General features: G+C 59.7%; 115 protein-coding genes, 2 tRNA genes and 1 pseudogene (2 of these 118 cut by a window edge). 50 read left to right on the top strand and 68 right to left on the bottom strand.

Going from position 1 to position 110,700, the window contains the following annotated elements:
• Both BLU71_RS01460 and BLU71_RS01455 read left to right on the top strand, forming a co-directional pair.
• Positions 1-1,018 carry the end of an AIPR family protein gene (locus tag BLU71_RS01460; RefSeq protein WP_083352165.1) on the top strand. 1,058 nt of this gene lie to the left of the window's left edge, so 1,018 of the gene's 2,076 nt are visible here — the last part of the coding sequence; its start codon lies beyond the left edge, outside the window; it ends in the stop codon at positions 1,016-1,018.
• A 511-nt stretch (positions 1,019-1,529) separates the two neighbouring features.
• Positions 1,530-2,516: a hypothetical protein gene (locus BLU71_RS01455; RefSeq protein ID WP_083352164.1), complete on the top strand. Its 987-nt coding sequence runs from the start codon at positions 1,530-1,532 to the stop codon at positions 2,514-2,516.
• Between the two features lie 47 nt (positions 2,517-2,563).
• Here the strand turns inward: BLU71_RS01455 and BLU71_RS01450 are convergent, their stop codons facing one another.
• Together BLU71_RS01450 and BLU71_RS01445 are read right to left on the bottom strand one after the other, a co-directional pair.
• Entirely contained in the window at positions 2,564-3,283 is a 720-nt protein-coding gene (locus BLU71_RS01450) for a DUF6933 domain-containing protein (protein ID WP_083352163.1), read from the bottom strand.
• 77 nt (positions 3,284-3,360) lie between these two features.
• Positions 3,361-4,176, bottom strand: a complete 816-nt coding sequence (locus BLU71_RS01445; protein WP_083352162.1) for a sulfite exporter TauE/SafE family protein — start codon at positions 4,174-4,176, stop codon at positions 3,361-3,363.
• A 113-nt stretch (positions 4,177-4,289) separates the two neighbouring features.
• Here BLU71_RS01445 and BLU71_RS01440 point away from each other — a divergent pair, with 113 nt between their 5' ends.
• On the top strand, positions 4,290-5,057 hold the full coding sequence (locus BLU71_RS01440) for an AraC family transcriptional regulator (protein WP_083352161.1): 768 nt from the start codon (positions 4,290-4,292) through the stop codon (positions 5,055-5,057).
• Positions 5,058-5,150: 93 nt separating this feature from the next.
• Complete coding sequence (locus BLU71_RS01435) at positions 5,151-5,468, top strand: hypothetical protein (protein WP_024014027.1); 318 nt, start codon at positions 5,151-5,153, stop codon at positions 5,466-5,468.
• A gap of 36 nt (positions 5,469-5,504) precedes the next feature.
• On the opposite strand, the gene BLU71_RS01430 is transcribed toward BLU71_RS01435, so the two are convergent.
• Positions 5,505-6,560, bottom strand: a complete 1,056-nt coding sequence (locus BLU71_RS01430) for an MBL fold metallo-hydrolase (RefSeq protein WP_083352160.1) — start codon at positions 6,558-6,560, stop codon at positions 5,505-5,507.
• A gap of 211 nt (positions 6,561-6,771) precedes the next feature.
• Here BLU71_RS01430 and BLU71_RS01425 point away from each other — a divergent pair, with 211 nt between their 5' ends.
• Together BLU71_RS01425 and BLU71_RS01420 are read left to right on the top strand one after the other, a co-directional pair.
• Positions 6,772-7,380 carry a TetR/AcrR family transcriptional regulator gene (locus BLU71_RS01425; protein ID WP_064364902.1) on the top strand — a complete coding sequence of 203 codons (609 nt, stop codon included), beginning with the start codon at positions 6,772-6,774 and terminating at the stop codon, positions 7,378-7,380.
• Between the two features lie 245 nt (positions 7,381-7,625).
• Complete coding sequence (locus BLU71_RS01420; protein WP_083352159.1) at positions 7,626-8,945, top strand: methyl-accepting chemotaxis protein; 1,320 nt, start codon at positions 7,626-7,628, stop codon at positions 8,943-8,945.
• 165 nt (positions 8,946-9,110) lie between these two features.
• Here the strand turns inward: BLU71_RS01420 and BLU71_RS01415 are convergent, their stop codons facing one another.
• Complete coding sequence (locus BLU71_RS01415) at positions 9,111-9,437, bottom strand: DUF2025 family protein (protein ID WP_065616759.1); 327 nt, start codon at positions 9,435-9,437, stop codon at positions 9,111-9,113.
• A 220-nt stretch (positions 9,438-9,657) separates the two neighbouring features.
• Between BLU71_RS01415 and BLU71_RS01410 the strand changes: the two genes are divergently transcribed.
• From BLU71_RS01410 to BLU71_RS01380, 7 genes are all read left to right on the top strand, one after another.
• Positions 9,658-10,785 carry a glycerophosphodiester phosphodiesterase gene (locus BLU71_RS01410; RefSeq protein WP_083352158.1) on the top strand — a complete coding sequence of 376 codons (1,128 nt, stop codon included), beginning with the start codon at positions 9,658-9,660 and terminating at the stop codon, positions 10,783-10,785.
• 155 nt (positions 10,786-10,940) lie between these two features.
• Positions 10,941-11,246, top strand: a complete 306-nt coding sequence (locus tag BLU71_RS01405; protein WP_042607223.1) for a PepSY domain-containing protein — start codon at positions 10,941-10,943, stop codon at positions 11,244-11,246.
• Positions 11,247-11,451: 205 nt separating this feature from the next.
• A protein-coding gene (locus BLU71_RS01400; RefSeq protein ID WP_408980746.1) for an IS3 family transposase occupies positions 11,452-12,593 on the top strand; the annotation gives its coding sequence in 2 pieces (ribosomal slippage) (positions 11,452-11,713 and positions 11,713-12,593; 1,143 coding nt in all).
• A 117-nt stretch (positions 12,594-12,710) separates the two neighbouring features.
• Positions 12,711-13,925: an S-type pyocin domain-containing protein gene (locus BLU71_RS01395; RefSeq protein WP_083352157.1), complete on the top strand. Its 1,215-nt coding sequence runs from the start codon at positions 12,711-12,713 to the stop codon at positions 13,923-13,925.
• 7 nt (positions 13,926-13,932) lie between these two features.
• Positions 13,933-14,184: a colicin E3-like toxin immunity protein gene (locus tag BLU71_RS01390; protein WP_083352156.1), complete on the top strand. Its 252-nt coding sequence runs from the start codon at positions 13,933-13,935 to the stop codon at positions 14,182-14,184.
• On the top strand, positions 14,185-14,430 hold the full coding sequence (locus BLU71_RS01385; protein ID WP_083352155.1) for a colicin E3-like toxin immunity protein: 246 nt from the start codon (positions 14,185-14,187) through the stop codon (positions 14,428-14,430).
• Between the two features lie 22 nt (positions 14,431-14,452).
• Positions 14,453-14,701 (top strand): pyocin S6 family toxin immunity protein, encoded by a 249-nt coding sequence (locus BLU71_RS01380; RefSeq protein ID WP_083352154.1) that lies wholly within the window; start codon positions 14,453-14,455, stop codon positions 14,699-14,701.
• 72 nt (positions 14,702-14,773) lie between these two features.
• Here the strand turns inward: BLU71_RS01380 and BLU71_RS01375 are convergent, their stop codons facing one another.
• The 6 genes from BLU71_RS01375 to dinG form a co-directional block, all read right to left on the bottom strand.
• Positions 14,774-15,238, bottom strand: a complete 465-nt coding sequence (locus tag BLU71_RS01375) for a glycine zipper 2TM domain-containing protein (protein ID WP_016771369.1) — start codon at positions 15,236-15,238, stop codon at positions 14,774-14,776.
• Between the two features lie 176 nt (positions 15,239-15,414).
• A complete protein-coding gene (pdxH, locus tag BLU71_RS01370) occupies positions 15,415-16,062 on the bottom strand; it encodes a pyridoxamine 5'-phosphate oxidase (RefSeq protein WP_065615244.1) in 648 nt (215 codons plus the stop codon).
• Positions 16,063-16,086: 24 nt separating this feature from the next.
• Positions 16,087-17,190 carry an OmpA family protein gene (locus BLU71_RS01365; protein ID WP_083352153.1) on the bottom strand — a complete coding sequence of 368 codons (1,104 nt, stop codon included), beginning with the start codon at positions 17,188-17,190 and terminating at the stop codon, positions 16,087-16,089.
• A 113-nt stretch (positions 17,191-17,303) separates the two neighbouring features.
• Positions 17,304-18,449 carry a serine hydrolase domain-containing protein gene (locus BLU71_RS01360; RefSeq protein ID WP_083352152.1) on the bottom strand — a complete coding sequence of 382 codons (1,146 nt, stop codon included), beginning with the start codon at positions 18,447-18,449 and terminating at the stop codon, positions 17,304-17,306.
• A 210-nt stretch (positions 18,450-18,659) separates the two neighbouring features.
• Positions 18,660-21,128: a beta-galactosidase gene (locus BLU71_RS01355; RefSeq protein ID WP_083352151.1), complete on the bottom strand. Its 2,469-nt coding sequence runs from the start codon at positions 21,126-21,128 to the stop codon at positions 18,660-18,662.
• Positions 21,129-21,223: 95 nt separating this feature from the next.
• Positions 21,224-23,368, bottom strand: coding sequence for an ATP-dependent DNA helicase DinG (dinG, locus tag BLU71_RS01350; protein ID WP_024011911.1), 2,145 nt, complete (start codon positions 23,366-23,368; stop codon positions 21,224-21,226).
• Positions 23,369-23,465: 97 nt separating this feature from the next.
• On the opposite strand from dinG, the gene BLU71_RS01345 reads away from it, so the two are divergent.
• A complete protein-coding gene (locus tag BLU71_RS01345; protein ID WP_083352150.1) occupies positions 23,466-23,930 on the top strand; it encodes a CopD family protein in 465 nt (154 codons plus the stop codon).
• A 340-nt stretch (positions 23,931-24,270) separates the two neighbouring features.
• Here BLU71_RS01345 and BLU71_RS01340 read toward each other — a convergent pair whose 3' ends face one another.
• The 4 genes from BLU71_RS01340 to BLU71_RS01325 all read right to left on the bottom strand — a co-directional run bounded on the left by BLU71_RS01340 (position 24,271) and on the right by BLU71_RS01325 (position 26,972).
• Complete coding sequence (locus tag BLU71_RS01340) at positions 24,271-25,029, bottom strand: collagen pro alpha-chain precursor (RefSeq protein ID WP_083352149.1); 759 nt, start codon at positions 25,027-25,029, stop codon at positions 24,271-24,273.
• A complete protein-coding gene (locus BLU71_RS01335) occupies positions 25,022-25,303 on the bottom strand; it encodes a DUF1145 domain-containing protein (protein WP_064364207.1) in 282 nt (93 codons plus the stop codon). The genes BLU71_RS01340 and BLU71_RS01335 overlap by 8 nt, the downstream gene beginning before the upstream one ends.
• Positions 25,304-25,463: 160 nt before the next feature.
• Positions 25,464-26,186 carry an OmpA family protein gene (locus BLU71_RS01330; RefSeq protein WP_042608224.1) on the bottom strand — a complete coding sequence of 241 codons (723 nt, stop codon included), beginning with the start codon at positions 26,184-26,186 and terminating at the stop codon, positions 25,464-25,466.
• A 90-nt stretch (positions 26,187-26,276) separates the two neighbouring features.
• Complete coding sequence (locus BLU71_RS01325) at positions 26,277-26,972, bottom strand: OmpA family protein (protein ID WP_024011908.1); 696 nt, start codon at positions 26,970-26,972, stop codon at positions 26,277-26,279.
• A gap of 198 nt (positions 26,973-27,170) precedes the next feature.
• Between BLU71_RS01325 and BLU71_RS01320 the strand changes: the two genes are divergently transcribed.
• The 4 genes from BLU71_RS01320 to BLU71_RS01305 all read left to right on the top strand — a co-directional run bounded on the left by BLU71_RS01320 (position 27,171) and on the right by BLU71_RS01305 (position 28,965).
• The gene (locus BLU71_RS01320; RefSeq protein WP_042608225.1) at positions 27,171-27,668 is read left to right on the top strand and encodes a DUF6231 family protein; all 498 of its coding nucleotides are present in this window, start codon (positions 27,171-27,173) and stop codon (positions 27,666-27,668) included.
• Positions 27,669-27,672: 4 nt separating this feature from the next.
• Positions 27,673-28,149, top strand: coding sequence for a YchJ family protein (locus BLU71_RS01315; protein ID WP_064364208.1), 477 nt, complete (start codon positions 27,673-27,675; stop codon positions 28,147-28,149).
• 121 nt (positions 28,150-28,270) lie between these two features.
• On the top strand, positions 28,271-28,756 hold the full coding sequence (locus BLU71_RS01310) for an LEA type 2 family protein (RefSeq protein ID WP_042608227.1): 486 nt from the start codon (positions 28,271-28,273) through the stop codon (positions 28,754-28,756).
• Between the two features lie 5 nt (positions 28,757-28,761).
• Positions 28,762-28,965 carry an SEC-C metal-binding domain-containing protein gene (locus BLU71_RS01305; RefSeq protein ID WP_003198420.1) on the top strand — a complete coding sequence of 68 codons (204 nt, stop codon included), beginning with the start codon at positions 28,762-28,764 and terminating at the stop codon, positions 28,963-28,965.
• 218 nt (positions 28,966-29,183) lie between these two features.
• On the opposite strand, the gene BLU71_RS01300 is transcribed toward BLU71_RS01305, so the two are convergent.
• Entirely contained in the window at positions 29,184-29,741 is a 558-nt protein-coding gene (locus BLU71_RS01300; protein ID WP_083352148.1) for a cysteine hydrolase family protein, read from the bottom strand.
• A 201-nt stretch (positions 29,742-29,942) separates the two neighbouring features.
• On the opposite strand from BLU71_RS01300, the gene BLU71_RS01295 reads away from it, so the two are divergent.
• The 10 genes from BLU71_RS01295 to pdeM all read left to right on the top strand — a co-directional run bounded on the left by BLU71_RS01295 (position 29,943) and on the right by pdeM (position 43,407).
• Complete coding sequence (locus tag BLU71_RS01295; RefSeq protein WP_083352147.1) at positions 29,943-32,393, top strand: penicillin acylase family protein; 2,451 nt, start codon at positions 29,943-29,945, stop codon at positions 32,391-32,393.
• 414 nt (positions 32,394-32,807) lie between these two features.
• Complete coding sequence (locus tag BLU71_RS01290) at positions 32,808-33,839, top strand: ligase-associated DNA damage response exonuclease (protein WP_042608229.1); 1,032 nt, start codon at positions 32,808-32,810, stop codon at positions 33,837-33,839.
• Entirely contained in the window at positions 33,836-35,524 is a 1,689-nt protein-coding gene (locus BLU71_RS01285; protein WP_083352146.1) for an ATP-dependent DNA ligase, read from the top strand. Before BLU71_RS01290 ends, BLU71_RS01285 begins: the two co-directional genes overlap by 4 nt.
• Positions 35,525-35,877: 353 nt before the next feature.
• Positions 35,878-36,660 (top strand): transporter substrate-binding domain-containing protein, encoded by a 783-nt coding sequence (locus BLU71_RS01280; RefSeq protein WP_065615252.1) that lies wholly within the window; start codon positions 35,878-35,880, stop codon positions 36,658-36,660.
• Positions 36,661-36,716: 56 nt separating this feature from the next.
• Positions 36,717-37,445 carry an ABC transporter permease gene (locus tag BLU71_RS01275; protein WP_042608232.1) on the top strand — a complete coding sequence of 243 codons (729 nt, stop codon included), beginning with the start codon at positions 36,717-36,719 and terminating at the stop codon, positions 37,443-37,445.
• Positions 37,442-38,152: an ABC transporter permease gene (locus BLU71_RS01270; RefSeq protein ID WP_042608233.1), complete on the top strand. Its 711-nt coding sequence runs from the start codon at positions 37,442-37,444 to the stop codon at positions 38,150-38,152. The genes BLU71_RS01275 and BLU71_RS01270 overlap by 4 nt, the downstream gene beginning before the upstream one ends.
• Before the next feature lie 27 nt (positions 38,153-38,179).
• Complete coding sequence (locus tag BLU71_RS01265) at positions 38,180-39,298, top strand: succinylglutamate desuccinylase/aspartoacylase family protein (protein ID WP_064364212.1); 1,119 nt, start codon at positions 38,180-38,182, stop codon at positions 39,296-39,298.
• Between the two features lie 12 nt (positions 39,299-39,310).
• Positions 39,311-40,075 carry an ABC transporter ATP-binding protein gene (locus BLU71_RS01260; RefSeq protein ID WP_042608235.1) on the top strand — a complete coding sequence of 255 codons (765 nt, stop codon included), beginning with the start codon at positions 39,311-39,313 and terminating at the stop codon, positions 40,073-40,075.
• A 192-nt stretch (positions 40,076-40,267) separates the two neighbouring features.
• Positions 40,268-42,757 (top strand): ligase-associated DNA damage response DEXH box helicase, encoded by a 2,490-nt coding sequence (locus tag BLU71_RS01255; protein WP_083352145.1) that lies wholly within the window; start codon positions 40,268-40,270, stop codon positions 42,755-42,757.
• On the top strand, positions 42,754-43,407 hold the full coding sequence (gene pdeM / locus BLU71_RS01250) for a ligase-associated DNA damage response endonuclease PdeM (RefSeq protein ID WP_408980762.1): 654 nt from the start codon (positions 42,754-42,756) through the stop codon (positions 43,405-43,407). The genes BLU71_RS01255 and pdeM overlap by 4 nt, the downstream gene beginning before the upstream one ends.
• A gap of 43 nt (positions 43,408-43,450) precedes the next feature.
• Here pdeM and BLU71_RS01245 read toward each other — a convergent pair whose 3' ends face one another.
• Positions 43,451-43,660, bottom strand: coding sequence for a hypothetical protein (locus BLU71_RS01245; RefSeq protein WP_016771389.1), 210 nt, complete (start codon positions 43,658-43,660; stop codon positions 43,451-43,453).
• 107 nt (positions 43,661-43,767) lie between these two features.
• Positions 43,768-44,334 (bottom strand): dCTP deaminase, encoded by a 567-nt coding sequence (gene dcd / locus BLU71_RS01240; protein WP_007940589.1) that lies wholly within the window; start codon positions 44,332-44,334, stop codon positions 43,768-43,770.
• 355 nt (positions 44,335-44,689) lie between these two features.
• On the opposite strand from dcd, the gene BLU71_RS01235 reads away from it, so the two are divergent.
• Together BLU71_RS01235 and BLU71_RS01230 are read left to right on the top strand one after the other, a co-directional pair.
• Complete coding sequence (locus tag BLU71_RS01235) at positions 44,690-44,899, top strand: cold-shock protein (protein WP_002554837.1); 210 nt, start codon at positions 44,690-44,692, stop codon at positions 44,897-44,899.
• 130 nt (positions 44,900-45,029) lie between these two features.
• The gene (locus tag BLU71_RS01230; protein ID WP_064364215.1) at positions 45,030-46,484 is read left to right on the top strand and encodes a toxin-antitoxin system YwqK family antitoxin; all 1,455 of its coding nucleotides are present in this window, start codon (positions 45,030-45,032) and stop codon (positions 46,482-46,484) included.
• Between the two features lie 50 nt (positions 46,485-46,534).
• Here the strand turns inward: BLU71_RS01230 and BLU71_RS01225 are convergent, their stop codons facing one another.
• Positions 46,535-47,542, bottom strand: coding sequence for a DUF481 domain-containing protein (locus BLU71_RS01225; protein ID WP_042608238.1), 1,008 nt, complete (start codon positions 47,540-47,542; stop codon positions 46,535-46,537).
• A 165-nt stretch (positions 47,543-47,707) separates the two neighbouring features.
• On the opposite strand from BLU71_RS01225, the gene BLU71_RS01220 reads away from it, so the two are divergent.
• The 4 genes from BLU71_RS01220 (at position 47,708) to BLU71_RS01205 (ending at position 52,480) form a co-directional block, all read left to right on the top strand.
• Positions 47,708-48,061: an MGMT family protein gene (locus tag BLU71_RS01220; protein ID WP_083352143.1), complete on the top strand. Its 354-nt coding sequence runs from the start codon at positions 47,708-47,710 to the stop codon at positions 48,059-48,061.
• Positions 48,062-48,104: 43 nt separating this feature from the next.
• A complete protein-coding gene (locus BLU71_RS01215) occupies positions 48,105-49,664 on the top strand; it encodes an AmpG family muropeptide MFS transporter (protein WP_042608240.1) in 1,560 nt (519 codons plus the stop codon).
• 129 nt (positions 49,665-49,793) lie between these two features.
• Complete coding sequence (locus BLU71_RS01210; RefSeq protein WP_065615257.1) at positions 49,794-51,509, top strand: proline--tRNA ligase; 1,716 nt, start codon at positions 49,794-49,796, stop codon at positions 51,507-51,509.
• 17 nt (positions 51,510-51,526) lie between these two features.
• A complete protein-coding gene (locus BLU71_RS01205; RefSeq protein ID WP_042608242.1) occupies positions 51,527-52,480 on the top strand; it encodes a hypothetical protein in 954 nt (317 codons plus the stop codon).
• Positions 52,481-52,574: 94 nt separating this feature from the next.
• On the opposite strand, the gene dinB is transcribed toward BLU71_RS01205, so the two are convergent.
• Positions 52,575-53,636: a DNA polymerase IV gene (gene dinB / locus BLU71_RS01200; protein ID WP_042608243.1), complete on the bottom strand. Its 1,062-nt coding sequence runs from the start codon at positions 53,634-53,636 to the stop codon at positions 52,575-52,577.
• Between the two features lie 279 nt (positions 53,637-53,915).
• On the opposite strand from dinB, the gene BLU71_RS01195 reads away from it, so the two are divergent.
• From BLU71_RS01195 to BLU71_RS01175, 5 genes are all read left to right on the top strand, one after another.
• A tRNA-Met gene (locus BLU71_RS01195) sits at positions 53,916-53,992 on the top strand.
• Positions 53,993-54,213: 221 nt separating this feature from the next.
• Positions 54,214-54,290, top strand: a tRNA-Met gene (locus BLU71_RS01190).
• A gap of 279 nt (positions 54,291-54,569) precedes the next feature.
• A complete protein-coding gene (mprF, locus tag BLU71_RS01185) occupies positions 54,570-57,209 on the top strand; it encodes a bifunctional lysylphosphatidylglycerol flippase/synthetase MprF (RefSeq protein WP_083352142.1) in 2,640 nt (879 codons plus the stop codon).
• A complete protein-coding gene (locus BLU71_RS01180) occupies positions 57,209-58,504 on the top strand; it encodes a virulence factor family protein (RefSeq protein ID WP_083352141.1) in 1,296 nt (431 codons plus the stop codon). The genes mprF and BLU71_RS01180 overlap by 1 nt, the downstream gene beginning before the upstream one ends.
• A 519-nt stretch (positions 58,505-59,023) precedes the next feature.
• Positions 59,024-59,350 carry a DUF3077 domain-containing protein gene (locus tag BLU71_RS01175; RefSeq protein ID WP_065615261.1) on the top strand — a complete coding sequence of 109 codons (327 nt, stop codon included), beginning with the start codon at positions 59,024-59,026 and terminating at the stop codon, positions 59,348-59,350.
• A 162-nt stretch (positions 59,351-59,512) separates the two neighbouring features.
• On the opposite strand, the gene BLU71_RS01170 is transcribed toward BLU71_RS01175, so the two are convergent.
• Positions 59,513-61,354 carry a potassium transporter Kup gene (locus tag BLU71_RS01170; RefSeq protein ID WP_371857548.1) on the bottom strand — a complete coding sequence of 614 codons (1,842 nt, stop codon included), beginning with the start codon at positions 61,352-61,354 and terminating at the stop codon, positions 59,513-59,515.
• A 349-nt stretch (positions 61,355-61,703) separates the two neighbouring features.
• Between BLU71_RS01170 and rimO the strand changes: the two genes are divergently transcribed.
• The 3 genes and pseudogenes from rimO to BLU71_RS28045 form a co-directional block, all read left to right on the top strand.
• Positions 61,704-63,041, top strand: a complete 1,338-nt coding sequence (gene rimO / locus BLU71_RS01165) for a 30S ribosomal protein S12 methylthiotransferase RimO (protein ID WP_042607049.1) — start codon at positions 61,704-61,706, stop codon at positions 63,039-63,041.
• 436 nt (positions 63,042-63,477) lie between these two features.
• Positions 63,478-63,951 (top strand): GNAT family N-acetyltransferase, encoded by a 474-nt coding sequence (locus BLU71_RS01160; protein WP_083352140.1) that lies wholly within the window; start codon positions 63,478-63,480, stop codon positions 63,949-63,951.
• Positions 63,878-64,261, top strand: a pseudogene (locus BLU71_RS28045) (hypothetical protein); the annotation flags it as partial. The gene BLU71_RS01160 and the pseudogene BLU71_RS28045, both read left to right, overlap by 74 nt.
• A 340-nt stretch (positions 64,262-64,601) precedes the next feature.
• Here BLU71_RS28045 and BLU71_RS28040 read toward each other — a convergent pair.
• Complete coding sequence (locus BLU71_RS28040) at positions 64,602-64,649, bottom strand: SEC-C metal-binding domain-containing protein (protein WP_223259094.1); 48 nt, start codon at positions 64,647-64,649, stop codon at positions 64,602-64,604.
• A gap of 267 nt (positions 64,650-64,916) precedes the next feature.
• On the opposite strand from BLU71_RS28040, the gene BLU71_RS01150 reads away from it, so the two are divergent.
• The 3 genes from BLU71_RS01150 to tsaA all read left to right on the top strand — a co-directional run bounded on the left by BLU71_RS01150 (position 64,917) and on the right by tsaA (position 67,169).
• Complete coding sequence (locus tag BLU71_RS01150; RefSeq protein ID WP_064364222.1) at positions 64,917-65,387, top strand: DUF1456 family protein; 471 nt, start codon at positions 64,917-64,919, stop codon at positions 65,385-65,387.
• Positions 65,388-65,516: 129 nt separating this feature from the next.
• Positions 65,517-66,287 carry an SDR family oxidoreductase gene (locus BLU71_RS01145; protein WP_083352139.1) on the top strand — a complete coding sequence of 257 codons (771 nt, stop codon included), beginning with the start codon at positions 65,517-65,519 and terminating at the stop codon, positions 66,285-66,287.
• A 183-nt stretch (positions 66,288-66,470) separates the two neighbouring features.
• Positions 66,471-67,169 (top strand): tRNA (N6-threonylcarbamoyladenosine(37)-N6)-methyltransferase TrmO, encoded by a 699-nt coding sequence (gene tsaA / locus BLU71_RS01140; RefSeq protein WP_083352138.1) that lies wholly within the window; start codon positions 66,471-66,473, stop codon positions 67,167-67,169.
• A 156-nt stretch (positions 67,170-67,325) separates the two neighbouring features.
• Here the strand turns inward: tsaA and fpr are convergent, their stop codons facing one another.
• The gene (gene fpr / locus BLU71_RS01135; RefSeq protein WP_007908723.1) at positions 67,326-68,105 is read right to left on the bottom strand and encodes a ferredoxin-NADP reductase; all 780 of its coding nucleotides are present in this window, start codon (positions 68,103-68,105) and stop codon (positions 67,326-67,328) included.
• Between the two features lie 132 nt (positions 68,106-68,237).
• Here fpr and BLU71_RS01130 point away from each other — a divergent pair, with 132 nt between their 5' ends.
• Entirely contained in the window at positions 68,238-69,164 is a 927-nt protein-coding gene (locus BLU71_RS01130; RefSeq protein WP_042607042.1) for a LysR family transcriptional regulator, read from the top strand.
• On the opposite strand, the gene BLU71_RS01125 is transcribed toward BLU71_RS01130, so the two are convergent.
• The 3 genes from BLU71_RS01125 to BLU71_RS01115 form a co-directional block, all read right to left on the bottom strand.
• On the bottom strand, positions 69,161-69,523 hold the full coding sequence (locus tag BLU71_RS01125; protein ID WP_042607041.1) for a diacylglycerol kinase: 363 nt from the start codon (positions 69,521-69,523) through the stop codon (positions 69,161-69,163). The two genes, BLU71_RS01130 and BLU71_RS01125, sit on opposite strands and share 4 nt — an antisense overlap.
• 74 nt (positions 69,524-69,597) lie before the next feature.
• A complete protein-coding gene (gene erdR, locus BLU71_RS01120) occupies positions 69,598-70,248 on the bottom strand; it encodes a response regulator transcription factor ErdR (RefSeq protein WP_027611090.1) in 651 nt (216 codons plus the stop codon).
• Between the two features lie 224 nt (positions 70,249-70,472).
• A complete protein-coding gene (locus BLU71_RS01115) occupies positions 70,473-71,219 on the bottom strand; it encodes a tRNA-uridine aminocarboxypropyltransferase (protein WP_083352137.1) in 747 nt (248 codons plus the stop codon).
• A gap of 189 nt (positions 71,220-71,408) precedes the next feature.
• Here BLU71_RS01115 and BLU71_RS01110 point away from each other — a divergent pair, with 189 nt between their 5' ends.
• Complete coding sequence (locus tag BLU71_RS01110) at positions 71,409-71,834, top strand: PA3611 family quorum-sensing-regulated virulence factor (protein ID WP_083352136.1); 426 nt, start codon at positions 71,409-71,411, stop codon at positions 71,832-71,834.
• Here the strand turns inward: BLU71_RS01110 and BLU71_RS01105 are convergent, their stop codons facing one another.
• On the bottom strand, positions 71,835-72,032 hold the full coding sequence (locus tag BLU71_RS01105) for a hypothetical protein (RefSeq protein WP_039762578.1): 198 nt from the start codon (positions 72,030-72,032) through the stop codon (positions 71,835-71,837). It abuts the gene before it with no gap.
• Positions 72,033-72,372: 340 nt separating this feature from the next.
• Here BLU71_RS01105 and BLU71_RS01100 point away from each other — a divergent pair, with 340 nt between their 5' ends.
• Positions 72,373-73,488, top strand: coding sequence for a TIGR00730 family Rossman fold protein (locus BLU71_RS01100; protein ID WP_042607038.1), 1,116 nt, complete (start codon positions 72,373-72,375; stop codon positions 73,486-73,488).
• Between the two features lie 60 nt (positions 73,489-73,548).
• On the opposite strand, the gene recX is transcribed toward BLU71_RS01100, so the two are convergent.
• From recX to BLU71_RS00900, 40 genes are all read right to left on the bottom strand, one after another.
• Entirely contained in the window at positions 73,549-74,019 is a 471-nt protein-coding gene (gene recX / locus BLU71_RS01095; RefSeq protein WP_042607037.1) for a recombination regulator RecX, read from the bottom strand.
• 8 nt (positions 74,020-74,027) lie between these two features.
• Entirely contained in the window at positions 74,028-75,086 is a 1,059-nt protein-coding gene (gene recA, locus BLU71_RS01090; RefSeq protein ID WP_024011876.1) for a recombinase RecA, read from the bottom strand.
• 83 nt (positions 75,087-75,169) lie between these two features.
• A complete protein-coding gene (locus tag BLU71_RS01085; protein WP_064364288.1) occupies positions 75,170-75,670 on the bottom strand; it encodes a CinA family protein in 501 nt (166 codons plus the stop codon).
• Positions 75,671-75,737: 67 nt separating this feature from the next.
• Positions 75,738-76,256: a lysis system i-spanin subunit Rz gene (locus tag BLU71_RS01080; protein ID WP_083352135.1), complete on the bottom strand. Its 519-nt coding sequence runs from the start codon at positions 76,254-76,256 to the stop codon at positions 75,738-75,740.
• The gene (locus BLU71_RS01075; protein WP_083352134.1) at positions 76,235-76,801 is read right to left on the bottom strand and encodes a glycoside hydrolase family 19 protein; all 567 of its coding nucleotides are present in this window, start codon (positions 76,799-76,801) and stop codon (positions 76,235-76,237) included. Before BLU71_RS01075 ends, BLU71_RS01080 begins: the two co-directional genes overlap by 22 nt.
• 113 nt (positions 76,802-76,914) lie before the next feature.
• Entirely contained in the window at positions 76,915-77,361 is a 447-nt protein-coding gene (locus tag BLU71_RS01070; protein ID WP_083352133.1) for a phage tail assembly chaperone, read from the bottom strand.
• Positions 77,362-78,249, bottom strand: coding sequence for a gp53-like domain-containing protein (locus tag BLU71_RS01065; protein ID WP_083352132.1), 888 nt, complete (start codon positions 78,247-78,249; stop codon positions 77,362-77,364).
• 136 nt (positions 78,250-78,385) lie between these two features.
• A complete protein-coding gene (locus BLU71_RS27855) occupies positions 78,386-78,853 on the bottom strand; it encodes a tail fiber assembly protein (RefSeq protein ID WP_269457520.1) in 468 nt (155 codons plus the stop codon).
• 1 nt (position 78,854) lies between these two features.
• Complete coding sequence (locus BLU71_RS01055; protein ID WP_083352131.1) at positions 78,855-80,408, bottom strand: phage tail protein; 1,554 nt, start codon at positions 80,406-80,408, stop codon at positions 78,855-78,857.
• A gap of 12 nt (positions 80,409-80,420) precedes the next feature.
• Entirely contained in the window at positions 80,421-81,020 is a 600-nt protein-coding gene (locus tag BLU71_RS01050) for a YmfQ family protein (protein ID WP_083352130.1), read from the bottom strand.
• Positions 81,008-82,051 carry a baseplate J/gp47 family protein gene (locus tag BLU71_RS01045; protein ID WP_083352129.1) on the bottom strand — a complete coding sequence of 348 codons (1,044 nt, stop codon included), beginning with the start codon at positions 82,049-82,051 and terminating at the stop codon, positions 81,008-81,010. The genes BLU71_RS01050 and BLU71_RS01045 overlap by 13 nt, the downstream gene beginning before the upstream one ends.
• Positions 82,041-82,439 (bottom strand): phage GP46 family protein, encoded by a 399-nt coding sequence (locus BLU71_RS01040; RefSeq protein ID WP_042607026.1) that lies wholly within the window; start codon positions 82,437-82,439, stop codon positions 82,041-82,043. Before BLU71_RS01040 ends, BLU71_RS01045 begins: the two co-directional genes overlap by 11 nt.
• The gene (locus tag BLU71_RS01035; protein ID WP_039762553.1) at positions 82,439-82,948 is read right to left on the bottom strand and encodes a phage baseplate assembly protein V; all 510 of its coding nucleotides are present in this window, start codon (positions 82,946-82,948) and stop codon (positions 82,439-82,441) included. The genes BLU71_RS01040 and BLU71_RS01035 overlap by 1 nt, the downstream gene beginning before the upstream one ends.
• 142 nt (positions 82,949-83,090) lie before the next feature.
• Positions 83,091-84,134 (bottom strand): phage baseplate assembly protein, encoded by a 1,044-nt coding sequence (locus tag BLU71_RS01030; RefSeq protein ID WP_083352128.1) that lies wholly within the window; start codon positions 84,132-84,134, stop codon positions 83,091-83,093.
• 4 nt (positions 84,135-84,138) lie between these two features.
• Positions 84,139-85,374, bottom strand: a complete 1,236-nt coding sequence (locus BLU71_RS01025) for a DNA circularization protein (RefSeq protein WP_083352127.1) — start codon at positions 85,372-85,374, stop codon at positions 84,139-84,141.
• Positions 85,361-87,136 (bottom strand): phage tail protein, encoded by a 1,776-nt coding sequence (locus BLU71_RS01020; protein WP_083352126.1) that lies wholly within the window; start codon positions 87,134-87,136, stop codon positions 85,361-85,363. Before BLU71_RS01020 ends, BLU71_RS01025 begins: the two co-directional genes overlap by 14 nt.
• A 130-nt stretch (positions 87,137-87,266) precedes the next feature.
• Positions 87,267-87,563: a phage tail assembly protein gene (locus BLU71_RS01015; RefSeq protein ID WP_083352125.1), complete on the bottom strand. Its 297-nt coding sequence runs from the start codon at positions 87,561-87,563 to the stop codon at positions 87,267-87,269.
• On the bottom strand, positions 87,560-87,907 hold the full coding sequence (locus BLU71_RS01010) for a phage tail tube protein (protein ID WP_007908779.1): 348 nt from the start codon (positions 87,905-87,907) through the stop codon (positions 87,560-87,562). Before BLU71_RS01010 ends, BLU71_RS01015 begins: the two co-directional genes overlap by 4 nt.
• 66 nt (positions 87,908-87,973) lie before the next feature.
• The gene (locus BLU71_RS01005) at positions 87,974-89,470 is read right to left on the bottom strand and encodes a phage tail sheath subtilisin-like domain-containing protein (protein ID WP_083352124.1); all 1,497 of its coding nucleotides are present in this window, start codon (positions 89,468-89,470) and stop codon (positions 87,974-87,976) included.
• A complete protein-coding gene (locus tag BLU71_RS01000) occupies positions 89,470-89,652 on the bottom strand; it encodes a DUF2635 domain-containing protein (protein WP_065615273.1) in 183 nt (60 codons plus the stop codon). Before BLU71_RS01000 ends, BLU71_RS01005 begins: the two co-directional genes overlap by 1 nt.
• Positions 89,649-90,233, bottom strand: a complete 585-nt coding sequence (locus tag BLU71_RS00995) for a phage tail terminator protein (RefSeq protein WP_083352123.1) — start codon at positions 90,231-90,233, stop codon at positions 89,649-89,651. The genes BLU71_RS01000 and BLU71_RS00995 overlap by 4 nt, the downstream gene beginning before the upstream one ends.
• 147 nt (positions 90,234-90,380) lie before the next feature.
• The gene (locus BLU71_RS00990; RefSeq protein WP_083352122.1) at positions 90,381-91,409 is read right to left on the bottom strand and encodes a phage tail protein; all 1,029 of its coding nucleotides are present in this window, start codon (positions 91,407-91,409) and stop codon (positions 90,381-90,383) included.
• 8 nt (positions 91,410-91,417) lie between these two features.
• Positions 91,418-91,630 carry a tail protein X gene (locus tag BLU71_RS00985; protein WP_083352121.1) on the bottom strand — a complete coding sequence of 71 codons (213 nt, stop codon included), beginning with the start codon at positions 91,628-91,630 and terminating at the stop codon, positions 91,418-91,420.
• Positions 91,623-92,006 carry a phage tail protein gene (locus BLU71_RS00980; protein WP_083352120.1) on the bottom strand — a complete coding sequence of 128 codons (384 nt, stop codon included), beginning with the start codon at positions 92,004-92,006 and terminating at the stop codon, positions 91,623-91,625. The genes BLU71_RS00985 and BLU71_RS00980 overlap by 8 nt, the downstream gene beginning before the upstream one ends.
• Positions 92,006-94,267 (bottom strand): phage tail tape measure protein, encoded by a 2,262-nt coding sequence (locus tag BLU71_RS00975; RefSeq protein WP_083352119.1) that lies wholly within the window; start codon positions 94,265-94,267, stop codon positions 92,006-92,008. Before BLU71_RS00975 ends, BLU71_RS00980 begins: the two co-directional genes overlap by 1 nt.
• A 128-nt stretch (positions 94,268-94,395) precedes the next feature.
• Positions 94,396-94,977, bottom strand: a complete 582-nt coding sequence (locus BLU71_RS00970; protein WP_083352118.1) for a phage tail assembly protein — start codon at positions 94,975-94,977, stop codon at positions 94,396-94,398.
• Positions 94,978-95,125: 148 nt separating this feature from the next.
• Positions 95,126-95,632 (bottom strand): phage major tail tube protein, encoded by a 507-nt coding sequence (locus BLU71_RS00965; RefSeq protein ID WP_083352117.1) that lies wholly within the window; start codon positions 95,630-95,632, stop codon positions 95,126-95,128.
• On the bottom strand, positions 95,632-96,798 hold the full coding sequence (locus BLU71_RS00960) for a phage tail protein (protein WP_083352116.1): 1,167 nt from the start codon (positions 96,796-96,798) through the stop codon (positions 95,632-95,634). The genes BLU71_RS00965 and BLU71_RS00960 overlap by 1 nt, the downstream gene beginning before the upstream one ends.
• Before the next feature lie 2 nt (positions 96,799-96,800).
• Positions 96,801-96,986 (bottom strand): hypothetical protein, encoded by a 186-nt coding sequence (locus BLU71_RS00955; RefSeq protein WP_042607013.1) that lies wholly within the window; start codon positions 96,984-96,986, stop codon positions 96,801-96,803.
• A gap of 102 nt (positions 96,987-97,088) precedes the next feature.
• Complete coding sequence (locus BLU71_RS00950; protein ID WP_083352115.1) at positions 97,089-97,517, bottom strand: phage tail assembly chaperone; 429 nt, start codon at positions 97,515-97,517, stop codon at positions 97,089-97,091.
• A 13-nt stretch (positions 97,518-97,530) separates the two neighbouring features.
• Positions 97,531-99,438 (bottom strand): phage tail protein, encoded by a 1,908-nt coding sequence (locus BLU71_RS00945; RefSeq protein WP_083352114.1) that lies wholly within the window; start codon positions 99,436-99,438, stop codon positions 97,531-97,533.
• Positions 99,439-100,074, bottom strand: a complete 636-nt coding sequence (locus BLU71_RS00940) for a phage tail protein I (RefSeq protein ID WP_083352113.1) — start codon at positions 100,072-100,074, stop codon at positions 99,439-99,441.
• Positions 100,071-101,066, bottom strand: coding sequence for a baseplate J/gp47 family protein (locus BLU71_RS00935; protein WP_083352112.1), 996 nt, complete (start codon positions 101,064-101,066; stop codon positions 100,071-100,073). The genes BLU71_RS00940 and BLU71_RS00935 overlap by 4 nt, the downstream gene beginning before the upstream one ends.
• Complete coding sequence (locus BLU71_RS00930) at positions 101,063-101,395, bottom strand: phage baseplate protein (protein ID WP_042607008.1); 333 nt, start codon at positions 101,393-101,395, stop codon at positions 101,063-101,065. The genes BLU71_RS00935 and BLU71_RS00930 overlap by 4 nt, the downstream gene beginning before the upstream one ends.
• A gap of 14 nt (positions 101,396-101,409) precedes the next feature.
• Entirely contained in the window at positions 101,410-102,018 is a 609-nt protein-coding gene (locus BLU71_RS00925; protein ID WP_042607007.1) for a phage baseplate assembly protein V, read from the bottom strand.
• Between the two features lie 3 nt (positions 102,019-102,021).
• Positions 102,022-102,543: a hypothetical protein gene (locus tag BLU71_RS00920; RefSeq protein ID WP_083352111.1), complete on the bottom strand. Its 522-nt coding sequence runs from the start codon at positions 102,541-102,543 to the stop codon at positions 102,022-102,024.
• Positions 102,544-102,614: 71 nt separating this feature from the next.
• Positions 102,615-102,953 carry a phage holin family protein gene (locus BLU71_RS00915; RefSeq protein ID WP_042607005.1) on the bottom strand — a complete coding sequence of 113 codons (339 nt, stop codon included), beginning with the start codon at positions 102,951-102,953 and terminating at the stop codon, positions 102,615-102,617.
• A 139-nt stretch (positions 102,954-103,092) separates the two neighbouring features.
• On the bottom strand, positions 103,093-103,497 hold the full coding sequence (locus tag BLU71_RS00910) for a tail fiber assembly protein (RefSeq protein ID WP_083352110.1): 405 nt from the start codon (positions 103,495-103,497) through the stop codon (positions 103,093-103,095).
• Positions 103,498-103,629: 132 nt separating this feature from the next.
• Positions 103,630-104,046 (bottom strand): hypothetical protein, encoded by a 417-nt coding sequence (locus tag BLU71_RS00905; RefSeq protein WP_042607003.1) that lies wholly within the window; start codon positions 104,044-104,046, stop codon positions 103,630-103,632.
• Between the two features lie 519 nt (positions 104,047-104,565).
• Entirely contained in the window at positions 104,566-105,300 is a 735-nt protein-coding gene (locus tag BLU71_RS00900) for a LexA family transcriptional regulator (RefSeq protein ID WP_042607001.1), read from the bottom strand.
• A gap of 211 nt (positions 105,301-105,511) precedes the next feature.
• On the opposite strand from BLU71_RS00900, the gene mutS reads away from it, so the two are divergent.
• Both mutS and fdxA read left to right on the top strand, forming a co-directional pair.
• Positions 105,512-108,094: a DNA mismatch repair protein MutS gene (gene mutS, locus BLU71_RS00895; protein ID WP_083352109.1), complete on the top strand. Its 2,583-nt coding sequence runs from the start codon at positions 105,512-105,514 to the stop codon at positions 108,092-108,094.
• Positions 108,095-108,257: 163 nt separating this feature from the next.
• The gene (gene fdxA / locus BLU71_RS00890; protein WP_064364244.1) at positions 108,258-108,581 is read left to right on the top strand and encodes a ferredoxin FdxA; all 324 of its coding nucleotides are present in this window, start codon (positions 108,258-108,260) and stop codon (positions 108,579-108,581) included.
• Positions 108,582-109,110: 529 nt separating this feature from the next.
• Here the strand turns inward: fdxA and rpoS are convergent.
• Together rpoS and BLU71_RS00875 are read right to left on the bottom strand one after the other, a co-directional pair.
• On the bottom strand, positions 109,111-110,121 hold the full coding sequence (gene rpoS / locus BLU71_RS00880; protein WP_042606998.1) for an RNA polymerase sigma factor RpoS: 1,011 nt from the start codon (positions 110,119-110,121) through the stop codon (positions 109,111-109,113).
• Positions 110,122-110,227: 106 nt separating this feature from the next.
• Positions 110,228-110,700, bottom strand: the 3' portion of a protein-coding gene (locus BLU71_RS00875) for a peptidoglycan DD-metalloendopeptidase family protein (protein WP_083352107.1). 397 nt of this gene lie beyond the right edge of the window; 473 of the gene's 870 nt are visible here — the last part of the coding sequence; its start codon lies off the right edge, out of view; its stop codon occupies positions 110,228-110,230.

The raw sequence follows: 110,700 nt of genomic DNA, 5'->3' as shown, positions 1-110,700 counted from the left end.
CACTCAGAATCGTATATCAGAAGCAGATTTCTTCTCGAGTCATCCGTTCCATCTGCAAATGGAGCGTTACTCTCGGATAACGAGCGCCCCGCCTCAGAACGGTGCGATGACGGGCGACAAATGGTTTTATGAACGTGCACGCGGACAGTATCGTGACGGCATGGCATACGCATCCGTTGCACAAAAGAGAAAATATCAGCTGGAGTATCCAAGAGATAAGCTTATCGAGAAAACCGATCTTGCGAAATATGTCCTGAGCTTTGAAAGAAAACCTTACGTTGTGTCCAGAGGAGCACAAAAAGCGTTCATGGTCTTCGCGGATCAAACCGCAAAGGCTTGGAAGTCAGCGCCGACCCAATTTAACGAAGTTTGGTATAGAAATGCTTGCGCGATGGGGCTGTTATTTCGCTGGACCGACAAGCATGTTGCTGGCTCCGACTGGTACAAAGATGACCGTGGCTATAAATCGCAGACAGTTGCCTATACCCTTTCTCGGATTGCTGAGCAAATTGAGCACCAAGGGAAGGCAAGCTTAAACTGGGGGCAAATCTGGAATACTCAATCCGTCCCGGAAGAGCTTCAAGAGCATATTGCCTCTCTCGCGCCACAAATTGCTGCCGCGCTCAGGAACACTTCTGCAAATGTGCGAGACGTCGGTGAGTACTGCAAACTTGAAATTTGCTGGCAAAATATCCAGGCATCAGAGTTAAAGGTTACGGCCATACCCAACCATCTGATGCTCAACACGAGTGAGATGACGCAAGAAAAAAAGGAAGCGAAGTCGTCTGCAAGGATTGATCGTGAAATTGACTTCGATATTCTCCTTCACATGCTCGTTCCTAAAGCTGAAGTAATCCGACGGACTGCTGAGCAGCGTAAATTTCTGTCGCCGAAGGCAGATAGAGCTCTCCAGAAGCTGGGATCGGGGAATATCAACTTAGCAAGGCCGGATAAGAACGCAGTTAAGCTGCTGGTGAAGCGAATGGCAGATGAAGGTATGCCTGTTGAAGATATGTAGGACAGGCGAAGCCGGGTATCCTGCCGAGCAGAATGCCGGACTTTTACACTTGTTGAGCAATGGGCGCGGCTTACCTCCAGCTATGCCTTCCAACGCAATTTGCCGTGAGTTCGCCACGAGTGGATTGAGGAAACCCGCCAGCACCCATCAGTACGTCGGCCACAATCCACTTCAATCAGCAATCCTCCATTTGATGAGCCTGAGTACCTTTCGATTAACATACCAATACAGGGAAGAATTCGACCGATCGGTCTTCTTATGCAGAGTGTCTATAACTGTAAGCGTCCGGTGAACTAACCCCACTGTGTAACAAAAGTGGCGTCGCATTTCCCCCTTTATAAGAGAGATTGATTGCTTAAAAGGTAGGGCCGAATCCAAGATTTTAACTGACACAACCAATCCCCAGCAGGCTGCCTCCCACAGATTCCGCATCATCCTGAAAACAATCAGTGCAACCCGCGCCGCCTCCCGCTATTAATACCCCTCTCCACTCAAGGATCCGAGCCCCACCATGAAATTCGATCTCGCCTACTGCCTCAGCCTCGACGACAAGTTGTCGATCTATGATGTTCGCGATCTCAATTTCGATGAGACGGTGGCGTTTGACTCGGCGAAGGAGCGCTTTCAGTGCCCCAACGATGCTTGTCGTTCGGCGTTTGAGGCTTCCAACGAGTTGGGTACGTTCAACGCGAAGAACGTGAATTACGTGCGCACGCCGCACTTCAAGAATCTGCCCACTACGCAGCATGTGGCGGGTTGTCCGTATGTGAGTTTGAAGGCGTCGGCATCTGGTGTTGAGACGGCGGATGGCGAGGTGGATGACGGGCGTGAGGAGCACTTCCCATCAGAGTTGTTGCTGACCCGGCGTGAGTATGTGCGCAAGCCTGTCGCGCCAGCGGGGGCGGCGGATGTGTTGCGGGATGATCCAGTGCGGGTGGCGGTGGACAGTGGTAAGGAGTCGGCGAGTCGTGAGTCGGCGCCGGACAAGACCAGTGTCTTTGCGCATCCGGTGGAGTGTTTCGTTTCCAACTTCGCCGACAAGGATTTGCTCAAGCGCATGCCTTTGAAGGTCGGCGAGCATACGGCGCCGTACAGTTCGTTCTTCAAGAAGATCGAGTATCTGACGGACAACAAGGGGCTGATTTACTGGGGGCGGATCAAGAAAATCGAGGACTTCCACAGTGCCAGTTTTCGTATCGATTTCGAGGACAAGGTCTGGTTCAAGAAGCCCGAGGACAGTAAGAAGAAGCCGTATCCGGTCAGTGTTTATCTGAACAAAAAGCTGATCGACAACTACCGCAAGCGCAAGGCGTTTCTGGAGGAGATCAAGTACGCGGTGGATAGCGACAAGGCGTTGTTCTGTTTCTTTTATGGGGTGACGCCGGAGTTGAAGCAGGTGCCCGGCAAGAAGAACCCCGAAAAGCCTTTCGAGGTCTTCAATGCCAATATCGAGAACCTGGATCACTTCATTATTCGTGAAGCGCCGGGGTTGGAGTGAGGGGGCATGGGGTTGTTAATCAACCTGTGAATTCGTCACGTCCCGGCTTAATCACTCGAGTTCTGCCTCTCATACTCTTCCATAAAAGCCTTGCGCTCCATCTCCGCTATTTCCCGTGCGACTTGATGCCGACGCTCTTTCGCAGCATGAAGCTGGACATCATCGAGAAAGCAATAATGGCGCAGCCAGTGAAGCGTCATCTCCTCGTCCGGGAAGTAGTAGGACTTGGCTCCCTTGCTGTTTCTCGGCGTGTCGTTCATTTGTTCATCGAATACCATCGCCGTGACTTCATCGGGCGGCAAGCAACCCGTTCCAGCCACCTTGCTTCGGAAGCACCAGGCAATTTCATCAATGTGTTTTTGCGCGCTGCGATGGCCGCGCCGATAGAATCGCTGGTGCTCACAAGTCTGTAGCATCCGCGCCAACATCAACTCGGTGTCCAGCCATTGTCCGAGACCATGGTTCTGGGCATTGATCATCAGTCCATTCACCCAACGCTCGGTGAAGCGCACAACGAACCCGTGATCGTCGGCTTTTTTCGCGTTAGCCAGGATCACGCAATAGCGGCTTTTGATGTGCAGGACCAACAACACATGTTTGCGCTGCACAGTGATCGCATGGACCAGCCACTGTTCGTCCGCGCCGTTCAGCTCATCATCCTCAATAACCGATGACGGCGGCTTGGTGTCCACCGGCGTGATCGTTTTGCCTTTATGAACACGGCTGAAAAACTTGCTGGCGGCTTCGGTGCAATTGAAGATCAACATCCTGGATCTCTGTTGGTGACTGGCGGGCAACGCTCAGTCGCCGATTCTGATTTCTTTCGCCCGCACCAATCAACGATTCATTTGAGGGAAATGCTCAGCAGCACGATGACGAGCAATCCAATATAGACCCAGGCATGCACCCGATCCGAAATCCGCCCAATCCACCGCGCGGCCAATCTGATCCCCAGCAACGAGCCAACCGTCAGCAGCGCAAACGCCAGCACATCGACATACCCGATATACCAAACGCCCAAATCAGCCCCGGTGAAACCGGCCAGCGCCATGTACGTCAGCGTCCCGGCCAGCGCCACTGGCACGCTGAGTGGATTGGCCATGGCTGTGGCTTGCGACATGCTCAGCCCGCAACGGCGTAGCAGCGGCACGGTCATGACGCTTCCTCCTACGCCGAGAAACGTCGCGATGGCGCCAATGCCTACACCGCCGGCGGATGTTTCCGTTGAGGTCAGTTGCCGTGGGATCGTGGTTTGAGACTGTGTGAGAAATCCGCGGCGCAGCAGGCAATCGACGATGGTCACGCCCAGGTAGGCGATGAAGGCGTAGCGAATCACTTGGCCGCTGACCCACATGGCAGCGATGGCGCCGACGATCGCGCCCACGCCGATAAACCCGCCCAATGGCCAGAGGTAGTCCCGGAGCAGATTGCCCGAGCGTTGGTGTTTGCGTGTGGCGATCAGGGCGTTGACGATCATTACGCAGGTCGAGGTGGCCACGGCGATGTGCATGGCCGACTGGGCGATGGGGTCGTCAGCTGCGTGGCTGGCGGTGAGCATGCGGTAGAGCAGCGGCACGATGACGAAGCCACCGCCGAAACCGAAGAGCACGGCGCTGATACCGGTGAGGCAGCCGAACAGTGTCAGCAGGAGGTAGAACATGGTGAGCGTCCTGGATTGGGAAGCCCACGACATTAGTCGTAGCATGCATTGGCCGGCTTCAGTAGTTCAGCCAATAATGTTCGCGTTTACGCCAATCGCCGGAACCACGCCTGATGCGCAATATTTCGATCAATCAGCTCGATGACACGCCTCGCACGGTTGTGGCTATCGGTACCGATTATTCCCACGGCCACCTACTTCCGTTTCATACGCATAGACGCGCGCAATTGCTTTACGGCGCCACCGGTGTGATGCAGGTCAGCACTCAGAATGGCAACTGGGTGGTGCCGCCGCAGCGCGCGGTGTGGATTCCGCCGGGCGTGGCCCACGAGGTATTGATGCTCGGGGTGAGCACGCGCAGTGCATATATCGAACCGGGCAAGGTGGATCTGGGGCCGGACTGCCAAGTGCTGAATGTCACGCCGCTACTGCGGCACTTATTGATGGAAGCAGTGGACGTGCCGCTGACGTACGACGAGTCCGGACGTGACGGCGTGCTGATCAATTTGCTGTTGCATGAACTGACAAGCAGTGCGCCTCTTCCCCTACACATTCCTATGCCTGCCGAAGGAAAGCTCCTCAGTCTGTGTCAGACCTTTCTGAACATGCCCAATACGCATCAATCCCCGCAGCATTGGGCAGACCAGTTACACATAAGCTTGCGTACCTTTAACAGATTGTTTCGGCAGCAGACCGGGCTCAGCTTCCGCCAATGGCGGCAGCAAGCCTGCGTGGTGCAGGCACTGGCACGGTTGGCGGCGGGGGAAGCGGTGACGCGGATTGCCCTGGACTTCGGCTATGAAAGTCCGGCGGCCTTTTCAACAATGTTTCGGCGAGTGCTCGGAGAGGCACCGTCCGTCTGGTTGGAGGCGGCGAACTAGGCAAATTCAAAAAATGCGTTTGATCCCGGCCGAAAACAACTGTACAAAAACACAGTACATTTTCAATCAGCACTTTTGAGCCCGGAGCACACCATGGCCTCTCTTGCGATGAACCACGTCCTCGAACGCATTGCCCTTTTCCAGTTCACTCCGACCCACTGCGTCCAGGCCCGCGCCATGCTGGGCTGGAGCGTTGAACAACTGTCGCGCGAGGCCGAGGTGGCAGTGGCAGATATTCAGCGATTCGAAGCACAGCAGGACGTGGCGGATGCCGCAAGGCTGGCACTGGCTTATCGGTTCGAGGCGCAGGGGTTGGTGTTCTTTCCGGGGTTTGCACCGGGGCGCAGTGTCAGGGCGCAGGGTATGTCGGGGGAATCGGTGGGGCGTGGGGATTTTGCGATGGCTGAATAAGCTGGCGAGGGGGATGCCCCTCACCAACTGAGCAATTCATGCGTTCTCTAACACCGCTTCCCCCTCCTCTTCCACCGCCATCCACCAAGCGCTCCCCCGTTCTGGTTGCGCGATGTTGAACGCTTCACCCATTCGCGGTGTGGTAATCGCAATACTGCGTTCCCATGCGAGGGCGAGGATGCGGTCGAAGGGTTCGTGCCAGGCGTGCATGGCCAGGTCGAAGGTGCCGTTGTGGATCGGGAAGAGCCAGCGGCCCTTGAGGTCGATGTGGGCTTGCAGGGTTTCTTCCGGTTGCATGTGAACGTGGGGCCATTCGACGTTGTAGGCACCGGTTTCCATCAGGGTCAGGTCGAACGGGCCGTATTGTTCGCCGATGCGTTTGAAGCCGTCGAAGTAACCGCTGTCGCCGCTGAAGAAGATGCGTGTGTTGCCATCGATCATCACCCATGACGCCCACAGCGTGCTGTTGCCGTCGAACAGGCCCCGGCCGGAGAAGTGCTGCGACGGTGTGGCGATGAAGCGGATGCCGGCGAGTTCGGTGCCCTGCCACCAGTCGTACTGGCGCACCTTGCTGGCGTCGATGCCCCATTTGATCAGGGTGTCGCCCACGCCCAGCGGGGTCAGGAAGTACGTGGTTTTCGCGGCGAGTTTGCGTACCGCTTCGTAGTCGAGATGGTCGTAATGATTGTGCGAGAGGATCACCGCCTCGATCGGCGGCAACTGGTCAATGCTGATCGGTGGCTGATGAAAGCGTTTCGGACCCGCCCACTGCACGGGCGAGGCGCGCTCGGCGAAGACCGGGTCGGTGATCCAGAACTTGTCGCGCATCTTCAGCAACAGGGTTGAATGCCCGAGGCGATAGACGCTGTGATTGGGCGCTGCGAGCAGATCTTCGCGCGTCAGCGGCTGCACGGGAATGGCGGCGGTCGGACGGGTGTTGCGGGGTTTGTGGAAAATCATGTTCCACATGATCCGCAGCATTTTGCGCAGGCCTTCGCGTTGCACCGGCGCGTGATTGCGAAACAGCCCTTGATCCTGTCGAGAGGCTTCAGGCGTGGGAGTGTTATCCGGGAGGGAGACTGGATTGGCCATGACTGAACGACTCCGAAAAACCGTGTGCTGCACGGTATTCCACGGGGAATGAAAATGGCCAAGCTGCACGCAAGGGCCAAACGCTCTGGTTTGTAAGGTGCGAGGATTAACGCAACATTACACTGAGCGGTGTAGTTTCTAGGTTGCATCAAAGCCGACGCCAAGTAAACTGCCGAGTGTAATTTCCTCTCTTTTCTGCCGAAGCCCGCTCATGACCGCTCCACAACGCCTCACCGACCGCAAACGCGAAGCCATCATCCAGGCGGCGATAGCCGAATTCCGTGCCCATGGGTTCGAAATTACCAGCATGGACAAGATCGCCGCCACGGCCGGCGTGTCGAAGCGTACGGTGTACAACCACTTCCCGAGCAAGGAAGAGCTGTTCGCCGAAATCCTCAATCAGCTGTGGGCGCGGATCATTGCCGAGCCATCGGTGCGCTATAACCGCGAGCAACCACTGAGCGAGCAATTGCGGCAAATGTTGCGCGAGAAAGTGCAAATGATGGCCGACGAGAATTTCCTCACCCTCGCGCGGGTCGCAATCGCCGCAACCATTCATTCCCCCGAGCGCGCGCAGAACATGATCGAGCGCATGGGCGAGCGCGAGGAAGGCCTGACTGTCTGGATACGCGAGGCGCAAGCCGACGGCCGGCTCAAACCGGTGGATCCCGAGTTCGCTGCGCATCAGGTGCAAGGTTTGCTCAAGGCGTTTGCATTCTGGCCGCAGATCTCGCTCGGACGCGCAGCCCTTGATCCAGACGCGCAGGACTCGGTTGCCGAGTCGGCGCTGGAGATGTTCCTGGCGCGATATCAACGCTGACTTACTTTGTAGCCGAGGCAGGTCGCGAAACGCGTACAACTAATTTAGCAAAAAGTTATACAAACTCGGGCAAAAATTCCTTTCTTGTACAACTTTATGAAGTTTTGTATAAGTAGCCATCTGCCAGTAACGGAACGCTGGCATTGAGCAGTCACCGCCGAAATGCCGCCTGTGCATTTCGGTCTGCCGGCGCAGGAATAGGGACTGAATCCTTTTGATTTTCCCCACTCCCGAGTATCGCAAGCATGTTTTTCAATCGCCACAAAGCCGCCCTCGAAGAACTGCAACACACCGTTTTTGACCAAGCTGCAATGCTCGAAGCGATCAACCGTTCAATGGCGGTGATCGAGTTCGATCTTGATGGCGTGGTGTTGCGTGCCAATGACAATTTCCTCAAGACCATGGGTTACACGGCTACCCAGGCAATCGGCCAGCCACACCGGCATTTCTGCACGGCGGAATTCGGTCGTAGCGCCCAATACACTGAGTTGTGGTCGCGTCTGAAAAACGGCCAGTTCCAGTCAGGCACCTTTGAACGGGTCAACAGCAAAGGCCAGCCGATCTGGCTGGAGGCCAGTTACAACCCGATCAAGGATGCATCGGGACGGGTGATCAAAGTGGTCAAGTACGCGATGGATGTCACCACCAAAGTGCAGCAGGAAAACGAGGCCAACGCCAAATTGCAGGCAATCGATCGCGCGATGGCGGTGATCGAGTTCGACCTTGAGGGCAACATCCTTACCGCCAACCAGAATTTTCTCACGCGCATGGGTTACAACCTCGCGGAGCTCAAGGGCCAGCATCACCGTTTGTTCTGCACCCCGGCGCTGGTCAGCAGCGGCGCCTATCAGGATTTCTGGCGGCGCCTGAATCAGGGCGAGTTCTTCCACGGCCAGTTCGAGCGCGTGGATAAACGCGGTCAGACCGTGTGGCTGGAGGCCAACTACAACCCGGTCTATGACGCCTCGGGCCGCTTGTACAAAGTGGTCAAGTTCGCTTCGGACGTCACCGCCCGTGTCGAGCAACACGAGCAAGACGCGCGCAGTGCCAGCACCGCTTATCACATCTCGGTGGCGACGCGAAAAGTCGCCGAGCAAGGTACGCAGGTGATTCAACAGGCTGCCAGCGAAATGCGCGAAATCGCCGAAGACATCAGCCAGTCTTCAACCCTGATCGCGCAACTCGGCGACCGCTCCGAGCAGATCACCGCCATCGTCAACACCATCCGCGCGATTGCCGATCAGACCAACCTGCTCGCGCTGAACGCAGCCATCGAAGCGGCACGCGCCGGTGAACAGGGGCGCGGTTTTGCCGTGGTCGCCGATGAAGTGCGGCAACTGGCGGCGCGCACCAGCGGCTCCACTGCCGAAATTTCCAACATGATCAGTCTGATCCAGAGCGAAACGCGGCAAGCGATCAAAAGCATGCAAGGCACCCGCGACCGCGCGGCCGAAGGCGTGGAACTGGCCAATCAGGCCGGGACGGTGATTCTGCAGATTCGCGACGGCGCCAGTGAGGCCGTGGATGCGGTGAGCATGTTTGCCAACGAGCGGGTGCCAGGGTGATGGGAACTGACATCGGTTCGTGGTCGGGTGGGGAATTGCGGCTGGCGATGAACCGAGGTGCCGCCTTCGCGAGCAGGCTCGCTCCCACAGGAGATCTGTGAACGGCGCAGATTCAAGGTGGGAGCGAGCCTGCTCGCGAAGAGGCCCGCAACCACACTACAAACCTCAGCTGCGCACCAGACTTCGCACTGCAACAATCTCCGGTACTTCGACCTTGCTCATGTAGACCCGCAACGGTTCGCTGATGTTGATGCGCTCGTCGATGTGTTGATCAAGCAGCAACTGAATCAGTTCGCGCTTGAGCGTCATGGTGGTGTCCGATAGCGGTGCCCAGACGAACTCACTGGTCGGAATGATGCCGTCATCGGCCACGTCCATGCCGAACGAATCTTCGCTGAAGCGTACGAGGTATTGGCCGGTCTTGCGGTTGAGGCCGACGAAGCCTTTGAGATTGTCGGCGGCCTGGCAGATGAGTTGGGAGGTGATGCGCATGGTAAACCTCACGAAAGATGATCGATGGTTTACACGCAGGGCAACACAGCGGCGCGCCCTCTGCCGGGGCGTCTGCCGTGGGCAAGCGTACTGCAAACAGCGCCACAAAAGTGCAGGAAATTTCCGTTTTGCTCGCTTTATGTCGGTCTGGCGATAGCCCTGCGGCGCTTCAATTGTTAAAAGGTACGTCTCGAAAAAAACCTGCGAAAGGAACTCGACCATGCCTGCCACTTTTACCCGAAGCGCCCTGGTGCTGAGTCTGTTGTTCGGCCTCGGTCAGGCGCACGCCGACAGCCATCCTGAGCCCAAGGCAATTGCTGCCGCCCATGGCATTCCGCATCCGGCGGTGATCGCCCACCGTGGCGCGTCGTTCGATGCCCCGGAATCCACCGCAGCGGCCTACAAACTGGCCCGCGACCTCGGCGCCGATTACCTGGAAATGGACTTGCAACGCAGCAAGGACGGCGTGCTCTTCGCCCTGCACGACGACAATCTGCAACGCACCACCGACGTCGCCAGCAAATTCCCCGAGCGCAAGGACAGCCCGGCCACCGCGTTCACCATGGCCGAACTGAAAACCCTCGACGCCGGCAGTTGGTTCAACACCAAGTACCCGGATCGCGCGCGCCCCTCTTACGCCGGGCTGAAAATCCTCACTCTTGACGAAATCATCGACATCGCCCGCGCCAACCCGCAACACAAGCCGGGCCTGTACATCGAAACCAAAGAGCCACAGCTGTTTCCCGGCATCGAACATGACCTGAAGGAAAAACTGCAGGATCGCGGCTGGCTCAGTCCGGCCGGTTCGAAACTGGCGAAAAGTGCACTGGGCGTCGGTCAGGGTAAAGGCAAGGTGATCCTGCAAACCTTCGACAAAAACAGCCTGCAACTGCTGGAAAAGGAAATGCCGCAAGTGCCGAAGATCCTGCTGTTGTGGGTCGGCGAAGGCAGCATCGAGCCGAAATCCGCCGTGACGTTTGCCGCGTCCGGTGAGAAGGACAAAAACGTTTTCTACGGCAAGCAGGAGCCAAAATCCGAAGCTGAATTCAAGCAATGGGTCGACTACGCCAAGGCCCAGGGCGCGATCGGCACCGGCCCTTCGGCGAAGCTGACGCATGGCGGTGACCAGAGCTATTCCGATCTGGTGCAACCGTGGATGAACCAGTACACCCACGACCAGGGCATGCTGGTGCACGTTTATACCGTCGATGAGCCGGTGGACTACGAGAAAGTCATGGCGGCGGGTGTCGATGGCATCTTTACCAACCGCGCCAGTGAGCTGTTGAAGTTTTATAAGCGTCCGGCGGTTGGCAGCATTGATGAAGTTTTGAAGAAGAACGGTTTCTGATTAGTTATCGAGTCGTCTGCTTCGCGAGCAGGCTCGCTCCCACAAGAGCGGTTTTCTCGCGATGCGCAGATTTAAGGGTGAGTTAAGTTGCGCTGGTTAATCTGAACCCACTTACACAGATCAACCACTTCAACGCACTGCCAAGGAATGAACCGATGAAAACTTTGACTGCCCTGTTTACCGCCGCTGCCCTGACTCTTACCGCTGGCCTGGCTCAGGCTGACGTGCGTATCGACCAGATCCCGCAACTGGTCAAGGACGGCAAGATCAAGTCGCTGGAATCGATGAACGAAGCAGCCCTGAAACTGCACCCGGGCGCAACGATTACCGACACCGACCTGGATAACCACTTCAACGGTTACGAGTACGAAGTCGAACTTAAAACTGCTGACGGCAAAGAATTCGACGTGGACTTTGATGCCACCACCGGTAAAGTGCTGAGCGACAAGCAAGATACTTGATAGACCGTTGTTAAAGAGCCGCACGATTTAAGATCGTGCGGTTTTTTTATGATTTGCGTTTGGCTTTGTTGATAAGTTGCCAGTGAAAACTTTACCCCCTCACCCCAGCCCTCTCCCCCAAGGGGGCGAGGGGGAAAGTGATCTGGCTTAATGATTCTGGACACCCCTAAAGGGCGGTAATCTACGCCCATAGACGAGGTGTGATTTGACCAGACGATATTTTTCGACAGATTTCAAACGGGATGCGGCTTGCCTGGTTTTGGATAAAGACTATTCGGTGAGTGAAGCCTGCGAAGCAATGGGCGTGGGCCCTACAGCTCTGCGTCGCTGGGTTGAGCAACTGCGTGCGGAGCGCAGCGGCAAGACGCCTGAGAAGTCCAAGGCCATGACCGTTGACCAACAACGCATCCAGGAACTGGAAGCAACAATTCGACGGATTGAGCGCGAGAAGGAAATTTTAAAAAAGGCTACAGCTCTCTTGATGTCGGATTCCCTCGATCGGTAAGGCTGGTCGAGGAGTTAAGCGAGCAATATTCAAGATCCGAGTTGTGCGTTGTATTTGGAATCAACCGCAGCAGTTATTACGAGCGTCTGAAACAGCGGGCGAAAGTAGATGACGGGCGCAATCGCCTAAAGATCAAAGCTGCTGAATTACATGAGCAAAGTCGCGGCTCAATGGGCGCGCGCAGCCTGTCAAAGGCGCTATGTAACGAAAAAGAGTCGGTGGGTCGTTACATGGCTCGTAGCCTGATGCGCGAGCTCGGGTTGAAGAGTCAGCAACGGCGCAGGCATCGTTACAAACCCAGCGGTGCGGAGGCGCAATACGCCCCCAATCATTTGGAGCGTAAATTCAATGTCGAGATCCCCAATCGAGTGTGGTGTGGCGACGTGACTTACATTTGGGCCGGTACTTACTGGGTTTATCTGGCTGCTGTACTTGATCTGCATGCCCGGCGTATCGTCGGCTGGGCGATGTCCAGAAGCCCGGATTCAGCTCTGACCTGTCGAGCGTTAAAGATGGCTTTCGAGTCGCGAGGACGCCCTGAAAACCTAATGTTCCATTCGGATCAGGGCTGTCATTACAGCAGTAAAGTATTTCGTGAAATGCTGGCGGACATGCGCATAAAACAAAGCATGAGTCGACGAGGAAACTGCTGGGATAACGCCCCGATGGAGCGTTTCTTTGGCAGTTTGAAATCTGAATGGATACCCAAGGCTGGCTACCGAAACGAAGATGAGGCTAGTACCGATGTGTTGCGCTACCTGACCCATTATTACAATCGGATCAGGCTGCACAGTCACAACGGATATCGGACTCCGGTAGCAATGGAAGCCTTGGCAGCATGAGAAATGACCTAAACCCTATAACCGTGTCCAGTATCGTTTGACCAGAACAGACCCCGCTTCGATAACGTCGTGCAACTCCTTTCGAGGGGCTGTCGATGGTGAACGAAGGGACGATCAGTGGCGCGGTACAAGGACATTCCCCGGGTGCAAAACCCACCGGAGGGCGACGGACATCACGTTACCTGGCGCTATATGACGGCGGCTGAACTGGCCGAGCGCGAAGCCGGGCAAAATGCCTACGATGCGATGCTGGCGCGGCAGGAGGCTTTCGAGCGCAGCCGGGAAGTGGCGGCGAAAAAACCTGAAGCTGTGCGTGCCGGGTGCGTATTCGCCAAGTCGTGCAAGTTGCCGGATGCGATCATCGATTACAGCAATCCTTCCGGCATGGTCCCGACCGACAGCCTGAAGGATTACGGCGAGCTGATCCTGCTCGGCGCTCGCGAAGCCGACGCAAGCGGCGGCATTCCACTCAAGAAAATCAGCGCCAACGCGATCCCGATCGGGTTTGGCAGTCTGGCCTTGGCAGGCTCGGCTTTTGAAGCGCTGCCGGCGCTAGTCTCCAGTGCGGTGGCTGCACCCTTGGTCGGGCTGGTTGCGCTGCTGATCCCGTCAAGCCTGGGCGACAGCGCGCTGTACACCGATGAGCAACTGAGCACACTCAAACAAGCCAGAACACGCGTACGCCTGCGCGTCGAGCAACAGGCCGATGGCAGCCTCAAGGGTTACGGTTTCTACACCGGCAAGAACCGCGATTGGGAAATGGTCGATGTCGTGCAGTTCACTGCACGCGGCGACCGGTTCGTTGCCGATCTGGGTGAAGGCGTCGAACTGCTCTGGACACCGGCGGTGGATGGCTCGGACATCCTCGGCATTCCGGCGCTGGAGGCTGCCCCGCAGGCACCGCATATCTGGGTGTATCCGCCGACGAAAGCGGCGGACGGGATACTGGTGAATCCGGTTTATCCGCCGGAGTATCGGGATTCTATTTTGGTGTTTCCGGCAGATTCGGGTGTAGAACCGATCTACATTGTTGTCAGTACTGCGAAAGGCACCGCCGAGGCCGGACATACCTATCACCCAGCGCCGGAAACGTCAGATATCACGGCCTTTCCTGATTTAAGAAGAGCAAAGAAGAAAACACCGTTCAACGGCGGGCTTAGGGATCGCTGGATCAACGCAAAAGGCCGAATAATCTATGAATGGGACTATCTACATGGCGAGCTTGAAGCCTACCGCGCAAGCGATGGTAGCCATTTAGGCTCTTACGACCACAGAACTGGTGAACAGATAGATCCACCCAAAAAGAACCGTAGTATCAAAAAATATTTATGAGGATTACATGGGACTTAAAGCCAGACTCGAATGGTACGACCAGCAAACCGAACTGGGTGAAGGGGAGGAACTGTCGAAAGACCTTGGCGAGGACGGCTCATTAATGGAAGCATTAGGCCTACCGTCGAAAAGCTTCAATAACGGCGGATTTGATGTGAAAGCCGATTGGATCAAGACTCTCCAGCCATACTTCCAGCATTCCATTCAATTTTCTTCTTACGACTATCAGGTATCGTTCGTTTACCGGGATGAATGGTAGATGGGACTGGAACTGAGATTGGAATGGTACGACACAGCAACCTTGGAGTTTCAGGGGGAAGAGTCGTCAAAAGACCTGGGTGATGACGAGTCAGTGTTAAACGCCTTGGGGATTCCCGCCGCGGACAACATCAACAATGGCAGTTTCAACGTCGCTCAAAATTGGCTCGCCACCATTCAGCCGTATTTTCAACATCAAATCGATTTGAGAGTTCACGACTATCAAATTTCGTTTGACTACGGCTAACAGCCCCGGAAGTATTAGCTCCATGCACTTTCTTTTAATTACCGGTTTTTTCCCTGACGAAGTTCAAGATGACTCCTTGCAGTTCGAGCTGGATATCACAGGCAGCGAGATGAATGAAAGAGTCGCCCAGCTCATTGAATCCAAGCCCTTGGGTGAGGTGGAACCCGGCGAGTTGTTGACTCAGGATCAGGTAACCGCACTGGAAAATCTGCTCAGCGTCAGTTTCCCAAAGGGCCTCGAATACTTCATGGGGACCTGCGTCAAATACTGACTGACCCACTCACAAGCAAAGAAAAACCCCGACCAGTCACCTGATCGGGGTTTTCTTTACTCGGCTTCCCGCTTAGTGCGAAACGCGGCTGGTCCCGCCAACGGTGGAAATCCTTACCCGCTCGCCAACGCGGAACACTTCATTCTCCTGAACTTGCTGCACATAGGCGCGCATGCTGCCGTCGTCTTCGCGGACGGTAATTTCCACGCCCTGGGTGCGGGTCAGGCCTTCTTCGGTGGCGGAGCCCAGCAGGCCGCCCGCCACTGCGCCAATGACCGCAGCAACGATGCTGCCCTTGCCGCCGCCGATGGCGCTGCCGCCGACGCCGCCGACCACTGCGCCTGCTGCGCCGCCGATCGGGGTTTTGGTGCCTTCGATTTTCACCGGTCGCAGGGATTCGATGGTGCCCATGCGAATCGTCTGCACACGACGCGCTTCGTCACGGGAGTAGGAGTCGCCAGTGAGGCTCGATTGGCAGCCGGTCAGCAACATCGCCATCGTGGAAAAGGAAGCAACCAGCAGAACAGACTTACGCATAGCATCAACTCCAAAAGAACATGTGTTCATTAAACTCCGTGGCCTGGCGTCTGTCACGACACCCTCCGGATAAAATTGGCTTCCATTCAGGCTGGGTACAGATGCCGCGAGCGTTCACTTAAAGTAGCGTGAAATCACCGATCCGCCATCGCCCTTCATCCCGCTCGGTAGACTGCTCAGGGTGCCAGACGTTCAAGAATCCACTCGGCGCCCTGCAGCCGGTAGTTGAGGCGATCATGCAGGCGGCTCGAACGGCCCTGCCAGAACTCGATGCGCTCGGGCAACAAACGGTAACCGCCCCAGTGTTCCGGGCAGTGCGGCTGACTGTCGCTGAAGCGCTGCTCGGTGGCCTTGAGCAAATCTTCCAGCTCGCCACGACCGTTGATGACGCGGCTCTGCGGTGATGCCCAGGCGCCCAGGCGGCTGCCCAATGGACGCACCTGATAATAGGCATCGGACTCTTGCGGCGTGACCTTCACCACCCGCCCTTCGATGCGCACCTGGCGCTCCAGGGTTGGCCAGAAGAACGTCATGGCGGCAAACGGGTTGGCTGCCAGATGCTGGCCCTTGGCGCTGTCGTAGTTGGTGAAGAAGGTGAAGCCCTGCTCGTCCAGGCCCTTGAGCAACAGAACGCGGCAATGCGGACGACCGCCGGCATCGACCGTAGCCAGGGTCATGGCATTGGCTTCCACCGGCGCCTGCTCGGTTTTCACCGCATCGGCGAACCACTGATGAAACAACGCAAACGGCTCGGCCGGGGCTTGCGCCTCGGTCAAACCGTCACGGGTGTAATCGCGACGCATATCGGCCAGAGCCTGGGTCATGGCGGATTCCTTTTCGTTAGCGGATCACTTCTTCGCGGCGTCGGCTGCGGCGACTTTCTTGTCGGTCGCGGCGGCTTTGGCTGGCGCAGTCTTTTTCGCCGCAGCTTTGGCCGGAGCCTTTTTCGCTGGAGCCTTGGCGGCAGCTTTCTTGGCTGGCGCCTTTTTCGTCGCCGGCACAGCAGCTTTCTTCGCCGCAGGCGCTGGGGTGGCTGGTTTGGCCACTGGCTTGACGTCTTGCGCGGCGACCATCGTCACAGGCTTCGGCGCTGGCATGTTGTATTTGCTCAGCAGTGCCACCATGGTGTTTTGCGGGGTGACCAGCAGCTCTACACGACGGTTCAAGGCACGGCCTTCAACGCTGTCATTGGCCGCACGCGGCGCTTCCGGACCCATGCCGCGCAGCATCAGGCGGTCACGCTGCAAGCCGCTGAGACGGAAGATCGCTGCCACCGATTGCGCACGTTCCTGGCTCAGCTTGATGTTGGCCGGCGCAGCGCCGCTGGTGTCGCTGTGACCGAGCACCAGCACCGCCGTTTTCGGGTCGGCTTCAAGGATCTTCGCCACGCGAGTGAACGGGCCGAGGGTGACCGGCAGCAGCATCGCCGGACGGTCCGGGTTGAACGAGCCTTCTACCGGCGCCGTCACTACCAGCACGTTGTCGCGACGTTCGAGTTGCAGGTTGCTGTCCTTCACCGCTTCACGCAGACGCGGTTCGTAGTCGTCGAGCCAGGCTTGAGTCACCTTCGGATCCGGCATCGGCACGGCTTTGGCGGTTGGCTGATCCTTACCGCCGAACGGCCACCACCATTTGCCATTGGACTCGGCCTCGGCTTTGGCCACCTCGACCGGTTTGGCTTCAGGTTTGACCTCGGCTTTCAGATCAGCTTTTACCGCTTCATCGCTGGAACCGAACGGCCAGTACCACGGGTTGCTGCTCTCGGCTTTGGCCACTGGTGCGGTCGCCGCCGGTTTCAACGGAGCGGGGGCCGGAGCCGGATCTTTGGCCGCGACTTTGTCGGAAGAACCGAACGGCCACCAGCTGCCGCCGTCCGCGTCGTTTTTCGGGTTCTGTGCGCAACCGGTGATCGCTACACACAGGGCCAGGGCGAGGGTCTTTTTAGATGACATTGAAAATCCACAAAATGAAGTAATGAAAAATCAGAGCACTTTCGCCCGGATAAACAGCCGTTTTGAAACGAAAATCCCTTCGAGGTTCCGATCCTGGAACCTCAGTTGAAGCTTTACAGACAAGTGGCAAGCACCCGCGCCAGCTTTTGCGCGCGCGGATCCATCAAAACGTAAGGCCCCAAAGTATTGGTCACGAAACCGAAGGCGACATCGCGCTCGGGATCAGCAAAACCGATCGAGCCGCCCGCCCCCGGATGGCCGAACGCGCGCGGGCCGAGGCCGTAGGTGGCGTTGGCCACGTCCGGCTGATCGAGCATGCAGCCGAGGCCGAAACGGGTGCGGGTGAGCAAGGTTTTGTCGTCGCCGAGGCTGTGCTCGCGGGTCAGCTCTTCAAGCATCTCGCTTTCGAGCAGACTGCCGTCGAGCAGGCCGGCGTAAAACCCGGCGAGGCTGCGCGCATTGCCGTGGCCGTTGGCCGCAGGCTGCTGCATGCGGCGCCATTCCGGTTTGTTGGTGCTGGTCAGCACCGACGGCGGATTGGTGAAGGCGCGGGTAGTCATGGCAGTCGGTTCGCGCATGGTCACTTGCAGCAGGCGCTGCGCCGCGGCGTCGCCGGCATTGCCCTTGCCACGGGCGATGTGCGCCACGCGATGAAACTCTTCGTCGGCCAGGCCCACATGGAAATCCAGCCCCAACGGCTTGGCAACCCGAGCGATGATCGACTCGCCCGGCCCACGCCCGTCGGCGCGGCGCAGCAATTCGCCGACCAGCCAACCGTAGGTGATCGCGGCATAACCGTGACCGGTGCCCGGCGTCCACCACGGCGCTTCGGCCGCAAGGGCGTCGACCATGGTTTGCCAGTCGTACAGGGCTTCAGGGGCGAGCAATTCGCGCAGCGCCGGCAGGCCGGCCTGATGGCAGAGCAATTGGCGCAGGGTCACCGATTCTTTGCCAGCGGCGGCGAATTCCGGCCAGTAGCGGGCAACCGGGGCATCGAGTTGCAACTTGCCTTCGGCGACCAGTTGCAGCGCGGTGACGGCGGTGAAGGTCTTGGTGCAGGAGAACAGATTGGCGATGGTGTCGCTGTGCCAGGCTTCGGTGCCATCCTTGTCGGCGGTACCAGACCAGAGGTCGAGGACGGTTTCTCCACCGACCTTGATGCACAGGGCTGCGCCGCGTTCCTGGGGATCGTCGAAGAGTGCGGCGAAAGCCTCGCGCACCGCTTCGAATTGAAGCTCGTAATGTCCCTGAATCTGCACCCGCAACTCCCCCGCGAAAACGCTCTACAAAGTGGTCCGCATTGTTCCAGCCCTTGAGGGATTTGGGAACAGGCGCGGGCCAGACGGTTGATCGGCAATTTGTGTTGATCCCTTCGCGAGCAGGCTCGCTCCCACACTGGATCTCAACAGCAGCGGAGATCCCCTGTGGGAGCGAGCCTGCTCGCGAAGAACGATAACGCGGTCTGAAACCTAGTGACCATTCCCCGAATGCCCGCCCGCTTGCGCAGCCCCCGGCGCTTTGCCAGCCTCGGCCTTGCGCCCGCCTTCAGCCTCGGTATCCGGCGTTTTCTGCGCCACCTTGCCCAACTGCTCCAGCGCTTGCAGATTGCTTTTGCGCACTGCCTCGACAAATCCCTGATACGGCAGATCGGTGACGCCGACCAGTCCGAAATGGCCATTCTCGCCGTCGAGCAACCGGCCAGTCACCGGTTGGTCGAGATACTGGAACCAGTGCACGCCGACAATCGACGGCTCGCTCAGCGCCTGTTTGAGGAAGTTGGCATAGGCCGGGCCGCGATCCTCTTCCTTGGCCAATTGCGTCACGCCGCCCCAGAACGGGCCGCGGTCAGCCGAGCCGAAGTTGAATTCGGTGATCAGCACCGGTTTGTCCAGCGCTGCCAGCGCGGCGAAGTCGTAACCGTCCTGCGGCTTGAGCGTGTACATGTTGAAGCTCAACACATCGCAATACTGCGCGCAGGACGCAACGGCCTCAGGCGTGCTGATAGCGAAGCGACCGCCCAGCAGCATCTGGTTCGGCGCGTGCCATTTCAGCGAATCGGAGATGGTCTTGAAATAGGTGTCGGCGAAGACCTTCTGGAAGTATTTGAAGTCCGCTTCGATCTCCGGATGCTCAGGATTGGGCAGCGGCGGCACGAAGCCCGGGTCTTCCATCAACTCCCACGCCGGCAGCTCGATGCCCCACGCCTTGGACAGTCCGGCCTGATTGCGGTACTTGTCGCGCAATTGCTTGAGAAAGGCGCGTTTGGCCGGCACGTCCGTGGTCATTTTCAAGGTGCCGTAAGCCAGCGCGTAGCGAGCCTTCGGATCGTCACCGGCGCCGGCCCAAGCCAGCTCATTGTCGGCGTAATAACCGATCAGCCACGGATCGTCGCGGTGATCGCGTGCGGCAATGGCCACGGCGCGCTCGGTGGCCATGGCGAAACGCGGATCGAACGGGTCCGGCATGCCGCCCCACCAGTCGCTACCGGTGCTGATGCTGGCGTAATCGCCGACGATCGACAGCGGCAAGGTGTACGGCACGCGCTCAGCGTCCGCCAAGGACGGCGCGCTCCAGTTGCCAACCGTATTGAAACCCCAGGCTTGCAGGCGGTCGAGGGTATGGCGAGCCCAGCGTTCCTCATCAATCGTGGCTGTACACGGAGCGGCTTGCGCGCTGGACGTTTGCACCGCGTCGGTCTGCGCCGCTTCGGCGATACCTGACTTCGGCTCGGCAGGCGCCGCCACAGACTCAGCCGCCTGCACCGAACTGGCCTCAGCCGCGCCTGCCTTCGCCGCTTCGGCGATCCCGGCCTTGTTGTCGCTGTCCGGTTGACACGGTTCGCCGTACAGGCGTTGCAGATTGGCGCCATAGAAGTCGTACCAGCGGCCGTTGCCGTAGCCACGCCCCTGATCGACGCCGTTACCGCCACGGTTGTCGCCCTCGCCGAAATGCGCAGCCAGCGGGTCGCCGTTCTTCGGCAGTGATTCGAACATGTATTCGCGACCCGCTACGTAGGTCTGGTTGACTTGCGGGCTGACGGTGTTGACGCCAAGCGAGTAGAACGGATGGCCTTCAGGGGTCACCAGATACCAGCGGCCGTCGTGTTTTTCCGTGCGGAAGAAACCGCTGGACTTGAACGCCGGGCCCTTGTTCCAGCCGCCGAATTTGTCCAGCGAGGACTTTTCGCGCTCGGCCAGCCAACTGTTCAGTTGTTGCTGTTCTTTGCTGGCGGCGCTTTTCAGCTGCTCGTCGCTGCTGACTTTCTCCGGCCATTTGCTGCGGGTCGACTGCCCGTAAGCATCGAGCAGATTGCCGTACACCGCCTGCGTCACCGACTCGCCGTCCTGCACGCCGAAACGCTCGAGCAACAGGCTCTGCGCAACTTTCGGCTGATCCATCGACAGGCTCACCGACACCACCTGGCTGCGGTCGATCTCGCCCGTGCTGCTGGCCAGCAGGATGCGCTGGCCGTCAACGGTCATCGGCATCGGCGGCCCGGCTTTCATGCCCTGACTCAGCGGCGTCGAAGCCACCAACGGCACCAGCAAGGTTTGCGCGGGGCCGGCCGGCAGATCGACGCGGCTGAGCAAAGTCCGGCCATCGTTGCTCTGGATCTGCACATAAACCGTCACCGCCCAGTTCATCGCACTCTGCAGGCGCAGGGTCATCATCCCGGACTGCGACCAGTCCCAGGCGCCGGTCTGCGGTGTCAGGCGCAAGGTCGGCCGGGCGACCGGGTTGAATGTCACCCGACGCAGCACTTCGCCTTCCGCAGTCTGTTCGGCATTGGCCTGCGGCAGGTCGGCGTTTTCCGTGGCGACCTTGACCACGTCGGCCGGGCGCACGAAGTTGAACAGCGTCTGCTGACCAGCGGGCGCGGCCAGCAACGGCGCGGCAAAGATCAAGGCGAAAACAGCGGGCAACGAACGGCGGATCATAAGAACGGAGTTCTCCCTAACGACCAGTCAAGGCCAGTGGAAAAGTGCTGGCAGAGAGATAGACAACGCGGCGGGCCAATCGGCCCACCCGTGTCTCAGGATATTTCACGACGGAAAGGCGGCAACGCATTGAGGATCGCCTTGCCGTAGCGCTGGGTGACCAGACGCCGGTCGAGCAAGGTGATGGTGCCGCGATCTTCTTCGGTACGCAGCAGACGGCCACAGGCCTGAACCAGTTTCAGCGAGGCATCGGGCACGGAGATTTCCATGAACGGATTGCCGCCGCGCGCTTCGATCCACTCCGACAACGCAGCCTCGACCGGATCATCGGGCACCGAGAACGGAATCTTGGCGATCACCACGTGCTCGCAATAAGCCCCCGGCAAATCGACACCCTCGGCGAAACTGGCCAGCCCGAACAGCACGCTGGAATCACCGCCATCGACCCGCGCCTTGTGCTTGTTGAGGGTTTCCTGTTTCGACAGGTTGCCCTGAATGAACACTTGTTTGCGCCAGTCGCGGTCGAGGCCGTCAAAGACGTCCTGCATCTGCTTGCGCGAGGAGAACAGCACGAGGGTGCCGCGCGAACCTTCGACCAGATCCGGCAGTTCGCGAATGATCGCCGCGGTATGGGCGGCGGCGTCGCGGGGATCGGCCTTGAGATCCGGCACGCGCAACACGCCGGCATCGGCATGATGGAACGGGCTCGGCACCACCGCCGTAACGGCTTTTTTCGGCAGGCCGGCGCGCATGCGGAAACGATCGAAAGTGCCCAGCGCCGTCAGCGTCGCCGAGGTCACCAGACAGCCGTAAGCGACGTTCCACAAACTGCGCCGCAAGGTTTCCGCCGCCAGAATCGGACTGGCGTTGACCTCGATGTCGAACAGCGAGCCGCTTTCGGCCAGGGTCAGCCAGCGCGCCATGGGCGGGCTGTCTTCCGGGTCTTCGGCGGTGAACGCGGTCCACAGCTCCCAATTGCCGGAAGCACGGGACAACAGGCTGCCGAACAGCGGATACCACTCTTCGGCCTGATTGCTGGCAATGCCGATATTGACCTCGCCATCCATGCCTTCCTTGAGCAGATCGGTCAGACGCTGGAACAGGTCGTTGAGGCGCGAATAGCCTTTTTTCAGCTCGATGCCCATCTCGCGCATGTCCTCGGGAATCACCCCGCCGACGAAGCGGTGACGCGGGCGCTCTCGGCCTTCGACGTCTTCGCCGGGTTTGAAATCGGCGATCTGCTCGCACGCGGTGAACATGAACTGCTGCTGGGTCTTGATCTCCCGCGCCAGCTCCGGCACCTGCTCGATGAGCTTGCCGAGATCGCCCGGCAACGGGTGCTGGGCAAGCAGTTTGGTGAGGTTCTTGGCGGTGGTTTCCAGCCAGTCGGCGGTGGAGCGCAGGCGCGTGTAATGGGCGAAGTGGCCGATGGCCTTGTCCGGCAGGTGGTGGCCTTCGTCGAACACGTAAATGGTGTCGCGCGGATCCGGCAGCACGGCGCCGCCGCCCAGAGCCAGGTCAGCCAGGACCATGTCGTGGTTGGTGACGATCACGTCGACCTTGCCCATGCCTTCGCGGGCCTTGTAGAACGCGCACTGGCCGAAGTTCGGGCAATGCCGGTTGGTGCACTGGCTGTGATCGGTGGTCAGGCGCGCCCAGTCGGCGTCTTCCAGCGCGTTCGGCCAGCTGTCACGGTCGCCGTCCCACTTATTGCCGGCGAGCTTTTCAATCATGCTGGTGAACAGCTTCTGGCTGGCCTCGTCGACTTCGATCTTGAAGCCTTCTTCCTCGAACAGCTGCGCGGTGGCGGTCTGCGCGTGGCCTTCCTGCAGCAGCATGTCGAGTTTGGACAGGCACATGTAGCGGCCACGGCCCTTGGCCAGGGCGAAACTGAAATTCAGCCCGCTGTTGCGCATCAGGTCGGGCAAATCCTTGTAGACGATCTGCTCTTGCAGGGCGACGGTCGCGGTGGCAATCACCAGACGCTTGCCAGCCAGTTTCGCCGTGGGGATCGCCGCCAGGCTGTAGGCCACCGTCTTGCCGGTACCGGTGCCGGCTTCCACCGCGACAATCGCGGGGTCGCCACTGCGCCGGCCTTCATCGTCGGTGTCGATATCGCCGAGTACCTTGGCGATTTCGGCGATCATCAGGCGCTGGCCATAACGCGGCTTGAGGCTCTTGGCCTCTAGAAAACGCGAATAGGCGCCCTGGATCGTGGTTTTGAGTTCAGTGCTGATCATTGAGTGTCGGGCGCAAAACGCTGGATAAATTTTCAGTAGTTTGGTTCGGCGGCTATCATACCCCGCTAATCGATCCCGCGCAGAACGGAGTGACCCAATGACACCTTTTAGCCTCGTTTATCCCCTGCATGTCCTCGCCGCTCTGGTGTGGGTTGGCGGCATGTTTTTCGCCTGGATGGTCTTGCGCCCTGCGGCTGTGAAGGCTCTCGAGGGCCCCGCTCGCCTGACCCTGTGGGTGGAAGTGTTTCAAGGTTTTTTCCGCTGGGTCTGGGTCGCGGTGATTCTGTTGCCGATCAGCGGCGTAGGCATGTTGCACTTGCAGCAGGTCGGCTTTGAGACCGCACCGAAGTATGTGCAGGTGATGATCGGTTTGTATGTGGTGATGACGGCGCTGTTCATCCGCATTCAAGGGTTGATGCTGCCGGAGCTGCGCAAGGCGGTTGATGTGAAGGACTGGCCGGCGGGTGCGGCGGTGCTGGGGCGGATTCGGCGGGTGGTGGGCCTTAATCTGCTGGTCGGGTTGGTGCTGGTGGCGGTGGCTGCGGCTCGGCCGATGTTCTGACAATCTGCGACTCAAAGATCAAAAGCCCCTCACCCTAGCCCTCTCCCAGAGGGAGAGGGGACTGATTGGGGGATATTGAGGAGTTACGCCGACTTGGAAGATTTTCGCTGAATCCATAATCGACCTGGTCTTTCAGGTCGATGAATAGCGACAGACACCTCGGTCGGCCCCCTCTTCCTACGGGAGAGGGGACTGATTGGGGGATATTGAGGAGTTACGCCGACTTGGAAGATTTTCGCTGAATCCATAATCGACCTGGTCTTTCAGGTCGATGGATAGCGACAGACACCTCGGTCGGCTCCCTCTCCCTCTGGGAGAGGGCTGGGGTGAGGGCTTGCCTTTAGAGACGCTGCACGGTTACGGCACCCGCCGCCCCTGTCGGCCCAGGCTGCCCATCAGCCCCGGCCTTGCCGTTCTTGCCGCCATCGGCGCGGTACACCAGGCAACCCTTGGACTTGCCGCCCTTCCCGGCTTTACCACCGACACCAGCCGGGCCGCCGGCACCGCCAGCCACGTTGACCTTGATCAGCTCGCCCGGGAAATCCCGTGGCACGGCAAGGCGCACCAGCGCACCCGGCGCGCCCGGCTGGCCATCGCTGCCGTCACTGCCATCGGCGCCGTGGCCAGCCGAACCATAGGTGCAGCCCGGATCTTCACCGTTGCCGCCGTCGAGGCCGACGAAACCCGGTGCGCCGGTGCCGCCACGGGCATCGACGGTCAATTGCGGCGCGCTCAGGGCCTGAAATTGCAGGTTCAGATTGCGCCCGGCCCGGGCAGCCTTTTCATAAGTACCGGGGGCGCCGCGCGCGGTGATCTGGCTGCCGTCGCTCAACTCGGCGCGCTTGACCTTCAGCTCCAGCGCCTGTTCCGCCGGAACGATGGCGATGCGCGCTTCATGGCCAAGGCGCAGTTCATCGATGTTCAATTCGGTCACGTTGGAGGGGATCAGCAAAGTGCCGTAATCGGCAACTTCCAGCTTCTCCAGTTGCAGGGTGCTGGTGGTGTTGGGCAAGCGCATCAGCGAATTGCTTTGCACGTTGACGACCTGGGCGCAGGCCAGTGGACTGATGAATGCAGCGAGCAGGCAGAGTTTACGCATGGGAAGAAGCCTCCGGAGCGGCCGGGGCCGGGATGGTTTGCAGATGGAAAACGCCGAACAACAGAATGCGCCCACGATCACGCCAAGGATGCGGACGCCCCTTGAGACTGCCATTGCACAGCAGCACTTCGAGTACGTGAATCAGCAACAACAGAGCGCCAGCCAGATTGACCAGCAGATGCAGCGGATGGACGAACGGCACCAGTTGATTGGCCAGTACCACGCAGCAGAACAGCAGGGTCAGCAAACGCCCCAGCCCCCAGAACACCTTCATACGCTCCCCCGTGTTGCGAATTATTCTTTGCACGCACAGTACCGGCTTCTGCGGGGGATAAGCCAGAGGGAAAAATGAAATTTCCACAAACAGCGGGTAAAAGGCTGCCGAGCCGATGATTTCGGCCCGGCAGCTCTAGCCTGCGGACTACAGACCTTTCCTAACGATTGATGTGCAGCTCGACGCGGCGGTTTTCTGCGCGACCTTCATCGCTGGCGTTATCGGCCACCGGTTCACTCTCGCCTCGCCCTTCGCTGGTGAGCTTGTTCGGCGCCAGGCCCTGGCTCAGCAGGTACGCAGCTACACTGCTGGCACGGCGTTCCGACAATGCCTGGTTATAGGCGTCGGAGCCTTTGCTGTCGGTATGCCCGATGACTTTGATGCTGACCACATCGGCATTGCGCAGCTTGTCCATCAAAGTGTCGAGCTGGGCTTTTGCTGCCGGGGTCAGATCGGATTTGTCGAAATCGAACAACACGTTGCCGGCATCGCTCAGGGTGATCACTTCGGTTTGCGGCGCCGGTTCGACCGGTTTTACTGCGACCGGATATTGCGGCCGTGGACAACCGCGGTGATCGACTTCGGTATTTTCCGGCGTGTCCGGGCAACGGTCGCGGCGGTCGAACACGCCGTCGCTGTCTTCGTCGCCATCCTGGGCATAACAGATCAGGCCCCCGGTGACGATGCCCAATGCCGCGCCGCCACCGGCCCAGCCGGCGCTTTCAATGGCACCAAGACCGCCGCCGACCAGGCCGCCAAGCAGGCTGCAGATCGGCCACGTACGTTGATTGAGGGGGGCGGTGCCATCGCTGTGAGTGGCACAACCGGTGAGCAAGCTGCCAAGCAGCAGCACCGGCAAGACGGACCTTGAGAAAACACGCATTTGTGAACGCTCCTGTGTACCGGCCCATACCGGTTACACAGGAGTAAAGACCCGCATCCGCGACTGCACAAGCCGCGGATGCGAGAGGGGCTAGCGGACGATTTTGATTTCGGTGCGACGGTTCTGCGCGCGACCATCGGCCGACTTGTTGTCAGCGACAGGCTGGCTTTCACCAAGGCCCGACACCGAAACGAAGCTGGCACGCGGTACGCCCTGCTGGATCAGGTATTCCACCACCGAGTGCGCACGCCGATCCGAGAGTTTCTTGTTGTAGGCATCGCTGCCGACACTGTCGGTGTGACCGGTCACGGTCAGTTGCGCGGTGGAGGACTCCTGTTTCAGGCGATCGGCGACTTTGTCGAGCACTTGCTTGTCAGGGCCGGTCAGCGTGGCTTTGTCGAACTCGAAGTGCACATCACGAATGACGATGGTTTCCTCCTTGACCACAACCGCTTCTTCGACCACTGGCGCAGGCGTCGGTGGTGGGCAACCGTCAGCATCGACCTGCACACCTTTTGGCGTGCCCGGGCACTTGTCGCGACTGTCCGGCACGCCATCGCCGTCCTCATCGCCATCACCATGCACCCAGCAATAAGCCGCCGCCGTGCCGCCAACCAGCAGCGCACCATAACCGGCCCACGAAGCGCTTTCCGTCGCACCGAGACCGGCACCGACCACACCACCGACCGCCGCACAGGTCGGCCAGTCGGTTTTCTGCAAACCTGCACAACCAGTCAACACACTGGTTAGCAGAACCAAGGGTAATGCTGTCCGAACTATGCTCATCTAGTTTTCTCCTGAGGGATCGGCTTGAAACCGATTCAGGGATTAAAGACCGGAGTTTTAATCTCCGCCAGCAATAGGCCACCGCTGTTTGCGACCGTGTTCACAGGGGTTTGCCACTTTTAAGGAAAACCACGCAACCGGGCGCTTTGCCGCCGCAGTCTGGCAGGCTAGTCTTGGCGGTCTGACTGAGGAGCTTCGATGAACGTCGCCATTTCTTCGCGCACGCCGCAACAGGCGCTGGCCGCTTTGCTGGATCGCTACGCCCCGGCTCGTCTGCTGCTGATCGGCGCCAGCGCATTTCCAGCCCTGGACGCCTTCAAGCAGGCGCACCCTGACACCTTGGTGGCCCACGCCGCGCCCGGCGCATTGCCTGCCGAACTGGCCGCGCAACGCTTCGATCTGGCGCTGGTAGTCGATTGCCTGGAACATTTGCCCAAGCGCGACGGCCTGAACCTGTTGGGCGGCATCCGCAATCTCAACGCCAGTCGCATCGCGGTGCTGGCTGATCTCGCGGCCAGTGGCTGGCAGGAAACCGATTTCTATTCGCTGGCACTGCAGGCCAGCGAGCGTTTCCAGCGCGACGAGCAGGTGCTGACGCTGTTCACTTACGATCTGCTTGACTACAAACAAGTCCCCGACTGGCTCAATTCACGCTTCTGGGCCAATCCGGAAAATTTCGGGAAATACTGGTGGTAATGCAATGAGTACAGCCATTTGCCCATGCGGCAGCGGCAATCTGCTGGATGCCTGCTGCGGCCCTTATCATGACGGCCACCCGGCACCGTGCGCCGAAGCCTTGATGCGCTCGCGCTACAGCGCTTATGTGCTGGGGCTGATCGACTATCTGGTGGCGACCACCCTGCCCGCCCAGCAAGCGGGATTGAACCGACAATCGATCAGCGACTGGAGTGCGCAAAGCACCTGGCTCGGTCTTGAGGTCGAAAGCTCGGAAGTCTTTGGCGGTCAGCCGGAACATGCTTTCGTCACCTTCACTGCGCGCTGGCACGATACCCAGGGCGAGCACAGCCACCGCGAGCGCTCCTCGTTTGTGCAGAACGCCGGGCGCTGGTATTTCATCGATCCGACGGTGCAGATGAAATTGGGGCGCAATGACGGCTGCCCTTGCGGCAGCGGGCAGAAGTTCAAGAAGTGCTGTGCGGGTTATTTCGGCGCTTGAGCTGAAGATCAAAAGATCGCAGCCTTCGGCAGCTCCTACACAGGATTTGCGTTCATTCTGCAGGAGCTGCCGAAGGCTGCGATCTTTTAGCGTCTAGACTGGCAACAAAGGGAGTACAACCATGCTCGGTCGCCGGCGCACATTAAATTTTCTGCTGTTGATGCTGATCGTAAACCTCGGCGGCTGTGCCTCGTGGTTCAGTGATGACAGCGTCGAACCCGCCGTGCATCTGGTGAAAGTCGAGGTGGTACGGGCCAAACTGCTCGAGCAGAAATTCATCCTGCACTTTCGCGTCGACAATCCCAACGACAGCGACCTGACCGTACGCGGTCTGGAATACCGCATCCATCTGGCCGACATGCTGCTCACCGAGGGCGAGCATGAGCACTGGTTTACCGTCGGGCCGAAGCGCAGCGCCTATTTCAAAGTGCCGATCCGCACCAACCTGTGGCCGAAGATCAAACAGGTGGTGAAACTGCTGAAAAATCCGAATCAGCAGATTCCCTATCGATTGCAGGGGGAAATGGAAACTGGTTTATTCATCGCCCACTACGTGCACCTTGAGCGCAATGGCGTGATAATCCCCGCCGATCTAACTCCGGAGTGACCTCGATGACCCAGCAACCTCATGTCCATGGCCCTGACTGCAACCACGATCATGACCACCATCACGATCACGACCATGGCCATGTCCACGGCCCGAACTGCGGCCACGCCCACCAGGAACCGGTGCGCAACGCCTTGAAAGACGTCGGTCGTAACGACCCTTGCCCGTGCGGCAACGGCAAGAAATTCAAGAAGTGCCACGGCGCTTGATGTCACTGGCGAAGATCTTCTTCGCCTGACACACCGCCTTCGCGAGCAGGCTCGCTCCCACAGTGACCGCGTACCGATCTCCTGTAGGAGTGAGCCTGCTCGCGATGGGGCCGGCACATCCGAAATTGATATCGACTGATCAAACGCTTTCGCGAGCAGGCTCACTCCTACAGGAGCGAGCCTGCTCGCGAAAGCGTCGGTCCATTCACCTAAAAAATTCAGTCTGCCGCCAACAGCTGCGCACTACTGACCACCGTCGCGTACTCCCCATGCAGATTCCCCAGCGACATCCCGTGCAACTCTTCAGCGGTACGTGGCGTGCCGAAATAATCGGCTTTGTCGAAGGTAAAACACGCATCCTCTGCCACCCATGTGTCGAACCCCAGGTTGCCCGCGGTGCGCGCCGTCGACTCAACAGAGTTATTGGTCGCCACACCAACGATGATCAGTTGCCCGATCCCAGCCTCACGCAACTGCGCCTCCAGCCCACTGGCACAAAACGCGTCCGGCACCTGTTTCTGGATCAGCCATTCCCCGACCTGAGGCACAAATCGCTCTTGAAACTCCACTCCGGCCTGCTCGGGCCAGAACACCGAGTCAGGCGAGCGCGACAAATGCTGCACGTGAATCACCGGGCGCCCGCGCAGGCGCCACAGCGCCAATAACTCAAGCATTCTGTCTTCGGCCTGAGGATTATTCCGCCGCCCCAGACGCGGATGCAGAATGCCTTTCTGCTGGTCGATGATGATCAGCGCAGCGTTGCTTTGAAGCGCCATAGCGATCTTTCTCCTGACAGGTCTCGGGACTTATTCCGTAGTTCAACATCAGCGCTTTCCCACAAGCAACTCTCACGCCTGTGACCGATCAGCCGACAACTGCACAAATAACCACTCGCCCCGCTTGCGCGGCCCTCGCGCCCTCACTAACGTAGCGGCTTTATTGCGCCCCCAGCCTTATACCCCCGCAGGAGCTTCGCCATGGCCTCGCCAGCCCTTACACATTTTCTTCCCCGGTTCGGCGTTGCCGCAGCAGTGGCCGGTGTTCTCGGTTTGTCCGGTTGCCAGACCTGGAACGCCCAGGACAGCCTGCCGCCGACCTCCGGCGTGCAACCGCTCAAGGGCCTGGCGCAGAACGTGTCGGTGCGGCGCAATGCGATGGGCATGCCGTTGATCGAGAGCAACAGCTTCCATGACGCGCTGTTCAGCCTCGGCTATGTCCACGCCAGCGACCGCATCAATCAGATGGTCACCCTGCGTCTGTTGGCCCAGGGCCGGCTGGCGGAAATGTCCGGCGCGGCGATGCTCGATGCTGACCGCTACATGCGCGCGGTCAATCTGAAGAAGAGCGCCGGCGAGCTCTACAAGGCCTCGTCGCCACGCCTCAAACGCTTCTTCGAGGTGTACGCACGGGGCGTCAACGCCTACCTGTTCCGCTACGCCGACAAGTTGCCGGGCGACCTCGCCGCCAGCGGATACAAGCCGGAATACTGGAAACCGGAAGATTCAGCGCTGATCTTTGCCCTGCTGAATTTCAGCCAGTCGGCCAACCTGCCGGAGGAAATCCAGTCACTGGTGCTCGCGCAAACCGTGACCACTGACAAACTCGCCTGGTTGAGCCCGTCGGCGCCCGATGAAAATCTACCGGTGGCCGAAGCCGACAAGCTGCAAGGCCTCAAGCTCAACGGACAGATTCCGGGCCTGACCGAACTGAGCAGCGCCAGCCAGCAGCTGTCGGCGCTGAACCTGCTCGCCACACCGACTGCGAACAACTGGGCGATCGCCCCGCAACGCAGCCGCAGCGGCAAGAGTCTGCTGGCCAGCGACGCGCACGGGCCGCTCGCCGCGCCGTCGTTGTGGAGTTTCGTGCAGATCCGCGCGCCGAAATATCAGGCCGCTGGCGTCACGGTTGCCGGCCTGCCGATGGTGCTCGGCGGCTTCAATGGCAAAGTGGCGTGGAGCATGACCAGCGTGCTCGGCGACAATCAGGACCTGTTCCTCGAGAAAATCCGCCGTCAGGGCAGCAGCCTGACTTATGAGGTCAACGGCAAATGGCAGCCGTTAGGCGTGCGCAACGAGACCTACTTCGTCAAAGGCCAGCGACCGATTCGCGAAGCCGTTTACGAAACCCGCCACGGCGCGCTGCTCAACAGTGCCCAGGCAGCGGCGCAAGGCAGCGGCTTCGGCCTCGCGTTGCAGACACCGAATTTCACCGACGACAAAACCCTGGATGCCTTCTTCGATCTGACCCGCGCGCAAAACGTCGAGCGCGCTTCGGACGCCAGCCGCGAAATCCGCGCCATTACCCTGAATCTGGTATTCGCCGATGCGAGCAATATCGGCTGGCAAGTCACCGGCCGCTTCCCCAACCGCCGCGAAGGCGAAGGCCTGCTGCCCTCGCCGGGCTGGGACGGTCGCTACGACTGGGACGGTTACGCCGACCCGATGTTGCACCCCTACGATCAGGACCCGGCACAAGGCTGGCTCGGCACCGCCAATCAGCGTGTGATTCCCGACGGTTACGGCATGCAGTTGTCGAAATCCTGGGCGGCACCGGAGCGCGGCGAACGCCTGGCGGAAATGGCGGGAGGCGGCAAGCACGACAGCCGCAGCGTGATCGCCATGCAGTACGACCAGACCACCACCTTCGCCGCCAAGCTGAAAAAAGTCTTCGAAGCACCGGGCATGAAGCAACCGCTGAAACAGGCGATCGACGCCCTGCCGGAAGCCGAACGCAGCAAGGCGCGCGAAGCCTTCACGCGCTTGATGGCCTTCGACGGCAAGCTCAGCCCGACCTCTGCGGATGCAGCGATTTATGAGTTGTTTCTGCAGGAAAGCATGAAGCAGATTTTCCTCGACGAACTGGGGCCTGAATCCAGCCCGGCGTGGAAAGCATTTATGACCAGCGGCGAACTGTCCTACGCGGCGCAGGCCGATCATCTGCTGGGGCGTGAGGACAGTCCGTTCTGGGACGATGTCCGTACGCCGCAGAAGGAAGACAAAGCGGTGATTCTCGCCCGTAGCCTCGCGGCGGCCATCACTGCCGGTGACAGTCAATTGGGCGGCGACCACCGCGCCTGGCAATGGGGCAAATTGCACAGCTATGCGTGGAAGAACAGCAATGGCCAGACTGTTCGCGGGCCGTTGGCGGCGGGCGGCGATCACACCACGTTGAACACTTCGGCGTTTGCCTGGGGCCAGGACTTCGTCACGACCCGTGCGCCGGCGATGCGTTTTATCGTCGACTTCGGCCAGAGCGAACCGCTGATGGCGCAGAACGGCACGGGTCAGTCGGGCAATCCGCTGAGTCCGAATTATTTGAACGGGATCGATGCGTGGCTCAAGGGTCAGTACATCGGCTTGCCGATGCAGCCGCAGAATTTCGATCGGGTGTATGGCAAGACTCGTTTGACCCTGACTCCCGGCAAGTAAAGCAAAGATCAACAGCCCCTCACCCTAGCCCTCTCCCGGAGGGAGAGGGGACTGATTGGGGGATGCTTGGGTCTTGCGCCGACCTGAAAGAGAGACGGTGAATCCAACATTGGATCAGGCTCAAGGCTGTGCCGGATCCATATTCAATTCGGTCCCTCAGGTCGATGTACCTCACCAGACACTTCGGTCGGCCCCTCTACCAGAGGGAGGTGAATCCAACATTGGACCAGGCTCAAGGCTGTGCCGGATCCATATTCAATTCGGTCCCTCAGGTCGATGTACCTCGCCAGACACTTCGGTCGGCCCCCTCTCCCTCCGGGAGAGGGCTGGGGTGAGGGTAGCGCTTTAAAGCCAATCGAACTTCCAGCCTGACACCCGCCTCATAGCTAACAAGCCCCCCATTCCGGTCACAACATGGATCTTGTTATCGCCCGACCTGAAGGTCTCTACTGCCCCGCCGGGGATTTCTATATCGATCCCTGGCGACCGGTCGAGCGTTCGGTGATCACCCATGCCCATGGCGATCACGCGCGCACCGGTAATCAGCATTACCTGTCGAGCAGCGCCAGCGCCGGGATTCTGCGCGCGCGCCTCGGTCAGGATATCCAGTTGCAAACTCTCGATTACGGCCAGCGCCTCACCCACCACGGGGTCACTCTGAGCTTTCATCCCGCCGGGCATGTCCTCGGTTCGGCGCAGGTGCGTCTGGAATACGGCGGCGAAGTCTGGGTCGCGTCGGGCGATTACAAGGTTGAGCCGGACGGCACCTGCGCCCCGTTCGAACCGGTGCGCTGCCACACGTTCATTACCGAATCGACCTTCGGCCTGCCGATCTATCGCTGGCAGCCGCAGGCGCAGATTTTCGACGAGATCAATCAGTGGTGGGCGGCCAATATCGCCGCCGGCAAGGCCAGCGTGCTGTTCTGCTATTCCTTCGGCAAGGCCCAGCGGATTCTCCACGGCATCGACGAAACCCTCGGGCCGATCCTCAGCCACGGTGCAGTCGAACCGTTGAACCGCGTCTACCGCGACGCTGGCGTGTACCTGCCGCCGACGATCTACGCGGGCGACGTGAAAAAAAGCGATCCGATCATGCGTCAGGCGCTGGTCATCGCCCCGCCGTCGGCGGGCGGCAGCACGTGGATGCGCCGTTTCGGCGATTTCAGCGATGCCTTTGCCAGCGGCTGGATGCGCCTGCGCGGCACTCGACGTCGGCGTGGTGTAGATCGTGGTTTCGTCCTGTCCGACCACGCTGACTGGCCCGGCCTGCTCTGGGCGATCAACCAGACCGGCGCCGAACGGGTCATGGTCACCCACGGCTCGATCGGCGTGCTCGTGCGCCATTTGCGCGAACAGGGCCTCGATGCCCAAGGCTTCACCACTGAATACGGCGATGACGAAGAAGACATCGCCGTCGAACCCACCGTTGCCGAGACTTCCCCATGAAAGCCTTCGCCGAGTTATATGCCGAACTCGATGCGACCACGTCGAGCAACGCCAAGCTGGCGGCGATGCAGGCCTACTTCGCGCAGGCCGCGCCGGAAGATGCCGCCTGGGCGGTGTATTTCCTTTCCGGTGGGCGGCCGCGACAACTGGTTCCGGTGCGCATCCTCCGTGAGCTGGCGGTGGAAGTTTCGGGGCTGGAGCCGTGGTTGTTCGAAGAGAGCTATCAAGCCGTCGGCGATCTGGCCGAGACCATTTCTCTGGTGCTGCCGGAAAATTCGCACAGCTCCGAGGCCGGTCTCGCCGAATGGATCGAAGACAAGCTGCTGCCATTGCGCGGTGAAACGCCAGAGTACCTGGCGCGGCAACTGCCAATGTTATGGGCGGAGCTGGATCGGGCGAGCCTGATGCTCTGCATCAAGTTGATCACTGGCAGTTTCCGTGTCGGCGTGTCGAAGTTGCTGGTCACCCGCGCCCTCGCCTCGATGGCCGGGCTCGACAGCAAACGCGTGGCCCAGCGTCTGGTCGGGTACACCGATCTGTCGAACCGGCCGAACGCCGCCAGCTATCTGAAACTGATCGCCCCCGAATCCGCTGATGAGCACGCCCAGCGCGGCGGCCAGCCCTACCCGTTTTTTCTCGCCCACGCCTTGGCGCAACCGGTCGAGGAATTCGAAGCACTGCTCGGTCCGGCCAGCGACTGGCAGGTGGAATGGAAGTGGGACGGCATCCGCGCGCAAGTGGTCAAGCGTGACGGCAAGCTGTGGGTATGGTCCCGCGGCGAGGAACTGGTGACCGAGCGCTTCCCCGAATTCGATGTGCTGGTGCACGGCTTGCCCGACGGCACGGTGATCGACGGTGAAATCGTCGTGTGGAAGAGCACTCATCCGACCACCGAAGACGCCTTCGATCCGCAATCCGGTGAGCCGCCGGCCGTGCAACCGTTCGCCCTGTTGCAACAACGCATCGGTCGCAAAACGCTCGACAAGAAGATTCTTGAAGAAGTGCCGGTGGTGGTACTCGCCTACGACCTGCTGGAATGGCAGGGCGAGGACTGGCGTAATCAGCCGCAAGCCAAACGCCGTGCGCAACTCGAGGAGGTGATCGCGCGCTGCAACAGCCCGGTGCTGCTGCCCTCCCCTGTACTGACCGGCGAAGACTGGTTCGATCTCGGGCGCCAGCGCGAGGCATCACGCAAACTCGGCGTCGAAGGCATGATGCTCAAGGCCCGCGATTCGTTGTATGGCGTCGGACGGACCAAGGACATGGGCGTGTGGTGGAAATGGAAGGTCGACCCGTTCAGCGTCGATGCCGTGCTGATTTACGCTCAGCGCGGACACGGCCGCCGCGCCAGTCTGTACAGCGATTACACCTTCGCCGTGTGGGACGGTCCACCCGAATCCAGCCAGCGCTCGCTGGTGCCATTCGCCAAGGCCTATTCGGGGCTGACCGATGAAGAGATGCGCCAGGTCGACAGCATCGTGCGCAAGACCACAGTCGAAAAATTCGGCCCGGTGAGCAGCGTCAAACCGAGTCTGGTGTTCGAACTCGGTTTCGAAGGCATCGCCTTGTCACGCCGCCACAAGAGCGGCATCGCCGTGCGCTTCCCGCGCATGCTGCGCTGGCGCAAGGACAAGACCGTCGAAGAAGCCGACAGCCTCGCAACCCTCCAGGATCTGCTCGCCTGAGCGAAACCCTGTGGCGAGGGAGCTTGCTCCCGCCCGGCTGCGCAGCAGTCGCAAAGCCTGCACAGCAGATTTCTCAGGCAAAGCGCCGGGGAGTGCTTCGCCCTCCAGCGGGAGCAAGCTCCCTCGCCACAGGTAATGGCTGCCACCTACTCAACGTGCGCTCGCAAACGGTGCAGGAAAAACGCCGCGCCCGTTTCCGGGCATCCGGTTGCCCTTGCCCCTCGTTACTGAACCTTTTAAAACACCTGTTCGGCACTCTGGTTCGGAAATTGCTACTTTCTATAGGTCGTAAGCGTTGCAGTAACAATAATTCTGCGCCACAAGCGCTCATATTGGTTCTTAGGGATTGAATAATGAAAAAAGCATTGCTGACCCTTTCTGCACTGGCGTTGTGCATTTCCGCCGGCTCCGCGCTGGCCAAGGAATACAAAGAGCTGCGCTTTGGCGTTGACCCTTCGTACGCACCGTTCGAGTCGAAAGCGGCCGACGGCAGCCTGGTCGGGTTCGATATCGACCTGGGCAACGCGATCTGCGCCGAACTGAAGGTCAAGTGCAAGTGGGTCGAAAGCGATTTCGACGGCATGATTCCGGGCCTCAAGGCCAACAAGTTCGACGGTGTGATCTCGTCGATGACCGTGACCCCGGCCCGCGAGAAGGTCATCGACTTCTCCAGCGAACTGTTTTCCGGCCCGACCGCTTACGTATTCAAAAAGGGTTCCGGCATCACCGCCGACGTCGCTTCGCTCAAGGGCAAAACCGTTGGCTATGAGCAAGGCACCATTCAGGAAGCCTACGCCAAAGCCGTACTGGACAAGGCCGGCGTGAAAACCCAGGCCTATCAGAACCAGGATCAGGTGTATTCCGACCTGACCTCCGGCCGTCTCGACGCCGGTATCCAGGACATGCTGCAAGCCGAACTGGGCTTTCTGAAGTCCCCGAAAGGCGCCGATTACGAAATCAGCCAGCCGGTCGACAGCGAATTGCTGCCAGCGAAAACGGCTGTCGGTATCAAGAAAGGTAACACTGAGCTGAAGGCGCTTTTGGATAAAGGTATCAAAGCGTTACACGACGACGGCAAATACGCCGAGATTCAAAAGAAACACTTTGGCGACCTGAATCTGTACAGCGGCAAATAATGCCCCGGCGCCCATCCTCGATGGGCGCCTTTTCCATCCGCTCAGGTTGCTGATTTATGTTTGAAACCCTCCTGCAAAATCTGGGGCTGGCCTCGTTCAGTCTGCAGGGCTTCGGCCCGTTGCTGCTGCAAGGCACCTGGATGACCATCAAATTATCGGCGATGTCGCTGCTGGTGGCCGTGTTGCTCGGCCTGCTCGGCGCCAGTGCCAAACTGTCGAAAGTCAAACTGGTGCGCCTGCCCGCGCAGCTCTACACCACGCTGATTCGCGGCGTGCCGGACCTGGTGCTGATGCTGTTGATCTTCTACAGCCTGCAAACCTGGCTGACCACGCTGACCGACTACATGGAATGGGAATACATCGAGATCGACCCGTTCAGCGCCGGCGTGCTGACGCTGGGCTTCATTTATGGCGCGTATTTCACCGAGACCTTCCGGGGCGCGATCCTCGCGGTACCGCGTGGTCAGGTCGAAGCCGCCACCGCGTATGGCCTCAAACGCGGCCAGCGGTTTCGCTTCGTGGTGTTTCCGCAGATGATGCGTTTCGCCCTGCCGGGCATCGGCAACAACTGGATGGTCATGCTCAAGGCCACCGCACTGGTGTCGATCATCGGCCTCGCCGATCTGGTCAAGGCCGCCCAGGACGCCGGTAAAAGCACCTATCAACTGTTCTACTTCCTGGTCCTCGCCGCCTTGATCTATCTGCTGATCACCAGTGCTTCGAACTTCATCCTGCGCTGGCTCGAACGCCGCTACGCCGCCGGTGCCCGGGAGGCCGTACGATGATCGAACTCCTGCAGGAATACTGGAAAGCCTTCCTATATACCGACGGCCAGAACATCACCGGGCTGGCGATGACGATGTGGCTGCTCACCGCGTCGATCGGCATCGGCTTCATCGTCTCGATTCCACTGTCGATTGCACGGGTATCGCCGCACTTCTACATCCGCTGGCCGGTGCAGTTCTACACCTACCTGTTCCGCGGCACGCCGCTGTATATCCAGTTGCTGATCTGCTACACCGGCATCTACAGCCTCGCCGCCGTGCGCGAACAGCCGATCCTCGACAGTTTCTTTCGCGACGCGATGAACTGCACGATCCTCGCTTTCGCCCTCAACACCTGCGCGTACACCACGGAGATTTTTGCCGGGGCGATTCGCAGCATGAACCACGGCGAAGTCGAAGCGGCCAAGGCTTATGGCCTGACCGGCTGGAAGCTGTATGCCTACGTGATCATGCCGTCGGCACTGCGCCGTTCGTTGCCTTACTACAGCAACGAAGTGATCCTGATGCTGCACTCGACCACGGTGGCGTTCACCGCGACCATTCCCGATATCCTGAAAGTCGCACGGGACGCCAACTCGGCAACGTTCCTGACTTTCCAGTCGTTCGGCATTGCCGCGTTGATCTACCTGACCATCACCTTTGCGCTGGTCGGCCTGTTTCGCCTCGCCGAACGCCGTTGGCTGGCCTTCCTCGGGCCGACTCACTAGCACCGGTTTGACAATAAAGAGATAACAATGCGCCACCAGATCCATGACCTGCTGGCCCCGCTGCCGGGGACCGCACGGCAGATTCACAGCTTCCACTTCGGCCCACAGCAGGCCAAGGGCAAGGTTTACATTCAGGCGTCGCTGCACGCCGATGAACTGCCGGGCATGCTGGTCGCCTGGCACCTCAAGCAGCGTCTGGCGGAGCTTGAAGCCGCCGGTCGCCTGCGCAGCGAAATCGTTCTGGTGCCGGTGGCCAACCCGGTCGGCCTCGAACAAGTGCTGATGGACGTGCCGCTGGGCCGCTATGACCTGGAGAGCGGGCAGAATTTCAATCGCTGGTTCGTCGACCTCAGCGAAGAAATCGGCAACGCCATCGAAGGCCAACTCAACGATGATGCGCAGCACAACCTTGAACTGATCCGGGCCAGCCTGCGCAACGCCCTCGCCCGTCAGACGCCGACCACGCAACTGCAATCCCAGCGTCTGACCCTGCAACGCCTGGCTTGTGATGCCGACATGGTGCTGGACTTGCACTGCGATTTCGAATCGGTGGTGCACCTGTACACCACGCCCGAGGCGTGGCCGCAGGTCGAGCCGCTGGCGCGCTATATCGAAGCCCAGGCCAGCCTGCTCGCTACCGACTCCGGCGGCCAGTCGTTCGACGAATGCTTCACCCTGCTCTGGTGGCAATTGCGCGAGCGCTTCGGCGAGCACGTCGAGATTCCCCTGGGCAGTTTCTCGGTGACCGTCGAGTTGCGCGGCCAGGGCGACGTCAATCACCCGCTGGCCAGCCGCGACTGTCAGGCGCTGATCGATTACCTGATCCAGTTCGACGCCATCGTCGGCGAAACCAAGCCGCAACCGCCGCTGCCGTACCCGGCCACGCCGCTGGCCGGAGTCGAACCGGTGACCACGCCCGTCGGCGGCCTGCTGGTGTACTGCGCAACGCCCGGCCAATATCTGGAAGCCGGGCAGCAGATCGCCGAAATCATCGACCCGATCCACGACAAGGTCACCCCCATTCATTGCACCGCCGCCGGCCTGCTGTACGCGCGCTCGCTGCGACGCATGGCCACCGCCGGCATGGTCATCGCCCACGTCGCGGGCGCCGAAGCCTATCGCAGCGGCTACCTACTTTCGCCTTGAGGATGCTCGTCCATGTACAAACTGACCGTTGAAGGCCTGCACAAAAGCTATGGCGATCATCAGGTGCTCAAAGGCGTTTCGCTCAAGGCCAGGACCGGCGACGTGATCAGCCTGATCGGCGCCAGCGGCTCGGGCAAAAGCACCTTTTTGCGCTGCATCAATTTTCTTGAACAACCGAATGACGGCGCCATGAGCCTCGATGGCCAGGCGATCCGTATGGTCACCGACCGCCACGGCATGCACGTCGCCGACGCCAATGAACTGCAACGCCTGCGCACACGGCTGGCGATGGTGTTCCAGCATTTCAATCTGTGGAGCCACATGACCGTGCTGGAAAACATCACCATGGCCCCGCGCCGGGTGCTGGGCTGCAGCAAACAGGAAGCCGAGGATCGCGCCCGACGTTATCTGGACAAAGTCGGCTTGCCGGCGCGGGTGGCCGATCAATATCCGGCGTTTCTCTCCGGCGGCCAGCAACAGCGCGTGGCGATCGCCCGGGCGCTGGCGATGGAACCGGAAGTGATGCTGTTCGACGAACCGACCTCGGCACTCGACCCGGAACTGGTCGGTGAGGTGTTGAAAGTGATTCAGGGTCTGGCCGAAGAGGGCCGGACGATGATCATGGTCACCCACGAAATGAGTTTTGCGCGCAAGGTGTCGAATCAGGTGCTGTTTCTGCATCAGGGTCTGGTGGAAGAAGAAGGCGCGCCGGAAGAGGTGCTGGGCAATCCCAAGAGTGAACGCCTGAAGCAGTTCCTCAGCGGTAACCTTAAATAACGTCGTGCACATCTCCCCTGTAGGAGTGAGCCTGCTCGCGATAGCGTCATCACATCCAACATTGATGTAACTGACACACCGCTATCGCGAGCAGGCTCACTCCTACAGGGGACCGCGCAAGCCACAAAAATCAAACTTGTCGCCACGCTTCGCTGTCTCTGAAACAACACCTCCAGAGCGCACGCAGCCGGCATGGCGAAATCCCCCGACTTTGCAAAAACCTGGTTCAGCGCCCGCGACTGGAAGCCGTTCGCCTTTCAGAAACAGGTGTGGGCGGCGGTGAAAAACGGCGAATCCGGCTTGCTCCACGCCAGCACCGGCGCCGGCAAAACCTATGCGGTGTGGTTTGCCGCACTCAATCGCTTCGCCCGCTTGCAGCCGCCCGTGGCCACGCCGCGCAAACGCAAACCGCCGGCCGAACCGCTGACGGTGCTGTGGATCACGCCGATGCGCGCCCTCGCCGCCGACACTGCCCGCGCACTGCAAACCCCGGTGGATGATTTGCAGATTCCGTGGAGCATCGGCCTGCGCACTGGCGACACCAGCAGCAGCGAACGCGCTCGTCAGGGGCGGCGCCTGCCGACCACCCTGATTACCACACCTGAAAGCCTGACCCTGCTGCTCGCCCGCGCCGACGCGCGCACGGCGTTGTCGACCCTGCGCATGATCGTCGTTGATGAATGGCACGAGTTGCTCGGCAACAAACGCGGCGTGCAGCTGCAACTGGCCCTCGCCCGTCTGCGTCACTGGCAGCCGGAACTAATCGTCTGGGGCGTTTCCGCCACCCTCGGTAATCAGTCTCACGCCGAGCAAGTGCTGATCCCACAGGGCGGCGGCGTCAGTGTGCAGGGTAAAAGCGAAAAAACCCTGCAGGTCGATACCCTGCTCCCACCGGCCACCGAGCGTTTTCCGTGGGCCGGGCACATCGGTCTGAAGATGCTGCCGCAAGTGGTGGCCGAACTCGACGCCTGCGCCAGCAGCCTGGTGTTCACCAACACCCGCGCGCAGTCGGAGATCTGGTATCAGGCGCTGCTGGAATCGCGGCCGGACTGGGCCGGGTTGATCGCGTTGCACCACAGTTCACTGTCCCGCGACACCCGCGACTGGGTCGAGCAGGCGTTGAAGAATGGCCAATTGAAAGCCGTGGTGTGCACCTCAAGCCTGGATCTGGGCGTGGATTTCCTCCCGGTCGAGCGCGTGCTGCAGATCGGCTCGGCGAAAGGGGTCGCGCGCTTGATGCAACGTGCCGGGCGCTCCGGCCACGCACCGGGGCGCACCTCGCGGGTGACGCTGGTGCCGACCCACAGCCTTGAACTGATCGAAGCGGTCGCCGCCCGCGATGCCGTCGAGCAACGGCGCATCGAGCCACGCCTGTCGCCGCACAAGCCGTTGGATGTGCTGGTCCAGCATTTGGTCAGCATGGCCCTCGGCGGTGGCTTTATTCCTGAGGATCTGTACGAAGAAGTCCGCGCCGCCTGGGCTTATCGCGACCTGACACCGGCGGACTGGGCCTGGGCACTGGCTTTCGTACGCCACGGCGGGATGTCTCTTACAGCGTACCCGGACTACCGCCGGGTCGAGCCGGACGAACACGGCGTCTGGCGTGTGCCGGATGCACGTCTGGCGCGGCGCCATCGCATGAGCATCGGCACCATCGTCAGCGACGCGAGCATCAATCTGAAATTCTGGAGCAAGGGTGGCGGCGGCAAACAGCTGGGCAGCGTCGAGGAAGGCTTTATCGCCCGACTCAAACCCGGCGACGGCTTCCTCTTCGCCGGGCGCTTGCTGGAGCTGGTACGGGTGGAAAACATGACCGCCTACGTCAAACGCAGCACCGCAAAAAAAGCCGCCGTGCCGCGCTGGAATGGCGGGCGCATGCCGTTATCCAACGAACTGGCCGAAGCGGTGGTGGCGCGCTTCAGCGCCGCTGCTCAAGGTCAATTCAACGGCCCGGAAATGCACGCGCTGCGGCCGCTGCTGGAGACGCAGATACGCTGGTCTGGCTTGCCCACCACGGAAAATCTGCTGGCCGAAGTGCTGAAATCCCGCGAAGGCTGGCACCTTTTCCTCTATCCATTCGCCGGGCGCCAAGTGCATCTGGGGCTGGCGAGCCTGCTGGCGTGGCGCGTCAGCCAGCGCCAACCGGTGACCTTCTCGATCGCGGTGAATGACTACGGCCTGGAATTGCTCAGCGCCACGCCGGTGGACTGGGCCACCCATCTCGACGCACACCTGTTCAATGCCGATGATCTGTTGCTGGACGTGCTGGCCAGTCTCAATGCAGGTGAGCTGGCGCTGCGCCGCTTCCGCGAAATCGCCCGGATCGCCGGGCTGGTGTTCGCCGGATATCCGGGCGCACCAAAGAGTACTCGCCAGGTGCAGGCGTCGAGTGGCTTGTTTTTCCAAGTGTTCAAACAATATGACGCCGACAACCTGCTCCTGGCCCAGGCCGGGGAAGAAGTCCTGCGCGAAGAACTGGATATTCGCCGTCTGGAACAGACACTGGAATGCATCAATCGGATGAAACTCGACGTGCATCAGCTTAAACGTCCTACACCGCTGGGCTTTCCGCTGCTGGTGGAGCGGATGCGCGAGAGCATGAGTTCGGAAAAACTGGCTGACAGGATCAGAAGAATGGTCGGTGACCTGGAAAAAACTGCTGATAACGGTAAATCGTCGTGAGCGCCTACCCGGTGCGCCTGGCCGGCGAAGAATTGTGGTTACTGCCGGAGAAAGCCCTGTACTGGCCCGCGCAGGAGGCGCTGCTGATCGCCGACGTGCATTTCGGCAAAGCGGCGGCCTATCGCAGCCTCGGCCAGCCGGTGCCGCATGGCACCACGGCTAGCAACATCGAAGTGATCGACGCGCTGCTGGCGCGACTGCCGTGTCGCCAATTGATCTTCCTCGGCGATTTTCTGCATGGGCCTGGCTCCCATGTCCCGACCACACTGAATGCGCTGGGAGAATGGCGCGCGCGGCACGCTGACCTGCCGATGACGCTGATTCGCGGCAACCACGACAAACGCGCTGGCGACCCACCGCCCTCGCTGAATATCCGCGTGGTACCCGAGCCGCTATTGCTCGGGCCATTCGCCTTGCAACATGAACCCGATCCGCATCCCGAACGGCACGTGCTCGCGGGACACGTTCATCCGGTTTATCGATTGCACGGCAGAGGCCGGCAGAGCTTGCGCCTGGCCTGTTTCAGATTGGGTGAGCGCATCAGCCTGATGCCGGCGTTCGGTGCCTTTACCGGCGGCTATCAGGTCGAGCGCGACGACAGCTGTAAAGTCTTCGTGATCGGCGACAACGAAATATGGCCCGTCAGCTAGATCGCAGATCGATCGGGTTGACGGGCCATATTCATGAGTGGGGTCAGGCAACTGGCGCCGGAGGCGGTTCGTCCGGCAGCGTTGGTTCGCCAGGTTCGGTCGGTTGTTCGTTGGGAGTATCGGGATCGGGCTGACCGGGCACGCCGCCGGACAGGCTCAACGACGGATTCGCCAATAGCGACCAGGCCAGTACGCCTATCTGATTGGGCTCAAGCCTTGCCAGTTCAGCGCTGATTCGCGGGTCGATCTTCATAGGGCACTCCTCAGTGAAGGCCCGAATTTGTGTGTAACAAAAACGGGCAGTACACCCCATAGAGTGTCTGCCCGCCAAAGAATTCCCGACATCCGTCGGATGGTCGATCAGGTACGCGGCAAGGTCACGCCACGCTGGCCCTGATACTTGCCGCCGCGATCCTTGTAGGAAACTTCGCATTCCTCGTCGGATTCAAGGAAGAGCATCTGCGCCACGCCTTCGTTGGCGTAGATTTTCGCCGGCAGGTTGGTGGTGTTGGAGAATTCCAGGGTCACGTGACCTTCCCACTCAGGCTCGAGCGGAGTGACGTTAACGATGATGCCGCAGCGCGCGTAGGTACTCTTGCCCAGGCAGATGGTCAGCACATTGCGCGGAATACGGAAGTATTCGACGGTGCTGGCCAGGGCGAAGGAGTTCGGCGGGATGATGCAGACGTCGCTGTGGATGTCGACGAAGCTGCCGGCGTCGAAGTTCTTCGGGTCGACGATCGCCGAGTTGATGTTGGTGAACACCTTGAAGTGGTTGGTGCAACGTACGTCGTAACCGTAGCTCGACACGCCGTAGGAAATCACCCGGCTGTCGTCGCTGCCGCGCATCTGGCGCTCGACGAACGGTTCGATCATGCCGTGTTCCTGCGCCATGCGGCGAATCCACTTGTCCGATTTGATGCTCATGGCGGGGTTGTCCTGAATAGCGAGGTGGAAAAATTCTGTCCGGCATCTTACCGGGCGCGTCGCCGCGATCAAAGTGCGCAACGCAATTCTCGGCGAACACCCCGTATTTACGAGATGTGGCGACGAACAGCCGCACCGCCGATCCCTAAAACACAGAATCCTTTGCAAGAAACATTGGCACGTTCCGGAAAAAGGGTTAAGGTGGCGTCACTGTGTTGCTTGTGTCACTGAGAATCTCTACACGATATGTTGAATTTCGATCCAACCATCTACAAGAATTTTTCCTGCTCTTTGCACTCAGTCTCGGCCAGGGTTCTTCCTGAGTCGCAGTTATCTTTGTTCAAGGAGTTACACCATGTCTAATCGCCAAACCGGTACCGTTAAGTGGTTCAACGATGAAAAAGGCTTCGGCTTCATCACTCCACAATCCGGTGACGACCTGTTCGTTCACTTCAAAGCTATCCAATCCGACGGCTTCAAAAGCCTGAAAGAAGGCCAACAGGTTTCTTTCATCGCTACCCGCGGTCAGAAAGGCATGCAAGCTGAAGAAGTACAAGTTATCTAACTTGTAGCTTCTTTAGAAAAGAGCCCCGCCCTTAAAAGCGGGGCTTTTTTGTGTCTGTATATTTTGTTTGCCCCTCTTTTTGCCTCCGCTCTATATGATCCGCGCCCTGGAATCACATGGAAGAAGCAGGATGCAATTCATCTCTTGGAGCACATTCAACGCGTTGCTGTTGGCGTTCGCCCCCCCTCTGAATGCAGAGACCAAATCTGATCATCCGACGGTGATTCTCGACATGAACCCTCGTGCGACATATCTGGCGAAAGGACCAGAAGTCAATGGCCACTCTTCGATGCAACTCAGAGGCGCAGCGCTCCTGACGCTCTCGACTCCTCACGCCTGCGGCAGCAACGAGGTCTATTTGACTCCAGAATCATTGGGCATTCCGAACGAATCATTTCGACGAGCGCTCGGCGAAGTCCAAGACTTGATCGACCAAAAAATCCCCCTGATTCTGACGCTCTCTGCTTGCGAGCGAAAACGCGCCTTCTTCGAAAAGGTACGCCCCTGCACTCCTGAGGAGTGCGCAGACCTGACGAACCCTCTGGCAGACGACAAGCTTTATCTGGACGAGCACCTCAAGCCGATCGGCGAAGGCCTGGCGTTGTACTACCTGAAAATGCCAATGTCCTATGACGAAGAAAAACAGGCGTGGCAAGCACAAATTTTTTACCGGGACACGCGAAGTCTAAGCAGCGAGCATTACGTCGACAGAGAAGACTTCGCTTCAGCGAAACCCGTTCTGACATACAAAGCTTACTATCGAAACGGAAAACCCCGCCGGACCTACCAGAATGATGCTAACGGCCTGCGTCAGGGCGAGGCGCTGACATATTCCGAACAAGGGGTCGTCATCAAGCGTGAAAACTACCTCAACAACCATCTCGAGGGTTGGCAATTTATCTATCACGAGAATGGCAAAATCGCTGAGTCCTATAACTGGCATCTGGGCAGGCACGTAGATGGCGAGTATCTCGAATACGACGAGGACGGGGCGCTGATCGGACGCAGCAGTTATCGAAATGACGTCCTCGACGGCCCTGTCCTTAGCTACCATTCAAATGGACAGGTCAAGTACGAAACCGTTTACATCAACGGCAAAGCTCAAGGACCGGATAATTCTTATTTTGACAACGGAGCCATTGAGACTTCCCGCACCAATTTCGACAGCAAGCCAGATGGTTGGATAACCACTTACTTCATCGACGGGACTGTCAAAGAGAAGCAGTTTTATAGGAACGGCATTCAACGAAGCTATGAGCAATGGAATGAGCAAGGCAGGCAAACCTTGCAGTGGCAGTGGGATGAAAAACATCGCCAACAGGGCGACTTCAAACAGTGGTACGCGACCGGCCAGCTTAAAGAACATCGAAAATACAAAGACGGCAACCTTCACGGATCATCCACGACATGGCACGAAAACGGTGAGATGGCTTCATTTACCGATTATATCGATGGTGCCGAGCATGGACCGATGCGCTTCTTCAGGAAAGACGGCAGCCTGAGCTACCAATGCCAATATCAGATGGGCGTCAGGCAGGGAGAATGTGTTTCGATTCCCGTCAGCAAGACCAAAGCAGAAAGCTGACAATGAAAAGCCCCGCAATCACGGGGCTTTCTCCTTTCTAGCGCAGGTGTTTACCAAGCGACGCCAAACCCTGCGGTATAGCGGGTCTTGTTCAAATCGGCATCGTTGGTGCCACTGATGATGTCGCGCTCGGCCTTGAGATTGAGCGAGGCCCATTCGGTGACCTTGTAGCGCAGGCCCAGCTCGGCATCCAGTGCGTAATCGGCGACGCCCGACAACGGCTTGCCGACTTCGCCATTGGTGAAGAACTCGACTTTCTTGCCGATCAGGTAGCGGTTGTAGTCCCACTTCATCGCGACGGAATAGAAGTTGTCCTTGCTGCCATCGCGGTATTCATAGTCGGTGCGGTTAAGCAACGAACCCAGCGAGAACGCGCCCAGTTCGTCGTCCCAGAACTGGTAGCCCGGACCGGTACCGACCACACGCTGACGCGCCAGCTCTTCGATGTGATCACGCTTGTAGTTGATGCGCCCCTGCCAGAACCACTGATCGGTGAGGAAGCGGTCGAGGGAGTATTCGGCGCGCCAGTTGTTGGTGGTGGTTTCCGCATCCTGCACTTCGCGGTTGTACTCGCCCTCAGCGATATGCCGCCAGCGACCATGGCGAGCGGAAGTCTTGAAGCCAACATCGTAATCGTCGGTGTCCTTTTCGGCGCGCTGATAGTCCAGCGCCAGGTCGACGTTGCCCTTCCACACCAGGTCGGTGACGATCGGCTTGGGCTTGAGGATCTGCTGAATGCTCGCCAGCTCGACAGTCTTCGGCGCCTCGCCATTGGCCAGGGTGACCTTGCCGTCGTCGGCCGCCGTGAGCGATTTCGACACTTCGCCGGCATAGGCGTCCTGCTTCACCAGCAAGTGCTGATCGCTGTCGAGGGTCTTGACCTCTTTCCAGTCAATTGCCACGGCACCGGCGTATTTGGTCTGGATCAACAGCTTTCCGCCGTCGAAGACCGTGATAGTGCCACTCAACTTGTCGCCGTTTTTCAACCAGACGGTGTCGGCAAGCAGGGGCGTGGACGTGCTGAAAACAGCAAGGCACAACAAGGTTCTGGGAAACATAAGCAGACCGGGGGCTCAGAGTTGGCGAAAAGGGTCGGCATTATCCGTAGGATTTTGCCCATGACAAGGACTGACCGGACTATTTCAATTGAGTTCATTTCTCAACTGCGCCCCAAGCGATTACCCTTGTCACCATTGTCACGCCAATGCTCAGGAGCCGCGTACGTGAAAGACCCGCTCGACAGCGTCGAAAACGATGCGCAAATCCGACGCACGGCGCTCTACTCGACGCTCGCGCAAGTGCCCGAAGGCAAAGTCGTCAGTTATGGACAGCTGGCCGAACTGGCCGGACTGGGCCGCGCCGCGCGCTGGGTCGGGCGCACCTTGAGCCAGTTGCCCGGCGACACCAGGCTGCCCTGGCACCGCGTATTGGGTGCCGGCGGACGCATCAGCCTGCCGGTCGGCAGCCCCTCCGGTGATGAACAACGCGCGCGATTGCGCATGGAAGGCATCACCATCCAGAACAATCGTGTGGATATTCGGCGCCATGGCTGGCGTCCGGTAGAGCACAGCGGTTAGAGTGCGCGCTTTGTTTTCGCAATTTTGAGGCAGACTTCAGCCCATGCCCCGTAAAACCTGGCGCGCCGCGCTCGCCGCCTATGCCAGTCCTTCGACGCTCGTGCTGTTGTTGCTCGGTTTTGCCGCCGGCCTGCCGTACATGCTGGTGTTCTCGACGCTCTCCGTGTGGCTGCGTGAAGCGGGCGTAGCCCGTGAAACCATCGGCTATGCCAGCCTGATCGGCCTGGCGTATGCGTTCAAATGGGTCTGGTCACCGCTGCTCGACCAATGGCGCCTGCCCTTGCTGGGCAAACTCGGTCGTCGCCGCTCCTGGCTGGTGCTCTCTCAGGCACTGGTGATTCTTGGCCTGATCGGCATGGGTTTCTGTGATCCGCAGAAGCATTTGTCCTGGCTGATCGCGATTGCCGTCGTCGTCGCTTTTGCCTCAGCCACGCAAGACATCGCGGTCGACGCCTATCGCCTGGAAATCGCCGATGACAGCCGCCAGGCCGCCCTCGCCGCCAGTTACATGTCCGGTTACCGCGTCGCCGCCCTGCTCGCCACCGCCGGCGCGCTGTTCTTCGCCGAAGGTTTCGGCTCCACCGGTTTCAACTATAAGCACGCGGCGTGGACCGGCACCTATGTGCTGTTCGGCGCATTGATGGTGCCCGCGCTGCTGACCACGCTGTTCATGCGTGAGCCGCCGGTGCCGCTGCGCACGCAGTTGCAGGCCGGGCGCTATACGTTCATGCATCAATTGATGTCGGTGTTCGTGCTGATCGTTTTGCTGGTTTCCGTACCGGCGATGTTCACCCAGCTGTACAACACCGATTTCGCTGGCGTGCTGTTCGGCGACATGAGCCCGCTCGACCTGCTGCTCGAAGACCGCGCTTTCCTTCGCGCCATTCTCTATACGCTGCTCACGGGGATGTGTCTGTCGGCCATGGGCCGGCGTGGATTGGCGCCGGTGCTGACGCCGGTCAATGACTTCATCCTGCGTTATCGCTGGCAGGCGCTGTTGCTGCTGGGCCTGATCGCCACCTACCGGATGTCGGACACGGTGATGGGCGTGATGGCCAACGTGTTCTACATCGACCAGGGCTTTACCAAGGATCAGATTGCCAGCGTCAGCAAGATCTTCGGCCTGATCATGACCCTCGTCGGCGCCGGCATGGGCGGCCTGTTGATCGTGCGCTTCGGCATCCTGCCGATCCTGTTTATCGGCGGCGTGGCTTCGGCGGCGACCAACCTGCTGTTCGTGATGCTCGCGGACATGGGGCCGAACCTGCAGATGCTGGTGGTGACCATTTCCCTCGACAACTTCAGCTCGGGCCTGGCGACTTCAGCGTTCGTCGCCTACCTGTCGAGCCTGACCAACCTGAAATTCTCGGCCACGCAATATGCCCTGCTCAGCTCGATCATGTTGCTGCTGCCGCGCCTGATGGGCGGCTATTCCGGCGTGCTGGTCGAGAAGTTCGGCTATCACAGCTTCTTCCTCATCACCGCTCTGCTAGGCGTGCCGACGCTGCTGCTGATTGCGCTGCACTGGTTTCAGGAGCGCCGCCGCGAAGGGCCGACACCGACGCCCGAACCCGCACCGACGCCCGCAACCGAAGAATCGTAGGACACTTCGCCGGTGACGGGAGGAATCCCGCCACCGGACCTTTGCGCCGGCCACACTTCTGTACGTCAGCAAAACTCGCCGGTACACTGCTCCGTCATTTCCAGTCATAGCAACCGACAACGGCCAACCATGCGCACCAGTCAATTTTTGCTCGCCACACAGAAAGAAACGCCTTCCGACGCGGTCGTGATCAGTCATCAGCTGATGCTGCGCGCCGGCATGATCCGCAAGCTTGCCTCGGGCCTGTACACCTGGCTGCCCATGGGCCTGCGAGTCATGCGCAAGGTCGAAGCCATCGTTCGCGAAGAAATGAACGCTGCCGGTTCTCTGGAAGTGTTGATGCCGAGCACCCAACCGGCCGAGCTGTGGCAGGAATCGGGGCGCTGGGAAGAATACGGCCCTGAGCTGCTGCGCATCAAAGACCGCCACGGTCGTGATTTCTGCGCGGGCCCGACCCACGAAGAAGTGATCACCGATCTGATGCGCAACGAGTTGAGCAGCTACAAACAGCTGCCGATCAACCTGTACCAGATCCAGACCAAATTCCGTGACGAAATCCGCCCACGCTTCGGTTTGATGCGCGGCCGCGAATTCATCATGAAGGACGCCTACTCCTTCCACGCCGATCAAGCGTCGCTGCAGATCACCTATGACCGCATGCACGAGGCGTACTGCAACGTGTTCACGCGTCTGGGCCTGAAATTCCGCCCGGTTGAAGCCGACAACGGTTCGATCGGTGGCGCCGGCTCCCACGAGTTCCACGTGCTGGCCGAGTCCGGCGAAGACGATATCGTTTTCAGCAACGGTTCCGACTACGCGGCGAACATCGAAAAAGCCGAAGCGGTGCCACGGGAAACCTCGCGCCCTGCGCCAACCGAAGAGCTGCGCCTGGTCGACACACCGGACACCAAAACCATCGCGGCGCTGGTGGAAAAATTCAATCTGCCGATTGAAAAGACCATCAAGACCCTGATCGTTCATGCCGAAGAAGAAGGCAAGCTGATCGCGCTGGTCATCCGTGGCGACCACGAACTGAACGAAATCAAGGCTGCCAACCAGCCAGGCGTGGCCAGCCCGCTGGTGATGGCCTCCGATGCCGAACTGCGTGATGCGATTGGCGCCGGCGCTGGCTCGCTCGGCCCGCTGAACCTGCCGCTGCCGATCATCATCGACCGCTCGGTCGCGATGATGAGCGACTTCGGCATCGGCGCGAACATCGACGACAAGCACTACTTCGGCGTGAACTGGGAGCGTGATCTGCCGGTTCCGACCGTTGCCGACCTGCGCAATGTCGTTGCGGGCGACCCAAGCCCGGACGGTAAAGGCACGCTGGAAATCAAGCGCGGCATCGAAGTCGGCCACATCTTCCAGCTGGGTAACAAGTACAGCAAGGCGATGAAGTGCGAAGTGCTGGGCGAGAACGGCAAGCCGGTGACCCTGGAAATGGGCTGCTACGGCATTGGCGTATCCCGCGTGGTTGCCGCTGCGATCGAGCAGAACAACGACGCCAACGGCATCATCTGGAGCGACACGCTGGCGCCATTCCAGATCGCTCTGGTACCGCTGCGCTATGAAACCGAGCAGGTGCGCGAAGCCACCGACAAGCTGTATGCCGAACTCACGGCGGCCGGTTTCGAAGTGCTGCTGGACGATCGCGACAAGAAAACCAGCCCGGGCATCAAGTTCGCCGACATGGAGCTGATCGGCATTCCACACCGGATCGTGGTCAGCGACCGCGGCCTCGCCGAAGGCAACCTGGAATACAAGAGTCGTTCCGCAGCAGAGGCGCAAGCGCTGCCGGTGGCCGATGTTGTGTCCTTCCTTCAGGCCCGTATCCGCCGCTGAAACCAGATAGAGACGTCATGTTCAAGCGAAACACCTTAGGCCTCGGTGGCGCCGCCCTGTGCGGCGCCCTGCTGGTCAGCGGCTGCGCCAATCACATGTCGCAACGCAGCGAGCACGAAGAGCGGGTCGAGCGAAAGTTGCTCGATCACAGCCTGCAGATCGATGTCGGCGAGCCCAAGGTGCTCGAGCTGCCGCAGCGACGCGTGAAGATCAACGAGCAGAAGACCTTCGAAGTCACCGAGTTCGAAGTCACCCGCCGTTACGACCGCTACACGCCTTACCAACCCTGGCGCGAAGTCTATGAGATTCCGCTGGGCGCGGTGGCCGTGGTCGGTGGTGTCGGTGCGAACGTGGTCAACGTGTTCGCCCTCGGCAACCTGCCGGACAGCGTCACCAAGGATTGGCTGAGCTACGGTTTCGCCGGGCTCAACCCGTTCATGAACGCGCAGTCCAACGGTCGCGCGCAGCAGAACCTCGCGGGCATCGACGAAGTCCAGCGCGACAAGCGCACGGAGTATTCGAGCCTGCCATGGAGCGAGCGCCCGGTGCAGGTCAAGGCAGGCAAGCAGACGTTCGACATGACCACCGACCGCAACGGTGTGCTGCGCTTGAACCTGCTCGACAGTCCTTTTGCCGAACATGACCTCAATCATATCGGCCGCTTGCAGATCAGTGTCGAAGACGCCAAGGATGACGTGCACTCCGACTCGACACTGATGCTCAGCGGTCACCTGCGCGGCAAGTTGCTTGAAGCGCACGGGCTGATTTATGACGATCTGGAAGATGACGAGGTGAGCCAGTGGGTGCACCGGGTCAAACGCCTGTCGGAACTGGGCCTGGAAGAGGAAGCCAGCGAACTGGAACAAAGCCTGATCGAACTGACGCGCAATGATCCGGAGTTGCAGACTGAGTTTCTCAAGTCTTTGGCCAAGGATGCCGGGCGTTTAGTGGCTGATCCGGGGCCGAATTAAGCCTTGAAAGATCGCAGCCTTCGGCAGCTCCTACAGGGTGTACACCATCCCGGTGTAGGAGCTGCCGAAGGCTGCGATCTTTTGCTTTGACGATCTACCGCTCAAACAACTCCATCTGCTCAAACCCGCCGCGCAAATCCTCCAGCCTCACCCCCACTCCCAACAACCGCACCGGCTTGCCGCCGCGATTGAACGCCTGCGTCAGCAGCAACTGATAACTGCCCAGGTCCCGCCCTGCCCCGGCCTGTTCCAGTGTGGTCTGGGTAAAGTCATGAAATTTGACTTTGACGAACGGCTTGCCCGGTCGGTAACTGCTGTCGATCCGCGCCATGCGGTTTTTCAGGGTGTCGAGCAGCTCGGGCAATTTGTCGAGGCAGGCGCGCAAATCCGGAAGATCAACATCGTAGGTGTTTTCCACACTGATCGACTGACGCCGACTGTCGTTGTGCACCAGGCGGTCATCGATCCCACGGGCGAGATTCCACAATCGCTCGCCAAAACTGCCGAATTCGCGCACCAGCGCCAGCCTGCCCCATTCGCGCAAGTGCTGGCAGTCGACGATGCCGAGCTTGCCGAGCTTGTCGGCAGTGACCTTGCCAACACCGTGCAGCTTGCTCACGGGCAGACCGCTGACGAAATCCTCGACCTGATCCGGGGTGATCACGAACAAGCCGTTGGGTTTCTTCCAGTCGCTGGCGATCTTCGCCAGAAACTTGTTCGGCGCGACGCCAGCGGAAACGGTGATGTGCAGTTGATTGGAAACCCGGCGGCGGATGTCCTGAGCGATGCGCGTGGCGCTGCCGCCGAAATGCGCGCTGTCGGACACATCCAGGTAAGCCTCGTCCAGCGACAGCGGCTCGATCAGGTCGGTGTAGTCGGCGAAGATCGTATGAATTTCCTTCGACGCTTCCCGATAAGCGTCCATGCGCGGCTTGACGATGGTCAGGTCCGGGCACAGCTTCAACGCATGCCCGGAGGCCATTGCCGAGCGCACACCATAGGCGCGCGCTTCATAGTTGCAGGTGGCGATCACCCCACGCCGGTCCGCCGAACCACCCACCGCCAGTGGCTTGCCGGCCAGACGCGGGTCGTCGCGCATCTCGATGGCGGCGTAGAAACAGTCACAGTCGATGTGGATGATTTTTCGCTGGGTCATGTCGGAAAAAGCAACGTGGCAAGCCGGAGCGGCAGTATCTCATTGGCACCTGTATATAGCACCAGTGGTTGAATGTTCTTTTCCGACCGTAGGATATTTCCGACGAATTTATTTTCTCAATCAAGGATCGCCGACCAATAGAGCTGAAAGCCTTGCGCGGCCTGCCCTGCGTGCCGATCACCGGATCCCGAAAAGATCCTAAGCGCTTGAACCTCAACAGATTTATCCAGATCGAAGGTTGACACACTCGCGAACCTCTGTAGAATGCCGCCACACAGACGCGGGATGGAGCAGTCTGGTAGCTCGTCGGGCTCATAACCCGAAGGTCGTCGGTTCAAATCCGGCTCCCGCAACCAAACATCGAAAAAGGCTACTCGAAAGAGTGGCCTTTTTTGTGCGCGTCTGTTTTGTCCAGCCAGCGTCGTGCAACACGGGTTGGGGAAGAACAGGATTTCTTTGGATTTCCGAAACTTAACGCGCGCCTGCGACCGTTTGCCGCGATTTTGCAGTTATTTGACCCATTCGGGGATTAGCGGTTGACACCTCGCCGTTCGCCTGTAGAATGCCGCCACACAGACGCGGGATGGAGCAGTCTGGTAGCTCGTCGGGCTCATAACCCGAAGGTCGTCGGTTCAAATCCGGCTCCCGCAACCAAACATCAAAAAAGGCTACTCGAAAGAGTGGCCTTTTTTGTATCTGTCGAAAAAGTCCTTTCGCAACAATGATCTGTCACTGTGCAGTGAACCGCTGGGGATCATCAGAACTGCTGTGTTGCGACTATGCTTGAGTCGCAGACAGGCTTTCTGCAATCCAGGAACTGCCCTCGCCGATGCCCGACGAGAGGCGTAGTATTTTGTGATTATTTTTTTCTACAGGGATTGGTAACTTGGCTGGATACCTCCATCCTGTCGCGCACAATCCAAGAGGTGATTGATGCGCGCCAACTCGTCTGATCCACAAGACACCGTTACAGCAGAACAACCGATCAAACCCCAGCGTTTGCGCTGGCTGGATCGGTTAAGCAAATACCGTCAGCCGATCGGTCTGGCGGTGACGTTGCTGCTGTTTGCCATTGCCCTGATTGCCTGCCGCCATCTGCTCGCCGAGCTCGATCTCGACGCGTTGCATGACTCGATTCTCGACGTACCGAAACCGGCCCTGCTCGGCGCCATCGGCGCGACCGTGATCGGTTTCATCATTCTGCTCGGCTATGAATGGTCGGCCAGCCGCTACGCTGGCGTGAAGCTGCCGCCGCGTACGCTCGCCCTCGGCGGCTTCACCGCGTTTGCCATCGGCAATGCGATTGGCCTGTCGCTGCTGTCCGGCGGCTCGGTTCGTTATCGTTTATATGCGCGGTTGGGTGTCGGTGCGTCAGAAGTTGCGCACATGACGCTGTTCGCCAGCCTCTCGCTGGGCTGCGCATTGCCGCCGCTGGCTGCGCTGGCAACGTTGAGCAATTTGCCCGCTGCCTCGCAAGCGCTGGGACTGTCCGAAGTCTTGCTTGGTTCGGTCGCCGCCGCCGTACTGATCCTCGGTGCAGTGTTGGCGATAGGCATCTATCGCCGTCGTCTGCCGGAACAACCCTACCCCGACAATCTGCTGGTTCGCGCCGGTCGGCGCACCTTGCGTCTACCGGGTCGACGCCTGACCCTTCTGCAACTGCTGATCACCGCTCTCGACGTCGCGGCTGCTGCCACCGTTCTGTATTTGCTGCTGCCGGAAGCGCCACCGTTTGCGCCATTCCTGCTGGTCTACCTGTTGGCGCTGGCCGCGGGCGTGCTCAGTCATGTGCCGGGCGGCGTTGGCGTGTTCGAAGCGATTCTGCTTGCCGCGTTTGCCGATAAGCTCGGCGCCGCACCGCTGGCCGCTGCCCTGCTGCTCTATCGCCTGATCTACGTGGTGTTGCCGCTGCTGGTCGCCTGCGTGTTGCTGCTGATCAACGAAGGCCAGCGCCTGTTTCAGACCCAGACCATGCGCGCCGCGTCCGGTCTGGCGGCGCCGATTCTGGCGGTGCTGGTGTTCCTGTCGGGCGTGGTGCTGCTGTTTTCCGGCGCAACCCCGGAAATCGACACGCGCCTGGAGCACATCGGTTTTCTGATCCCGCATCGACTGGTCGACGCCTCTCACTTCGGCGCCAGCCTGATTGGCGTTTTGTGCCTGTTGCTCGCCCAAGGCCTGCGTCGGCGCCTGTCGGCGGCGTGGATGCTGACTACCATTCTGCTGCTGGTCGGCGCCCTGCTTTCGCTGCTCAAAGGCTTCGATTGGGAAGAAGCCACGCTGATGACACTGACGGCGGCACTGCTGGGTGTGTTCCGCCGCTCCTTCTACCGCCCGAGCCGTTTGACCGAGCTGCCGTTCTCGCCGCTGTATCTGGTCGCCAGCCTGTGCGTGCTGGGCGCTTCGGCCTGGTTGCTGCTGTTCGCCTATCAGGACGTGCCCTACAGCCATCAACTATGGTGGCAGTTCACCCTCGACGCTGATGCGCCCCGCGGCCTGCGCTCGCTGCTCGGCGCGGCGGTGTTGCTGGTGATCATCTCCCTGACCTGGCTGCTGCGCACCGCACGCCCGGTGATTCATTTGCCGACGCCGGACGAACTCGACCGCGCAGCGAAAATCCTCATGGCCTCGTCGCAACCCGATGGCGGCCTCGCACTGACCGGTGACAAGGCACTGCTGTTTCATCCCAACGACGAGGCGTTTCTGATGTACGCCCGGCGTGGCCGCAGTCTGGTGGCGCTGTACGACCCGATCGGGCCGAGCCAGCAACGCGCGGAAATGATCTGGCAGTTCCGCGACCTCTGCGACATCCACCACACCCGCCCCGTGTTCTATCAGGTACGTGCGGAAAATCTGCCGTACTACATGGACATCGGCCTGACCGCGATCAAACTCGGCGAAGAAGCCCGGGTCGATCTGCGGCGCTTCGATCTGGAAGCCAAGGGCAAGGAGATGAAAGACCTGCGCTACACCTGGAACCGTGGCACCCGCGACGGTCTGTCGCTGGAAATCCATGAGCCGGGCCAGGCGCCGATGGATGAGCTGAAGGTCATTTCCGATGCCTGGCTGACCGGCAAGAACGTGCGCGAGAAAGGCTTCTCCCTCGGCCGTTTCAGCGACGATTACCTGAAGCATTTCCGCATCGCGGTGATTCGCTTCGAAGGCCGTCCGGTGGCGTTCGCCAATCTGCTTGAGACTTACAGCCACGATCTGGCCAGTCTCGACCTGATGCGCGCGCACCCGGAAGCGCCGAAGCTGACCATGGAATTCATGATGGTCGGCCTGATTCAACACTATAAGAGTCACGGATACGCGCGCTTCAGCCTGGGCATGGTGCCGTTGTCGGGGTTGCAACCCCGCCGTGGTGCGCCACTGACCCAGCGTCTGGGCTCGATGGTTTTCCGCCGTGGTGAGCAGCTGTACAACTTCCAAGGCTTGCGCCGCTTCAAAGACAAGTTCCAGCCTGACTGGGAACCCCGTTATATGGCCGTGCCCGCCGGACTCGATCCGCTCGTGGCGCTGGCCGACACTGCCGCCCTGATCGCGGGCGGCTTGACTGGATTGGTGAAACGCTGATGATTCAACGCTCCCTGAAGTACATCCTGGCCGCACTGATTGTGCTGGCCGTGATTGCCGGCGGCGGTTACTGGTACCTGAAACGCCCGGCACCGGAACCGACCGTCGAACAGCTCAAACCCGCCGATGGCGCGGCCATGACCCGGGTGATTCCGGGCAGCAAGCCGAAGGCTCAGGTGTTGGTGGCTGTCACCGACGAACAGAAGCTCTCCGAGAAACAACTGACCACCCTCAGCCGCAGCGCTTCGGCGCAGATCGTTCAGGTGATTCTGCCCAAGGACTGCCTGCTGCAAAGCCGCGCACTGCAAGCGGGCCTGCGTGAACTGAACGGCCCGGCCACCCTGGTCAGCGGCATCGGCCCGGGCGCTGTGCTGGCATGGCGCTGGCTGGCGGAACAGAAAGACGACAAGGCCCAGGCCATCTCCGTCGATCTGGCCCTGGAAAAGCCCGGCTGCACCCACCTGCTGCCAAAATCCGCCGCCCACGGCCACTGGCTGGTGGCGTGGAACGACAACCCGGACGACGCCAGCGCAGGTTTCGTCCGCGATCAGCCGAACGCCGAAACCAGCATCAGCGACTACGACATCAACCTGCCGCAAGTGCTGAACAACGAACTGCGCAAAATCCTCGTCGGCGGCGACAAGGCCAACGGCGGCCTGGCGATCCCGGTCGTGGAAGTTCCGGCCGGTCAGGCCAACGACACCGTGACCCTGTTCCTTTCCGGTGACGGCGGCTGGCGCGACCTCGACCGCGACGTCGCCGGGGAAATGGCCAAGATCGGCTACCCGGTGGTCGGCATCGACACCCTGCGCTACTACTGGCAGCACAAGAGCCCGGAACAAAGCGCCCTCGACCTCACCGAACTGATGCAGCACTACCGGCAGAAATGGGGCACCAAGCGCTTCATCCTCACCGGCTACTCGTTCGGCGCGGACGTCCTGCCAGCGATCTACAACCGCCTGCCAGAGAACGAACAGCAGCGCGTCGACGCGATCATCCTGCTCGCCTTCGCCCGCACCGGCAGCTTCGAAATCGAAGTCGAAGGCTGGCTCGGCAACGCCGGCAAAGAAGCCGCCACCGGGCCAGAAATGGCCAAATTGCCAGCGGCGAAGGTTGTGTGCATCTATGGTGAAGAAGAGACGGATGAGAGTGGCTGCACCGACAAGACTGCCGTTGGCGAACCGGTGAAACTGCCCGGCGGACATCACTTTGATGAAAACTACCCGGCGCTGGCCAAGCGTCTGGTGGAGCTGATTCAGAAGCGCCAGAGCAAGGATTCGGTCGCCGAAGAGTGATCTGAGCCGCCGACTACAAAAGCCCCCGCCATCTCACAATAGCGGGGGCTTTTTACATTTGCATGGATCACCCCAATCCCCTGTAGGAGTGAGCCTGCTCGCGATAGCGGAGTGTCAGCCACCTATTTGCCAACTGACACACCGCTATCGCGAGCAGGCTCACTCCTACAGGGAAACAAGTGTCCGACGTTTAGTTTCGTTTACGTCTGGTCTCGCAATATCAGATGACGCCCACAGACCTTGTAGGCAAACTCCGAAACTCGTGTTCGGGCGCTTTGCCGCTCTATTGCGCTGTTTTTTGACGGGATACTCTCCGGACGTCGCTGACCCATTCAGCGATCGGGTGTGGTAACCCGGAGAAACCATCGCAACAGCGCGCTCCTCAAGTTATGGCGGCTGTGCGTGGGACGCTTTTGGGCGTGCCGGTTTCCTTGGTTCCCGGTTTACCACCCTGCGTACAGTTGCCTCCCTTTCGCGTGGTAACGAAAGTCGCGGCGCTTCGAACTAAGGAGTAACACGATGACCGAAACTGATCTGCACGGACTTGCAAACGCTAAAACCATCGGCTTCACCCCTTTCCTCTACAACTCGGATCAAGCGTTCTTCAACGTCCGCTCCGGCATCCCGATCATTGATGCCTTGTCCCAATCCTCCGACCTGCTATCCCTCGCCAAATCCTTCGCCGAAGACGCGGCTTACGCCAAAAACACCGACCGCCATGCCTGGGCCGCGCATTACCTGACAGTGATGGGCAAAGCCTTGATTGATGATGTAATTCAGGCGTTGATGCCACGACCTGCGCGTACGAAGACCGAGTCTGAATCAGAGATGCCTGAAAGCTTGTAGAGGTTTGCAGATCAAAAGATCGCAGCCTTCGGCAGCTCCTACATGGAATGCGAAACCTGTAGGAGCTGCCGAAGGCTGCGATCTTTTGATCTGAAGTTGCCGCCCACAAAAAAGCCCCCGCCAGCCATAAAGCTACCGGGGGCTTTTGAGTTGCGGCGGGGCTTACATCTCCACCTGCGTTCCCAACTCAATCACCCGGTTCAACGGCAAATTAAAGAACCGCAGATTGCCATTGGCATTCTTCAACATGAACGCAAACAACGCCTCACGCCAACGCGCCATGCCCTCGAGTTTCGAGGCGATCACCGTCTCGCGACTGAGGAAGTAAGTGGTACGCATCGGGCTGAAGTCGAGGTCTTCGAGGTGGCACAGTTTCAACGCCTGTGGCACGTCCGGCTCGTCGGTGAAACCAAAGTGCAGAATCACCCGGAAGAAGCCCTCCCCGTGCGCTTCGACTTCGAAGCGACGGGATGGCGGCACACGCGGGATGTCTTCGTAGACCACCGTCAGCAACACCACTTGCTCATGCAGCACCTGGTTATGCAGCAGGTTGTGCAACAGCGCGTGCGGCACGGCATCGGAGCGGGCAGTGAGGAACACCGCCGTGCCCTGTACGCGATGCGGGGGTTGTACGCGGATGCTGCTGATGAAGATCGGCAGCGGCAGCGCACCTTCGTCGAGGCGTTCGACCAGCAGTTGTTTGCCACGCTTCCAAGTGGTCATCAGCACGAACAGGGCGATGCCGGCGATCACCGGGAAGGCGCCGCCCTGAACGATCTTCGGCACGTTGGCGGCGAAGTACAGGCCGTCCACCAGCAGGAAGCCAAGCAGCACCGGTACCGCAAGAATCGGTGGCCATTTCCACAGCAGCAGCATGACCGCCGACACCAGAATGGTGGTCATCAGCATGGTGCCGGTCACCGCCACGCCATAAGCCGAGGCCAGTGCGCCAGAGGATTCGAAGCCGATCACCAGCAGTACCACGCCGACCATCAGCGCCCAGTTCACCGCGCCGATGTAGATCTGGCCCTGCTCGTCGCTGGAGGTGTGCTGGATGTACATGCGCGGGATGTAGCCGAGCTGGATCGCCTGACGGGTCAGGGAGAAAGCGCCGGAAATCACCGCTTGCGAGGCGATCACCGTGGCCAGTGTCGACAGGCCGACCAGCGGAATCAGCGCCCAGCTCGGTGCCAGCAGATAGAACGGGTTGCGCGCGGCGTCAGGATTTTCCAGCAGCAACGCACCCTGGCCAAAGTAATTCAGCACCAGCGCCGGCAGCACCAGCAAGAACCAGGCGCGAGCGATCGGCTTGCGGCCGAAGTGGCCCATGTCGGCGTACAGCGCTTCGGCGCCGGTCAGCGCCAGCACCACGGCGCCGAGAATCGCCACGCCCATGCCCGGATGCACGATGAAGAAATTCACCGCCCACATCGGATTGATCGCGTGCAGCACTTCCGGGGTATGGCTGATGCCGTACACGCCGAGGGCGCCGAGGACGACAAACCAGGTGACCATGATCGGCCCGAACAGGATGCCGATCCGCGCGGTACCGTGGCGCTGGATCAGAAACAGCGCGACCAGCACCACCAGCGACAGCGGCACCACCCAGTGATCAATGCCGTCGAACGCCAGGCCGAGGCCTTCGATCGCTGATAACACCGAGATCGCCGGGGTGATCATGCTGTCGCCGTAGAACAGCGCCGCGCCGATCAGCCCGCAGACTACCAGCAGCGTGCGCAGGCGCTTGCGCCCCGCCGCTGCCCGCCGTGCCAGTGCGGTGAGGGCCATGATGCCGCCCTCACCCTGGTTGTCCGCGCGCAGGACGAACATCATGTACTTGATCGAGACCACCCAGATCAGCGACCAGAAGATCAACGACAGAATGCCGAGTACGCCGTCGTGATTGACCGGCACACCGTAACCACCGGAAAACACTTCCTTGAGGGTGTACAACGGGCTCGTGCCGATGTCGCCATAAACCACCCCGACCGCCGCGACCAGCATGCTCAGCGGTCTACTCGCCGAACCCTCGGCGCCCGCCGCATGACTACTTGCCTGACCCATCCAACACTCCTGATCTCGATACCGGCTTCTTAGAAGGAAGCACTATGCTTTGTATTGCAGCATGCGCTGTTTTACCTGTTGTTACAGACCAATGATTGACTGCAAGAAATCGGTAAAGCTCAACGGCGCGAAGCATAGCGCAGCACTCGTCGTATTTCCCCGTATAAAGCTGGTCAAGTGCGTTGCCCGCCGCTAGAATTGCGCACTTTTTGATCAGAGGCGCGCCCTAAGCGCCCATCCGTCGGTTTGCGCATCAAGCAAGCGACGTCACAAAACACCGAGGTTAGACATGTCCACCACTCCTGCGCCGGCCAATCCCAAGGTTGGCTTTGTATCTCTGGGTTGCCCGAAAGCACTGGTCGACTCCGAGCGCATCCTGACCCAGCTGCGCATGGAAGGTTATGACGTGGTGTCCACTTATCAGGACGCCGACGTTGTAGTCGTCAACACCTGCGGTTTCATCGATTCGGCCAAGGCTGAGTCGCTGGAAGTGATCGGCGAAGCGATCAAGGAAAACGGCAAGGTCATCGTCACTGGCTGCATGGGCGTGGAAGAAGGCAATATCCGCGACGTGCACCCGAGCGTGCTGGCCGTGACCGGTCCGCAGCAGTACGAGCAAGTGGTCAACGCCGTGCACGAAGTGGTGCCGCCGCGTCAGGATCACAACCCGCTGATCGACCTGGTGCCGCCACAAGGCATCAAGCTGACCCCGCGCCACTACGCGTACCTGAAGATTTCCGAAGGCTGCAACCACAGCTGCTCGTTCTGCATCATCCCGTCGATGCGCGGCAAACTGGTCAGCCGTCCGGTGGGTGACGTGCTCGACGAAGCTCAGCGCCTGGTCAAATCCGGCGTCAAAGAGCTGCTGGTGATTTCGCAAGACACCAGCGCTTACGGCGTTGATGTGAAATACCGCACCGGTTTCTGGAATGGCGCGCCGGTGAAAACCCGCATGACCGAACTGTGCGAAGCCTTGAGCACGCTGGGCGTCTGGGTCCGCTTGCACTACGTTTACCCGTACCCGCACGTCGACGAGCTGATCCCGCTGATGGCCGCCGGCAAGATCCTGCCGTACCTGGACATCCCGTTCCAGCACGCCAGCCCGAAGGTCCTGAAGTCGATGAAACGCCCGGCGTTCGAAGACAAGACCCTGGCGCGGATCAAGAACTGGCGCGAGATCTGTCCGGACCTGATCATCCGTTCGACCTTCATCGTCGGCTTCCCGGGCGAAACCGAAGAAGACTTCCAGTACCTGCTGAACTGGCTGACCGAAGCCCAGCTCGACCGCGTCGGGTGCTTCCAGTACTCGCCAGTGGACGGCGCTCCGGCCAATGATCTGGATCTGGAGATTGTTCCGGACGAGGTCAAGCAGGATCGTTGGGAGCGCTTCATGGCGCACCAGCAGGCGATCAGCTCGGCCCGTCTGCAAATGCGCATTGGTCGCGAGATCGAAGTGCTGGTGGACGAAGTCGACGAGCAAGGCGCGGTCGGCCGCTGCTTCTTCGATGCGCCGGAGATCGATGGCAACGTGTTTATCGACAACGGCAGCAATCTGAAACCGGGCGACAAGGTCTGGTGCAAGGTGACTGATGCTGACGAATATGATCTGTGGGCTGAGCAGATCTGATCTGAAGATCAAAAGCCCCTCACCCTAGCCCTCTCCCAGAGGGAGAGGGGACTGATTGAGGTGTTCTCGCGAGCTTCACCGACCTGAGCCATCCAGTCGAACTCAGGTTTTGAACAGCACGAAGATCAGCTCCCTTCCCCCTCGCCCCCTCTCGGGAAGAGGGGACTGATTGAGGTGTTCTCGCGAGCTTCACCGACCTGAGCCTTCCAGTCGAACTCAGGTTTTGAACAGCACGAAGATCAGCTCCCTTCCCCCTCGCCCCCTTGGGGGAGAGGGTTGGGGTGAGGGGGAGAGCTCTTGCCGGCGACAGAAATAGCCAGCCAGACACCGCAACAAAAACAAAAAGCCCCGCTCTTTTTACAAGATGCGGGGCTTTTTTGCGGCTATCGTTTAGCGGGGGACGGACTCCCTTGAAACGTACAAGAGGCACACGCACATGCGTCAGCATTCGGTCATTCACACACCGAAAATCAGCGATTACCAAGAACTGACCCGGGTCTGGGAGGCCTCGGTCCGGGCGACTCATCAATTCCTGCCGGACAGCTACATCGAGCTGCTGCGCAATCTGGTGCTTACCCGTTATCTCGATGCGGTGATGCTGATCTGTACCAAAGACGCCCAGCAGCGCATCACCGGGTTTGCCGGAGTGGCGGCGGGCAAGATTGAAATGCTGTTCATCGATCCCGATCATCGTGGCCGTGGTTTAGGTAAACAGCTGCTTAAATATGCGATCGAACGGCTGAACGCCGATGAACTCGACGTCAACGAACAGAACCCGCAGGCGCTGGGGTTTTACGAGAAACAGGGCTTCGAGGTGGTCGGACGCTCCGAGGTCGATGGCATGGGCCAGCCGTATCCGCTGCTGCATATGCGCCTGCGGCAGAATCAGCAACGCTCAAGCACCGGCTGACACACCACAACCCTGTAGGAGTGAGCCTGCTCGCGATAGCGCCAGACCAGCCGACAACAATACTGAATGTCATAAAGCAATCGCGAGCAGGCTCACTCCTACAAATAACGATACCGAAATGGAACCGGGCTTAACCGCTTCCACACAGGTACAATGCCCACCCCTTTTTTGTTACGGCCCTGTCATGACTGACCCGATTCGCCTCTCCAAACGCCTCATCGAACTGGTCGGTTGCTCCCGCCGGGAGGCCGAGCTGTTCATTGAGGGCGGCTGGGTTACCGTGGACGGCGAAGTCATCGATGAGCCGCAATTCAAGGTTGGCGATCAAAAGGTCGAACTCGACAAGGACGCCAAGGCCACCGCGCCGGAGCCGGTGACCATCCTGCTCAACGCCCCCGCCGGCATGGATGTCGACAGCGCCATGCAGTCGCTCAGCGCCGAAACCCTCAGCGAAGAGCACCGCTACGGCAAGCGACCGTTGCGCGGACATTTCCTGCGGCTCACCGCCAGCGCCGACCTGCAGCCCAAGGCCAGCGGCCTGCTGGTGTTCACCCAGGACTGGAAAATCCTGCGCAAACTCACTGCCGACGCCGCGAAGATCGAGCAGGAATACATTGTTGAAGTAGAGGGTGAGATGGCTGCCCACGGCCTCAATCGCCTGCAGCACGGCCTGACCCACAAGGGCAAGGAGCTGCCACCGGTCAAGGCCAGCTGGCAGAACGAAAACCGTCTGCGCTTCGCCATGAAAAACCCGCAGCCGGGAATCATCGCGCAGTTCTGCGAGGCGGTCGGTCTGAAGGTCATCGGCATCCGCCGCATCCGCATCGGCGGCGTCTCGATCGGCAAGGTCCCGCTCGGCCAATGGCGCTACCTGTCCGGCAAAGAGAAGTTCTGACACTTCCACCGCCGTCCCACATTCCGGCAGCGCTCGCGAGCGCTGCCCACAACGCATCAGGAATACCGACATGGTTCATAACGACGTACTGCGCAGCGTGCGCTACATGCTCGACATCAGCGACAAGAAAGTCGTCGAGATCATCAAGCTCGGCGGCCTCGACGTCACGCTCGCCGATGTAATCACCTGGCTGGACAAGAAAGAAGAAGACGAAGAAGGTTTCGTGCGCTGCCCCGACGAAGTCATCGCCCACTTCCTTGATGGCCTGGTGATCTTCAAACGCGGCAAGGACGAAAGCCGTCCGCCGCAGCCGATCGAAGTGCCGGTGACCAACAACATCATCCTGAAAAAGCTGCGTGTGGCTTTCGAACTGAAAGAAGACGACATGCACGCGATTCTCAAGGCCGCCGAGTTTCCGGTGTCCAAGCCTGAGCTGAGCGCGCTGTTCCGCAAGGTTGGCCACACCAACTACCGCCCGTGTGGCGACCAATTGCTGCGTAACTTTCTCAAAGGGCTCACGCTGCGCGTTCGCCCGGCCTGATGCCCTTTTGCGGTGGCGACTGATGGTCGCCACCGCAGCGCATAACCGCTCATTCCCTCTGAAAATAGTGGCTCCGCTTTTCGCGGCTGGCGACTAGGGTGTATTGATCCCTAATCTTCAGGACTCGCCATGCATCCCTACTTTTCCCTGCAAGGCCGCACCGCTCTGGTGACCGGCGGCACCCGTGGTATCGGCAAAATGATCGCCAAGGCCTTTGTCGAGGCCGGCGCCCGTGTCTACGTCTGCTCTCGCGACGCTGAAGCCTGCCATCAAACGGCTGAAGAACTCAGCGCCTTGGGCCAGTGCCACGGCGTGGCGGCGAACCTGGCGACGGAAGAAGGTGTGCAGGAGCTGGCTGCGCGCCTGGGGGAGCAGATCACTCATCTGGACATTCTGGTGAATAACGCCGGCACCACCTGGGGGGCGCCGCTGGAGAGCTACCCGGTCAAGGGCTGGGAGAAAGTCATGCAGCTCAACGTAACCTCGGTGTTCAGTTGCATCCAGCAGTTTCTGCCGTTGCTGCGCAAGGCTGGCTCGGCGGCGAATCCGGCGCGGATCATCAATATCGGTTCGGTGGCGGGAATTTCGTCGTTTGGCGAGCAGGCTTACGCCTATGGGCCGAGCAAAGCCGCGCTGCATCAGCTGTCACGAATTCTCGCCCGGGAACTGGTGAGCCAGCACATCAACGTCAACGTGATTGCGCCGGGGCGCTTTCCGAGCAGGATGACGCAGCACATTGGTAATGATGAGCAGGCGTTGGCTGCGGACACGGCACTGATTCCGATGAAGCGCTGGGGGCGTGAAGAGGAGATGGCGGCGCTGGCGATCAGCCTGGCGAGCACGGCGGGGGCCTACATGACGGGGAATATCATTCCGCTGGATGGTGGGTTCAGCCTCTAAGATCGGCGGTGACGCTATCGCGAGCAGGCTCACTCCTACAGGGATTTTCAGCGAGCACAGATTTTGTGTACACCCATGACCCTGTAGGAGTGAGCCTGCTCGCGATGGCGTCAGCCCAGTCGCCACCTGCCATAAGGTCTGCCGGGTTATCATGCCCGCCCTACCCCGCTTCGATCCCAAACCATGACCTACAGCGTTTCCCCCATCGGCTTCGTGCGCTCCTGCTTCAAGGAGAAGTTCGCCATTCCTCGCCAGCCCCAACTGGCCCCGGCTGCCCGGGGCGTGCTGGAGCTGGTCGCACCGTTCGAGCAGGGTGACGCCGTGCAGGGCCTGGAGCAGGTCAGCCACGTCTGGCTGTTGTTCCTGTTTCATCAAGCCCTGGAAGAAAAGCCGCGCCTGAAGGTGCGTCCGCCCCGGCTGGGCGGCAACAAGTCGATGGGCGTATTCGCCACCCGCGCCACACACCGACCGAACGGCATCGGTCAGTCGGTGGTGAAGCTGGACAAGGTTGAAGGCCATCGGCTGTTCATTTCCGGGATCGATTTGCTCGACGGGACCCCGGTGCTGGATATCAAGCCGTATGTGCCATACGCCGATATCATCCCGGGGGCGAGCAACCACATCGCCAGCGCGGCGCCGCACTTGATCGATGTGCAGTGGACGGATTCGGCGCTGCAACAGGCGCACATACACGCACAGCGCCTCGACGAGCCGCTGGTAGAGCTGATTGAGCAGTGTCTGGCGCAGGATCCACGTCCGGCGTATCAGACACCGGCGCCGGAACGGGAATATGGCGCGCAGTTCTGGGATCTGGACGTGCGCTGGCATTACCCGACGCCTGCGCAGATTTGCGTGCTGGAAGTCATCCCGGCTGGCGAATGACACCCGCAAACGAAAAAGCCCGCGCTGCCTTCTCAGGCTACGCGGGCTTTTTGCTTTTCTGTAGGAGTGAGCCTGCTCGCGATTTCGGTGGATCAGTCAAGATGGATTTCGACTGACGCGGCCCTATCGCGAGCAGGCTCACTCCTACAAGGGGTGTTATTTTTCGACGAACGCACGCTCGATCAGATAATCACCCGGCTCGCGCATCCGCGCCGAGATCTTCAGGCCGAAGCTGTCGAGCACTTCGCTGGTCTCGTCGAGCATGCTCGGGCTGCCGCAGATCATCGCGCGGTCGTCCTGCGGGTTGATCGGTGGCAGGCCGATGTCGCTGAACAGCTTGCCGCTGCGCATCAGGTCAGTCAGGCGGCCCTGATTCTCGAACGGCTCGCGGGTCACGGTCGGGTAGTAGATCAACTTGTCACGCAGCGCTTCGCCGAAGAACTCGTTCTGCGGCAGGTGCTCGGTGATGAATTCGCGGTAGGCGACTTCGTTGACGTAACGCACGCCGTGAACCAGGATCACTTTTTCAAAGCGCTCGTAGGTTTCCGGGTCCTGAATGACGCTCATGAACGGCGCCAGACCGGTGCCGGTGCTCAGCAGGTACAAGTGCTTGCCCGGGTTCAGGTCATCAAGAACCAGCGTGCCGGTAGGCTTCTTCGAGATGATGATCTCGTCGCCTTCCTTCAAATGCTGCAGCTGGGAGGTCAGCGGACCGTCCTGTACCTTGATGCTGAAGAACTCGAGATGCTCTTCCCAGTTCGGGCTGGCGATCGAGTAAGCGCGCATAAGCGGGCGGCCGTTGGGTTGTTGCAGGCCGATCATCACGAACTGACCGTTCTCGAAGCGCAGGCCCGGATCGCGGGTGCACTTGAAGCTGAACAGAGTGTCGTTCCAGTGATGAACACTGAGGACACGCTCGTGGTTCATGTTGCTCATGTACGTTTGACTCCTGGAGATTGGTCTGCGCGGCTCGATGAGGCTTAACGTGCGCAATTGCATCGCATTCTAATAGCGACGACAATATCTGTTAACTGGATTATTAAGATAAGGGTTATCGGTTATATCGATATGCGATTTACTCTCCGTCAACTGCAAGTCTTCGTCGCCGTCGCCCAGCAGGAAAGCGTATCCCGTGCTGCGGGTCTGCTCAACCTCTCGCAATCGGCGGCCAGCACTTCGATCACCGAGCTCGAGCGCCAGTCCAGCTGCCAGCTGTTCGACCGCGCCGGTAAGCGCCTGAGTCTCAACGCCCTCGGTAAACAGCTGTTGCCGCAAGCGGTGGCCCTGCTCGATCAGGCCAAGGAAATCGAAGACCTGCTCAACGGCAAATCCGGTTTCGGCTCTTTGTCAGTGGGGGCGACGCTGACCATTGGCAACTATCTGGCAACCCTGCTGATCGGCAGTTTCATGCAGCGCCACCCCGAAAGTCAGGTCAAGCTGCACGTGCAGAACACTGCCAATATCGTGCAACAAGTCGCGCATTACGAAATTGATCTGGGTCTGATTGAAGGCGATTGCAGCCATCCCGACATCGAAGTGCAGAGTTGGGTAGAGGATGAGCTGGTGGTGTTCTGCGCGCCACAGCATCCGTTGGCCAAGCGCGGCAGCGCGACAATGGAAGAGCTGACCCATGAGGCGTGGATTCTGCGGGAACAGGGTTCCGGCACGCGCCTGACCTTCGATCAAGCCATGCGCCACCACCGCAGTGCGCTGAACATTCGGCTGGAGCTGGAACACACTGAAGCGATCAAACGCGCGGTGGAGTCAGGCCTGGGGATTGGCTGTATCTCGCGGCTGGCGCTGCGCGATGCCTTCCGCCGCGGCAGCCTGGTGCCGGTCGAGACGCCGGATCTGGACCTCGCCCGGCAGTTCTATTTCATCTGGCATAAACAGAAGTACCAGACCTCGGCCATGCGCGAGTTTCTCGACCTGTGCCGCGCGTTTACCGCCGGGGTGCAGCGCAGCGACGAGATCGTCTTGCCGACCATCGCTTAAAGCAGAATCACCGCCCACACCAGCGCGATCATGCTCAATGCCACGAACTGCGCGGCGCTGCCCATGTCCTTGGCATTTTTAGACAGCGGATGCAATTCCAGCGAGATACGGTCAATGGCCGCTTCCACCGCCGAGTTGAGCAGCTCGACAATCAGCGCCAGCAAGCAAACCGCGATCAACACGGCCTGCTCGACTCGGCTGACATTGAGGAAGAATGTCAGCGGAATCAGCACCACGTTGAGCAGCACCAATTGGCGGAACGCTGCTTCGCCGGTGAAGGCGGCACGCAAGCCGTCAAGCGAATAGCCGGACGCGTTGAGGATGCGTTTCAGGCCGGTCTGGCCCTTGAAAGGTGACATAAAGAAGAAACCAACCAAAAAGGAGTGGGGAAGCTAGATCAACGAAAGTCAAAAAAGCGTGAAACAGCCAGTCATCACTGGCTCGGAATTGACTCAAGTTGTTGCAGCAGTAAAGCCGCTTGCGTGCGAGTGCGCACATTCAATTTGCGAAAGATCGCCGTGACGTGAGCCTTGATGGTCGCTTCCGACACGCTCAACTCGTAGGCGATCTGCTTGTTCAGCAGGCCTTCGCAGACCATGGTCAGCACGCGGAACTGTTGCGGCGTCAGGCTGGCCAGACCATCGCTGGCGGCTTTCGCCTCATCCGACACGCTCACCGCTTCGAAGGCTTGCGGCGGCCAGAACACATCGCCATCGAGGACTTTGCGCACCGCTTGCTGGATCACGTTCAAGTCGCTGGACTTGGGAATAAAGCCGCTGGCACCGAACTCGCGGGACTTGACCATCACCGAAGCTTCTTCCTGGGCCGAGACCATCACCACCGGAATCTGCGGATACTGTCCGCGCAGCATGACCAACCCGGAAAACCCGAAAGCGCCGGGCATGTTCAGATCCAGCAGGACCAGGTCCCAGTCAGACTTTTCGGTCAGGCGTGCTTCCAGTTCGGCGATGCTCGCCACTTCCACCAGCCGAACATCCGGGCCAAGGCCCAGCGTCACCGCTTGATGCAGGGCACTACGAAACAATGGGTGATCATCGGCAATCAGGATGTCGTATGTGGCCATTTTTCAAATGATCCTGTTTTTGATGGCAGACCCGGTGCATTCCGGTCTGGCCAAAACAACTCAAGATGTCGCGTTTGAAGCGATATCCACAGGGGCACGTTCAACGCCAATCAACTGCAAAAACGGCGTTTCAAACCTTGGCCGCACCCTAATCGGCGCCAAGCATGCCCAGCGAAGCCGGGGTGGTCAAGCAAGATGGCCAGCGCTGTCGACAGTATGGGCCACTATCGGGCCAACTCCGGCTGCGGCTTTCGTATATAAGGCAACAACTCGGCGTGAGCGGCAGTTGATTCATTCACGTCCAGTTGCTGCTTGGCACCCAGGTAATGCTGGCTGAACACATCGAAGTAGGCGTCCAGTGCCGATGCCGCATCGCTGTCACCGGCCAGTTCCAGACATAACGCGGCGACTTCAGCGGTACACAAATGCTCGCTGCGAGTCGAGCGGCGCAAGCGATAGCGCGAGAGTTTGTCGGGCAGCAGACTGAGAATCGGCAAACGATCGAAATACGGACTCTTGCGGAAAATCTTGCGCGCTTCGGTCCAGGTCGCATCGAGCAGAATGAACAACGGACGCTTGCTGCTATCGACGCTCACCGTGTTGGTTACCCGCGACGGCTCGACATATTCACCCGGAAACACCAGATACGGCTGCCATTGCGGATCGTTGAGCAATGCGAGCATCTGCGGGTCAGGCTCGGTGCGCGACCAGATAAACGCGTGGTTGTCGCGCACGACGTCGGCAATCAGCCAGCCGGTGTTGCTGGGCTTGAACACTTCCTTGCCGGTCATGATCAGGCACACGCCGGAACGGGTGTCGACGCTCGGCCGCCACGCGCACAGGCAATGGCTGATGATCACTCGGCAATCACGGCAGCGCTCGGAGCGGAACCCGCGCGCCTGAATCGGCTTGATGCCTTCGTCTTCGCGCTGATCGCGCAGGCGGGCCACGGCGTTGGGGGCATGGTTCATCGCAGGCGACACCGGCAGACAGGGAAACTCGACACGAACGACACTCGGCAGGGCAATAAAGGCCGGCAGTTTACCAGAGCGACGGCTACAAGCCTGTACCGTCCAGACCGGCTCCCCTATAATTCGCCGCCACTGAACGCACCGCCCCGTGACGGGTCGAACCACCAGTCACCGAATCAGGAGAGTTTCATGCTGCGCCTTATCGTTCCCACCGCTGCCATTCTGCTGGCGACGTCCTTTACCGCTCAGGCTGCGTCCCTGAGTGAGCAGAATCTGAACCGAGAGCTGCGCAACGTCGCCGCCCAAAGCAGCGTCGGCACGCCACGGGCGATCAATGAAGACATTCTTGATCAAGGCTACACCGTCGAAGGCACGCAACTGATCAACCATCTGAGCGTGCAGAAGAGCCACGCCGACAAGATGCGCGCCGATCCCAAGGCTGTGTACTTCCAGTTGGGCGCGTCGGTCTGCAATAACCCGTCGTACCGCAAGCTGATGGCCAAGGGTGCGATCATGCGTTACGACTTCACCGAAGTGAAAACCAACAAAGCGATCGGTTCGGCGAGCTATCAGGAATCCGATTGCCCGAAAACTGCGCCCGCCAAGAAAAAGTAATCAGCGTGAAGCGTTAGCGCGCCGCTGTTCATCCTCGGCGCGCAGTTCCGCCACCAGCGCCTGCAGATAGCGCGAGCGACGCTCGCCGCCAGCCAATCGTCGGCAGCACTCTTCCTCGAGACTCAACTGATTGGTCTTGGCCGACTCCTGCAACATTCGATACAGCTGCGTATCGATCTCCAGAACCACTCTGGCCATGCATCCCGCCTCCTTGCCACCCACGAATCCATGAATTGCCTGGCCTTGCGCAAACGCAAGGTTGTCTTGCGACATCTGTATTTGAGTAAATCAGAGTGATGGCCCTTCGCGACACGTTCAGACGAGCGGCGAGGCTTTGTCGCAATTCAGTAAGCGGTTGCCAGGCAAAACGTTACAGCGCACTGTTCCAGTCGGCACGAATGCGTGGGAGGGTCTAGATTCAGAGTATTCCCGATCATTCGTTAACGGCAGAAATGGAACTGCCGGCCCTGTGTGTTTTTGCAGTGCGGCTCGGACGGTCTCGTCAGAGTCACTCGCTCTGTGCAGAAGGAGACGTTGAATGCCCTATCAACCGAACGACCTCTTGAGCCGTCATTTTCAGGAACGCGGCGACCTTATCAGCCAGGTCGAAGCCCAACTCGACCACGTTTCCCCCAACAGCCCGAACATCCCCATCTACCGCGACATGATCCTGACTGTGCTGCGTATGGCTCAGGAAGACCACAACCGCTGGAACGCCAAGATCACCCTGCAAGCCCTGCGTGAACTGGAGCAGGCGTTTCGCGTGCTTGAGCAATTCAAGGGCCGGCGCAAAGTTACCGTGTTCGGCTCGGCACGTACGCCAGTGGAACATCCGCTGTACGCGATGGCCCGCGAACTCGGTGCAGCGCTGACCCGTGCGGACATGATGGTCATCACCGGCGCCGGCGGCGGCATCATGGCCGCCGCCCACGAAGGGGCCGGGCGAGATCACAGCCTGGGTTTCAACATCACCCTGCCCTTCGAACAACATGCCAACCCCACCGTCGATGGCACCGACAATCTGTTGCCCTTCCACTTTTTCTTCACCCGCAAACTGTTCTTCGTCAAAGAGGCCGATGCGCTGGTGCTGTGCCCGGGCGGTTTTGGCACCCTTGATGAAGCGCTGGAAGTGCTGACGCTGATCCAGACCGGCAAAAGCCCATTGGTGCCGGTGGTGTTGCTGGATGTCCCGGGCGGGACGTTCTGGCAAGGCGCGCTGGATTTCATCCGCAACCAACTGGAAGACAACCGCTATATCCTGCCGACGGATATGAAGCTGATGCGGCTGGTCTACAGCGTTGAAGACGCGGTGGAAGAGATCAATCAGTTCTACAGCAACTTCCACTCCACCCGCTGGCTCAAGCGGCAGTTCGTGATACGCATGAACCACAAGCTCCGCGACCAGGCATTGGCGCAAATGCAAGAGGAGTTCGCTGATCTGTGCCTCAGCGACCAGTTTCATCAACACGCCTACAGTGGCGAAGAACATGATGATGCACAGTTCAGCCATCTGGCGCGGCTGGCGTTCGCCTTCAATGGCCGCACCCATGGTCGTCTGAGAGAGTTGGTTGACTTTATCAACCTGCCGGAAAACTGGGCAGACTCAAAACCGCCCACCGCACAACGCTCGCGCGAACCTTCCAACGTGATCTGAAGGCAAAAAAAAACGGCCCGCTATTTTTAAAAATAGCGGGCCGTTTTTTGTTGAATCGATTTAATCGTCCATCTCTCGACCGCTGAACAATCGGTTGATCATCTCCATCGAGAAACCCCGATACGCCAGAAACCGGCCTTGTTTGGCTCTTTCTTTCGCATCAATCGGTAAATGCCCGGAGAACTTGCGTTGCCACGTGTCCTGAAGCTGCGCCTGCCAATTGATACCGCTTTCGCGCAGGGCGACTTCGATATCGGTACGTTGCAAGCCCCGCTGGCTGAGCTCCTCACGAATTCGCAATGGGCCATAGCCGGAACGGGCTCGGTAGGAAACAAAGCTTTCAAGGTATCGCGCTTCTGAAAGCAGTCCCTCTTCCGTCAGACGGTCGAGGGCTGTTTCGATCAGCTCCGCCTCGGCGCCGCGCTGACGCAGCTTGCGCGTCAACTCGACGCGACCATGCTCGCGGCGTGCGAGCAGGTCCATGGCGGTTCGCCGCACCGCGACGAGGGTATCCAGTACGGCGGTGGTCATCGCTGCGATCAGAGGTCAGCGTCGGCCAGGTCGTCTTCGGTCTCTTTGACCGCCGAGGCCTTGGAGTCTGCAATCACTGCTGGCGACAGCAGCTTGTCACGCAGTTGCTTCTCGAGCTTCGCGGCGATTTCCGGGTTGTCCGCCAGGAACTTGGCCGAGTTGGCCTTGCCCTGACCGATCTTGGTGCCTTCGTAGGCGTACCAGGCGCCGGACTTCTCGACGAAACCGTGCAACACACCCAGGTCGATCATCTCACCGTTGAGGTAGATGCCCTTGCCGTAAAGAATCTGGAATTCGGCCTGACGGAACGGCGAAGCCACCTTGTTCTTCACAACCTTGACGCGGGTTTCGCTGCCGACCACTTCGTCGCCTTCCTTCACCGCGCCGGTACGGCGGATGTCGAGACGAACCGAAGCGTAGAACTTAAGCGCGTTACCACCGGTGGTGGTTTCCGGGCTGCCGAACATCACGCCGATCTTCATACGGATCTGGTTGATGAAGATGACCAGGCAGTTGGCGTTCTTGATGTTACCGGTGATCTTACGCAGCGCCTGAGACATCAGACGTGCTTGCAGGCCGACGTGCATGTCGCCCATTTCACCTTCGATTTCAGCCTTCGGTACCAGTGCCGCCACGGAGTCGACGATGATCACGTCAACGGCGTTGGAGCGCACCAGCATGTCGGTGATTTCCAGGGCCTGTTCGCCAGTGTCCGGCTGGGAAACCAGCAGGTCGTCGACATTGACGCCCAGCTTGCCGGCGTACTCTGGATCGAGCGCATGCTCGGCGTCGACGAATGCGCAAGTCGCGCCGGCTTTTTGTGCCTGGGCGATGACCGACAGTGTCAGTGTGGTTTTACCGGAGGATTCAGGACCGTAGATTTCAACGATACGGCCTTTTGGCAGACCGCCGATGCCGAGTGCGATGTCCAGACCCAGAGAGCCAGTAGAGATGGCCGGGATCGCCTGACGGTCCTGATCGCCCATACGCATTACGGCACCCTTGCCGAATTGACGTTCGATCTGACCCAGGGCCGCAGCCAAGGCTTTCTTCTTGTTGTCGTCCATTAAAGTCCTCACGTAATCAATAAGGCCTGACGGCCAACACCTGTATAAGTAGCCAGTATTATTCCACAGCGTTCGAAGATCGCCTACCCCTGATTTTCGATTTCTCGTGCCGCTAGTCGCACAAGCCCCTCTAGCGCGGCCTTCACCGTTTGTCGGCGGACTTCATCACGGCCGCCGGGGAAGTGCTGAACCTCACTGTAAACCGCATCGCCCACACCCCAGGCTAGCCATACCGTGCCCACCGGCTTGTTCGGCGTGCCGCCGTCGGGGCCGGCGACGCCGCTGACCGCCACGGCAAAATGCGCCAGGCTGTGCTGCTGCGCACCGCGCACCATGGCCTCGACGACTTCGCGGCTGACCGCGCCGACCGTTTCGAACAGTTCGTCCGGAACATTCAACTGCCGGGTTTTCTGCCGGTTGGAGTACGTCACGTAACCGGCTTCAAACCAGGCCGAACTGCCCGGTATCCGCGTAATGGCCTCGGCAATCCCGCCACCGGTGCAGGACTCTGCAGTGGTGACGTGAGCATTGAGCACTTGCAGACGTCGGCCCAGTTCAGCGGCCAGTTGGGTGGTCTCTTTCACGGCGAGCTCCGGATCGTGTGGAATGTCTTCACCGTACACGAGCCGGGCATGCTTTCAATACACAGACTCATTCAAAATGTGCGGGCGCCAGCGCTCTGACATAGGCCTGACACGCCTGCAAGGCAATCAATCCGCGGTCGCCGGTGGCGGTGATGGCGATAATTCGTTGAGCATGCGCCGGGTCAAGTCGGGCGCGTACGGTTGCATGATCCACGCCGCCGGTGCCGGCGGTGGCTGGCACCCCGCAGCCTTGGGCAGCGTCGCCGGCGTCGATGAGGACTGACAGGCGCAGATCAGCAGTGGCAAGACGATCGCGCAGGCGATCCTGATCACGTTGGGCATCGCTCAGCGCTCGATAATGGGTTTGTTCACTGGCCGCGAGTCGTTGCTCCAGCGCCAGGCGTTTATCCTGCTCGGCCTGTTGTGCGCTCGCGGCAGTTTGAGTGAGTTGATTCTGCGTCTCGGCGTTTAACCGCGCCTGCTCGGCCAATTGTCGCCCGTAGCGCCAGTCCTGAAATTGCCACGCCGCAGAGAAAACCCCGGCCGCCAGCAACAACAGGCCAATCACACGCCAGGAGCCGGACATAGCACCGTCCTCGCCCGCGCCCAGATTTCCAGACGATCCTGCAAGCCATTCAACCCGCCGTTGATTCGGCGGGTGATGGTGTTGAACTGGTCCGCGTCGGCCAGCTCGTTCAGGCCCCTCTGCGCCCAGAACCACGCCGCCGATTCGGCCGCCCATTGCGGTTGCTCGAGCAATTCGGGCAACGACAACAGACGCTCATCGCCAAACAAGCCGAGGCTGCATTGTCGGTAGTTGGCGCGACCGGTGATTTGAATGAGCCCACGGCCCCGGTACTTTTGCCCGTCGCCATCCGCCTCGGGGGTATTGCCCAGACGCAGCGCCAGGGTGCCGGTGTCGTATTTGCTCAGGTATTGGTTATTGCCCAGTTCGCGCACGTAGCGCAATTGCCCCGACTCGTGACCGACCTGTGCGAGAAAGGCAGCGATGCGCTTGGGCGTATCGATGCGATGCCTGGCCATGGCAGTGTTGAGTACAGAAACAAAAACGCCCGCTTGGGAGCGGGCGTTGGGCATGATGTCGATAAGATTGTTTTCGGTTATTTGCATGCTGCTTGATCCTCCCTGGATGTTGCTCCGATTCAATCACGGATGGCGGCTTATGCTTGCCAGCCATTGTTTTCCGGAGTTTTCAGGCAATGAAGCCTGTGATCAACGCTGCTTCAGATTGCAGCGATCAACCACCCCGGAGCCACCGGCCGATGCTCGCTGAACGGGAAGAATGATCCCTGCGGCCAGTCCCGCAAGTCACGACGATAGGCCTGCAACTGTGCGTATTGCTCGGTAGTCAGCGTGGTACCGCCACCGTCCTCGAGCTCGTCCCGGTCACGCGCTACCAAACCGTCAGTGGCTGCCAACTGTGCCGTGCGCCAGGCGCGCTCGGCATCAGCGGCTGCATCCGGCGAGGGGGGCGGTGGATCGACCAGAATCGGATAGCCGTTAGTGGCGCTCACGCCAATCATTTTTGGCGTGACCGCCAACTGTTGCAGCAAGGAGATCCAGTAGCCCTGGGGAATCTCGATAACGTCGTCGGGAATGTCCGTCGAGTTGATACCCGGTACATACGCGCCGCAGGTGCTGGCGCTGAATAAAACATTGAAGGGGTTCATTCAGTAGCCCTTTGCAAAATAATTCACCGACCAGCCGCCGCTGACTTGACCTACGGCATTGCGAATTCTCAGCGTGCAGCCCTTTGCGCTGTACGCAGTCACCGCAACCATCGCCGCATCGCCACCGGTATGTGTCGCCACCAGCGAGAAATATCCCCTCGGAAACGTCAGCGGAAATGTCACGTAGACATCCCCCTCGGCATTCGAAACCCCCGTGCCCCACTGATCGATATTTCCACTGGCGTGTTTTTGATACCCGGGATTGCTGACCATCCCGGAAAACAGCGCGGCGTATTTCAGACTCGCGGTCCCGTAAACGGTCCAGATGCCACTCTCTCTGACAAAGTTGGCGCTCTCCCCGCTGTTCATCACTATCGAGCCCAAATAAGCGCCCTGTGGACTGATCTGCGCACCGGATTTACTCGCAACCGTAACCGGGGCGCTGTTGCGGCAGTGCAGCCCGATGGTCGCGCCATCCGGAACAGAGGCTGCGTCAGGCAGGGTGACGGTATAGGAAACGGTCCCCCCCATTCCGATCGAGCAACCGATATCAGCGCCCGTCAGTTGCGTTGCGGCGGATATTCCCCGTGCACTTGCGTAATTGCCTAACGCGCGCTGAACAAACTCGGCAGTGGCCACTGACCGACCTTTATCAAACTGGGCGGCAGTCAAAAACAGCGCCGGGCTGCGCAGTGCGCCCAGCAATTGATTATTGGTCGTCTCGTCCGGCGTTAAACCCGCCGCCTGCACAACACTCAGAATTTCCTGCGTTACACCATTTCCCCACACCGCAGGAATCAGCGAGCCCGGCGCTCCATTGGCAGGGTTTTCATCCACGAATCGGCCATTGACCAGGCCGATATTGGGCACGCTCTTTGGATAGTCCATTTTTCGTCTCCGGCTGTTATTCATTCAATGCCGAGTGGGCACGCCGCCGGCCTGGTCTTTCGACCGCAGCTGCAACCAGCAAGGAATGCTGCGCACGGTTGCCGGGGCTGATGTACTCGGCTCATGCAGCAAACATTCACTCGGGCTGCGTGGGCCAATCGATCGCACGAGGAAAAGCGGGCTGACTCTCGATCCTGGAAAGCAGTACCCGGTACTTTCTCCAGAGATCAAGCTGCGCCTGAGTCATTGGCAACTGCGTGATTTCTTCATCTGTTGCCATGCCCAACGCCACGGAGTCCTGCAGGGTGCTGAGGTCACTCTGCAACTTTGCGATCATCGATGACGCCAATGCCGAGAGCCCGGAAGTCTTCATCCGCACTGCATCTTTCAGTGTCTCTTCGTCGGGTTCAGCGATCTCGCCGTATTCCAGCGCAACCGCCCGTTCAAACAACTCTCGACCGTGAGGCTCCGGATCTTTCGGCGAAGCCGTAAACGGTATTTCACCCAATGAATCGCTGGTCTCCTCGAAGGTGACCAACAGGTTTAACGAGGTATGTTCCACGTCGTTCCAGCAGGGCTGACGCGCACTCACAATTGTCATCATTTCAATAAACCCTCACGCATAGAGTGGTGGAGTCAGGGCTGGCCCCGTCAGAGTTTCGGATAGCTCCCATGATTCGCCAGGTGCCGGCAGGTGCTCCACCCCAGGCAGAGCCATCGGTAGCCGTGAACCGGCAGTTGACACCGGCGGCAAGCGCGCCCGGCCCCGTAGCGCCACCGCCGCCAACGACCAGCAAGGCATAAGAACCGACTACTCCAGCTTCTGCGGTGGATTGCGCGGCAACCGCTTTGGCATTACCGATGCCGTCGGTCCAGATGCTGCCCAGATCAGTTGCATCGACCTGTACCCGCAGAGACGAACCATCAGCCGCCCAGCCAATCATCACCGTGTTGTTCGACTGGAAGTTTCCCCCGCCCTGGCGAACCGGTGTAAACCCCAGACGCGGTTGCAACAGATAGACACCGTTATCGGCAGCACGCCGCATGTAGGGCTGATTCGGATCGTTGCTGGCAAACCCCGCCCAGGTGATGCCATCACTCAGAACTCGCGCATTGACTTGACCGGTGATCTCGGCACGCGTCATGCCATCCGTGATGCCATAGCCGGCGAGGGTCGAAGCTGTTCTCGCCAGCATCACGACTTCGTTATTGTTCCTGTTCCGCATATACGGGGAGGCGGGATTGCCACCTGCGAAACCGGCCACCGAACATGTATCCGAAGCGATCTTGGCGTCCAGCAAGCCATTGGTTGCACTCTTGCTGTAAACGTCCGTCACATTGGCCTTGGTGGCGGGGTCAAAGTTGGCCGAACACCACAGGTTGCCGAAACTGGTGGCATCAACCTGGATCAGGATGTTCTTGCCATCCCAGCCAATGGACACCGAGTTGCCGAGTTGTCCGGCACCACTGCCTTGTTTCACAAATGCACTGTTGGCAGCCACCTTGGTGTAAGCATCCGCGATGCCGTAGCCATCAAGAGTGGTCGGGTTAGAGCCGGCGGTTACCTGCCCCCGTGCATTGACCGTAACCTTGCGGTATTCGCCAGAGGCTACTCCGGTGTACCCCGCCAGTAATTCAAACGTCAGCGCTGTGGAGCCGACCTTGATCGGGCCTGGTGTGGTCAGTTGCCAAAGGCGAGACTTGTTCACCACGCCTTCATCGGTCGCAATGATAAAACTGCTGGTCACTTGGTAGTCCTGCGCCGCATCCACTGCGCGCGACCATGAACCGGCAGCCACCACGTAAACACCGTTCTGCGAGGCATTGGCCTGGTCTTTCACCAGCACTCGATCTGCCACGGCCAGTTGTACACCGTCGATGTCCTGCAAACCGCTGAGGGCAATTGTTCCCGTTGTCGCTACCCGCACCGAGTTCTTGAAGTCATGGGCGGCAAAACTCTGGATGGCCTGCAGCAACTGCGTTGAAACATCTTCTTCGGGCTGCATGCCAGCCGCTTTGATCACGTTCAGGATCTCTTGCGTAACGGCATTGCCCCAGGTTGCGGGAATCAAAGAGCCTGGCGTTCCTGCCACCGGGTTCTCGTCCACGAACTGTCCATTCACCAGCCCGACACCGGGGGTGCTTCTTGGGTAATCCATAGTTTTCAACCTCTAGTCGTAATTGATATGCACGCGGGTATGAGCAGGTGCACTGCGGTGGATAAGGCACTCCAGGGCGCTACCGGGATTCACACCAAAGCGTTCGCCCCAATAACTGGCGCCAAACCGGCGACCGATGAATTGCCGCCCTCCGGTGTTGAGTGTCCACATGAACTGTGCCTGCCAGCTGCCAAAGTGCCCGTTACCAAACCGTGAGCGCCCCATTCGCGGCGCCCTCAACTCAGTCACGGTAGCGTTGGGATAGCCTTGGCTTCGGGCAATTTCAACGAAGTAGCCAATGCTCTGGCTGCCTACTGCTAGCAGGCGCCGGCGCACAGCCAGACGACGGTCGTCGAACAAAGGCTTCTGTCCAAGGCACGGGTCAGGCAAATTCATGACCTGCTCCCAATCGGGTACCAGCTCGCTGACGCCGGCCGGATCCATTTCGTTTTGCAGGTCGACGGCGCGCGCGTCCAGACGCGACAGTTCCAGGGAAATGCTCCCGAGCACTGCATCCAGTTCCGGCACTCGCTCCGGATCCCAGGCCGGACCACTGGGCAGCAGGTTGCGTAGCTGGGCCTGATATTGCGCAGCGGTTCTCATGCCTCCCATACGCAACCCCCAAAGGTCAGTAGCTGGTGTTCGGTTGGCACGACATTGCCGACGGGCGCAATCAATTGGTGGTCGTACTCGCCGGTGGCACTGCTGATCGCTTCGCGAATGTGACTCTGCAGCAAGGTATCCCCCAGGCCGGCTTCGCGGTTGTGCAAGTCACGTAACTGCGCTTCCACCGCCGCACGGACAGCGCTGGTATCGGGGCTCAAACGCAATTCATAGGTGACGGGGACCTGCTCCGGTGCCAGCACATGCAACTCGGCGGTGACCGGACGCAATGGTTCGATATAGGCCTGAACCTCGGCCAGTTGCTCTGCCGCGGGAATCGGCTGCGTGTCGTCATCGCGCATGATGAACAGGCGGACAATGCCCATACTGCCCTCACCGCCACGGCACCACGCCCGCGTCACACCTGGCACTTCCAGTGCCCAGGTTTCGTAATCGCTGGCCGCGCCGCCGTGGGGAATCACCCGATAGGATCGAATCACTCGCGAGCGCAGTGACTCGAGGCTTTCGCGCGCCACGCCACCGCTGAGGCCCGGCGCCAGCACCACGAAGCTGTTGCCGACGATGCCGGCAATCGGCTGCACCGGGGTCAGCGTCAGACCGGCATCAGCGTTGCCCAGACTGCCGGCCTCCAGCGCCGCAATCGTGGTGCTGTTACTGCCACCGACGGTGGTGCGCGCGGTGGTGACTTTGTAGGTGCGGCCATCGTTCGCTTGCAACAGCGTGTCAACGTCGAGCACGGCGCCAGGCGTGGCCGTAAAGCTGACGCTGCCGGTAGCCACTTGTGCAGCTTTGCGCGGCTGGTTCAGGCGCAGCGCGGCGATGCGTTCCAGGGTCGACTCGTCAGCCTTGTCGGGCAGGATCTGCTGGGCAATCCAGTCGAGATAACCGTACAGGCCATAAACGGCGCCGCCGAGGGTACGGGCCAGCACTTGCGCATCGGACTGGCGCAGCGAATCGCCGGCCAGGTCGCTTTGGGTGCGCTTGATCAGCACCGGCAGCGAAGGGGTTTCAAACGGCATAGATCACCTGCCAACTGTTATCGGGGTTGATGTCCAGACGTTCGCCGTCGGCCAGCGTCAGGACCGTGCGCAGGTTCAGGCGCTGGGCATCGAGGCGTTCGCTGATGATGTCGATGGCGCTGCAGTGGCCGTCGTCGAGCAGCCACTGCAGGGCTTCGCGGGCATAGAACTCGGCGTCCATTTGCGTCTGCCGGGTCAGCTTGACCCGGCGTAACAGCCACAGCCGCGAGCCGATGCGATCGTCTGCAACCGTAGGAAAACTGTCGCCCCACCAGCCGAAGCGTTCATCGTCATCAAGGGCGTCGTCATCGGCGGCGCGACGCCAGGTGAACAGGCTGATGAGCACGGCGCGGGTCAGTGCGGCGTGGAGGTTCTGGCTGATGAACATCATTGCCCTCCTGCCGGCGCGCCGGTCTGACCGTTACCGGCCTGCACGCCAACGTGGACGTGTTTGATCTGGCTGATGCCGCCGGCCAGTTGATCACCCGTGGAAACGATCTTGCCGGTCTGGTTTATGACCGGCGTATCGAAATTCACCGCGCTGCTGGCGCGGATGTTCAGCGTGGCAGTTTCGATGTCGATGATCCGCCCGCGCTTGAAATGAATCCTGTCGCCTTCGTCGGTGTAGATCGCCACTTCACCGGCAGCCAGTGCTTGCAAGCGATAGCGGCGGTCGGCGATGACCAGGGCGATGGCGTGGGAACGGTCGCCGCCGATGAAGGTGACGACGCCTTCCGCCCCGGCCAGCGGATGACTGGTGAAGCCATAGGGTTCGAAGTGTTCGAGGTCGTCATTGACTTCGCCGGCGGTGAGGCGCATTTGCAGCGATTGCAGTTTCGAAGCCGAATTGGCGAGCACGACAGTGCCGCGCGCCAGCAGGCGTGTCAGTAGGCTCATGGTTTTTTCTCAAAAAGGTGGGCACAACGCGAACAACTGTAGGAGTGAGCCTGCTCGCGATGGCGGCATGACAGTCGACACTTCTGTGTCTGTTGAACCGCTATCGCGAGCAGGCTCACTCCTACAGGGGGCGGTGCAAGGCTCAGGTTTGCTTCGGGGGAGTCGGATCAGGATCAAAGGTATGCGGCGGTGCCACTTGCAACGTGGTCACCGAGCCCTGCGCCGACAACGAATAGGTGACTTTTGAAATCAGCATGTCGCCATCGAAATCGAGCACCGGATCCTTGACCTTCACCAGCGTGTTGTGGCGCCACAAATCACCGTTGCTCTGCCGCCAGCCCTGCACCTGATAGGTGGTGGCCTGAGCCCGGCCCATGCGGGTCGCGCTTTCCCATTGGGCACGCTGTTGCGCCAACTCAAAGGTCAGCTGCGTGCCTTCATTGATCACCGTGGTGCGCCGACGTTTGAAGCTCAGATCCGCCGCCGTCGACTCGACCTCGCTGACCGCCGCGCCGCTTTTCGCATCCGAGCCCTTTTGCTGGCCGATCACCCGGTATTCGGAGAACACCTGGCTGAAATCCATCGGTGCATTGGCCGACAGAATGTTCTTGCCCAGCTCCAGCGCATCGCTGGCACGCCCGCCGCTAGCGGGTTTGGCCAACACCAACTGGCCCAGCTCGTTGTCGGTGGAAAACACCCGCAGCAGCGACAGCAATCGATCGATCGACTGGAATACCGTTTCGCCCGGCACGATGGTGTGTTTGCTCAGGCGTGTGGTTTCGCTGATTTGGTTGACCACCGACAGGCCGTACTCGCTCACCAGATCCCGGACGATGGTCAGCAAGGGTTGTTGCTGCCATTGGCTGGGCAGGTTACGGGCGGCGCAATCGACCAGATCCTGGGTCTTGGAACTGCCCTCGATGGTCAGACTGATCTGTCGCCCGTCATAGCGGATCGGCGCCTTGAACACATAGCCGGTGAGCACCAGATCCTTGCCGATTTTTACCTCGCAGGGGTCGCCGGGCTTGATCCTCTGGTCCACGGTCTGCCCAGGCCATTGCCAAGTGATGTCGAGTTTGAAAGTGCGGAACTGACGCTCAAGATCAGCAGTGATTTCGACGCTTTTCCAGCCGCCGTATTGCATGTCGTTGACCGTCAGCGTGACGTGATTGTCCATCTCGTTCATGGCGTCACTCCCGCGAGACTTTCACGTCATTGGGCGAGAAACCGGGATGGGTGATCCCGTTGCGCTGAATCACTTCGTCGACTCGCGTGGCGTCGCCGAACTGCTTGTAGGCCACGACCACTGCCGGAAAGCTTTCCTGAAACGACTTGCTGACTTGCCGCACGCCGGAGGACGCCACCGCTTTGAGATGAGCCACCAGCGCCTCCTTTACATCATTGATGGCCTGGAAGTGCGCAGGCCCGGCTTTCGCCAGCATCGGATCAATGGCGGCAGTCACCGCCGTGCGCAGGGCTTGCATATCATCGCTGACAGGCACTTCCTGACGGCTGACCGGCGATGTCGACTGTTGAGCCACCGACGGTGTCGACGCCAGTTTTACCGGCGTGGTCGCCACCGGCATCGAGGCCACCCACTGCGCGACTTTGACCAGCATCGTGTCTTGCACCAGATCGGCCATCGCTTGCGCTGCGGCACTGGTGTCCTTGCCGGTGGTGATCTTCGGCGCATCGGCCTTGCGAATCGCTTCGAGTTGCTGCGACACGTCGGCAATCACGCCACGGTAGCCTTCCTTGGCAAACGCTTTAAGCTCCTTGATATCGCCGAGCAAACCCTTGAATTCTGCCGCCACTTCCCTGGGCAGCTCCTTCACGGCTTTGACCAGTTCGGTGATCTGCCGATATTGCTCGATCAACGGTTTCAGTTGCTCCTTGATCACCTCGTAGACGCCGGTAAGGCTGTTGCGCAGGTTGGTGATGCCGATTCGCGCAGCCTTGATCAGCGTCATCGCCTGTTCGAAACGCGCCACCGCCGAACCCAGCAGACCGTCGGCTTTGGCCAGCAGCACTTTCTGTGTGCTGACCGTGGCCGTCGGAAACGGCAGCGGCTGATCGGGATAAAACTTCAAGGCGAACGTCACCAGCCCACCATCCTGGCGAGTGTGGGTCATGTCGCATTCGCCGACCTTGACTTGCAGGCGTCCGAGCCACGGATGCACCAGCTCGCCACGACCCTGCTCCAGGGCCTTGAGCAGCTTGTCGCGCTGCTCCAGGCAATCGGGGCCGATGATGAACGCGGTCAGATCGTGGGTCTTGGCCTGCTGGCCGAGGTCCTCGAAAAAAGGCAAGTCGCGCTGCGGGTATTCGTGCAACTGCCCTTTGCGACCGACCGGGGTTTTCGCCTGGTCGATCCAGAAACCGACACCCCGAAAGGATGCCGGCAACAAACGGTCACGCCAGTTCATTGGAACCTCCTGTCGACAGCGAGCGATAGCCGATGCGTGAAGACACGGCCAGGCCAGGTTGATTGGTTTGCGGTTGTTCGGTGCGCAGGCCCGCCGGCGCATTTTCGAAGCGCACGGTCAGACCGCCTTCGAGTTGCGTACGGTTATTGGCGGCGCTTTGCTGGATCAGCGCGCTGGAGGTTTGCGGCAACGAACCGCTTTGCAGTGCACCGTTGCCAGCAGGCGCCGGACTGGCAGCGAAGAACGCCGGTGCCAGTTCGCCTTTGCCTTCGGCATTGGTCTCGCGTTGCGCTTGGGTCAGCGTTTCGACCTTGCCGGTGACCTTGGCGATCAGTCCGGCGAAGCCACCCTCGAACAACTCCTTGATAGGCGCAATGACGGTTTGCAGCTTTTGCCACAACTCGCCGAACCACTCAGTGATCGGCCCCCAACTCTCGATGATCTGATCCAGAGGTTTCCATTCGAACAGACTGTGCAGAAAATCCACGACCGGCGCGGAAAGCGCCAACACGACGCCCCAGATCGCCGAAAAGACCTCACCGATCGGCTGCCAATACTGAGCAACCTGCTCCAGCGGCGACCACTCGAACAGGCTGGTGAAAAAGCCTCTGACCCGCTGCACAGACGTTTGCAGCGCCATCCAGATCGGTTCGAAGAACCCGACAATCCCACCCCAGGCGCTGGTGAGCATTTGCATCGGGAAAAAATCGAATAGCGTCCGCAGGATATCCCGGGTGCTTTGTACGGCCGATCGCAGCGTCGTGAACATCGGTTCGAAGAACGTCACGACACCACCCCACGCATCGGTAATCATCTGCATCGGCGAGAAATCGAACAGGTTTCTGAGAAACGCCATCACCGGCACACTCAAGGCCTTGAGCAATTCCCAGATCGCCGAGAATAGGCCAGTCAGCGGCCCCCAGTTTTCAATGATCATTCCGGCCGGGGACCAGGAAAACACCGATTGCAAAAAGTCAGTCACCGGCGCGGTGACTGCTTTGACTTTGTCCCAGATGCCCGAAAAGAATCCGCCGAGCGGCTCCCACAGCGCCGCCAGTGCAGCCATCGGTCGCCAGTCGAGTATCGAGCGCAACGTCGCCATCGCACTCGCCCCGGCGTTTTTCACGCCTTCCCACATCCTTGTGAAGAAGGCGCTGATCGGTGTCCAGTTGGCCACGATCAGACCGGCGGCGACGGCAATGCCCATGGCAATCAGCATGATCGGGTTGGTCTTCAGCACCATGCTCATCACATCGAACACTTGCGTGGCGCCGGCCACTGCGGTTTGCATCGCCGAAAAGGCAATGGCCCCCGCCGCCAGGCCTTCGACCAGTTGCGGATTGTCGGCGAGCAGGCTGCCGACCTGAGTCAGCACCGGCTCCAGGCCAACCACCAGCGCCCCGACGGCTGGCACCAGCGCGGCGTCGACCGAGGCCGAAACCTTTTCCATGGACGCACTGAACACATTCATGTTCTGCGCGGCGGCTTTCGGCGCGGCGGAAGGATCGACGGTTTTCGCCGTGTCGCTGACTTCGTTCAATTTGCCCTGGAACGCCGCCGCCGATTTGATCCCTTCCACGAACGGCGTGATGACACTGCCGCCCTTGAACAGACCACTGATGTCCAGTTTGCCGAGGCCGGTCTGCTCGAGATTGTTTTTGAAACTCTCGACCTTCACACGCAGGGCGCCCAGTTTGGGCGAGAGTTCATCGATGCCGGTGATCAGCACCGGTTTCGGGGTTTTCTTCTCTTCGTCTGCCATCACTGCACCTGCTGCATCGCGTTGATCCGTTGCGCGTGCTCCAGCGATTCGCGGAGCACATCCAGTGGCCTGGCCATCATCTGTTCGGGGTCAACCTTCCAGAACCAGGCCAGGTCATAGGCGACAGCGATCAGGTCGGTGATGGCTCCGACGCCGCACTCATGAAAAAACTCGCGACGGCCCAGCTCAGCGCGTTGAGGTCGGCCAGATCCAACTGGTTGACCGACGACGGCGGGATGCCGGCGCACACGGCGATGTATTTGGCCGCCACGTCCATGTCGAGGCTGACTTCTTCGCTCTTGTCGATCTTGTACGGCAGCGCCTTGATCGTTCGCACTTCCTGCACCGTCGGACGGCGTAGGACGAGTTCGGTCAGGGGCTCGCCGTGGGCTTCGATCGCCACCTGAAGCTTCACTGCGCCGCTCATTGCCAGGTCCCCTTGATGCCCTCGAATTTCAGTTCGATGGTGGCGTCGTCGCCTTTGGAGACCGGTTCCTCGACCAGGTAAGCGCCGGCCAGTACGTAGACTTTGCCGTTGCTGAATTCGCAGGTGACGGTGATATCGGTGCCTTCGATCAGCTTCTTCAGCGGGAAGTCGGCGGTGTGCAGCGCGGTCACTTTGAACGACGGCGCGATATCGGTTTCCTTGTAGAAACCGGGCACGACGGTTTCACGTTTGACGGCCATCAGCGGGGCTTCGCAGCCGCCATTGATGGTCAATTGTGCGCCGTCGACCTTGACGTAGCAGGTGCCTGCAATCAGTTGACCCATGGTGTTTCTCCCTTCAAATAAAAAGCCCACGCGAGGCGGGCTGAATGCTGACGTCGACTGCGCAAATCAGGCCGCGTCGTCGTACTGCAGACGGAACTGGTTGAGCAGTGCGAACACGCGCAGGCCGTTGATGTAATCCGGCGGGAAGAGCACGTTCACGCGGCTCGGGTCCTGCACGTCGCGTTCGACGATCAGGTGCTCGGCGAACAGCTCGGCGTTTTCCACGTGGCCTTCCAGTTCAAGCTTGGCGTACTGCGCGATCAGCTCACCGCGAATGGTCGCTGGCGTGACGATCGGCTGGCCGGCGCCGAAACGGGTGCCGTCGGAGGCCAGTTTGTGCCGCCCGTACTTGCTGGTGATCACGCTTTGCAGACGGCGCACGATGAACGCCGACTGGTGCATGGTTTCGCTGTCCAGATAGGAGTTGTCGGCCTGACCGTAGGCGTTTTTCTGGTAGGTGGTGATCGAGCGCTGGATGCGCACATAACCGCCTTCGTAGTAAGCAGTGGCGATGCCGTAGTTGAGCAGCGACTGACGCTCGGTCAGGGTAAAACGCTCGCTTGCCGGCGCCGGGTCAACGCCCGGCAGACTGCCGCTTTGCGTCGGACGGCTGGCGTCGGCGGAGATGAACACCGCGGTGCGCGCAGCCAGTGCCGCCGCTTGTACCCAGAAGGGTTGCGGTACGCCCGGTTCCAGCGCCTGAATGGTCATGTGCTGATCGTTGCGCGCCTGGCCTGCAGCGACCAGCGTGCCGACGGTGCCGCGTTTGGCACTGTAGACGTGACCGAACAATTGCTTGGCCCACGACCAGCGCCCGGTGCTGTCATCCATGACCGCTTGCCAGACATTCAACGTAGCCAGATCGGACCATGGCAGTGCGATGAACTCGAACGGCTCATCACCCAGTGCCGCGACGGCGGCGATCTGATCCGGCACACCGGCGCCGCCGGTCATGGAGGTGATTGCGCTGGTCAAGCCAGCCGGGGTTTCTTCGCCATTGCTTTTGCCCAGGCGATTGAATTGCAGGCTGATGTCGTTGCCGCTGTCGCCCGTCCATTTGGCAGTCAGGGTGACGACACCTTCGGCAGCGGCAGCGCTCACCGGCAAGTCGGCAGTGGCGTTGATTTTCTGCGCCAGCGCAGTGGCCGCTTGAGCAGCAGTGGCGCCATTGACCACGGTGGCCTGCACACGCACGCCGCCGACATAAAGGTTGAGCATGCCAGCCTGGGTCGCAGCTCCGGTCAGGGTCAGTACACCTTTGGCGATGGCGCCTTCGGTGTTGTGCAGCGGCAGGCACCAGATCTCGCCGATCGGGTCAGCCTTGCGGAAGGTCTCGTACATCGAAGCGAGCATCGAGCCCTGGCCGCCGATGCTTTTCGCCAGTGCCACGCTGGAGACCAGCACCAGTTTGCCGACTTCGGTCGGGGCAATGTTGTCGTTGACCTGCGCGACGATCAAACGGCGCATGGCCGAGGTCGCGCTATTGGCCGCCGAGTTGTCCATTTCGGCATAGAACAGCGGCACACGAATGTCCGCCGGGATGTTGCTGAATCCGATCGCCATTATTTGGCTCCCTGTGGTTTAGCCGCTTTTGCGGTTTTTAGTGTGATATCGCCGTCCGCCAGACGTCGGCGCCACCAGGCGCTGTCCAGCACTTCACGGCCTGCGTCCGGCAGCAGGTCGCCCGCCTCCGGGTCAGGTACGACACGGCCGGCGGCCGGCACTACGGTGATGCGGTTGCTCATGGGGTTGCGTCTCCAGAGAAAGTCATTTCCACCCGGCCATCGGGGCCCGGGCGTTGCAGGTTGGGGTCGGCCGGATCGATCGCATCGACCCGCACCGTCATCCCGGTAAAGGACGACAAAGCGTCCAGTTCGCGCTCGTGCCAACTCTCCGCAGGCTGACTCGGCAGATTGCGGCCGAGCTGGAACTCGGCGTAAAAACGCAGCCGATAAAACACGCGGCTGGTGTTGATCGACACCAGCTCACCGCCGTCATAGACGATGGCGCTGTAGTCGGAGTCGGGCTTGAACCCCACCAGCGCGCGCCACAGTTCGGCGCGCAGGTCGTGCAACAGATCCAGCGCTTTTGTAGGGTCAGAGGCATCAAGCGCCAGAACGATTTCGAAGCGCTCGCGGATCGGTTGGGCGGTGAGGTTCTGTGCGCTGCCGACACTGGCCAGATCGGCCAGCGGCAGAACGTGGGCCGAGGGTGTCGGGAGATCGGGGCTGCCCTGCAGCAACGCCAGATCGACACCCACCGAAATACGGTTGGCAAGGCTGGGGCATTGCCCACGCAAGTGCGTGAGGATCGGGGTGATCTTCATGGGGTGTTCCAGATTATGAAAATGACCACAGGCCCCTGTAGGAGTGAGCCTGCTCGCGATAGCGGTGGGTCAGACACATTGATTTTGGCTGTGGCACCGCTATCGCGAGCAGGCTCACTCCTATAAAGGAACCGGGTCGCTGCGGAATCAGTCTTTTAAATCAGCCTTCGGATCTAGGCCCGAGGCATCAATCAGGCAGCGATAGCTGTTCTCGCGACTGCCGCTGGCGGTGACCTTGTCGATCGACCAGCGCCCGCGCATGAAGTCCGGCCAGCTCTCGTCGAGCAACACCAGACCTTCGGCGGCCAGCCGTGGATCGCCCGGGCAGGTGATTTTCACCTTGTACTTCTGCCGCAGCATCTTGCGCACTTCGCCCTCGCCTACTGCGATCGCATCGGCTTCGCTGGGCTGCTTCTGGCGCAAGGTCTTGAACGGCGCAACGCCCGTTTCAACCCAGCGCAACACCCCGGACGCCGCATCCCAGAAACAGGTCTTGCAGCCCTTGGCCTGCTCGCGGGCAGATTCTTCCAGCGTGGCGCTGATGAAGGCGGGATCGCCGGGTCGGTTATTGTGAGTAACCGACAGGGTCACGTCCGGCAGAACCTGTCCCGACAACGACTTGGTCTGCCCGGGCCGCGCCAGCACGTATACATCGCCATACGGCTTGGCGACGACGTTGTACTTTTTCGCCAGACGGGTGACAAAGCCCATATCCGTTTCGTTGGACTGGTCGATGTGCTCGATGCGGATCAACGAAATCTCAGGCGCGACCCGCGGCGAAAAGCCGTGCGGCTCGACCAGCTGACGAAATAATCCACCCAGCGTCGTCGGCCCATGACTGACGGTGCGGCGCTGCTTGAAGCCGGTTTCATCGTCCTTGCTGAACGGCGCCGCAGTGGCCACCAGGGTGAGGCGAAACGGAAACAGTGTCGGCGTCAGACGCGTCACTTTGAACAGGCCTTTGTCGACCATTGCGGTTTCTCGATAACCGACTTGCAGGCCGATCCTGCCGCCCAGATTCGGCAACCCCTCAAGCCCCTCCAGATCGACGGTCAACGTCAGTTGATCGGACTCGAAACCGGCGGCGTCGATGTGCTCCCAACTGATCAGGCGCTGATTGAGCAGGGCCGCGTTGGCCCCGTAAATATTCACTGCCGGCGTAAATCCCAGTGCCATGCAACCTCCTAATCCCAAGCCGTCGGCGCTTTGACCACGGCGGGTTTCACATCCAGTTCCGGCAGCCCGATCCAGACGCCAGCAGGCAGCACCGGCCCGTGCTCGGCCAGGGTCGGGTTGAGCTTCCACAGCGCTTCTTCGGCAGCGTCATCACTGCGCCCGGTTTCGCGGTAGAGCAGCAGATTCACCGAATCACCGGCCACGCTTCGTGCTTTACGCATTGTTGAACTCCGCCAATTCAATCACCCAATCGACCACCATCGCGGTGCCGTCATCGATGATCTGGGTCTGGGTTTCCTGAACGCTATTGATCCGCCACAGGCCCCAATTGCGACCGATGCCGTCGATCAACGGCAGAGGCATGCGCAGCGCCTGCAAGGCTCGTAATTCATCGAGCCGATCCATGGCTACGGCGTACATCGATTTGCCGGTGATGGTCAGGGTTTCCGGTTTCTGTCCGGTCTGGCTGGACTTGGGTTTGCTGGTGAGGATCTGTATTTCGGTCCAGCCGCCATCAGCCTTGCGCAGCAACTGGTGATACGCAAAGTTGCGCGACAGACCGAAGATGAAACTGCCCAGTGCCATTTGTTGTTTCATCAGGCGACTCCATCGGTCAGAGCTGCGTCACGGCGGGTGGCGAGGGGGTTGGTACTCATTGTCGATATGAACTGAGTACTGAAATGGTTTTGCATCACTTGCGAGATCACCGCGCCGACTTTTTCGGAGCTGGCGATTTCACTGCCGCTGATCTGAATCGACGGCGCGTAGGTGATCTGCTGGTTCTGCGTCTGAGCGTTACTCAGATCCTTGGCCACTTGAGCGGGAGGCGCAAGTTTGTCCTCGGCAGGCTTGCCCCATTGTTCACCGACGTAAGAACCGAGCATTCCGCCAAGAGTCCCACCGAGAAATGTCCCAATACCGGGCGCAATGAAAGTACCGATCGTGGCGCCAATGGCAGTGCCGGCCAGCTCGCCGGCCGCACCTTTGACCGCTTGGTCATCGCCTTCTCGCCAACCTTTCAGTCCGGTATAGGCCGCGTGGGCAACGGCCAGCGGCGCTCCCAGTTTTACCGCCGGCAGCGCATGGGCGATTTTTGGCATGACCTTGGCGCCAACGCTTTCGACCAGGGGCATAAGCTTGGCAAAGGGCCCTTTGAGTCGCGATGCCATCTGGCTGTTGCCCAGGCCATCGGTGAACAGTTTGAAGCCCGTTTTGATGTCATCAAACAGAGGCGCGACCTTGGCCGTGAGCCCCCCCAAACGACTGCTCCCACTGGCGCGTGGAACTGTCGTGCGCGCCGATGTTCTGGCCGGCGAGCGCCGACCCGGTCGACGACCCGATCGTTTATTTTTCCGTCCGCCATCAGAGACATCGTCACCGACGATGGCATCAGCAATATCGGGGGGCAATCGTGTCGTCGCCAGACGTAACAGCTTCGCGGAAACGGTGTCGAGGACTGACGCAACGCCGGTTTTCAGCGCCCCGCCAACAAAAGGAAGAGCAGCGGCACCAAGCAGAACCAATCCTGCAGTAAGCGCCGGTAAAGCCTCCGCCGCAGTACTCACGCCATTGGCCAGCGCGGTGAGCACCACTGCGGCACCATCGGCCAACGGCGCCAATGCCGTGCCGAATGCGGTGGTCATCCGGGTCAGACTCGCATCGAGCGCATTCCAGCGCCCTTGCGACGTATTGCCAAATACCTCGGCGGATTTCGCGGCTGCCCCCGAATCGGCGCCAAGTTCCGATGTCGCGTATTGGTGCTTGTCGGCCACTTGGGAGAATGCATTTTTTACATCCTCTGGTTTCTTCAGCAGTTCAAGAACTCTGACGTCGTTTTCGCCAAACAGCGTCTTCGTCAGTGTTGCCCGTTCTTGCAGCGGTTGTTTATTGAGTGCAGCAAGCATCGAGTTGATGGCAGCGGGAGCGTCCTTGCGCATCTCTCCTGCCAACGATTCGGGATTCAACCCTAACTGGCTCAGAGCCGTACGTTGCTCCGTCGATGCATCTGCGCCCTTCGCCAGCACCGAAGTAATACCCTTCAGCGCGGCGCTGGCACCCTCCTTGTCTGCACCGCTGTTGAGCAGCGCAGCCGCCAACGCGGCCACTTGCTCGGGGGTCATGCCAGCAGTGATTGCAGCCTCGCCGGAACGCTGCACAACCGAACCGATGTCGGCTGCCCTGGCGTCCAGACCACTGTTACCGAGGTAGCTTGTAGCGTCAGCCAGATCCTGGCTCTGGTAGCGATCCAGCTTCAGCGACGAACGCCATGCCGCCAACATCTCGCCAGCCGTTTTGACGTCCATCCTGAACGCCGCTGCGTTGATCGCGGCATCACGGGAAAACCACTTCAGTTCGTTCGCCCGCTGGTCGCCCTTGGCACCGTCGGCGATACCGGATCGTGCTCCGGCGACTTGCACTTGCAACAGGTCGGCGTTGGTTGCACCACTGGCCGCCACCTGTTTGTCACTGGCGAGTTCCAGCGTGCTTTGTGAATGGGTTTGAAGCTGGTCATTGCTCATCCTGAGCAAATGATTGAGTTCAACCAGCGCAGTCTCGTTGGCCAACTCCGGTTGCATAAGCTTTGGCGGCGGACGCTGCTCGATCTCGGCCTTGAGCTTCGACTTCGGTTCGCTCGTCGCGGGGGTGGCGGCGCCAGTCTTGAAGAACGATTGCTGAGTGGCCAGCAACTCGCGAAGCTTGATGTGTTCCTGGGTCAGCAAGCGAATATCCACGCTTGCCAATGCCAGTGTCAGCTTCAAATCCTGCAGCGGTGTGCCGAGGTTGTCGGGTAGCGTAGATCCACTTGTTGTATTGCCGCTCTCACCGGCGTACGTGAGCGCATATTTGCTCTCTGCCATGCCGCTCTACTCCTGTTTCACGCCAAGGCGAGTGATCGCTATGTCGTAGCGGCGCAACGCCTTTTCGGCGTCCCATTCCAGAATCTCCGCCTCACTTACCGGGTAAATGAGCGGGACGATATCGAGGATTACTTCGATGTCGCGTTCCGAAAGTAGGCCGCCGGCTGGTTTAAAAAATCGTCGATGCGCACCTGCAATTGCGTCCAGTCGGGGACGGTCAGATGGGCCAGATCGGGGATCATCAGGCCGGTGCAGTGAGCGGTGATGAATTCGGCGCGTTCCTTGGCCGTTTTCAGTTTCTTCATCACTTTGGTGGCGCGCAGCACGGGCATTTCCAGCGACAGCGAGGTCACGGTGCGGCCGGTTACGGCGAGCGGTTGCAGCAATTGCACTTGATCGGGATCGTCGGATTTCTCCGCGTCTTCGACCTGGTCAAGAAAGTACGCACTCGGGCGGGTCGACATCTCATGGACGTACTGAGCGATGCTCACGTAATCCGGACGTTTGAGTTGATCGAGCTCTTTGACCGACAGGCCGGTGGCGAGCAGCGCCAGTTCGAAGAACTGATCGTCTTCATCGTCGCCGGCGCGTTCCAGCGTTTCCTTCTGTGCGGCGTAGAACAGCGGTTTGAGCTGGATCTTTTCGATCTGCGAACCGTCATCGCCGGTGATCGGCGACAGCAGTTCGTGTTGGGGTGGCATCCACGGCATGTATGAATTCCTTGGTGATTGGGGTTTCGCATCCCCTTGTAGGAGTGAGCCTGCTCGCGATAGCGGTATTTCAGTCACATTGATGTTGCATGTGCTGACCTCATCGCGAGCAGGCTCACTCCTACAGGGTTTTGTGTTGTGCCGAGGGTTACGGCATCAACACCGCACGTCGTGCATCACCGAGGATGTCGACGCCGTTGAGCACGAATTTCTGCGTGCGCACGTCGATGTCGATCACCTGCACGCCGTTTTCCAGGCGGTTGTAGGTGCGGCAGGACAGTTCCAGATTGGTCTTGGGTTTCTCGCCCATTTTCACCGCGGTTTCCTCAAGGGATTTCAGCTGGCCGCCGACGGTGTGGTAGGTGAACCAGGTGTTGCCGTCCTGATCCTGACCGGCTTCACGCACGTTCAGCAGGATGTCGTCGCCCAGCTTTACGCCCAGCGCCAGCAGCACCTCGGCGCCGAGACCTTGCAGGGTCAGCTTGGCGCCGAGCGCTTTGCCGCCCTTGGCCATTTCTTCGACGATGAAGCGCCCGCCGCGCATCTCTTCCATGTCGAATTCGATTTTCGGCGGGGTGAATTCCTCAACGGTCGCCGACAATGGCAGACCTTGCAGGGTGGCCGCGATGGCCTGTCTTACGCGGTTGGTAAACATTAGAGAACGTCCTCCAGGAACTGCTCGATGATTTCATCGCGGGCGTTGAGTTGATAAACCATGTGTTCGTTCGGCGCGTAGCGGCCGTAGTCGATGACCACGTACCAGGTGCCGTTCTTGTACTTCTCGACGCTGTTGAGTTCCGGGTGCAGATACACGCTGCCGCCAGGAATGGTTTCGTCGGCAACCAGGGTCTGCAGCCAGTCGTTGATGCGCTTGACCTCTTGATCCATGAAGGATTTGGTGAGGTTCTTGGCCATGGCTTTCTGGCCGGCCTTGACCAGCTTGCGGCTGATCGCGTCTTCGAGGCCGACGTAGCTGATGAACTTGCCGGTGACCGAGCGATTACCCAGCAGCGAGAAGCCGCCAAGCACGGTGCGGGCGTAGTAGCTGACGCCGTAACGGTTGAGCAGATCGCCTTCGGTGGACGTGTCGAGAATGTTGTATTCGACGACGCGCGAGACGTCTTCGGCGTAGGTCACCTGGTTGCCAGGGCTCTCCCATTGCTTGACCTTGGCCAGCGCGGCAATCGCCAGACTGGACGGCGACAGGAAAACGTTTTTCTTCGCTGCTTTCGAATACACGGCGGGCATGTTGTGCACCACCAGGCAACGGTCGAAACCAAGGTCGGCGCCGCCGAGTTCCTGGCTGTACAGCACCTGATCGGCCACCGACACATCCTTGCCGTCCAGCACCACACGGGCCTTGATGCGTTTGCCGAAGGAGGCGAACTCGCTGGCCACCGCTTTGCTGCCGGTGAAGCCTGGCGCACCGATAATGGTCAGGTCTTCCGGAACACTGCCCAGCGCCGCCAGACCGAGCTTGCGACCGGTCGCCGGCTCGACACCGCCGATCACATTGTTGACCGTGTCGGCCGGCGTCGCGCCGGCCTCGACGATGACTACGTACACCGGCACTTTCACCACTTTGAGGATCTGGTAGACCGCGTGATACAGCGTGCCCTCTTCCGACCCGGTCGGATCGAGCAGCGCATGGGTGGTGAAACTGTTGATGCGAAACGGTGCGTTGCGCGGAATCAGCGGATCGGCTTTCGGCGCGGTGCCGACCAGCCCGATGACGTTGTCACCCAGGCCACCCATGGCCTCGGGGGATTCGCTGGCATTGACGGTAATGCCGTTGTGCTCGAAGTTCAGAACCTCAGCCATGTTCAGTCAGCCTTCTTGGCAGCGGCCTTTTTGGCCTGGGTGATAGGGGTTTTCGGTTCGAGTCGACCGGCAAAGTGCAAGGCACTGGCCTCGACATCGAGCAGATCGAGTTCTTGACCAGCGCTCGACCAGTGCCCACCGCCGGTGGGGAATGGAACGAGCACGGTGTAGGTTTGGCGGGTTGCCATTTTTCGTTTCTCCATAAACGGGAAAGCCCCTCGGAGGGAGGGGCTTTGGCGGGTGTTGAGTAGTTTGAAGCGAATTAGAAAACGCCCCGAGGTTCAGGCGTTCTAGCGAGTTTGCGAGGCGATCCAGGCAGGTCGATCAGGCCGCGCCTGCTCGTCCGGAAAACTTTCAGACTGCGGCCAATCGCGCAGTGATTTCAGATAGTTCAGTAGTGCTTCATATTGCTCACCGGACAACGTCGTAGCGCTTGCCATTTCAACTTCATCACGGTGACGCTCTCTCAACCATTTGATCCTTTCGATTTCACCATCACGCCAGATGCGCTCGCGGTTGGCCTGAGACTGAACGTCCAATTCAGGTGTTTTCAGAACCGGTCGACCGTTTTCATCTGCATCGATTACCAAAGCTTGTGCCTCTCCCGCCAGTAGCTCGGAGCGCAGTTCTGCAGTGATCTCAAGAGCATCGTCGGGCATCGCGACATGCACGGCATCGTCATAAAAACCGCCAGTCGAGGCAGCATAAAAAATAGACATCGGTATCTCCCTGTTACCAGCCGATTGAAATCCACGGCCCGTTCGGTTGACCGCTGCTGCCGATGGCAGAAACAGTGAACTTCGTAAGGCCGCCGTACATAACGCATAGCGTGGAGGTGATTGAAGTAGTGCCCATCGAAGAGCTGTTTCCGACCAGTGTCATCACCTGAGCCGCAGGGTAGGCTATCGGATAGGTAACGCTTACCTGTCCGCCTGCCTCAATCGCATTGATCGTCCCCCACTGGATGATCACGCCGCCTAGCCAGCTTGGCAGCATGAGGTATCCGGTACGTTCCCGGGATACGGAAAAGCCCCAGCGCAGCTTCTTTGGAGTGACGATTGTTTTGTCATCTGCGCCCGCATCGGTCTGTGCCTGAGTGGCCACTTTTGCAGTGCCTTGATTGGACTCGGTAGATTGCTGTGCGAGCGCTGACAGTGCCGAGATGTCAATGTTTCCCTGATTGACCGGGGCGTTCCAGGCTTTGATGCACCACATGACGGCGAGGTTGCGGGGGCGGGTTACTCCTAAAGCACCCGCATTCACGGGAGTAGACCCCGCGGTAAAAACCGCATTGCTTACGGAATAGTCGGGGGCCGTATAAGTGTCCAGACCATGCGCCAGCGCTATGCCTTCGTTCGAAGCGATGTTGTGCCACAGACCGGAAACTGCAGGAGCAACATTCGACGGATCGAAAGTCTGCAGGCTGCCTTTTTGCCAACTACCCACAGCTCGGCCCGGATCGACGCCCCGCCCATTATCCCAACCCCGCAGAAACTCCCCACGCGCTTCCGGCAAGCGGAAGTTCCCAACCCCCTCATCGCCCTTATTGAACTTGCCACCCAAATAAGCGCTCAGGTCCGGGTAAGTCGCGCTGCTCTTTACGCTGTTATCCAGCTCCAGAAATCCGGGTGGTGGCGCATCAACCGGAAAAGCCACAATCGATCCCACTGGCAACGCGGAAGCCTTGACGATCAACGCGTCAACTTCAGCCTTGGTGTACGAATCCTTGATACCAAAACCGGCCAACGTTTCAGGGTTGGCCCCAGCCGTAGCGCGGCCATATTCATCAACCGTCAGGCTCTTGTAAGTCCCGGCAGCAATCCCGGTTCGCCCGGCGAGCATCTTGAACGTCAGCGCAGTCGTGCCGAGGGTAATCGGGGCGTTGGTGGTCAGGTGCCACAGTGAATCTCCGTTCGCCGTGCCCTCCTCCACCATCACCGTCAGGCCCGGCGTGACCTTGGCGTTGCTGTTGGCATCCGTCGCCCGCACCCAGTCACCATTGGCGACGATCCACAGGCCGTTGTCCTTGGCCAGGGTCTGGCTCGGCAACAGCACGCGATCGCCGGCCACCACGGCAACACCATCGATCTGCTGGGCGCCGTTGAGTACGATATTGCCGGTGGCAGCGACGCGTACCGACTGCTTGCCATCGAGCTTGCCGAGTTCTTCGGCGAGATAACTCATGACCCAGGCACGCGTGGCCTTGACCACCGTGTCATCGATCAACAAGGTCACCAGCGAGGCATTGCTGGTCTCGAAAATCGAGCGAATGTAGAACTCTTTGCCCGAACCCGAGGTGGCCAGAACCGGTTTGAACGACTCCGGGTATTTGACGATGGCGTAGAGAATCCCGGTGTCGGTCCACAGCCCTGCTTCGCGCACATACCAGCCGCCAACATCCGGCGGAATGGTGACTTCGGCGAGCAGCCAGCTCGGATTTTTCTCATCCTGAAACAGCGCATTGAGCGGTCCGCGCCAGACTTCGCGTTTCAGTGCGGTTGCGGTGGCGGCCGGGTTGTAGACCGCGCCGCCGCCGTCGCCGACGGAAATCTGCGTCAACTTGATCGGCGTACCCGCGGCCTTGCACGCCGTTTCGTAGGCAATCCCTGCGTTGGTGAGCAGGGTGTAATAGTCAGCCATTCAGGCCCCCTGAGGATAAATAGTGGATGTTTCGACGGTGTACAACGCAGCGGCCATGAACGCCTCGCCAGAGGTTTCAAGGCCCTCGATGAACACTGGATAAACCGTGGTCAGTTCGCCGCAAAACGTCGCGGCGCCGATGACGTGATTGCCGAACGCGCTCAAACCCACCGACACCGAGAGAATGTCCCGCTCGCTTTTCGCATCGGCCAGGCGTCGGTCGAGACGGGCGTCGATGGCTTCGCTGTAGGGTTGTTCGCTGAAGGCGCGCACGGAAAAGCTGTAGGGCACGCCGGGCGGTGTCTGTTCGTACCAGGCGCGGATTTCCGGGCGCAGTTGCAGACCTTTCGCAGCGTTTTCCAGCGCTTTGCGAGTGCCGGCCTGACGCGCGGTGGGCCAGGCCAGTTCGACGGTCAGGCGCTTCTCCGCTTCCGGCGCATCGGTACTCCATTCGGCGACGCCACGATCGGCAGCCAGATAAGGCAGGAAGGCCACCGGCGTTTCGCTGGGGTTCATCAGTTCGGGGAACGGCGGTGCGATGCGATCGAGCAAGGCACCGAAGCCCAGATCCAGTCCGCGTTCCAGTGCCGAGCTGTTGGCGGGCAGCAAGGACGGGCGCTGAGTTTTTTCACTCATAGCGTCAGCACCTCGACTTCGACCGCGGTGCAATACGGCGCCTGAAACGCGGTCGTCACGATCGGTGCCAGCGGTTCGAGAATCTGCAGTTGCACGGCGCCGGCGCTGTGCAGCGTGTAGTCGATCCAGCTCGGATCGACCCGACCTTCCAGGCGATGACAGCTATCGGCATACGCCTGCAATTGTGCTTGCGCCGCGACCTTGGTCAGGCCCGAATCGGGGCCGGAATTGATCTTGGCAATGACGCGGATTTTGTAGCGCTGGATCTCGGCCGCCTTGACGGTGACGAGGTCGGTTTCCGGGCGCACGTCGGGACGAGCGAAGTGCTGACGGACGCCCTCGAGCAATGCATCGGTAGGCGTGCCATCGCCTTCTCGCGAAAGCACGGTGACCTGCACTTCCCCCGGTGCGGTGCGCCGTCCGTTGCCATCCTTGACCTGCGCGGCGAGGCCGTCCGGGTTGAAGGTGTAGGTGACGTTTACCACGCCGGAATCAGCAGATTCGACCTGCACCGTTGGCCGCTCGCCAAGCGTGAACACCTCGCGGCGATACTGCATCCGCGAGCCGGCTGCCGGTGCATGGGGGGCGAGGTAGTAGCGCAGGCGGGCATCGTCATCGCTCTCGTAAATTGCCGGCACCGGCGGGAATGCCGCCGGGTCGCCGGGGTCGAGCAATTGCCGCTCCAGCCCCATGTCCGCCAGCCGCGCATCCAGATTGCTGCCGGTCGCCCACCACGCCAGCATCTGCTTGATGCGTGCGTTGTATTTGCGCTCATGGGTTTGCAGACGCACGCAGAACGCTTCCAGCGCGAGGGTCAGCAATTCGCTCTGGTTTTCCAGGCTGGTCTTGAGTTTCTCGGCGCTGGTCGGCGAACGTGCACCGACATACTCGACGACGAAAGCCTTGAACTCTGCGAGCAGGTCTTCGAAGGCCTCAACAGTGATCAGTGAAGGTTCGGCCAACTGATTCTGGCCAGGGATCAGCATGCTCATGTCACCACCTCAAAAGTCTGTTGCCGGTTTTTCCAGGTGCCGGCAAACCGCAGCAACAGACCGTCGCCGTGACGACTGGCGACAATTACTTGCGGCAGAAAATCGTCGATGCCGTTTTGCGGGTTGTAGAACGCCTGCGCGGCGTGGCTTTGCGCCAGAAGCAGAACGTCGTCACCGAGGTTCTGCCCAAGCAATGTGGGGATCAGCGATCCATACAAAGGGCGTTTTTGCCGGGTGCCCAGCGGCGTGGTCAGGGCCCGGGTCGCGCGCTGCACAAACTGCAGCCAGTCGTCGACCGTGGCCCCGTTGTCTCTATCGATTCCAATCATGGCAAGCTCTTGAATCAGGGGCTGATGATGCGGCCCTGGTGGTCGACCAAGGGGCCACTGAAGTGCACGCCCGAGGCGTCGATGCTCAGGCCGACGGCGCCGAGTTGCAGGGTGATCAGTTGTGGCGTCATGGCCAGACGAGCCGGGCCGATGCTCAGTTCGAGCGACTCGCGAGACCCGATGAATTGCGTGGGTCCGTTCAGCCAGTGCAAGGCGTGGCTGGCGTCGTCGTAACCGCTTTCACTGCCGTCCTGATGCACCCGACGGGTCAGCGTCGGTACAGTCGAGGCCGGGGGGAAACGGTCACTGTTCAAGCCGAATAACGCGACACTCTGCGCACCGCTTTCACCGCTGCCATAGTTGAACAGCAGGCACTGCTCGCCCACGGTCGGGATGCGCGATTCGCTTTGCGTACCGGCACTGGGGTTGAAGAACTTGATCGCCGGCGTGAGCAATCCGCCATGGCTGACCTGGCAAGTGTTGCTCGCCGCATCGACCGACTGACAGATACCAATACGGCAGAAACTCTCGGCGCGGCGATGCAGGTCTTCGATTTCCGCTTCCATCTCCGCAAGACGCTCAATGATCGGGCCGAGCTGCATGCGCAGTAATGCGTCGAACATCGGTCAATCCTCCAACGCGGTGTATTGCTCGGGATCGTCGATATTGCTGACTTCCCAGGTGCGGGCAAATTTGGGCACGCCGAGCGGATCGTCGAGCAGGGTCGGACCGAGGTAGAGGGTCTGCTCGAAGGTCAGGGTCCAGGCCTTGTATTGTTGATCGGCGCGGAGAAGCAACGAGGGCAATCCATCGATATTCATGGGCAGATCGCATTGGTCGCCGGGCAATCCCCAGCGATTGTCGGTGATCAGGTTTTTCAGCACAGCGATCAGGTCGCACGCGGCAAAAGCGGTCGCAGAAAGCGCCGGGACGACTTGCAGTGACAACGTCATTACATGAGCGATACGCCCATCAGCGGCGCGCACGCCGGACGCATTCCGGTCAAAGTCGATCAGTACCCAGGCCTGATCGCCCGCCGCTGTGAAGTCATCGTGACTGCCGACATTGACGTTCAAACCGGTGGTGTTACGCAGGGTCGTCGCGATGGCTGTAAACAGGTGCGACGGCTGTTGGATCGGTGTGGGCATAGATGACCTCCTTTTCAATCGTCCACGCGCAGCCCTGCCGCCAAAATGGCGGCACGGAGAAATATTCAGAGTTAAGGGTGGTCGCGCGGCGGGACTTCGCAGACGCCAATACGCTTGGCCGCCCAGCGTTCGTAAAGACCGATGGCGACGTCGGCGCCGGCCATGGCCGTCAGGCAGCCAAACGCGCCAGCGGCCCAGATCGACAAGCCTGCGGCATACAGCAGCATGATCGCCGAGACGCCGCAGATCATGCAGGCGCCGGAGCGCAGGGCCAGACGCCGCACCAGCGACCAGCCGCGTGCGCCCTCCTTGTCGGCGCGCCACATTTCGCCGGACACCCCACCGATCACGGCGAGCAGGATGACCAGCCAGATCGGCATGTCCGCCAACGCTTGTTGCTCGTTTGTCATGTCACGCCTCCGTGGGCAGTGGGTGATAGATGGGGATTGAGTTCAAATAATGTCTCTTCAGGCAGGCATTCCAAAAAGCCCGGCCTTGCGCCAGGCTCTTCAGTAATGCGGTCCCGCCGATCGATTACTCGGGCTGGAATCAGTAAGATGCGACTGGCCACGTGATGTTCGTCGGATAACCCGACTGCTGATCGATGTCGCTGAGGGCGATGCAGTATTGCTTGTGGGCCAACAGCCGAGCCTGGTCGTCGCTGGTGGCTGCACCGACGTCGACCTTGAACTGCAACGAGTTCATCAATAGCCAGTTGGCCGCCGCATTCAGCAATTGCCACTTCTGAAGTTCAGCTTCGTTTCGCAGCTCTTCTTCGGTCGGTGCGGAGAAGGTCCAGATCCCATTGAAGGTTGCGCTCCAACCCACTTGAATATCCGTACTGCTGGTTACATCAACCCAAACAGAGGTTGGCGAAGCGGGTGGTTCGGGAATCACTTCACTTTCTTTCAACTGGACAACTCGGTTGTATTCAACCAGTGCATAAAGACTCATTGGTTATTCCTCATTTACTCTTTGGCAGAAATGTCGCCGTGCAACTGGCAGGTAATTAAAAGCCCGGCAACGAGGCCAGGCTTTCCAGTAATGCACTGCGCATTTCAATATTGCGGATGCGCCACGTGTCGCTTATGGCACTTCAGGCCAAATGACGCTCAGTGGATAGCCCGGCTGTTTGTTGACTTGGCTCATCTCGATGAAGAACTGCTTGTAGGCGAGCAGTGCGGCCTCTTCAGCAGGTGTTGCCAGCCCCAGTTCGACTTTTTGTACCAACGCTGACGATGCCAGGGTGAAGTTGACTTTATCGAAGCGAGTCACTCGTTCGTTACGCATGCGAATAGCCAACAGTGTCGGTTGCCCCCACATGTCGCTATCGGTAAATGTCCAGACGCCGTCGGTGTTTACCGCATTCCAGGAATAATCGATCTTGGGCAATGCGCTGACATCCACCCAGACCTGGTCCGCCGGAAACTCATCGGTGATCGGGTTAGCGGTTTCATAAATGTTATCGACTTGGCCAGCAACGACACGTGCGTACTTCTTCATGCTCATTATCCTTATTGAGTGCCGGCATTCCGGCGTTCAGTTCCTGCCCGGGTAGGCATTCCAAAAAGCCCGGCGCTTGCACGCCGGGCTTTTCAGTAATGCGCTCCTTCGCCTTCCTTCGAAATCCTGTGTCCTGGAAGGAAGCTGACTTTTCGGCGCTACTGGCGCGGTACGAGTCCGTTCAAATTGTTTTCCCGACCGCGGTCCCTGCCCGCCGGATAACTGCTTCTGGTGCTTTACGCTGCACACCCGGGTCAGTTGCCAACCCTCTGAACCGTTGAGGCCGGTTCATCGCTGCCTGTTCTTGTGGAACTAAAGAGCTTGTCTTGCCAGCCGCTTTGACGAGCGGCTTGGTGGCAAGAATATGCATGGATGCATATACAGTCAATGCATAAATGCATTTATTTATGCATTTGTTTTGCACTCATGCATGGAAGCCGCGCAGGACGAGGGCTGGATGGATTTCTGCAGGCGAAAAAAAACCTGCCGAGCGGCAGGTTTCAGTTGGATCGAAAGGGGTTAGCGGGCGTACATGCCCCACCAGAAGACGTGACCGAGGATAACGATCTGCTCTTCCTGGATTTCCTGGAAGCTGTAGTCCTCGTCCGGATGCTCGTCCCGGTTGAAGCTGCGCAGACGAATGCCGGTGGGCAGTCGATAGAGTTGCTTCACGCGCAACTGGCCGTTGTGATTGATCGCATACAGGTCGCCATCAATGATGTCGCCAATACCGCACTTGCCGGCGTTGACGCCGACAGTCGCGCCATCGCGCAGGACCGGTAACATGCTGTTGCCGCGCACCGTTACGCATTTGGCCTGGTCGAACTGCACGCCGTTGTGGCGCAGGCTGCGCTTGCCGAAGCGCAGGCTGGAGCGTTCGCTCTCTTCGATGACGAATCTTCCTGATCCAGCTGCCAATTCAACCTCGCGTAGAAAGGGCACGGACACTTCGTCATCCTCGACGGGGGTGTCATCGTCCCACAGCATGATGTCCTTGAGTTCCGCATGCACGTCTTCGCGGGCGCCGCCCGCGGTCGATGCAACGTCCGCACGCCCGCGCAATTGATCGGTGCTGACGTTGAAGTATTCAGCGATCTTCGAGATGTGCTTATCCGAAGGATCGACAATCTTCCCGCTGAGAATCCGCGAGAGCGTGGATTGAGGCACGCCGGTGCGACGGTGGAGCTCCGTGGGGGAGATCCCGTGCTGGTCGAGCAGTGCTCTTAAGACGGAGGAAACGTTGCGTTTTTGCATAACGCGCATAGTGCTTGAAGTTTTTCGCGAAGACAAATGCTGATTTGCATAAATCGTGCATGGATCAACTTTTCTCTGCAAGTAAAGCCTCACCCGACCGCAGCGCCTGCGTCAGGCAGACCGCCCATGGTAACCTTGCGCCCATCGCGGAAAAGCCCGGCCAGTGCCCGCGCTTTGCCCTACATCTTCTAACGAGTTGCCCGACAATCCGATGAATAAAGCCGTCTCCGACCTGTCCTCCCACACTCCGATGATGCAGCAATACTGGCGCCTGAAGAACCAGCACCCGGATCAGCTGATGTTCTACCGCATGGGCGATTTCTACGAGATCTTCTACGAAGATGCGAAGAAAGCCGCCAAGTTGCTCGACATCACGCTGACTGCGCGCGGGCAGTCGGCAGGTCAGGCGATTCCGATGTGTGGGATTCCTTACCATGCGGCGGAAGGGTACCTGGCGAAACTGGTCAAGCTCGGCGAGTCTGTGGTGATTTGCGAGCAGGTCGGCGACCCGGCCACCAGCAAAGGCCCGGTGGAGCGCCAAGTCGTACGGATCATCACGCCGGGGACGGTCAGTGATGAAGCGCTGCTGGATGAGCGCCGCGATAACCTGATTGCAGCGGTATTGGGCGATGAGCGTCTATTCGGTCTGGCGGTGCTGGACATCACCAGCGGCAACTTCACCGTGCTCGAGATCAAAGGCTGGGAAAACCTGCTCGCGGAACTGGAGCGGGTCAACCCGGTGGAGCTGCTGATTCCGGATGACTGGCCGAAAGACCTGCCAGCAGAAAAACGCCGTGGCGTACGCCGTCGCGCGCCGTGGGATTTCGAGCGTGATTCGGCGCTGAAAAGTCTCTGCCAGCAGTTTTCCACTCAGGATCTGAAAGGCTTCGGCTGCGAGAACCTGACCCTGGCCATTGGCGCTGCCGGTTGCCTGTTGGCCTACGCCAAGGAAACCCAGCGCACAGCCCTGCCCCATTTGCGTAGCCTGCGTCACGAGCGTCTCGACGACACCGTGGTACTCGACGGCGCCAGCCGGCGCAATCTGGAGCTGGACACTAACCTGGCCGGCGGCCGAGATAACACCCTGCAATCGGTGGTCGATCGCTGCCAGACCGCCATGGGCAGCCGCTTGCTGACTCGTTGGCTGAACCGGCCGTTGCGCGACCTCACCGTGCTGCTGGCACGCCAGACGTCGATCCGCTGCCTGCTCGAGGGCTACCGCTTTGAAAAGCTGCAACCGCAGCTCAAGGAAATCGGCGACATCGAGCGGATTCTCGCGCGGATCGGTCTGCGCAATGCCCGCCCTCGCGACCTCGCACGTCTGCGTGATGCCCTCGGCGCGCTGCCCGAACTGCAAGTGGCGATGACCGATCTGGAGGCGCCGCACTTGCAGCATCTGGCGGCCACCACCAGCACCTATCCGGAATTGGCTGCATTGCTGGAAAAAGCCATCATCGATAACCCGCCAGCGGTGATCCGTGACGGCGGCGTGTTGAAAACCGGTTACGACAGCGAACTCGATGAACTGCAATCACTGAGCGAAAACGCCGGCCAGTTCCTCATCGATCTCGAAGCCCGGGAGAAGGCCCGCACCGGTCTGGCCAATCTGAAAGTCGGCTACAACCGCATCCACGGCTACTTCATCGAATTGCCGAGCAAGCAGGCTGAATCGGCGCCGGCCGACTACATCCGCCGCCAAACCTTGAAAGGCGCCGAGCGCTTCATCACCCCTGAGCTGAAAGAATTCGAAGACAAAGCGCTGTCGGCCAAGAGTCGTGCGCTGGCCCGGGAAAAGATGCTGTACGAAGCGCTGCTGGAAGATCTGATCAGCCAGTTGCCGCCGTTGCAGGACACCGCGGGCGCATTGGCCGAACTGGACGTGTTGAGCAACCTCGCCGAGCGTGCGCTGAACCTCGATCTGAACTGCCCGCAATTTGTCAGCGAGCCGTGCATGCGCATCACCCAGGGTCGTCACCCGGTGGTCGAGCAAGTGTTGACCACACCGTTCGTGGCCAACGATCTGAGCCTCGACGACAACACGCGCATGCTGGTGATCACCGGCCCGAACATGGGCGGTAAATCCACCTACATGCGTCAGACCGCGCTGATCGTATTGCTGGCGCATATCGGCAGCTTCGTACCGGCCGCCAGTTGTGAGTTGTCGCTGGTCGACCGCATCTTCACCCGCATCGGTTCCAGCGATGACCTCGCCGGTGGCCGTTCGACCTTCATGGTCGAGATGAGCGAAACCGCCAACATCCTGCACAACGCCACCGAACGCAGTCTGGTGCTGATGGACGAAGTCGGCCGCGGCACCAGCACCTTCGACGGTCTGTCGCTGGCGTGGGCAGCCGCCGAGCGCTTGGCCCATCTGCGCGCCTATACCCTGTTCGCCACCCACTATTTTGAACTGACCGTGCTGCCAGAAGCCGAACCTCTGGTAGCCAACGTGCATCTCAACGCTACCGAGCACAACGAGCGCATCGTGTTCCTGCACCACGTTCTGCCCGGGCCTGCCAGCCAGAGCTATGGCCTGGCGGTGGCTCAACTGGCGGGTGTGCCGAGCGAAGTGATCCTGCGCGCGCGTGAGCATTTGAGTCGGCTGGAAGACACCGCCCTGCCCCACGAGGCGCCGAAACCTGCAGCCAAGGGCAAACCGTCGACGCCGCAGCAAAGCGACATGTTCGCCTCGCTGCCACATCCGGTGCTGGACGAATTGGCCAAAGTCGACCTCGACGACATGACGCCACGGCGTGCGCTCGAAATGCTCTATGCACTGAAGAACCGGATATAAGCACTGAAGAAGCGGATATAACGCAAATCGCTTCAAGCTGTTAGAATCTCGCGCGGTTCGGGATGCTGCTGGCTCATAGCCTGGTCAGCAGGTATCGCTCCCGAACCTGGCGACCCCAACCGTGAAGGGGCTACGCTGCCGCCGCCTGAGGAGAAAATTAGAAATGACCTTCGTCGTCACCGACAACTGCATCAAGTGCAAGTACACCGACTGCGTAGAAGTCTGTCCGGTGGACTGCTTTTACGAAGGCCCGAACTTCCTGGTGATTCACCCGGACGAGTGCATCGATTGCGCGCTGTGTGAACCAGAATGCCCGGCTGTGGCGATCTTCTCGGAAGATGAGATCCCGAGCGGCATGGAAAACTTCATCGAGCTCAATGCCGAGCTGGCGGATGTCTGGCCGAACATCACCGAGCGCAAGGATCCCCTTCCGGATTCTGCCGAGTGGGATGGCAAGCCGAACAAGATTGAACAACTCGAACGCTGATCTGCCCCGCGTTCGAATGAAAAGGCCCCTTGCGGGCCTTTTTGCTTTTTGCAGAGATTACTTTTCTGCAGGCGAAAAAAGGGGCGGTATGACCCGCCCACATTTTTTCCCTATTCCCTGTATTCCTTTTCATCATCCTGATGAATCGCCTCCTGCGATGTCCGTTCCCCTCTTCCGTGAAGGGCATGTCTGTCCGTCGACACAGTTGAGATATTAGAGAGTTTCCCCAGACGAGCAATTGGCCTCAGGCACGCGCTCGCGCTGTCACAAGCGCATAACATTTACATGAAACCCAATAAAAACAGACAGTTGCGTAATGGAAGCGAACGCAATCGCCTTCCACCGAAGTGTAAAAATAACGAACACTTACGACACAGTAAGCAAAGGCTTACAGCGCGAGACTACAAATTCAGAAATTGCCAACCGCTTGTCTGGTGGCTGCCGAAAGCACGATTTGCCTTGCTCGAAAAACAAAAAGCCCCGGCTGATCAAATCAGCCGGGGCTTTTTGCGGGCGGTCGGGCAAGCGCTTATTGAAACAGCGACTCGCTCGACAGGCCATTTTTCTCAAGGATCTCGCGAAGGCGCTTGAGGCCCTCCACTTGGATCTGCCGTACCCGTTCACGGGTCAGACCGATCTCCAGGCCTACGTCCTCCAGCGTGCTGCTTTCGTGACCGCGCAGGCCGAAGCGGCGGATCACCACCTCGCGCTGCTTGTCGGTCAGTTCCGACAGCCATTGATCAATGCTTTGCGACAGGTCGTCATCCTGCAGCAGTTCGCACGGATCGGTCGGACGATCGTCAGTGAGGGTGTCCAGCAGGGTTTTATCCGAATCCGGACCCAGCGAGACGTCGACCGAAGAAACCCGTTCGTTCAGGCCGAGCATGCGCTTGACCTCGCCCACCGGTTTTTCCAGCAGGTTGGCAATTTCTTCGGGTGAAGGTTCGTGATCGAGTTTTTGCGTCAGCTCCCGTGCAGCCCGCAGGTACACGTTGAGCTCCTTGACCACATGAATCGGCAACCGGATGGTCCGGGTCTGATTCATGATCGCGCGTTCGATGGTCTGACGGATCCACCACGTGGCGTAGGTCGAGAAGCGGAAGCCGCGCTCGGGATCAAATTTTTCTACCGCGCGGATCAATCCGAGGTTGCCCTCTTCAATCAGATCCAGCAGCGACAGCCCCCGATTGACGTAACGCCGAGCGATCTTGACGACCAGCCGCAGGTTACTTTCGATCATGCGCTTGCGTCCGGCCGGGTCGCCACTTTGCGACAAGCGCGCAAAATGAACTTCTTCTTCCGGGGAGAGCAGAGGGGAAAAGCCGATTTCGTTGAGATACAGCTGCGTGGCATCAAGTGCCCGGGTGTAGTCGATGTACTTGTGTTGTTTAAGTGAAGCGGATTGTCTGGATTTGGAACGAACGGAAGGTGGAGCAGCCCCTTCATCATTCGACATCGAAGATTCCGAATCGATGCCGGCCTCCATAAGGAGAACCTCATCGTCGATGTCAAACTCCGGCACTTCTTTACTGAGAGCCATTGTTATAGTCCTTTGGTGAGTTCGACCCCAAGCTCAAGCGACGCCTTTATCCTTGGCAACGCTGGAGCCTGTCCCCTCTACGCGACGGAACAGGCTGGCCTTCAAATCAACGTCTTGGCAGGAACTGCAGCGGATCCACTGGTTTACCTTGGCGGCGAATCTCAAAATGCAGTTTCACCCGGTCTGTACCCGTTGACCCCATTTCGGCAATTGTCTGTCCGACCTTGACCTGCTGCCCCTCCCGAACCAACAGCCTGCGGTTATGTCCGTAAGCACTGACGTAGGTTTCGCTGTGTTTGATGATGACCAATTCGCCGTAGCCCCTTAAGCCACTCCCGGCGTATACGACGGTCCCATCAGACGCAGCTAAAACAGGCTGTCCCAAATCTCCGGCGATATCAATTCCTTTATTCAAACTACCGTTTGAAGAGAATTTTCCAATCAGAACGCCATTAGATGGCCATCCCCAGCCGGTCGGGGCCGGGCCTGCCGGAGGCAGTGGAGCGGGCCCCGGTTTGCTCGCGACGGACGGTACAACCCCTTTGGAACCGGTGGTTGTAGTGGTGGTGGTGCCATTCG

Origin of the sequence: Pseudomonas moraviensis (assembly GCF_900105805.1) — a bacterium.
Classification (GTDB): Bacteria; Pseudomonadota; Gammaproteobacteria; order Pseudomonadales; family Pseudomonadaceae; genus Aquipseudomonas; species Aquipseudomonas moraviensis_A.
Note: the sequence above shows the minus strand (reverse complement) of the source record. Positions and strands in the feature narration are given on the sequence as shown.

Excerpts from the sequence above, each read along its gene's own strand:
- BLU71_RS01455 (WP_083352164.1), top strand. The coding sequence starts at position 1,530 with ATGAAATTCGATCTCGCCTACTGCCTCAGCCTCGACGACAAGTTGTCG.
- BLU71_RS01450 (WP_083352163.1), bottom strand. The coding sequence starts at position 3,283 with ATGTTGATCTTCAATTGCACCGAAGCCGCCAGCAAGTTTTTCAGCCGT.
- BLU71_RS01445 (WP_083352162.1), bottom strand. The coding sequence starts at position 4,176 with ATGTTCTACCTCCTGCTGACACTGTTCGGCTGCCTCACCGGTATCAGC.
- BLU71_RS01440 (WP_083352161.1), top strand. The coding sequence starts at position 4,290 with ATGCGCAATATTTCGATCAATCAGCTCGATGACACGCCTCGCACGGTT.
- BLU71_RS01435 (WP_024014027.1), top strand. The coding sequence starts at position 5,151 with ATGGCCTCTCTTGCGATGAACCACGTCCTCGAACGCATTGCCCTTTTC.
- BLU71_RS01430 (WP_083352160.1), bottom strand. The coding sequence starts at position 6,560 with ATGGCCAATCCAGTCTCCCTCCCGGATAACACTCCCACGCCTGAAGCC.
- BLU71_RS01425 (WP_064364902.1), top strand. The coding sequence starts at position 6,772 with ATGACCGCTCCACAACGCCTCACCGACCGCAAACGCGAAGCCATCATC.
- BLU71_RS01420 (WP_083352159.1), top strand. The coding sequence starts at position 7,626 with ATGTTTTTCAATCGCCACAAAGCCGCCCTCGAAGAACTGCAACACACC.
- BLU71_RS01415 (WP_065616759.1), bottom strand. The coding sequence starts at position 9,437 with ATGCGCATCACCTCCCAACTCATCTGCCAGGCCGCCGACAATCTCAAA.
- BLU71_RS01410 (WP_083352158.1), top strand. The coding sequence starts at position 9,658 with ATGCCTGCCACTTTTACCCGAAGCGCCCTGGTGCTGAGTCTGTTGTTC.
- BLU71_RS01405 (WP_042607223.1), top strand. The coding sequence starts at position 10,941 with ATGAAAACTTTGACTGCCCTGTTTACCGCCGCTGCCCTGACTCTTACC.
- BLU71_RS01390 (WP_083352156.1), top strand. The coding sequence starts at position 13,933 with ATGGGACTTAAAGCCAGACTCGAATGGTACGACCAGCAAACCGAACTG.
- BLU71_RS01385 (WP_083352155.1), top strand. The coding sequence starts at position 14,185 with ATGGGACTGGAACTGAGATTGGAATGGTACGACACAGCAACCTTGGAG.
- BLU71_RS01380 (WP_083352154.1), top strand. The coding sequence starts at position 14,453 with ATGCACTTTCTTTTAATTACCGGTTTTTTCCCTGACGAAGTTCAAGAT.
- BLU71_RS01375 (WP_016771369.1), bottom strand. The coding sequence starts at position 15,238 with ATGCGTAAGTCTGTTCTGCTGGTTGCTTCCTTTTCCACGATGGCGATG.
- pdxH (WP_065615244.1), bottom strand. The coding sequence starts at position 16,062 with ATGACCCAGGCTCTGGCCGATATGCGTCGCGATTACACCCGTGACGGT.
- BLU71_RS01365 (WP_083352153.1), bottom strand. The coding sequence starts at position 17,190 with ATGTCATCTAAAAAGACCCTCGCCCTGGCCCTGTGTGTAGCGATCACC.
- BLU71_RS01355 (WP_083352151.1), bottom strand. The coding sequence starts at position 21,128 with ATGATCCGCCGTTCGTTGCCCGCTGTTTTCGCCTTGATCTTTGCCGCG.
- dinG (WP_024011911.1), bottom strand. The coding sequence starts at position 23,368 with ATGATCAGCACTGAACTCAAAACCACGATCCAGGGCGCCTATTCGCGT.
- BLU71_RS01345 (WP_083352150.1), top strand. The coding sequence starts at position 23,466 with ATGACACCTTTTAGCCTCGTTTATCCCCTGCATGTCCTCGCCGCTCTG.
- BLU71_RS01340 (WP_083352149.1), bottom strand. The coding sequence starts at position 25,029 with ATGCGTAAACTCTGCCTGCTCGCTGCATTCATCAGTCCACTGGCCTGC.
- BLU71_RS01335 (WP_064364207.1), bottom strand. The coding sequence starts at position 25,303 with ATGAAGGTGTTCTGGGGGCTGGGGCGTTTGCTGACCCTGCTGTTCTGC.
- BLU71_RS01330 (WP_042608224.1), bottom strand. The coding sequence starts at position 26,186 with ATGCGTGTTTTCTCAAGGTCCGTCTTGCCGGTGCTGCTGCTTGGCAGC.
- BLU71_RS01325 (WP_024011908.1), bottom strand. The coding sequence starts at position 26,972 with ATGAGCATAGTTCGGACAGCATTACCCTTGGTTCTGCTAACCAGTGTG.
- BLU71_RS01320 (WP_042608225.1), top strand. The coding sequence starts at position 27,171 with ATGAACGTCGCCATTTCTTCGCGCACGCCGCAACAGGCGCTGGCCGCT.
- BLU71_RS01315 (WP_064364208.1), top strand. The coding sequence starts at position 27,673 with ATGAGTACAGCCATTTGCCCATGCGGCAGCGGCAATCTGCTGGATGCC.
- BLU71_RS01310 (WP_042608227.1), top strand. The coding sequence starts at position 28,271 with ATGCTCGGTCGCCGGCGCACATTAAATTTTCTGCTGTTGATGCTGATC.
- BLU71_RS01305 (WP_003198420.1), top strand. The coding sequence starts at position 28,762 with ATGACCCAGCAACCTCATGTCCATGGCCCTGACTGCAACCACGATCAT.
- BLU71_RS01300 (WP_083352148.1), bottom strand. The coding sequence starts at position 29,741 with ATGGCGCTTCAAAGCAACGCTGCGCTGATCATCATCGACCAGCAGAAA.
- BLU71_RS01295 (WP_083352147.1), top strand. The coding sequence starts at position 29,943 with ATGGCCTCGCCAGCCCTTACACATTTTCTTCCCCGGTTCGGCGTTGCC.
- BLU71_RS01290 (WP_042608229.1), top strand. The coding sequence starts at position 32,808 with ATGGATCTTGTTATCGCCCGACCTGAAGGTCTCTACTGCCCCGCCGGG.
- BLU71_RS01285 (WP_083352146.1), top strand. The coding sequence starts at position 33,836 with ATGAAAGCCTTCGCCGAGTTATATGCCGAACTCGATGCGACCACGTCG.
- BLU71_RS01280 (WP_065615252.1), top strand. The coding sequence starts at position 35,878 with ATGAAAAAAGCATTGCTGACCCTTTCTGCACTGGCGTTGTGCATTTCC.
- BLU71_RS01275 (WP_042608232.1), top strand. The coding sequence starts at position 36,717 with ATGTTTGAAACCCTCCTGCAAAATCTGGGGCTGGCCTCGTTCAGTCTG.
- BLU71_RS01270 (WP_042608233.1), top strand. The coding sequence starts at position 37,442 with ATGATCGAACTCCTGCAGGAATACTGGAAAGCCTTCCTATATACCGAC.
- BLU71_RS01265 (WP_064364212.1), top strand. The coding sequence starts at position 38,180 with ATGCGCCACCAGATCCATGACCTGCTGGCCCCGCTGCCGGGGACCGCA.
- BLU71_RS01260 (WP_042608235.1), top strand. The coding sequence starts at position 39,311 with ATGTACAAACTGACCGTTGAAGGCCTGCACAAAAGCTATGGCGATCAT.
- BLU71_RS01255 (WP_083352145.1), top strand. The coding sequence starts at position 40,268 with ATGGCGAAATCCCCCGACTTTGCAAAAACCTGGTTCAGCGCCCGCGAC.
- BLU71_RS01245 (WP_016771389.1), bottom strand. The coding sequence starts at position 43,660 with ATGAAGATCGACCCGCGAATCAGCGCTGAACTGGCAAGGCTTGAGCCC.
- dcd (WP_007940589.1), bottom strand. The coding sequence starts at position 44,334 with ATGAGCATCAAATCGGACAAGTGGATTCGCCGCATGGCGCAGGAACAC.
- BLU71_RS01235 (WP_002554837.1), top strand. The coding sequence starts at position 44,690 with ATGTCTAATCGCCAAACCGGTACCGTTAAGTGGTTCAACGATGAAAAA.
- BLU71_RS01230 (WP_064364215.1), top strand. The coding sequence starts at position 45,030 with ATGCAATTCATCTCTTGGAGCACATTCAACGCGTTGCTGTTGGCGTTC.
- BLU71_RS01225 (WP_042608238.1), bottom strand. The coding sequence starts at position 47,542 with ATGTTTCCCAGAACCTTGTTGTGCCTTGCTGTTTTCAGCACGTCCACG.
- BLU71_RS01215 (WP_042608240.1), top strand. The coding sequence starts at position 48,105 with ATGCCCCGTAAAACCTGGCGCGCCGCGCTCGCCGCCTATGCCAGTCCT.
- BLU71_RS01210 (WP_065615257.1), top strand. The coding sequence starts at position 49,794 with ATGCGCACCAGTCAATTTTTGCTCGCCACACAGAAAGAAACGCCTTCC.
- BLU71_RS01205 (WP_042608242.1), top strand. The coding sequence starts at position 51,527 with ATGTTCAAGCGAAACACCTTAGGCCTCGGTGGCGCCGCCCTGTGCGGC.
- dinB (WP_042608243.1), bottom strand. The coding sequence starts at position 53,636 with ATGACCCAGCGAAAAATCATCCACATCGACTGTGACTGTTTCTACGCC.
- mprF (WP_083352142.1), top strand. The coding sequence starts at position 54,570 with ATGCGCGCCAACTCGTCTGATCCACAAGACACCGTTACAGCAGAACAA.
- BLU71_RS01180 (WP_083352141.1), top strand. The coding sequence starts at position 57,209 with ATGATTCAACGCTCCCTGAAGTACATCCTGGCCGCACTGATTGTGCTG.
- BLU71_RS01175 (WP_065615261.1), top strand. The coding sequence starts at position 59,024 with ATGACCGAAACTGATCTGCACGGACTTGCAAACGCTAAAACCATCGGC.
- BLU71_RS01170 (WP_371857548.1), bottom strand. The coding sequence starts at position 61,354 with ATGCTGGTCGCGGCGGTCGGGGTGGTTTATGGCGACATCGGCACGAGC.
- rimO (WP_042607049.1), top strand. The coding sequence starts at position 61,704 with ATGTCCACCACTCCTGCGCCGGCCAATCCCAAGGTTGGCTTTGTATCT.
- BLU71_RS01160 (WP_083352140.1), top strand. The coding sequence starts at position 63,478 with ATGCGTCAGCATTCGGTCATTCACACACCGAAAATCAGCGATTACCAA.
- BLU71_RS01150 (WP_064364222.1), top strand. The coding sequence starts at position 64,917 with ATGGTTCATAACGACGTACTGCGCAGCGTGCGCTACATGCTCGACATC.
- BLU71_RS01145 (WP_083352139.1), top strand. The coding sequence starts at position 65,517 with ATGCATCCCTACTTTTCCCTGCAAGGCCGCACCGCTCTGGTGACCGGC.
- tsaA (WP_083352138.1), top strand. The coding sequence starts at position 66,471 with ATGACCTACAGCGTTTCCCCCATCGGCTTCGTGCGCTCCTGCTTCAAG.
- fpr (WP_007908723.1), bottom strand. The coding sequence starts at position 68,105 with ATGAGCAACATGAACCACGAGCGTGTCCTCAGTGTTCATCACTGGAAC.
- BLU71_RS01130 (WP_042607042.1), top strand. The coding sequence starts at position 68,238 with ATGCGATTTACTCTCCGTCAACTGCAAGTCTTCGTCGCCGTCGCCCAG.
- BLU71_RS01125 (WP_042607041.1), bottom strand. The coding sequence starts at position 69,523 with ATGTCACCTTTCAAGGGCCAGACCGGCCTGAAACGCATCCTCAACGCG.
- erdR (WP_027611090.1), bottom strand. The coding sequence starts at position 70,248 with ATGGCCACATACGACATCCTGATTGCCGATGATCACCCATTGTTTCGT.
- BLU71_RS01115 (WP_083352137.1), bottom strand. The coding sequence starts at position 71,219 with ATGAACCATGCCCCCAACGCCGTGGCCCGCCTGCGCGATCAGCGCGAA.
- BLU71_RS01110 (WP_083352136.1), top strand. The coding sequence starts at position 71,409 with ATGCTGCGCCTTATCGTTCCCACCGCTGCCATTCTGCTGGCGACGTCC.
- BLU71_RS01105 (WP_039762578.1), bottom strand. The coding sequence starts at position 72,032 with ATGGCCAGAGTGGTTCTGGAGATCGATACGCAGCTGTATCGAATGTTG.
- BLU71_RS01100 (WP_042607038.1), top strand. The coding sequence starts at position 72,373 with ATGCCCTATCAACCGAACGACCTCTTGAGCCGTCATTTTCAGGAACGC.
- recX (WP_042607037.1), bottom strand. The coding sequence starts at position 74,019 with ATGACCACCGCCGTACTGGATACCCTCGTCGCGGTGCGGCGAACCGCC.
- recA (WP_024011876.1), bottom strand. The coding sequence starts at position 75,086 with ATGGACGACAACAAGAAGAAAGCCTTGGCTGCGGCCCTGGGTCAGATC.
- BLU71_RS01080 (WP_083352135.1), bottom strand. The coding sequence starts at position 76,256 with ATGTCCGGCTCCTGGCGTGTGATTGGCCTGTTGTTGCTGGCGGCCGGG.
- BLU71_RS01075 (WP_083352134.1), bottom strand. The coding sequence starts at position 76,801 with ATGCAAATAACCGAAAACAATCTTATCGACATCATGCCCAACGCCCGC.
- BLU71_RS01070 (WP_083352133.1), bottom strand. The coding sequence starts at position 77,361 with ATGAACCCCTTCAATGTTTTATTCAGCGCCAGCACCTGCGGCGCGTAT.
- BLU71_RS01065 (WP_083352132.1), bottom strand. The coding sequence starts at position 78,249 with ATGGACTATCCAAAGAGCGTGCCCAATATCGGCCTGGTCAATGGCCGA.
- BLU71_RS27855 (WP_269457520.1), bottom strand. The coding sequence starts at position 78,853 with ATGATGACAATTGTGAGTGCGCGTCAGCCCTGCTGGAACGACGTGGAA.
- BLU71_RS01055 (WP_083352131.1), bottom strand. The coding sequence starts at position 80,408 with ATGGATTACCCAAGAAGCACCCCCGGTGTCGGGCTGGTGAATGGACAG.
- BLU71_RS01050 (WP_083352130.1), bottom strand. The coding sequence starts at position 81,020 with ATGGGAGGCATGAGAACCGCTGCGCAATATCAGGCCCAGCTACGCAAC.
- BLU71_RS01045 (WP_083352129.1), bottom strand. The coding sequence starts at position 82,051 with ATGCCGTTTGAAACCCCTTCGCTGCCGGTGCTGATCAAGCGCACCCAA.
- BLU71_RS01040 (WP_042607026.1), bottom strand. The coding sequence starts at position 82,439 with ATGTTCATCAGCCAGAACCTCCACGCCGCACTGACCCGCGCCGTGCTC.
- BLU71_RS01035 (WP_039762553.1), bottom strand. The coding sequence starts at position 82,948 with ATGAGCCTACTGACACGCCTGCTGGCGCGCGGCACTGTCGTGCTCGCC.
- BLU71_RS01030 (WP_083352128.1), bottom strand. The coding sequence starts at position 84,134 with ATGAACGAGATGGACAATCACGTCACGCTGACGGTCAACGACATGCAA.
- BLU71_RS01025 (WP_083352127.1), bottom strand. The coding sequence starts at position 85,374 with ATGAACTGGCGTGACCGTTTGTTGCCGGCATCCTTTCGGGGTGTCGGT.
- BLU71_RS01020 (WP_083352126.1), bottom strand. The coding sequence starts at position 87,136 with ATGGCAGACGAAGAGAAGAAAACCCCGAAACCGGTGCTGATCACCGGC.
- BLU71_RS01015 (WP_083352125.1), bottom strand. The coding sequence starts at position 87,563 with ATGAGCGGCGCAGTGAAGCTTCAGGTGGCGATCGAAGCCCACGGCGAG.
- BLU71_RS01010 (WP_007908779.1), bottom strand. The coding sequence starts at position 87,907 with ATGGGTCAACTGATTGCAGGCACCTGCTACGTCAAGGTCGACGGCGCA.
- BLU71_RS01005 (WP_083352124.1), bottom strand. The coding sequence starts at position 89,470 with ATGGCGATCGGATTCAGCAACATCCCGGCGGACATTCGTGTGCCGCTG.
- BLU71_RS01000 (WP_065615273.1), bottom strand. The coding sequence starts at position 89,652 with ATGAGCAACCGCATCACCGTAGTGCCGGCCGCCGGCCGTGTCGTACCT.
- BLU71_RS00995 (WP_083352123.1), bottom strand. The coding sequence starts at position 90,233 with ATGAAGATCACCCCGATCCTCACGCACTTGCGTGGGCAATGCCCCAGC.
- BLU71_RS00990 (WP_083352122.1), bottom strand. The coding sequence starts at position 91,409 with ATGGCACTGGGATTTACGCCGGCAGTGAATATTTACGGGGCCAACGCG.
- BLU71_RS00985 (WP_083352121.1), bottom strand. The coding sequence starts at position 91,630 with ATGCGTAAAGCACGAAGCGTGGCCGGTGATTCGGTGAATCTGCTGCTC.
- BLU71_RS00980 (WP_083352120.1), bottom strand. The coding sequence starts at position 92,006 with ATGAAACAACAAATGGCACTGGGCAGTTTCATCTTCGGTCTGTCGCGC.
- BLU71_RS00975 (WP_083352119.1), bottom strand. The coding sequence starts at position 94,267 with ATGGCAGAGAGCAAATATGCGCTCACGTACGCCGGTGAGAGCGGCAAT.
- BLU71_RS00970 (WP_083352118.1), bottom strand. The coding sequence starts at position 94,977 with ATGCCGTGGATGCCACCCCAACACGAACTGCTGTCGCCGATCACCGGC.
- BLU71_RS00965 (WP_083352117.1), bottom strand. The coding sequence starts at position 95,632 with ATGTTTACCAACCGCGTAAGACAGGCCATCGCGGCCACCCTGCAAGGT.
- BLU71_RS00960 (WP_083352116.1), bottom strand. The coding sequence starts at position 96,798 with ATGGCTGAGGTTCTGAACTTCGAGCACAACGGCATTACCGTCAATGCC.
- BLU71_RS00955 (WP_042607013.1), bottom strand. The coding sequence starts at position 96,986 with ATGGCAACCCGCCAAACCTACACCGTGCTCGTTCCATTCCCCACCGGC.
- BLU71_RS00950 (WP_083352115.1), bottom strand. The coding sequence starts at position 97,517 with ATGTCTATTTTTTATGCTGCCTCGACTGGCGGTTTTTATGACGATGCC.
- BLU71_RS00945 (WP_083352114.1), bottom strand. The coding sequence starts at position 99,438 with ATGGCTGACTATTACACCCTGCTCACCAACGCAGGGATTGCCTACGAA.
- BLU71_RS00940 (WP_083352113.1), bottom strand. The coding sequence starts at position 100,074 with ATGAGTGAAAAAACTCAGCGCCCGTCCTTGCTGCCCGCCAACAGCTCG.
- BLU71_RS00935 (WP_083352112.1), bottom strand. The coding sequence starts at position 101,066 with ATGAGCATGCTGATCCCTGGCCAGAATCAGTTGGCCGAACCTTCACTG.
- BLU71_RS00930 (WP_042607008.1), bottom strand. The coding sequence starts at position 101,395 with ATGATTGGAATCGATAGAGACAACGGGGCCACGGTCGACGACTGGCTG.
- BLU71_RS00925 (WP_042607007.1), bottom strand. The coding sequence starts at position 102,018 with ATGTTCGACGCATTACTGCGCATGCAGCTCGGCCCGATCATTGAGCGT.
- BLU71_RS00920 (WP_083352111.1), bottom strand. The coding sequence starts at position 102,543 with ATGCCCACACCGATCCAACAGCCGTCGCACCTGTTTACAGCCATCGCG.
- BLU71_RS00915 (WP_042607005.1), bottom strand. The coding sequence starts at position 102,953 with ATGACAAACGAGCAACAAGCGTTGGCGGACATGCCGATCTGGCTGGTC.
- BLU71_RS00910 (WP_083352110.1), bottom strand. The coding sequence starts at position 103,497 with ATGAGTCTTTATGCACTGGTTGAATACAACCGAGTTGTCCAGTTGAAA.
- BLU71_RS00905 (WP_042607003.1), bottom strand. The coding sequence starts at position 104,046 with ATGAAGAAGTACGCACGTGTCGTTGCTGGCCAAGTCGATAACATTTAT.
- BLU71_RS00900 (WP_042607001.1), bottom strand. The coding sequence starts at position 105,300 with ATGCAAAAACGCAACGTTTCCTCCGTCTTAAGAGCACTGCTCGACCAG.
- mutS (WP_083352109.1), top strand. The coding sequence starts at position 105,512 with ATGAATAAAGCCGTCTCCGACCTGTCCTCCCACACTCCGATGATGCAG.
- fdxA (WP_064364244.1), top strand. The coding sequence starts at position 108,258 with ATGACCTTCGTCGTCACCGACAACTGCATCAAGTGCAAGTACACCGAC.
- rpoS (WP_042606998.1), bottom strand. The coding sequence starts at position 110,121 with ATGGCTCTCAGTAAAGAAGTGCCGGAGTTTGACATCGACGATGAGGTT.